This is a genomic window from Reyranella sp. CPCC 100927 (assembly GCF_007859315.1).
Classification (GTDB): Bacteria; Pseudomonadota; Alphaproteobacteria; order Reyranellales; family Reyranellaceae; genus Vineibacter.
The window spans coordinates 393,349-474,645 of sequence record NZ_VOHA01000005.1 but is presented as its reverse complement, the minus strand read 5'-3'; the positions used below and the strand labels follow the sequence as shown (position 1 = coordinate 474,645).

77 protein-coding genes, 2 pseudogenes and 2 riboswitches (1 of these 81 only partly in view) are annotated in these 81,297 nt (G+C 65.6%); of the genes and pseudogenes, 34 read left to right on the top strand and 45 right to left on the bottom strand.

Annotated elements, in window-relative coordinates; all coding sequences use genetic code 11:
- Positions 1-241: 241 nt before the first annotated feature.
- A complete protein-coding gene (locus FQU96_RS17690; protein ID WP_146542610.1) occupies positions 242-1,465 on the top strand; it encodes a nitrate/nitrite transporter in 1,224 nt (407 codons plus the stop codon).
- Between the two features lie 54 nt (positions 1,466-1,519).
- Here the strand turns inward: FQU96_RS17690 and FQU96_RS17685 are convergent, their stop codons facing one another.
- The 4 genes from FQU96_RS17685 to FQU96_RS17670 all read right to left on the bottom strand — a co-directional run bounded on the left by FQU96_RS17685 (position 1,520) and on the right by FQU96_RS17670 (position 5,741).
- Positions 1,520-2,125, bottom strand: coding sequence for a metallophosphoesterase (locus FQU96_RS17685; protein ID WP_178130564.1), 606 nt, complete (start codon positions 2,123-2,125; stop codon positions 1,520-1,522).
- A 61-nt stretch (positions 2,126-2,186) separates the two neighbouring features.
- The gene (locus tag FQU96_RS17680; protein ID WP_146542608.1) at positions 2,187-3,062 is read right to left on the bottom strand and encodes a TauD/TfdA family dioxygenase; all 876 of its coding nucleotides are present in this window, start codon (positions 3,060-3,062) and stop codon (positions 2,187-2,189) included.
- A 129-nt stretch (positions 3,063-3,191) separates the two neighbouring features.
- Complete coding sequence (locus FQU96_RS17675; protein WP_146542607.1) at positions 3,192-4,505, bottom strand: hypothetical protein; 1,314 nt, start codon at positions 4,503-4,505, stop codon at positions 3,192-3,194.
- Between the two features lie 27 nt (positions 4,506-4,532).
- Positions 4,533-5,741 carry a diaminopropionate ammonia-lyase gene (locus tag FQU96_RS17670; RefSeq protein ID WP_146542606.1) on the bottom strand — a complete coding sequence of 403 codons (1,209 nt, stop codon included), beginning with the start codon at positions 5,739-5,741 and terminating at the stop codon, positions 4,533-4,535.
- 137 nt (positions 5,742-5,878) lie between these two features.
- Here FQU96_RS17670 and FQU96_RS17665 point away from each other — a divergent pair, with 137 nt between their 5' ends.
- Positions 5,879-6,343, top strand: coding sequence for an Lrp/AsnC family transcriptional regulator (locus tag FQU96_RS17665; protein ID WP_255468392.1), 465 nt, complete (start codon positions 5,879-5,881; stop codon positions 6,341-6,343).
- Positions 6,344-6,357: 14 nt separating this feature from the next.
- On the opposite strand, the gene FQU96_RS17660 is transcribed toward FQU96_RS17665, so the two are convergent.
- Positions 6,358-7,071 (bottom strand): dienelactone hydrolase family protein, encoded by a 714-nt coding sequence (locus FQU96_RS17660; RefSeq protein WP_146542604.1) that lies wholly within the window; start codon positions 7,069-7,071, stop codon positions 6,358-6,360.
- A gap of 168 nt (positions 7,072-7,239) precedes the next feature.
- Between FQU96_RS17660 and FQU96_RS43150 the strand changes: the two are divergent.
- Positions 7,240-7,584: pseudogene (locus tag FQU96_RS43150) on the top strand (LLM class flavin-dependent oxidoreductase); the annotation flags it as partial.
- Between the two features lie 22 nt (positions 7,585-7,606).
- On the top strand, positions 7,607-8,149 hold the full coding sequence (locus FQU96_RS17650; protein ID WP_146542602.1) for an LLM class flavin-dependent oxidoreductase: 543 nt from the start codon (positions 7,607-7,609) through the stop codon (positions 8,147-8,149).
- Positions 8,150-8,151: 2 nt separating this feature from the next.
- Here FQU96_RS17650 and FQU96_RS17645 read toward each other — a convergent pair whose 3' ends face one another.
- From FQU96_RS17645 to FQU96_RS17625, 5 genes are all read right to left on the bottom strand, one after another.
- Positions 8,152-9,468, bottom strand: coding sequence for an FAD-binding oxidoreductase (locus tag FQU96_RS17645; RefSeq protein ID WP_146542601.1), 1,317 nt, complete (start codon positions 9,466-9,468; stop codon positions 8,152-8,154).
- A gap of 38 nt (positions 9,469-9,506) precedes the next feature.
- Positions 9,507-10,283 (bottom strand): short-chain dehydrogenase/reductase, encoded by a 777-nt coding sequence (locus FQU96_RS17640; RefSeq protein ID WP_146542600.1) that lies wholly within the window; start codon positions 10,281-10,283, stop codon positions 9,507-9,509.
- A 156-nt stretch (positions 10,284-10,439) separates the two neighbouring features.
- A complete protein-coding gene (locus FQU96_RS17635; RefSeq protein WP_146542599.1) occupies positions 10,440-11,243 on the bottom strand; it encodes an ABC transporter permease in 804 nt (267 codons plus the stop codon).
- Between the two features lie 2 nt (positions 11,244-11,245).
- Complete coding sequence (locus FQU96_RS17630) at positions 11,246-12,070, bottom strand: ABC transporter permease (protein ID WP_178130563.1); 825 nt, start codon at positions 12,068-12,070, stop codon at positions 11,246-11,248.
- Between the two features lie 2 nt (positions 12,071-12,072).
- Entirely contained in the window at positions 12,073-13,065 is a 993-nt protein-coding gene (locus FQU96_RS17625) for an ATP-binding cassette domain-containing protein (RefSeq protein ID WP_146542597.1), read from the bottom strand.
- Between the two features lie 165 nt (positions 13,066-13,230).
- On the opposite strand from FQU96_RS17625, the gene FQU96_RS17620 reads away from it, so the two are divergent.
- The 3 genes from FQU96_RS17620 (at position 13,231) to FQU96_RS17610 (ending at position 16,235) form a co-directional block, all read left to right on the top strand.
- Positions 13,231-13,914 (top strand): hypothetical protein, encoded by a 684-nt coding sequence (locus FQU96_RS17620; protein ID WP_146542596.1) that lies wholly within the window; start codon positions 13,231-13,233, stop codon positions 13,912-13,914.
- Positions 13,915-14,052: 138 nt separating this feature from the next.
- Positions 14,053-15,303 (top strand): Hsp70 family protein, encoded by a 1,251-nt coding sequence (locus FQU96_RS17615; RefSeq protein WP_146542595.1) that lies wholly within the window; start codon positions 14,053-14,055, stop codon positions 15,301-15,303.
- 146 nt (positions 15,304-15,449) lie between these two features.
- Positions 15,450-16,235 carry a MetQ/NlpA family ABC transporter substrate-binding protein gene (locus FQU96_RS17610; protein WP_146542594.1) on the top strand — a complete coding sequence of 262 codons (786 nt, stop codon included), beginning with the start codon at positions 15,450-15,452 and terminating at the stop codon, positions 16,233-16,235.
- A 27-nt stretch (positions 16,236-16,262) separates the two neighbouring features.
- On the opposite strand, the gene cobF is transcribed toward FQU96_RS17610, so the two are convergent.
- The 5 genes from cobF to cobO are packed head-to-tail and all read right to left on the bottom strand — an operon-like array spanning position 16,263 to position 20,941.
- Positions 16,263-17,030 (bottom strand): precorrin-6A synthase (deacetylating), encoded by a 768-nt coding sequence (gene cobF, locus FQU96_RS17605; protein WP_146542593.1) that lies wholly within the window; start codon positions 17,028-17,030, stop codon positions 16,263-16,265.
- Positions 17,027-17,830, bottom strand: a complete 804-nt coding sequence (cobA, locus tag FQU96_RS17600; protein ID WP_146542592.1) for a uroporphyrinogen-III C-methyltransferase — start codon at positions 17,828-17,830, stop codon at positions 17,027-17,029. The genes cobF and cobA overlap by 4 nt, the downstream gene beginning before the upstream one ends.
- Positions 17,827-18,852 carry a threonine-phosphate decarboxylase CobD gene (gene cobD, locus FQU96_RS17595; protein ID WP_178130562.1) on the bottom strand — a complete coding sequence of 342 codons (1,026 nt, stop codon included), beginning with the start codon at positions 18,850-18,852 and terminating at the stop codon, positions 17,827-17,829. The genes cobA and cobD overlap by 4 nt, the downstream gene beginning before the upstream one ends.
- 8 nt (positions 18,853-18,860) lie before the next feature.
- On the bottom strand, positions 18,861-20,327 hold the full coding sequence (locus tag FQU96_RS17590) for a cobyric acid synthase (protein WP_178130561.1): 1,467 nt from the start codon (positions 20,325-20,327) through the stop codon (positions 18,861-18,863).
- Positions 20,327-20,941, bottom strand: a complete 615-nt coding sequence (gene cobO, locus FQU96_RS17585) for a cob(I)yrinic acid a,c-diamide adenosyltransferase (protein ID WP_146542590.1) — start codon at positions 20,939-20,941, stop codon at positions 20,327-20,329. Before cobO ends, FQU96_RS17590 begins: the two co-directional genes overlap by 1 nt.
- Before the next feature lie 108 nt (positions 20,942-21,049).
- A riboswitch (cobalamin riboswitch) is annotated at positions 21,050-21,246 on the top strand.
- 112 nt (positions 21,247-21,358) lie between these two features.
- Between cobO and FQU96_RS17580 the strand changes: the two genes are divergently transcribed.
- Genes FQU96_RS17580 through cobJ form a run of 7 tightly spaced genes read left to right on the top strand, consistent with a single transcriptional unit; the run spans position 21,359 to position 29,526 of the window.
- A complete protein-coding gene (locus FQU96_RS17580; protein ID WP_146542589.1) occupies positions 21,359-21,748 on the top strand; it encodes a DUF1636 domain-containing protein in 390 nt (129 codons plus the stop codon).
- Positions 21,745-22,797: a cobalamin biosynthesis protein CobW gene (cobW, locus tag FQU96_RS17575; RefSeq protein ID WP_146542588.1), complete on the top strand. Its 1,053-nt coding sequence runs from the start codon at positions 21,745-21,747 to the stop codon at positions 22,795-22,797. Before FQU96_RS17580 ends, cobW begins: the two co-directional genes overlap by 4 nt.
- Before the next feature lie 3 nt (positions 22,798-22,800).
- Positions 22,801-26,157, top strand: a complete 3,357-nt coding sequence (cobN, locus tag FQU96_RS17570) for a cobaltochelatase subunit CobN (protein WP_146542587.1) — start codon at positions 22,801-22,803, stop codon at positions 26,155-26,157.
- On the top strand, positions 26,145-27,395 hold the full coding sequence (gene cobG, locus FQU96_RS17565) for a precorrin-3B synthase (protein ID WP_146542586.1): 1,251 nt from the start codon (positions 26,145-26,147) through the stop codon (positions 27,393-27,395). The genes cobN and cobG overlap by 13 nt, the downstream gene beginning before the upstream one ends.
- Before the next feature lie 9 nt (positions 27,396-27,404).
- Positions 27,405-28,037, top strand: coding sequence for a precorrin-8X methylmutase (locus FQU96_RS17560; RefSeq protein WP_146542585.1), 633 nt, complete (start codon positions 27,405-27,407; stop codon positions 28,035-28,037).
- Complete coding sequence (locus FQU96_RS17555; protein ID WP_146542584.1) at positions 28,034-28,765, top strand: precorrin-2 C(20)-methyltransferase; 732 nt, start codon at positions 28,034-28,036, stop codon at positions 28,763-28,765. The genes FQU96_RS17560 and FQU96_RS17555 overlap by 4 nt, the downstream gene beginning before the upstream one ends.
- A complete protein-coding gene (gene cobJ, locus FQU96_RS17550) occupies positions 28,762-29,526 on the top strand; it encodes a precorrin-3B C(17)-methyltransferase (RefSeq protein WP_146542583.1) in 765 nt (254 codons plus the stop codon). Before FQU96_RS17555 ends, cobJ begins: the two co-directional genes overlap by 4 nt.
- Here the strand turns inward: cobJ and FQU96_RS17545 are convergent.
- Entirely contained in the window at positions 29,490-30,266 is a 777-nt protein-coding gene (locus FQU96_RS17545; RefSeq protein WP_370461373.1) for a cobalt-precorrin-6A reductase, read from the bottom strand. The two genes, cobJ and FQU96_RS17545, sit on opposite strands and share 37 nt — an antisense overlap.
- Positions 30,267-30,286: 20 nt before the next feature.
- On the opposite strand from FQU96_RS17545, the gene cbiE reads away from it, so the two are divergent.
- From cbiE to FQU96_RS17500, 9 genes are all read left to right on the top strand, one after another.
- Positions 30,287-31,504 (top strand): precorrin-6y C5,15-methyltransferase (decarboxylating) subunit CbiE, encoded by a 1,218-nt coding sequence (cbiE, locus tag FQU96_RS17540; protein ID WP_146542582.1) that lies wholly within the window; start codon positions 30,287-30,289, stop codon positions 31,502-31,504.
- The gene (locus FQU96_RS17535) at positions 31,501-31,893 is read left to right on the top strand and encodes a cobalamin biosynthesis protein (RefSeq protein ID WP_146542581.1); all 393 of its coding nucleotides are present in this window, start codon (positions 31,501-31,503) and stop codon (positions 31,891-31,893) included. Before cbiE ends, FQU96_RS17535 begins: the two co-directional genes overlap by 4 nt.
- A complete protein-coding gene (gene cobM / locus FQU96_RS17530) occupies positions 31,890-32,663 on the top strand; it encodes a precorrin-4 C(11)-methyltransferase (RefSeq protein WP_146542580.1) in 774 nt (257 codons plus the stop codon). The genes FQU96_RS17535 and cobM overlap by 4 nt, the downstream gene beginning before the upstream one ends.
- Positions 32,660-33,979 carry a cobyrinate a,c-diamide synthase gene (locus FQU96_RS17525; protein ID WP_370461372.1) on the top strand — a complete coding sequence of 440 codons (1,320 nt, stop codon included), beginning with the start codon at positions 32,660-32,662 and terminating at the stop codon, positions 33,977-33,979. The genes cobM and FQU96_RS17525 overlap by 4 nt, the downstream gene beginning before the upstream one ends.
- A 56-nt stretch (positions 33,980-34,035) precedes the next feature.
- Positions 34,036-34,240: riboswitch (cobalamin riboswitch) on the top strand.
- Positions 34,241-34,422: 182 nt separating this feature from the next.
- On the top strand, positions 34,423-35,169 hold the full coding sequence (locus FQU96_RS17520) for a hypothetical protein (RefSeq protein ID WP_146542579.1): 747 nt from the start codon (positions 34,423-34,425) through the stop codon (positions 35,167-35,169).
- Positions 35,166-37,328 carry a TonB-dependent receptor gene (locus FQU96_RS17515; protein WP_146542578.1) on the top strand — a complete coding sequence of 721 codons (2,163 nt, stop codon included), beginning with the start codon at positions 35,166-35,168 and terminating at the stop codon, positions 37,326-37,328. The genes FQU96_RS17520 and FQU96_RS17515 overlap by 4 nt, the downstream gene beginning before the upstream one ends.
- Positions 37,329-37,360: 32 nt before the next feature.
- Positions 37,361-38,215 carry an ABC transporter substrate-binding protein gene (locus tag FQU96_RS17510; protein WP_255468390.1) on the top strand — a complete coding sequence of 285 codons (855 nt, stop codon included), beginning with the start codon at positions 37,361-37,363 and terminating at the stop codon, positions 38,213-38,215.
- Positions 38,212-39,192 carry an iron ABC transporter permease gene (locus FQU96_RS17505; protein ID WP_146542577.1) on the top strand — a complete coding sequence of 327 codons (981 nt, stop codon included), beginning with the start codon at positions 38,212-38,214 and terminating at the stop codon, positions 39,190-39,192. The genes FQU96_RS17510 and FQU96_RS17505 overlap by 4 nt, the downstream gene beginning before the upstream one ends.
- Positions 39,189-39,956 carry an ABC transporter ATP-binding protein gene (locus tag FQU96_RS17500; protein WP_146542576.1) on the top strand — a complete coding sequence of 256 codons (768 nt, stop codon included), beginning with the start codon at positions 39,189-39,191 and terminating at the stop codon, positions 39,954-39,956. Before FQU96_RS17505 ends, FQU96_RS17500 begins: the two co-directional genes overlap by 4 nt.
- A gap of 39 nt (positions 39,957-39,995) precedes the next feature.
- Here the strand turns inward: FQU96_RS17500 and gdhA are convergent, their stop codons facing one another.
- Positions 39,996-41,351 (bottom strand): NADP-specific glutamate dehydrogenase, encoded by a 1,356-nt coding sequence (gdhA, locus tag FQU96_RS17495; protein ID WP_146542575.1) that lies wholly within the window; start codon positions 41,349-41,351, stop codon positions 39,996-39,998.
- Positions 41,352-41,497: 146 nt separating this feature from the next.
- On the opposite strand from gdhA, the gene FQU96_RS17490 reads away from it, so the two are divergent.
- On the top strand, positions 41,498-42,640 hold the full coding sequence (locus tag FQU96_RS17490; protein WP_146542574.1) for an acetamidase/formamidase family protein: 1,143 nt from the start codon (positions 41,498-41,500) through the stop codon (positions 42,638-42,640).
- 9 nt (positions 42,641-42,649) lie between these two features.
- Positions 42,650-43,261, top strand: a complete 612-nt coding sequence (locus FQU96_RS17485) for a glutathione S-transferase family protein (RefSeq protein ID WP_146542573.1) — start codon at positions 42,650-42,652, stop codon at positions 43,259-43,261.
- A 42-nt stretch (positions 43,262-43,303) separates the two neighbouring features.
- Here FQU96_RS17485 and FQU96_RS17480 read toward each other — a convergent pair whose 3' ends face one another.
- From FQU96_RS17480 to FQU96_RS17470, 3 genes are all read right to left on the bottom strand, one after another.
- Positions 43,304-44,737, bottom strand: coding sequence for an NAD-dependent succinate-semialdehyde dehydrogenase (locus FQU96_RS17480; protein ID WP_146542572.1), 1,434 nt, complete (start codon positions 44,735-44,737; stop codon positions 43,304-43,306).
- A 147-nt stretch (positions 44,738-44,884) separates the two neighbouring features.
- Positions 44,885-45,613 carry a pyridoxamine 5'-phosphate oxidase family protein gene (locus tag FQU96_RS17475; RefSeq protein ID WP_146542571.1) on the bottom strand — a complete coding sequence of 243 codons (729 nt, stop codon included), beginning with the start codon at positions 45,611-45,613 and terminating at the stop codon, positions 44,885-44,887.
- Between the two features lie 98 nt (positions 45,614-45,711).
- Positions 45,712-46,659 (bottom strand): phosphoribosylaminoimidazolesuccinocarboxamide synthase, encoded by a 948-nt coding sequence (locus FQU96_RS17470; protein ID WP_146542570.1) that lies wholly within the window; start codon positions 46,657-46,659, stop codon positions 45,712-45,714.
- A 125-nt stretch (positions 46,660-46,784) separates the two neighbouring features.
- Here FQU96_RS17470 and FQU96_RS17465 point away from each other — a divergent pair, with 125 nt between their 5' ends.
- Together FQU96_RS17465 and FQU96_RS17460 are read left to right on the top strand one after the other, a co-directional pair.
- Positions 46,785-48,287: an aldehyde dehydrogenase family protein gene (locus tag FQU96_RS17465; protein ID WP_146542569.1), complete on the top strand. Its 1,503-nt coding sequence runs from the start codon at positions 46,785-46,787 to the stop codon at positions 48,285-48,287.
- Between the two features lie 100 nt (positions 48,288-48,387).
- Entirely contained in the window at positions 48,388-48,747 is a 360-nt protein-coding gene (locus FQU96_RS17460; protein WP_146542568.1) for a DUF1428 domain-containing protein, read from the top strand.
- Positions 48,748-48,918: 171 nt separating this feature from the next.
- Here FQU96_RS17460 and FQU96_RS17455 read toward each other — a convergent pair whose 3' ends face one another.
- Genes FQU96_RS17455 through FQU96_RS17435 form a run of 5 tightly spaced genes read right to left on the bottom strand, consistent with a single transcriptional unit; the run spans position 48,919 to position 53,459 of the window.
- Positions 48,919-50,157 (bottom strand): amino acid ABC transporter substrate-binding protein, encoded by a 1,239-nt coding sequence (locus FQU96_RS17455; RefSeq protein WP_146542567.1) that lies wholly within the window; start codon positions 50,155-50,157, stop codon positions 48,919-48,921.
- A 27-nt stretch (positions 50,158-50,184) separates the two neighbouring features.
- Positions 50,185-50,931: an ABC transporter ATP-binding protein gene (locus FQU96_RS17450; RefSeq protein ID WP_178130560.1), complete on the bottom strand. Its 747-nt coding sequence runs from the start codon at positions 50,929-50,931 to the stop codon at positions 50,185-50,187.
- Positions 50,932-50,938: 7 nt separating this feature from the next.
- Positions 50,939-51,655 carry an ABC transporter ATP-binding protein gene (locus tag FQU96_RS17445; protein WP_146542566.1) on the bottom strand — a complete coding sequence of 239 codons (717 nt, stop codon included), beginning with the start codon at positions 51,653-51,655 and terminating at the stop codon, positions 50,939-50,941.
- Entirely contained in the window at positions 51,652-52,533 is an 882-nt protein-coding gene (locus FQU96_RS17440; protein ID WP_146542565.1) for a branched-chain amino acid ABC transporter permease, read from the bottom strand. The genes FQU96_RS17445 and FQU96_RS17440 overlap by 4 nt, the downstream gene beginning before the upstream one ends.
- Before the next feature lie 11 nt (positions 52,534-52,544).
- Positions 52,545-53,459 (bottom strand): branched-chain amino acid ABC transporter permease, encoded by a 915-nt coding sequence (locus tag FQU96_RS17435; protein WP_146542564.1) that lies wholly within the window; start codon positions 53,457-53,459, stop codon positions 52,545-52,547.
- 448 nt (positions 53,460-53,907) lie between these two features.
- On the opposite strand from FQU96_RS17435, the gene FQU96_RS17430 reads away from it, so the two are divergent.
- The gene (locus FQU96_RS17430; protein ID WP_178130559.1) at positions 53,908-54,720 is read left to right on the top strand and encodes a maleylpyruvate isomerase family mycothiol-dependent enzyme; all 813 of its coding nucleotides are present in this window, start codon (positions 53,908-53,910) and stop codon (positions 54,718-54,720) included.
- A 31-nt stretch (positions 54,721-54,751) separates the two neighbouring features.
- On the opposite strand, the gene FQU96_RS17425 is transcribed toward FQU96_RS17430, so the two are convergent.
- The 8 genes from FQU96_RS17425 to FQU96_RS17390 all read right to left on the bottom strand — a co-directional run bounded on the left by FQU96_RS17425 (position 54,752) and on the right by FQU96_RS17390 (position 63,280).
- Positions 54,752-55,249: a sarcosine oxidase subunit gamma gene (locus FQU96_RS17425; protein ID WP_146542562.1), complete on the bottom strand. Its 498-nt coding sequence runs from the start codon at positions 55,247-55,249 to the stop codon at positions 54,752-54,754.
- Positions 55,242-58,163, bottom strand: a complete 2,922-nt coding sequence (locus tag FQU96_RS17420; protein WP_146542561.1) for a sarcosine oxidase subunit alpha family protein — start codon at positions 58,161-58,163, stop codon at positions 55,242-55,244. The genes FQU96_RS17425 and FQU96_RS17420 overlap by 8 nt, the downstream gene beginning before the upstream one ends.
- Positions 58,160-58,435, bottom strand: a complete 276-nt coding sequence (locus FQU96_RS17415; protein ID WP_178130558.1) for a sarcosine oxidase subunit delta — start codon at positions 58,433-58,435, stop codon at positions 58,160-58,162. The genes FQU96_RS17420 and FQU96_RS17415 overlap by 4 nt, the downstream gene beginning before the upstream one ends.
- A 128-nt stretch (positions 58,436-58,563) precedes the next feature.
- Positions 58,564-59,823, bottom strand: a complete 1,260-nt coding sequence (locus FQU96_RS17410) for a sarcosine oxidase subunit beta family protein (protein ID WP_146542560.1) — start codon at positions 59,821-59,823, stop codon at positions 58,564-58,566.
- On the bottom strand, positions 59,823-60,569 hold the full coding sequence (locus tag FQU96_RS17405; protein WP_146542559.1) for an amino acid ABC transporter ATP-binding protein: 747 nt from the start codon (positions 60,567-60,569) through the stop codon (positions 59,823-59,825). Before FQU96_RS17405 ends, FQU96_RS17410 begins: the two co-directional genes overlap by 1 nt.
- A 5-nt stretch (positions 60,570-60,574) precedes the next feature.
- On the bottom strand, positions 60,575-61,423 hold the full coding sequence (locus FQU96_RS17400; RefSeq protein WP_146542558.1) for an amino acid ABC transporter permease: 849 nt from the start codon (positions 61,421-61,423) through the stop codon (positions 60,575-60,577).
- Positions 61,420-62,169: an amino acid ABC transporter permease gene (locus tag FQU96_RS17395; protein ID WP_146542557.1), complete on the bottom strand. Its 750-nt coding sequence runs from the start codon at positions 62,167-62,169 to the stop codon at positions 61,420-61,422. The genes FQU96_RS17400 and FQU96_RS17395 overlap by 4 nt, the downstream gene beginning before the upstream one ends.
- Before the next feature lie 316 nt (positions 62,170-62,485).
- Positions 62,486-63,280, bottom strand: a complete 795-nt coding sequence (locus FQU96_RS17390) for a transporter substrate-binding domain-containing protein (RefSeq protein WP_178130557.1) — start codon at positions 63,278-63,280, stop codon at positions 62,486-62,488.
- A 270-nt stretch (positions 63,281-63,550) separates the two neighbouring features.
- On the opposite strand from FQU96_RS17390, the gene FQU96_RS17385 reads away from it, so the two are divergent.
- The 4 genes from FQU96_RS17385 to FQU96_RS17370 all read left to right on the top strand — a co-directional run bounded on the left by FQU96_RS17385 (position 63,551) and on the right by FQU96_RS17370 (position 67,287).
- On the top strand, positions 63,551-64,594 hold the full coding sequence (locus FQU96_RS17385) for an ornithine cyclodeaminase (protein WP_146542639.1): 1,044 nt from the start codon (positions 63,551-63,553) through the stop codon (positions 64,592-64,594).
- A gap of 65 nt (positions 64,595-64,659) precedes the next feature.
- Entirely contained in the window at positions 64,660-65,145 is a 486-nt protein-coding gene (locus tag FQU96_RS17380) for a MarR family winged helix-turn-helix transcriptional regulator (protein ID WP_146542555.1), read from the top strand.
- Positions 65,135-66,043, top strand: a complete 909-nt coding sequence (locus tag FQU96_RS17375; protein WP_146542554.1) for an alpha/beta fold hydrolase — start codon at positions 65,135-65,137, stop codon at positions 66,041-66,043. The genes FQU96_RS17380 and FQU96_RS17375 overlap by 11 nt, the downstream gene beginning before the upstream one ends.
- Positions 66,044-66,045: 2 nt before the next feature.
- Complete coding sequence (locus FQU96_RS17370; protein WP_146542553.1) at positions 66,046-67,287, top strand: multidrug effflux MFS transporter; 1,242 nt, start codon at positions 66,046-66,048, stop codon at positions 67,285-67,287.
- A gap of 152 nt (positions 67,288-67,439) precedes the next feature.
- Here FQU96_RS17370 and FQU96_RS17365 read toward each other — a convergent pair whose 3' ends face one another.
- Together FQU96_RS17365 and FQU96_RS17360 are read right to left on the bottom strand one after the other, a co-directional pair.
- Positions 67,440-68,405: a peptidyl-alpha-hydroxyglycine alpha-amidating lyase family protein gene (locus tag FQU96_RS17365; RefSeq protein WP_146542552.1), complete on the bottom strand. Its 966-nt coding sequence runs from the start codon at positions 68,403-68,405 to the stop codon at positions 67,440-67,442.
- A gap of 62 nt (positions 68,406-68,467) precedes the next feature.
- Entirely contained in the window at positions 68,468-69,313 is an 846-nt protein-coding gene (locus FQU96_RS17360) for an NAD(P)H-binding protein (RefSeq protein ID WP_146542551.1), read from the bottom strand.
- A 163-nt stretch (positions 69,314-69,476) separates the two neighbouring features.
- On the opposite strand from FQU96_RS17360, the gene FQU96_RS17355 reads away from it, so the two are divergent.
- The gene (locus FQU96_RS17355; protein ID WP_146542550.1) at positions 69,477-69,881 is read left to right on the top strand and encodes a helix-turn-helix domain-containing protein; all 405 of its coding nucleotides are present in this window, start codon (positions 69,477-69,479) and stop codon (positions 69,879-69,881) included.
- Between the two features lie 38 nt (positions 69,882-69,919).
- Here FQU96_RS17355 and FQU96_RS17350 read toward each other — a convergent pair whose 3' ends face one another.
- Positions 69,920-70,594: a pyridoxamine 5'-phosphate oxidase family protein gene (locus tag FQU96_RS17350; RefSeq protein ID WP_146542549.1), complete on the bottom strand. Its 675-nt coding sequence runs from the start codon at positions 70,592-70,594 to the stop codon at positions 69,920-69,922.
- Positions 70,595-70,923: 329 nt separating this feature from the next.
- Positions 70,924-72,468 carry an ABC transporter substrate-binding protein gene (locus FQU96_RS17345; RefSeq protein ID WP_146542548.1) on the bottom strand — a complete coding sequence of 515 codons (1,545 nt, stop codon included), beginning with the start codon at positions 72,466-72,468 and terminating at the stop codon, positions 70,924-70,926.
- 139 nt (positions 72,469-72,607) lie between these two features.
- On the opposite strand from FQU96_RS17345, the gene FQU96_RS17340 reads away from it, so the two are divergent.
- The gene (locus FQU96_RS17340) at positions 72,608-73,612 is read left to right on the top strand and encodes a GntR family transcriptional regulator (protein WP_178130556.1); all 1,005 of its coding nucleotides are present in this window, start codon (positions 72,608-72,610) and stop codon (positions 73,610-73,612) included.
- Here FQU96_RS17340 and FQU96_RS17335 read toward each other — a convergent pair.
- The 8 genes and pseudogenes from FQU96_RS17335 to FQU96_RS17305 form a co-directional block, all read right to left on the bottom strand.
- Positions 73,528-74,937: an amidase family protein gene (locus FQU96_RS17335; RefSeq protein WP_146542546.1), complete on the bottom strand. Its 1,410-nt coding sequence runs from the start codon at positions 74,935-74,937 to the stop codon at positions 73,528-73,530. The genes FQU96_RS17340 and FQU96_RS17335 overlap by 85 nt on opposite strands.
- Positions 74,938-75,065: 128 nt before the next feature.
- Positions 75,066-75,248, bottom strand: coding sequence for a phage DNA packaging protein J (locus FQU96_RS43145; protein WP_370461375.1), 183 nt, complete (start codon positions 75,246-75,248; stop codon positions 75,066-75,068).
- Positions 75,249-75,304: 56 nt separating this feature from the next.
- A pseudogene (locus FQU96_RS17330) lies at positions 75,305-76,372 on the bottom strand (ABC transporter substrate-binding protein); the annotation flags it as partial.
- 209 nt (positions 76,373-76,581) lie between these two features.
- Positions 76,582-77,412 (bottom strand): alpha/beta hydrolase, encoded by an 831-nt coding sequence (locus FQU96_RS17325; RefSeq protein WP_146542544.1) that lies wholly within the window; start codon positions 77,410-77,412, stop codon positions 76,582-76,584.
- 1 nt (position 77,413) lies between these two features.
- Positions 77,414-79,057: an ABC transporter ATP-binding protein gene (locus tag FQU96_RS17320; protein ID WP_146542543.1), complete on the bottom strand. Its 1,644-nt coding sequence runs from the start codon at positions 79,055-79,057 to the stop codon at positions 77,414-77,416.
- On the bottom strand, positions 79,054-79,869 hold the full coding sequence (locus FQU96_RS17315; protein ID WP_218574760.1) for an ABC transporter permease: 816 nt from the start codon (positions 79,867-79,869) through the stop codon (positions 79,054-79,056). Before FQU96_RS17315 ends, FQU96_RS17320 begins: the two co-directional genes overlap by 4 nt.
- Positions 79,869-80,813, bottom strand: coding sequence for an ABC transporter permease (locus tag FQU96_RS17310; protein ID WP_146542542.1), 945 nt, complete (start codon positions 80,811-80,813; stop codon positions 79,869-79,871). The genes FQU96_RS17315 and FQU96_RS17310 overlap by 1 nt, the downstream gene beginning before the upstream one ends.
- Positions 80,814-80,825: 12 nt before the next feature.
- Positions 80,826-81,297, bottom strand: partial view of an ABC transporter substrate-binding protein gene (locus tag FQU96_RS17305; RefSeq protein ID WP_146542541.1) — the 3' end only. It continues 1,082 nt past the right edge of the window; the window shows 472 of its 1,554 coding nt (coding positions 1,083-1,554); the start codon falls outside the window, past its right edge; the stop codon is at positions 80,826-80,828.

The window sequence follows — 81,297 nt, the reverse complement described above, 5'->3', positions numbered from 1 at the left end:
CCGGTAGCTCGTCAGGCTCATAACCTGAAGGCCGCAGGTTCAAATCCTGCCCCCGCAACCAGATCTGCCAAAGCCGTTCCCTACAAAGGAACGGCTTTCTTGCGTCCGCTGAGAGGCTGGAACGCTTCCACGGGTTCTGCCAGCGTGGTAGCCGCGATCCGAAGGAGATCACACTGGCCCATCGGGTTCTCTCCGGCCCAGACATGTGTCCACGCAGGCGTATCAACGGCGAGGCCGACGGATGCTGGTCCGGGTGACCTTGCCGCTGGCCGCGGCAAACTTCATGAACCAGGCTGCGCGGATGGTGATGGCGATTGTCGGCCCCGTGCTCGCCGTGGAGCTCGGGCTGTCGGCAATGGAGCTGGGCGTGCTGGCAGCCTGCCTGTTCGCTGCCTATGCGGCCGCGCAATTGCCGCTGGGCGTCGCGCTCGATGCATTTGGCGCGCGGCGCGTGCAGGCCGTGCTGATGTTGCTTGCGGCACTCGGCTTCGCGATGTTCGCGCTCTCGCCGAGCTTTGCAGGGCTCGCTGCGGCGCGGATCGTTCTGGGCATCGGGATTTCGGCCGGTCTGATGGCGGTGATCAAGGCACACGCCGATTGGTTCGAGCGTGGTCGGGTCGCGTACGTGACCGGCATCGCGACGGCGATCGGCGCGCTCGGCAGCGCGCTCACGACGTCACCCGTCCAGGCAATACTGCCCACGTTCGGCTGGCGGTGCGTATTCTGGGGGCTGTGCCTGCTGGCGCTTGCGGTCGCCACTTGGATTTTCCTGTCAGTGCCAGACAAGCCGCGCGTGCCTGGTCCGCCGCGAACCTTGCGCGGCGACATTGCATTGAGCGGTCGCATGCTCGCCTCGCGGACCTTCTGGCGGGTCGGTCCGGCGGTTGCGACGCTTTCGATGTTCAACTTTGCCTACCTGGGCCTTTGGGCAGGCCCGTGGCTGCGGGACGTGGCCGGCATGGACGGACCGACCCGAGCCGGCGTGCTGCTCCTCTATACCTTCGCGATGGTCGTCGGCAGCGTGCTGACCGGCAGCGCCGCCAGCCGGGCAAACGCGGCCGGTTTCCCGTCTTTCCTCGTTCCGATCGTGTCGCTTGTAGGCCTGGTGCTGCTGCAGGCCGGCCTCATGCTGCAGCCGAGCCAACCCTCGGTCGTGCTCGCGCTTTGGCTTGCGATCGCGGTGTTCGGCGCGGCCGGCCCGGTGGGCTATGTTGTGATGTGCCAGATGTTTCCGCCCGAGCAGACCGGGCGGGTCTCGACTGCCGTGAACACGCTAACGCTTGGTGGTGCATTCCTGGTCCAGGCGGCGATCGGCTGGATCCTCGATTGTTGGCCACGCACCGCTTCGGGCGGCTGGGATCCGGACGGCTACAGCTGGGCACTCGCGTTGACTGCGGCCGTTCAGGCGCTCGCTGCGCTCGTGATGGCGACGGCCCACCGACGCGGGCGTGCCATTTCAATGTGATGCCCAGCACCAACGTAGCGCTCTGCCGGCGGCGGCGAAATTTCAATGGAGGCTTTATCCGCCCTCGGGCAGTCGACGGACGGGCGGGGCCGGGAAATCGTGCACCACGACCTCCTCCGTCACCGTGTCAAGCACGGCGCAGCTCAACTGCCGGCCATTACGCGGGTCGCGGGCATCACCGGCCGAGCCGGGATTGACCACCAGCACCCGACCGATGCGACGGACGATCTGTTGGTGCGTGTGGCCGTAGAGTACGATATCGGCGTCGGCCTCGCCAAAACGTTGCAGCTCGGAGCTGGTGGGCACCACATAGCTGCCGCGCGGCTCCCACGGCGTCGAGTGCACCATCAGGATGCGCTTGCCGTCGATTCGCAACGCGCGCCGATGGGGTTGCTCGGCGAGCCAGCCAAGCAATGGCCGATCGATGTCCGCCCGGGAACGCACCCGCGCGCCGGCCGCGCCGAGGAAGACCTCCTCGTGATTGCCCAGGATGGTGAGCGCGTCGCGCTCGCGCAGCCGGCCGATCACGGCATTCGAGAAGCGATACTCGTAGATACTGTCACCGAGACACAGCAGCGCATCGATTGGGCCCATGATCTCCAGGGCCCGATCGAGGCCATCGATGTTGCAATGCAGGTCGGAGACGATACCGAGCTTCAACAGAGGCCTCTGATTCGATGGGCGCGCGCCACGCCGTGGCGCTCTGCTTGAGGCGGACGCCCTAAGCTGTAGCCGGCAGCGGCAGATCGAGCGTCGTGGTGCGGCGCATCTCTCGGCGGTGGGTCTTGTCATCGAACGGCCGAGCGCGATGCATGGTGCAGCGATTGTCCCAGATCACGAAATCATGCGGCCGCCAGACGTGGCGATAGACGAATTGCGGCTGCGTAGCGTGGTCGATCAGGTCGCGCAGCAGCAGCCGGCCTTCCGGCACCTGCCAGTCGACGACATGGGCCGCGTGCGAGGCGAGATAGAGGGCGCGACGGCCGGAGCCCGGGATCGTGCGCACCAGCGGATGGACGGCGCCCTTCAGCTTTTCCCGCTCGTCCTCATCGAAGTCGAAGCCGAGGACGTGGCGCGAATAGACGATGGAATGATAAACGCGCAGCTCTTCAATCGAGGTGCGGGTTTCGCCGTCGAGAGCATCGTAGGCGGCGCGCATGTCGGCGAACTCCGTATCGGCCCTCACCGGCGGCACCACCCGCGCCGACAGCATTGAGTAGCGGCCCGGCGGATCGACGAACGATGCATCAGTGTGCCACAGGCGGTTGGCGACCGAGGAGGCGCGCATGCGGTTGTTCGCGTCCCGGATCTTGCCGTCATGGTCCACATTGGAAACGTCGGCCAGCGCCTCGTTGCCGAACCGGTTGTTGCCGATAGCCGAGGAAGACGTACGGGCATGCAGCGTGCCGTCGAAACGTTGCGCGAAGTCGAGCTGCTCTTCGTTGGTGAAATTCTGATTGCGGAACACGAGTACGGCGTACTTGTCCATGCCGGCGCGGATCGCCTCCAGCGATTCGCGATCATGCACCTGGCGCAGGTCGATCGCGCCCACTTCACCAGCGAATACGGCCGTGAGCGGCGTGATGGTGACGGTCATCGGTGCCTCCTTCAAGGAGAACAAGTGGGTCATCCTGAATGAAGTCCACGCGACAACCAACATGGATTTTTGTCAGGCGAAGGCCCCGTCAGCACGACGTCGGGCGCGGACATGCGCCTGTTTTCGTACCTACGTGCGTGAGCTGGTCGCTTCGATCCGGGGTACGCTCAGGAACTCGGCCAGCTCGGCGGCAATGATGGCGGGATGTTCCGCACCCTCACCAGCCCGGCGGATGAAGCGCGCCACGTCGCGCATATCCTTTTCCTTGAGTCCGATCCGGGCCAGTTCGTGTGTCGCAAGGCGCAGCCCCGTCCGCTGGCCCGGCGCGTCGCCCGTGAGCGCGCAGTCCGTGAGCAGGACATTTGCCTTCTGGCAGTTCAGCTCGAATGCACGCGTCTTGCCGTCGCCGAGGCGAATGAAGATCTGGTGTGACTTCGAATAGCCCCTCTTTGCCGCCAGTACGTCCAGGCCTTCCTCGCTCAGATAGCCGCCAAGTGCTGCCGAGTTGCGGACGATCTGATGCGCCAGGTTCTCGCCGATTTGCTCGAGTTCGAGCAGCGCGAGCGCCAGCGCCGCGTATTTGTTCTGATCACGAGTCTGCATGAAGAACGGGAAGGTGCAATCCAGCACTTTCGCGGCAATGTCGTCATCGTTCGTGGCGACGAAGCCGCCCACCGGGCCAAACATGATTTTGTGCGTGCTGCCCGTGAGGACGTGCGCACCTTCGGCGATCGGGTCCTGGAACGCGCCACCGGAAATGAGCAGGCCGAGGTGAGCCGCGTCGTACATCACGAGCGCGCTGACGCGATCGGCGATCTTGCGGATTTCCGTGACCGGGTAGGGGAAGAGAACCTTGCTGCCGCCGAAGACCAGAAGCTTCGGTTTCAGGCGATCGACGTCCTTTGCGAGGGCATCGAGGTCGATCTCGAATTCCTCGTTGGCCGGGGCCATGTCATGAATCGCGAGGGACCGCAGGCCCGCCGATCCGTCGGGGTGATTGGCGAAGTTTCCGCCGCCTGCTTCGCTCTGCGACAGGATGACGTCGCCGTTCTTGAGCAAGGAGAAGAAGACAGCCGAGTTGGCCATCGACGTGCTCGTCGGGCGCCAATCGACATGCTTCACCTTGAAGCGACGGCGAAGCAGCGAGATCACAATGCCCTCGACTTCGTCGACATAGCGGTTCTGGTTGCCGTGCGGATAGATTTTGCCGCCGGGCAGACCTTCGGTAAGCCGCGTCGCCATGTCCGACGCCAGCAGTGCCTTGACGCGGCGCGACAGCAGTGTTTCGGCGGCGGTCATGTTCAGGCAACGCCGGCGCCAACTGTCGTGCTCTTCGACCAGCCGCTCGACGCGATCCTGCAACGCTTCGACACTGAACTTGTCGAGAGAGGAGTCGACGGCCTGGACGTAACCCTCAAAGTCGTCTCGCAGTTTCTGGTCCATCGTCGGTCCCCTCGACAGCTGGAATAACTAGTTGGATCTGGTCATTTCCTGACCGGCAACGGCAGCAGGATCGAGCCCGACGAAGTGCCGATACTGCACCGGGTCGGTCGCGCCTTCCGTGTTCACGACAAGCACGCGCGAACGGCCATCGAGCCTGAGAGCGTCACGTACCGAGGCATCTCCAGCGATCGACACAAGTCCTGCCAGGCCAACGCCGCCACTTTCTCCAGAGACGATCGCCGGATCGCCGGCTGAAGGGCGCGCGAGGCGGTTCATCATCGCGATGGCGTCGGCATCGTCGATTGTCATGAAGGCATCGGCCACGCGCGAAAGAATGCGCCATGCGACCAAGGATGGTTCGTAACATTCCAGCATCGCCATGACCGTCGGCGGACCTGCCTTGACCCTCACCGGCTGACGAGCCCGGGCACTCTGCAAGACGCAAGCCGCACGCAGTGGCTCGACGATGGTTACGGTTGGCCGGTTGTCACCAAGCAGGACGGCGAGATGCCCGGCTACGGCGGCGGCAAATCCGCCGACCCCAGCTTGCAGAAAGACATGTGTCGGGGGTTCCGGCAGATCACGAAGCGCCTCGCGCACGAGTGCAACGTAGCCCTGCATCACCAGGCCCGGAATGTGCTCGTAACCCGGCCACGAGGTATCCGAGACGGTCAGCCAGCCCGTGTCGGCCGCTACGCGCGCGGCCTCCGCGACGCTGTCGTCGTAATTTCCGTCCACCCTGATGATGCGGGCGCCAAAGCGTGCAATGGCGGCAGCACGCTCTTCGCTCACGCCCTCATGGACGAAGATCACCGACTGAGCGCCGACGAACTGGGCGCCTTGCGCGACAGATCGGCCATGGTTTCCATCCGTCGCGCAGGCCACCGTGATTCGCGAGGCAATGCTCCGGACGGCCGGATCATGCAGTTCACCAACGTCCACACGCCGGCCCAGATGCCGCGCGGCCGCTTCCAGGACGAGGCAAATGACCGCGTAGGAACCGCCCAGTGCCTTGAAGCTGCCAAGTCCGAGGCGATGTCCCTCATCTTTTACGGCGATCGAGCCCACGCCCAGCTCTGCCGCGAGCGCCGGAAGCAGATGCAAGGGCGTCGGGACATGATTGGGGCGGTGGCGCAGAAAACGCGCGACGTCGTCGGCAGCTGCAGCGCCAAGGAGCGTCGCGTCAGCGGGAAGGAGCGGTTGCCGATGCTCGGCCAGTGCGTTGAGAATGAACAAATGCCGACCCCATCCAAGATGCGCAAATTTATTGCGAAGTAATCGACAGAAGCGCTCTAATAAGCCCCGTTTGGTGCAAGTTTGTATCGTTTGGGGATGCCAAAGTGAGGCGACGTACCGCTGTTCCATCTTCGTCCTTGGACGAGTTCGATCTCGCCATCCTCGCGGTTCTCGAGCGCGATAACACCACTCCCCAGCGCGACATCGGCGAAAGGGTCAACCTGTCTGCCCCGGCCGTTCAGCGCCGTGTTCGCAGAATGGAAGAGCAGGGCGTCATCAAAGCCAACGTCGCGGTCGTGAATCCGGCGAGTGTTGGGCGGCCATTGACGATCGTCGTCGCCGTCGATGTCGAGAGCGAGCGCGTCGATCTGCTGGATGCGGCCAAATCAAGCTTCGCCGCCGCCCCCGAGGTCCAACAGTGCTACTACGTTGCGGGCGAGGCGGACTTCATTCTCGTGATCTGTGTGGCCACCATGGCCGAATACGAAGGTCTCTCACGCCGTCTGTTCTTCGGGAACCCCAATGTCAAACGCTTCCGGACCTTTGTTGCCATGGACCGTGTCAAGACCGGGCTTGCCGTCGTGCCGCCGTTGAAAAGCTAGCTGTCACGCCGCGTTTACCGCGTCCCGAAGACCTCCTCGAACAGCGCGAGCATCATCATCCACGATCGCTTGTCGGCGGCAGGACTGTAGCCGTAGCCGGGGATGTTCAGTCGATCGATGTCGGGATTGGTGTAGGCATGGCCGACTCCGCCGAAGAGGTGGAGCTGCCAGTCCACCTGCTTTCTCTCCATTTCGTCAGCGAAAGCGGCTCTGTCTTCCGCCGGTACATCCGGATCCCGATCGCCGATCATCATCAGGACCTTGGCCTGGATCGGGTGGTCGAGACTGCCGGTGGGACGCTTCAGGCCAGGATGGAAACCGACAGCGCATTGAAGGGGCGCCCCGCCGCGTGCGAGTTCGAGAGCGCTCATGCCACCCTGGCAAAAGCCGATTGCCGCCATCCGCTTCTGATCGACGCCAGGCAGAGTCATCAGGAGCCTGAGCGCAGCGCTGGCTCGAGCGAGCATGAGTCCCGGCGCGGATGTCAACGCGATGTGGTGGCTCACGGCTTCGGACAACGATAGTCCCTGAACGCCATACATATCGAGGGCGAACGCCGCATAGCCAAGCTCAGCCAGGCGTCTTGTGCGTGCCCGTATGTGATCATTCATGCCGAAGGCTTCGTGTGCGACCAGAATTGCCGGTTTCTCCGTGTGCGGCGCATTGTCGGCGAAGTACCCTGTCAGCAAAGTGCCATCGCAATCGTAGTCTACCGTGCGTGTCTCCACCTCGGCTCTCCTCATCTGGCAGGGCGGTCATCCCCCTAGATCTGGGGTCCGGTAACCATTCACAAAAGGCCGCCTGTCCCAGACGCCGGGCTTTTGTTTTGTACCCCGCGGCAGGCGGCTAAGCTTGTCCGATCTGGCAGTATCGGCTGACCAGGACAGGGGGAAATCATGACCAGCCAGCTCCGGTTTTCCGTACTCGTACTGCCAAACGTGTCGTGGCCGGAACTTCTGCGCCGTTGCCGGCATGTCGAGGCGCTTGGGTTCGATTCCGTCGGGCTCGCCGATCATCTCGTCGACTGGGCCGGTGGGAAGGGGCCGTGGTTCGAGCTGTGGACGCAGCTTGCCGCCATCGCGCAGGCAACGACGCGCATTCGCCTGGCGACTCTGGTCGCCCAGATCCCGTTGCGCAACCCAGCCCTGCTGGCGTCGCAGGCACTCACGGCCGATCATGTTTCCGGCGGCCGGCTCGATGTCGGGCTCGGCATTGGACTGGAGATCGATCCGTCGTATCGGATGATGGGCATCGAGAATTGGAATGCCAAGGGAACGGGTCGCCCGTTTCGGCGAGTATGTCGAAATCGTCGACCGATTGCTGTCGCACGAGGAGACATCGTTCCAAGGGCGCTTCTATCAGGTGGATGCCGCAGCACTGCGGCCGCGCCCCGTCCAGTCGCCGCGGCCGCCGATCATGATCGCTGCCATGGGCGCGGTCATGCTGGGGCATGCTGCACGGCATGCCGATATCTGGAACAGCATCAGCTTCGCCAAGACCTTCGAGGCTCAGATCGACGAAACGCGCCAGCGCGTGGCGACAATCGACGCGCGGTGCGCGGCGATCGGGCGCGATCCGGCCACCCTGCGGCGGTCCTATCTCATGCTCGACCCGACCGCTCGCTCAAGCGGCGGCATGATCAAATACTATGAGTCAGAGGAAACCTGCCGGCGCATGGTGGAGCAGGTGATCGCGCTGGGCATCTCCGAAGTGGCTTTCTACTATCCCATGCTGGATGAGCAGGTGCCGATGTTCGAGCGGATTGCGCGCTACGTCCTGCCGGCGCTGAGGGCGGCGCACGGATAAGATCAAGGCCCGCCGCTTCGTGCCAGCTTGGCGTCCTTCCAGGCAAAATAGCGCATCGCGAGCGGCAGGAACCATGGATTGCCGCGATACAGCGGCAGGGTCGGAAACGTCGCAGCCTCGAAGGCGCTGGTTCCAGCCGGCAGGCCGAGAATCTTCTGCGCGATCTTCAGCCCGAAGAACGATCCCATGGGCACGCCGGCGAAGTTGTAGCCCATGCCGTACCAGATGCCGTCGTGGCATCCGATATGCGGCATCATGTCGAACGTGCCGGCGCATTGCCCGGTCCAGACGTGGCTCAGCTTGACGTCGGCGAGATCTGGTAGCGCGCGTGCGAGGCGCCCGTGCAGGAGGGCGGCGATGGTTGCGGGATCCTCAAGGCCGTTGGCCGTGGCACCGCCGAACAGCAGGCGCGGCGAGTCGGGGGCGGGCCGGAAAAAATCGATGTCGAGGTTGGAATCGATCACCGTGCGCCGGTGCGGAAGCTGCTTCTCCAGCAGTTCCGGCGGCAGCGGCTCGGTCGCCGCCATATAGCCGACAAAAGGTATGACGCGGCGGGCATGCCAGGGCAGGCTCTTCGGCGTGTAGCCGTTGGTGGCGACGACCACATCCCGTGCGCGCGTCGCTCCAGCGGCGGTGATGATTCGGAAGCGATCACCCTGGCTGGCCTGCTCGATCGCGGTGACGGCGCAATTGCCGAAGATCGCGACTCCGGCTGCCAGCGCCCTTGTCATCAGGCCACGGTGATAAAGGCCCGGGTGCAGCGATCCGAGATCGGGAATGACCGCGCCGCCGTCATAAAGGTCGGTGGCCATTTCCTCGCGCAGCCGGTCGCGCGGCACCATGGCGTAGGGTAGTCCGAGGTCGGCTTTCATGCCTGCCAATTCGCGCTCCAGCACGGCATAGTGAGCCGCCGATGTCGCTGCAATGAGGCGCCCGCAGCGGACGGCATGGCAGTCGATGCCTTCCTCTTCGATGAAGGCCAGGATGCCGTCATAGGCCGCCGACAGGTCACGATAGATGGCGGTGGCATAGGCGATGCCCTTGGCCGCCTTCAGGTCGACATAGGATTTTTTCAGTGTTCGGCCCAGAAATCCGGCGTTGCGGCGGGAGGCGCCGTAGCCTGGACGCTCCTTGTCGAACACCGCGACGCTTCGTCCGGCCCGCGCCAGGGTCAAGGCAGCGCGTAAGCCGGTGTAGCCGGCTCCGATGACGATCGCGTCGTACGAGGGGGCCATTACGCCGCCTGCGCTTTCGGTCAGCGGCGCGGCGTCCCACCAATAGGGTGCATTCTTGAAGTCGGTGGTAAACAGGTCCTTCATCGAGAGAATCCCGAAGCGGCGCTTCCCGCCCGAACGGCCTACAGGACTCCCGCATAATGAGCCGCCCCGCCGTCGATCGTGACGATCGTGCCGGTGATGTGCGACGCCCGATCGGATGCCAGGAAGGTGACGAGATCGGCGCACTGCTCGGGCGTGCCGGCGGGTGGATGGGTCGGGATCAACTCCTGCCAACGCGCCGGATCTCCCAGTTTTTCCCGCGCGGTCGTGCGCAGCATCGTCTCCATGCGCTCGGTCCGGATGAGGCCGGGATTGCAGCCGACGACACGGATGCCGTCGGCCAGGCTGCTGCCGCCCATGCCGCGGGTGAAAGCCATCAGCGACGCATTGCCGGCGCTGCCGGCGATGTAGCCCCAGGTCGGCCGTTCTCCGGCCGTGCCGAGGACGTTGACGATGACGCCGCCACCACGTGCCTTCATGGCAGGATAGACGGCGCGGCTGAGATTGACGTAGCCGAACACCTTGAGATCCCAGGCCTGGCGCCAGCGCGCTTCGTCCACCGCCTGCAGGTCGCCGGCAGGAATGGCGCCGGCATTGTTCACCAGGATGTCGATGTCGCTGCACGCCGATGCCAGCGACCGTGCAGCGTCGCCGTTGCTGAGATCGACGGCGTGGATGGTCACGGAAACATTGTGTCGCGCCAGGATCGCGTCCCTGGCCCGCTCCAGATCCGCCTTTGTTCGTGACGCGATATGCAGGTGGCAGCCTTCTTCGGCCAGTTGCCGGGCGCAGGCCAAGCCAATCCCCTTGGAAGCGCCGGTGACCAGGGCAAGCTTGCCGCGCAGATTCAGATCCATAGCGACCTTCCGGTGATGTGATCAACCCGTTACGGGCGACAGCGTACCGGCGATCGAGATGCTCGTACAAGCACCCCGCGACACGTTCGCTTTGAAGCAGAGCCTGTCAGGTGATGCGTGTGGATGAGGGGCGAGCGGTTGGCCGACCTGTGGACCTCAACTGCCGGTGGACGCATAGCGTGCCATGCCGATGCGCCAGGCGAGGAATGAAACGGCAAGGAACACGAAGCCGGCGAGCGGCGCCAGCGGCAGGAACCAATCCGGGGCGCCGAGCGGATCGGGCCGTTTCAGGATGGCGAGCACCGGATAGTAGGCCACGCAAGCCAGCGGCACGCCGAAGGTCAGCAGATGCCGGAACCAGGCTGCGTAGATGTTGAGCGGATACTGCGCCGCCTGGACGCCGCCATACGTCAGCACGTTCACGATCTCCAGGCTCTCGACGGTCCAGAAAGCCAGTGTTGCCTGCAGGATCAGGAGTCCGACGAACAGCGCCACACCGCCGGCCACGGCCCAGGCCGCGATCACAGCCGTGGCGATGTCCCAGTCGATCGGGACGAGATGGCTCGCGAGGATCAACACGGCGAAAGCCTGCAGCAGCCGGCCCAGTCGTGACAGCCGCACCTCGTAACCGGCCAATTGAAGGGCGGCCGCGCGCGGTCGCAGCAGCACACGATCGAAAGCACCGGTACGCACGAAGTCGGTGCCGAACACGTCAAAACCGCGACCGAGCAGGTCGGCGATCGAGAACGCGATATTCACCAGCGCATAGAACAGGGCGACCTCGCCGAAGGACCAGCCACCGACCGGTCCGAAGCGATCGAACAGTGCGAACACCCCCAGGATCTCGATTGCCGTCGCCGCGCAATGGCCGGCGGTCAGCATCAGCGTTGCCGCCGGGTATTGCGCCTGCGCGCGCAGCGAGGTTGCGACGTAGCGGCCATAGAGAGCGAGCGCATTCATGGTCATCCGCCTTGCATCTCGAGCCGGTGCATCACCCGATCCATGGCCAGGCGGCCGAGAGCGATCAGCACCAGGGTCCAGCCTGCCTGTAGAGCCAGTCCCTGCAGCGCCGCGGTGCCCTGCAAGTCGGCGAAATAGATGCGAAACGGAATGTCGACGAGGCCGGCCAGCGGCTGCACCTGCAGGAAGGGCCGCACGGCATCAGGGAAAAAATTCAGCGGCAGAAGGGAGCCAGAAAAGACGATCACCAACGGCATCAGGACAGCATTCACCCCGCGTTCATTGAGGCTCGCGGCCACGATGATGTTCGCCAGCATCACGACGGCGACGCTGAGTGCCGTCATCAGGGCAAAGGCAGGGATGAACAGCAGCGCAGCCGCGATCCCGGACGGCGGCTGCCATGCCCAGTCGCCAAGGCCTGCGAGCGGCAGGACGATCATCGCCGCAAGCGCCATCAGGGCCGCACGCGGCATCGTGCGGGCCAGCATCCATCCAAGGGTGCGCACATACCAGTAGCCGTACGCGTCGAGCGGCCGCAGCCGGTCGTAGCCGATGCCGCCGGTGCGCACGGCATGGCCGATCTCCGGATCGGCGACCCAAGGCAGCAGCGCGAGCAGCGCCTGGCCGAGCCAGACATAGGTGATGGCGTCGGCCAGGCTGATTGGCGCCGCCGCAGCGTGGGTGCCGTAGAAGGCGGCAAAGACCATGATGCGGATCGCGCCCCACCAGCACTGCGTCGCAAAGCCGGCCAGCGCCGCAACGCGGTATTGCAGCATGAGCTGGAAGCGCGCGCGAAAGGCGGCGAGATAGGGGCGCGCCCAGTGCATCGTCATGCCTCATGTGCATCGTGCAGGGCGTAGAAGCGCGTGATCACCTCCTCGATGGCGGGCTCGTCGACGTGGATATCCTGGACAGCATGTTCAGTCGCGATGGCAGCGATCAGTTGAGGCGTAGGGATACGCGCCGGATCGAAGGCAAGTTCGAGCGAGCGTTCGGTACGTGCCCGCACCGTGACACCCGGCATCTCGAACGCAGGCGCGGGGCCAGCGAAGTCGATGTAGAGCCGTCGTTCGGCAAGAATGCCGGCCCTCAGGCTCTCGAACGGGCCGTCGGTGAGCACGCGGCCCTGGCCGATGACGATGACGCGCTCGGCCAACGCCTCGACGTCGTGCATGTCGTGGGTCGTGAGCAGCACGGTCACGCCCTGTTCGCGATTGAGCCGTCGCACGAACGCGCGCACGGCAAGCTTCGATGGGGCGTCGAGTCCGATGGTCGGTTCGTCGAGGAAGAGGATCGCGGGATCGTGCAGCAGCGCGGCGACGAACTCCGCCCGCATGCGCTGGCCCAGGGAGAGCTGGCGCACCGGCTGGTCCAGCAACGGCTCAAGCCGCAGCATGGCGACCAGTTCGTCACGCCGGCGGTGATAGCGGGCGGGCTCCACGCGATAGATGTCAGCCAACAGGTCGAAGCCATCGAGCACCGGCAGATCCCACCACAACTGGCTGCGCTGGCCGAACACCACGCCGATGCGGGCCACATGGCGTATGCGGTCCTCGTAGGGTATGAGACCACCCACCTCGACCCGACCGCGCGTGGGCCGCAGGATGCCCGATAGGATCTTCACGGTGGTGGACTTGCCCGCGCCGTTGGGTCCGATGAAGGCCAGCAGTTCGCCAGCTTCAAGGCTGAACGAAACACCAGCCAGCGCATGCACCTCCCGCCAGCGCCGGCGCACAAGGCCGCGCAATGCACCGGCGAGGCCAGGCGCGCGTTCAGCGACGCGATAGGTCTTGGCCAGCGCCTCGACGAGGATCTGGGGCATGGGCGGCGTTCCGCCGGTTGGGTCGAAAGGGCGCGGAACCTATGCGAGCTTCCGTGGCCGGTCAATCGCTTTCGATCGCTGATGTTGCTTCTTCTTCGTCTATTCCCTTGGAATTAGCAGACAGTATGATCTGAATCGTTCAAGAACCGGATGCGGGAGGCGCAGATGCATCGTTTAGCACTCGTCATTGCAGCTTTGTTGGCGCTCCTTGGATGCGCGGAACCAACTGCACCGTCTCCGGCTCTGGGACAACGAACCAACCCGACGTTCGTACGACAAGTCGCTGGCCCGGATACGTATCTCGGCCAGATGCCAACGTCGGTCGTGCTCCTGAAATCGGGAAACCCGGCGCGTGATGCAGCTTTTTGCCGCGAGTTCGTCAGGCTACAGACGGCGCAGGCTGCTTTGACGCAATCGCCTCTCGCACCGAACGTGATCCTGACGCGCTGGCCCGTCCGAGTGGCGCCCGGTGATGCGGTTCGTCCGGATGACTGTACTTACCTGACCGACAGTTACGATTTCGCGCGGGCGGCGCGGCTCATGGGCGAGATCCGACTCAGCAGCGGGAGTTTCAATGGCCCTGGACCGTTTCTGATGATCATCGACGGCCCGAAGGTCATCGCGGTTGATGGCTCGACCTATGGCGATTTCGCGCCATTCGTGGATCGGTGGCAGGATGCCGTGAACAAGATGCAGGGCCAGATAACCAGCCGGCGGCCGAGTCTCATTGGCGGGCTGCTACGCGGGATGTGGACGCTCATCAAAGGCGTGCTGCTCGCCGTGTTCCCACCAGCTGGCGGCGCGGCTCTCATCATCGAAGGCATCATCGGGGATGTCGTCTGCCCGTAATGACGGTAGGACGGCTGACGATAGGGATGACGTCGGACATCCCGGTATCCAGCGATAGCTTAAGCCAAAAGAAATAGACTGGCAACGCCACGCACATTGCAATAGATGAGATCCCCTTCGCGCATGGAGGGGATACGCATGATCGCCTGCGGATTGGATTTCGGAACGTCAAACTCGGCCATCGGCATCAAGCGCGACGATGTCGTGACACTCGTGCCGCTCGAAGACGACAAGACCCTGATACCGAGCGCGGTGTTCTTCGACTACGAAACGAATGGCCAGGTCCTGTTCGGCACCGACGCCATCTCCGCCTATGTCGGTCAGACCGAAGGTCGGCTGATGCGGGCACTGAAGTCGATCCTCGGCTCCCCGTTGATCGATGAAGAGACCAGCCTGGGCAGTCGCAAGGTGCCGCTGACGACAGTCGTCGAACTCTTCGTTCGGCACTTGAAACAGAAGGCGGAAGCCGTCGCAGGACGGGAGATCACGTCCATCGTGCATGGCCGGCCGGTGCGGTTTGTCGATGGCGACAGCCAGGCGGATGCGCGCGCGCAGGACGTGCTGGAAGCCGTCGCCAGGCGCGTGGGGTTCCGCAACGTGCGGTTCGTCTATGAGCCGATCGCCGCCGCCCATCACTACGAGCAAACGGTGTCGCGGGAGGAACTGGTGCTGATCGCCGATATCGGCGGCGGCACGAGCGACTTCTCCATCGTGCGGATCGGGCCGCAGCGTCGCGACCGCACCGACCGTACCGATGACGTCCTGGCGACCGCCGGTGCCCGTGTCGGCGGCACGGACTTCGATACTGCCCTCAGCCTCGCGGCGGTAATGCCGCTGCTGGGCTTCGGCACGCAACTGGTCAAAAAGAACCTGCCGATGCCCAATGCGCTCTATTATGAGCTTGCGACCTGGTCGACGATCAACTTTGCGTACACGTACAAGAACGAGCGCGATCTCGCCGAACTCGCCCTGGATGCGCGCGAGCCCGAGAAAGTCGGGCGCTTCCTGAAAGTGATCCGCGAACGACTGGGCCATCGTCTGGCGTTCGCCGCCGAGGAAGCCAAGATCGCGCTCAGCGGCGTGGATCGCGCAGAGGTGTCGCTGGCCTTCCTCGAGGATGGCCTTGTCGCTTCGACGAAGCGGGCCGGTTTCGAACGCGCCATCGCCGCGAAGACCGATCGGCTCTATCGCACGGCAAGCGACTGCATCTCGGCAGCAGGCTTGAGCGGTGATACCATCGACACGATCTTTCTCACCGGCGGATCAAGCCGCATGCCCGCCGTGCGCTCGGCGATCGCTCGTGCGGCACCGTCCGCTCGTTTAGCCACCGGCTCGGATTTTCTGTCCGTGGCGTTGGGTTTGACCCAGCTGGCGGGTCGCACAGCCTGAGAACTGCGGCGACCACGAGCGGCTGGGGCACGACGACGTACGACGCCATTTCGCGCCGTGCTTATCGTTGCCGTTAGATTTCATTGATTGTCTGCCCAGTGCCGTTCTCTACGGTGCGGCCGATCTTGATCGGAAAGCACCGCGTCATGAAAAAGCTTCTTGTTCTTCTCGCCGCAAGCTTAGTTGTTCTGGCTGTGCCGGCCGCCGCCCGCGACAAATTGAAGGTGGGCATATCCGGCGGCGATGGCGAACTCATCTGGCGCAAGGTCGGCGAGGTGGCCGGCAAGGACGGCCTTGATGTCCAGGTCGTCGTCTTCAACGACTACCTGCTGCCTAACGCGGCCCTGGACGCCGGCGATCTGGACGCGAATGCCTTTCAACATAAGCCCTTCCTGGATAGCCAGATCAAGTCGAAGGGGTACAAGATCACCGCGATCGCGGACACGATCGTTGCCCCGATCGGTTTGTACTCACGAAAAATCAAGACGGTGAATGATCTGCCGAAAGGAGCGACCATCGGCATTCCGAACGATCCGTCCAATGGCGGTCGGGCGCTGTTGCTGCTGCAGGCTCAGAATCTCATCAAGCTCAAGGCGGGTGTGGGCATCCTGCCGACGGTTCTCGATATCACCGAGAATCCCAAGAGCCTGAGGATCAAGGAACTGGATGCGGCGCAACTCCCGCGCAGCCTCGACGATCTCAACGCCGCGGTGATCAACACCAACTATGCGCTGCAGGCCGATCTGTGGCCGGGCAAGGACTCGATTGCGATCGAGGCAGCGAAGGACAATCCCTATGGCAATGTGATTGCCGTCCGGACCGTCGACAAGGACAAGCCCGTCTTCAGGAAGCTGGTCGCAGCGTACCACACCGATGTGGTACGCCAGTTCATCCTCGAGACATTCAAAGGCTCCCAGATCCCCGTCTTCTGACGGTCCCGGTCGAAAGATGGCGCCACCTCAGCGCTCGGCATCATCCTTGCGCATCAGGTAGCAGTCCATGATCCATCCGTTCGCGCGACGGGCATCCGACCGACGTCTTTCGATATCCGACGCCACGTCCGCGAGCTTGCCTGCAACGCGTATCTCGTTCGGCATGCCGATATAGGCGCCCCAATAGATCTGCACGTTCTGGCCAGCAAACTGCTTGTACGTATCGCCGGCGTCGAGCATGACCGCGACGCTGTCGGCGTCCGCCGGCCAACCCTGCGACAGGCGGCGGCCTGTGGTGATCGTGACGGATTGGCCGATGCGGTTGAGCGTCGTGCGGGATTTGGCCGCCAGTGCCTGGAGGCTGGTGATACCGGGAATGACTTCGTAGTCGAACGGATGATGGCCATCGCTCGCGATCGCTTCGACGATGCGAAGGGTGCTGTCGTAGAGGGAGGGGTCGCCCCAGACGAGGAACGCACCGCATTCGCCGTCGGCAACCTCGCGTGCGATCAGATCCGTGAAAACGGCTTTCTTACGCTCATTCAAGTCCTCGACGCAGCCGTGGTAGTCCGTCGGATCGCTGTCGCGCTCCAGGCTGGCGACTTCGACGATGCGGTAAGTGTCATTGGTGATGTAGCGCCGGCAGATCTCGTGCCGATACGACGCCAACGCCGCCTTGGCCGGGCCTTTGTCCATGACGAAAAAGACGTTGGTACGATTGAGCGCACTGATGGCCTGAACCGTGAGATGCTCCGGATCTCCAGCGCCGATTCCGATGATCAGAATCTTCTTCATGACACAGGCGTCCACTCCGGCATCGATGGCAGGCGTACGACTTCACCGACGCAAACGACCGCTGGAGCCATGGTCGCGTCGTGGATGCTGGCGTCACCCATGCTTCCCAACGTCGTCTCGATGATGCGCTGGTCCGCCAAGGTGGCACGGCAGATGATGGAGACCGGCTCATCGCTGGGCCGTCCGGCGGCGATCAGGTGCTGGCGGATCTCCCGCAGATGCCGCAGCGCCATGTAAAGCACGATCACGGGTGAACTGCGTGCCACCGCCGGCCAGTCGATGCCGGTCGGCACGTCGCCGGACCGGTCGTGGCCTGTCAGGAACGTCACGGCATGATTGGTGTCGCGATGGGTTACCGCGATGCCGGCATAGGCCAGACCGGCGATGCCGGCCGTCACACCCGGCAGCACCCGAAACGGGACACCGGCGCGCAGCAAATCCTGAGCTTCCTCGCCGCCGCGGCCGAAGACGAAAGGATCACCGCCCTTGAGCCGCAACACACGGCGGTTCTCGCGGGCAAGGCGGACCAACAGTTGCGACACCGTGGCCTGCGTCGGCGACGGCTGCCCGGCGCGTTTGCCCACGAACTCAATGGACGCATCGCCTCGGGCCCACTGGAGAATGCGGGTATCGACCAGTGCATCGTGGACAATGACATCTGCCTGTTGCAGTGCTGACCAGGTGTGCAGCGTCACCAGACCCGGGTCGCCCGGCCCGGCGCCGGCGAGCCACACCCAGCCCGGCATCAGTTCAGGCCATTCATGACCGGCGGCTGCCGGCAGTTGACTGTTCCAGCTCATCGTTCGGAGATCGCTTTGAGCACATCCGCCAACCGGTCCCATGCGGTGGGGTGTCCAGGCAGGCCGAAGCGCAGCCACGATGGATGGTCCGAAAACGGGCGCACCAGAATCCCGGCCTGGCCCAGCGCGCGATAAAGGGCCGGTGCGTCAGGGTGCTCCGCCAGCCTGAACAGATGCGTGCCGCCGATGATGCGCAAGCCAGCCTGGGTCAGAAGCGCATCCAGGCGGGATGTGCTGTCGGCCAGATGCCGTCGGGTCCGTGCGCGCCACGCGGAGTCCTGTAATGCAGCCGCGCCGACGGTGATGGCAGGACCTGATACGGCCCAGGGCCCTAACGCCTGGCGGACCCGTTCGGCATGGGCGGCAGCAGCGAGGAGGAAACCCAACCGGACTCCGGCAAGGCCGTAGGTCTTGCCGAACGAACGCAGGATCAGGAGCCGCGGATGCGGCAGCAGGGACGCGGCGCCCAGCGCGGCGTCCTCCAGGTCGGCAAAGGCTTCGTCAATCACGACCCAGCCATCATGCGCCGCCTGGTGCGCCAGCAAGCCCTGCACGGCACCGCGATCGTAGCGGCGGCCATCCGGGTTGTTCGGGTTACAGAGCACGACGATCTCGGCCCGGCCAATGTCGGCGAGGTCGCTGGCCTCGTGTACCTGGGCGCCCCCGGCACGCCAGCACGCTGCGTGCTCGTTGTAGGTCGGCGACAGGACGGCGACAGTGGTCGCACGAAACAGGAGCGGCAGCAGATTGATCAGAATCTGCGTGCCCGGCGCGGCGACCACCATGTCGGTCGACGCAACGTCGTAGGCCTGTGCCGCCGCAGCCAGAAGGGTGTCCAGCGATTCGGGTTCCGGCAGACGGGCGAAGGCGTCGATCGGAATGGAGGGCAGCGGGTAGGGGACGGGATTGATACCGGTCGACAGATCAACGAACGGTTCCGGCGCGGACGGAAACGCGCGCCGCGCGGCCTGTATGCGGCCGCCGTGCAGGGCGTTCGCCGCGTAGGATGAGGTGATGGTCATCGGTTGGCTCATCGTGCCAGGTGAAGCAGCCGGTCGACGTCGACATGCGTTTCCAGATGTGTGGCCAGGCGATCGAGAGTGGCCTCGATTTCGAGGCCGTGGTTGCGGGTCGACGGTGCTGTTCCCAGACGCACGAGCCAGGCCGAGCGCTGGCGATCGTCGGCGAAAAACCCGTGCGTGTAGGTGCCGGCCACGAGCCCGTCCGCAGAGGTGGCACCATCGGTTCTGCCATCCATCAGCCGGACAAAGGGGCGTGCGGTATCCACGCCCGTCGTGCGGCCCATGTGCATTTCGTACCCGCGAAACGACACGCCATCCGCCATGGTTTCTCCGGTGACATGGAGCAGGCGCTTGTCTGCCGTCAGGGTGGTTTCGACGTCGAGCAGTCCGAGGCCGGCGACGCTGCCGGGCGTGCCTTCCACGCCGTCAGGATCGGCAATGCGGCCCCCGAGCATCTGATAGCCGCCGCAGAGGCCAAGAACGCGACCGCCGCGTCGCCGGTGCGCCTTGATGTCGATATCCCACCCAGCGTCACGCAACGCGGCGAGATCGGCCATCGTCGCTTTCGAGCCGGGGAGAATGATCAGGTCGGCAGTGCCCGGCAGTGCCTGCCCGGGGCGCACGCAGACCATGTCGATGCCAGGCTCGGCGGCCAGGGGATCCAGGTCATCGAAATTGGCGATGCGCGGCAGAAGGGGGACGGCGATGACGACACGTCCGTCGCCCTGCGGCTGGTGCCGACGCGCGACCAGGTCCTGCGAGTCTTCCGCCGGCAGCCGCTCGGCGGCTTCGAACCACGGCACCAGGCCCAATGCCGGCCAGCCCGTTCGCTGCGCGATGGCGTCCATGCCGGCGCTGAAGAGGGATGGATCGCCGCGCATGCGGTTGACGATGAAGCCGACGATCATGGCCGCGTCCTGCGGTGGCAATACGGCCTGCGTTCCCACCAGGCTGGCAATGACACCGCCGCGGTCGATGTCGCCGACGACGATGACCGGCACATCGGCAGCGCGGGCAAAGCCCATGTTGGCGATATCGTGGGTGCGGAGATTGATCTCGCTGGCGCTGCCCGCGCCCTCGACCAGGACGATGTCGGCACCGTCACCGAGGCGGTGGAAGCTCTCAAGGACCCGCGGCATCAGGCTCGGTTTCAGCGCCTGGTATGCGCGTGCCGTGGTACGCGCATGGACACGCCCCTGCACGACGACCTGCGATCCCCGTTCAGCCTCGGGTTTCAGCAGTATCGGGTTCATGTGAACCGACGGCGCGACGCCGGCGGCCAGCGCCTGCAGAGCCTGGGCGCGGCCGATCTCACCGCCGTCGGTGGTTACGGCGGCATTGTTGGACATATTCTGAGGCTTGAACGGTCGTACCACGAGGTTGCGGCGCAGACAGGCGCGGGCCAACCCGGCCACCAGCAATGATTTGCCGACGTTCGAGCCGGTGCCCTGCAGCATGATCGCCCGTGCTGGCATCAGTATTCGATGCCGGGTTGTGCCTTTACGCCGGCCTGGAAGTGATGCTTGACGAGAGTCATTTCAGTCACGAGATCGGCAATCTGAATGAGATCGGGCTTCGCATTGCGGCCGGTAACGACGACATGCAGATCCGGGCGGCGGCTGCTCAGCGTCGCGATAACATCATCCAAGGGCAGGTAGTCATAGCGCAAAGCGATGTTGAGTTCGTCGAGGACCAGCAACGCGAGCGCGGGATCCGCCATCAGGCGCTGAGCCTCGGCCCAGGCACGCTGGCAGGCGGCGATGTCGCGGGCGCGATCCTGCGTCTCCCATGTGAAGCCTTCACCCATCGTGTGCCAGGCCACGAGATCACCGAACTGCTGCAGAACGCGACGCTCGCCGGTGTCCCAGCCACCCTTGATGAACTGAACGACGGCGCTGCGGCGATCTTGCGCGATCATGCGCAACACCAGCCCGAAGGCGGCTGTCGATTTGCCCTTGCCCGGACCGGTGTGGACGATCAGCAGGCCTTTCGCCACGGTCTTGCCGGCAACCTTGGCATCCTGCACGGCCTTGCGCTTGGCCATCTTGAAGCGGTGCTGCGCTACATCGTTGGCATCGTCGAGATCCATGGCTTCGCACCGATCCGTTCCGTGTCGCAATGGGCGCGTTCAGTCCTGCACAATCGCGCGGCTGTCAAGCGGTGTGCTGCGGACGATGTTGACTTGCACCGTAGCGGGGGTTACTCACCCTGCGACGGTCCTTCGCAAGAAGGCGAACAGGGAATGCGGTGCGGGTTGACGCCCTATGCCGCAGCTGCCCCCGCAACTGTAAGCGGAAAGCCACTCGTCGATATGCCACTGGGTACGCCCGGGAAGGCGGCGGGACGGCGATAGATCCGCGAGCCAGGAGACCTGCCGTCACCGTGTTTTTTCTGGCTCCGGAGCGGGGTGCGCCGGCGGCAGCGATGGTGCTCGCGCTGGTGCCATCGGCCCATGACAATGGGCAATCTCCGCACCCCAGGTACCGTTTGACGGTGCACGGGAGTCATGGCCGAGCGCAAACCGCCACAGTTGCTGGTCTGTATCGCGTGCCGGGCGGGGACGCCGGTCGATCCGGAATCACCGCCGCCCGGACGCGTGCTCTGTGATCGCCTGGCGGCCCTGGGGCAGACCGCATCTTTGCAGCCGACTCCCGTGACGTGCTTCGGCAACTGTGAACGTGGCTGCACGGTATTGATCGCCGGCGCCGGCAAGTGGGCCTACCTGCTGGGTGGGCTGCATCCCGACAACGCGGCGGACATCGTGACGTACGCGGATGCGTACGCGAAGTCCGACACCGGGTTCGTCGGCCGCGACGCGCGCCCAGCGTCGCTACGCACCGCCATCGTCGTGCGGTTTCCTCTCCACCTGATGAGTACACAGGAGCGCGTTCCGTGAGCGCCACTGCCACCGTTATCGCCAGCAAGATTCCCGCCACGATCGTCACGGGCTTTCTCGGGGCGGGCAAGACGACACTGCTGCGTCACGTGCTCGAGAATGCCCGTGGCCGGCGGATCGCGGTGATCGTCAATGAATTCGGTGCTGTCGGGATCGATGGCGCACTGCTGCAGAGCTGCGGCATCGAAGGCTGCGATGAGGGAAGCATCATCGAGCTGGCCAACGGATGTATCTGCTGCACGGTGGCGGACGACTTTCTGCCGACCATGGAAGCGCTGCTGCGCCGCCCGCAGCCACCCGAGCACATCTTGATCGAAACCTCCGGCCTGGCGCTGCCCAAGCCGCTGATCAAGGCGTTCGACTGGCCCGCGGTGCGCTCACGCGTGACGGTGGACGGTGTCATTGCTGTCGTCGACAGCGCCGCCGTGGCCGAAGGTCGCTTCGCCGACGATCCCGAAGCCGTCGCCCGGCAACGCGCCGCCGATCCGTCGCTCGACCACGACAACCCGCTGTCGGAGGTCTACGAAGACCAGCTCATGGCGGCCGACCTCGTCGTCCTCAACAAGCTCGATCTCGTCGACGACGAGACGGCCGCAGGCCTCGCCGATACGATCGGCGGCCTTGTACCGAGACCGGTGAAGGTTCTGCGGGCGCGTGAGGGCAGGGTTGATCCCGCGGTGCTGCTGGGGTTGAGCGCGGCGGCCGAAGACGACTTGGCCGCGCGGCCGTCCCACCATGACGCCGAGGGCGGCGAGCACGAACACGATGATTTCGAGAGCTTCGCCGTGGTCCTCGGCGAGGTTACCTCACCCGAGGCGCTGGTGAAGCGCCTGCGCGATGTTGCCGAAGCGCATGCGATTCTGCGGATCAAGGGGTTCGTCGCCGTGGCGGACAAGCCCATGCGGTTGGTGCTGCAGGGTGTCGGCGCGCGCTTTCGGCACCACTTCGACCGGCCCTGGGAGACGGGCGAGCCGCGTGTCAGCACGCTCGTGGTGATCGGACAGACCGGCCTCGACCGGGCGCGCATCGAGAACGCGCTGCGCGGATAGACGATGCATATCCTGGTCCGCCATAGCCGCAGCCTGGATGATGACCAGGCTGCCGTTGATCTGGACCAGAAGCCCGCCGACATGGTGTTGCTGTCATTCTCCGATAGCGACCTGTTGGCTGTCGCCGGGGCATGGCAATCGGCCCGCGACGACCTGCTATCGCTTCGCCTCGCCAACCTGGCGCAGCTACGTCATCCGCTATCGGTCGACCTGTATGTCGAGCGCATGATCGTGCCGGCCCGGGTTGTCGTCGTCCGGCTGCTGGGCGGTATCGAATATTGGCGCTATGGCATTGAGCAGGTCGCCGCAGCCTGCCGACAGCACGACATCCCTTTGGCGATCCTCCCCGGCGACGGACGCGATGACGTGCGGTTGGCCGAGCTGTCGACCGTCCCTGCACCGATCCAGGCGCGCTTGCATGGTTGCTTTCATCATGGCGGGCCCGAGAACCTGGCATATGCACTGCGCCTGATGGCGTTCCTGGCCGGGCGTGGTTCCTGTGAAGAGCGGGATGCCGAGCCATTGCCCATGCACGGCGTTTTCGCCGCTGCGTGTCGCGCGCACGCCGACCGGCCGCTCGCCGTTGTCGTATTCTATCGCGCTCACCTGATGGCGGGAGACACGGCACCCATCCATGCGCTTGCCGATGCCCTGGAGCAGGCACACCTGGGTGTGCTGACGCTCTATGCCAGCAGCCTCAAGGATCCGGTCTGCGCACATTGGGTCGCCCATACACTGCGGCAAGCCCGCGCGCGCGTTGTCATCAATGCGACGGGCTTCTCGGCGTGCACGGACCAGGACGTATCGCCACTCGATGCAGCGGACGTGCCGGTGCTGCAGGTCGTACTGTCGGGATCGACGCGCGAGGCGTGGCAGCAATCGTCCCGCGGCCTGTCGCAGGCCGATCTCGCCATGCAGGTGGTGCTGCCCGAGCTGGATGGCCGTGTCCTGGCAGGCGTCGTCTCGTTCAAACAGGAAACGGCGGATCACCCGGACCTGCAATTCCGCGCCCTCACGCACGTACCGGACGACGGTGGTGTTCGCCTGGCGGCGGCACGCGCGGCGGGGTGGGCCCGGCTCGCCGTGACGGCGCCCTCGCAACGGCGCGTCGCCATCGTGCTGTCGGACTATCCCAACGCACCGGGCCAGATCGCGCATGCGGTGGGCCTCGATGCGCCCGAGAGTACCGCCGCCATTCTGCGGCTGTTGAGCGAGGCGGGTTACGACACGGGAGCGACCCTGCCGACCGGCCGGCATCTGGTGGATGCGCTGCGATCCGTAACCAAGAACGCCATCCTGTCGTTGGATGACTATCGGGGCTTGCTGGCTGAGCTGCCCACCGAAATCCAAGACGCGATCGCCGCTGCCTGGGGGACGCCGGAGTCGGATGCATCCTGCGTGGGCAGCATGTTCCGGCTACCGGTCCTGTCGTTCGGACGCATCATCGTGGCCATACAGCCGGATCGCGGCGACGGGCGTGATCGAAAAGCGGCCTATCACAATCCCGATGTGCCGCCGTGCCACGCGTATGTCGCGTTCTATGTGTGGCTGCGCCGGCATGCAGCGGTTGACGCGATCGTTCACCTGGGCACTCACGGCACGTTGGAGTGGTTGCCCGGCAAGGCCGTGGCGTTGTCCGACTCGTGTCACCCGGCGGCACTGATCGACGGTGTGCCCGTCATCTATCCCTTCATCGTCAACAACCCGGGCGAGGCAGCGCAGGCCAAGCGGCGGGTGGGTGCTGTCACCATTGGTCACCTGACGCCGCCTTTGAGCACCGCGGGCGTCCACGGATCAGCCAAGGAACTGGAACAGTTGATCGACGAGTATGCCGCGGCCGATGGGCTCGATCGGCGGCGTACCGGATTGCTGCGGCGTGAGATCCTGGATCGTGCTGAAGAGGTCGGACTGTTGGCCGAAAGTGGCGCTTCTCGCGCCATGCCGGAAGAAGATGCCCTGGCTCGTCTCGATGCCTTCCTGTGCGACGTGAAGGACATGCAAATCCGCGACGGTCTGCATGTCTTCGGCGAGGCCATGCCGGCTGAGCGCCGAGGTGCGATGGTGAACGCCCTGGCCGGTGAAAGCGCCGCCGCCATGCTGGATGCATCGCCGGTTGCGGAACGTCGGGCACTGCTGAATGCCCTCGATGGCCGGTTCGTGCCACCCGGTCCCGCTGGCGCGCCGACACGCGGTCGTGCCGATGTGCTGCCGACAGGCCGCAATCTCTACTCGGTCGATCCGCGCGCGTTGCCGACACGATCGGCCCTGGTCCTGGCGCGTCGCGCAGCGGATGAGCTGCTGCGTCGTCATCTGCAGGAGCAGGGCGCTTGGCCGCGCTCGGTGATGATCGATCTCTGGGGCAGCACCGCCATGCGCACCGGCGGGGAAGACCTGGCGCTTGCCTTCGTCCTGATGGGCGTGAACCCGGTCTGGGATTCGGGATCCGGGCGCGTGAGTGGTATCGACGTGGTGCCGGCGCCGATGATGGAACGGCCGCGAATCGACGTCACGTTACGCATTTCCGGATTGTTCCGCGACGCCTTCCCGCAACTGATTGCGCTCTTCGACCAGGCGGTCCGCCTGGTCGCGCGTCTGCCGGAGGCGCCGGCTTTCAATCCTCTGGCGGCCGCGGTGGGTGGTTTGGAGGGCGCAGCTTTTCGGCAAGCGACGACGCGGATTTATGGTGCACCGGCAGGAACCTACGGCTCATCGCTGACGGCGCTGCTCGACACAGGTTTATGGCAGGAGCGCGCGCAGTTGGGCACGGCTCACCTGCTGGCGTCGTCGGGCACCTTTGGCCTGGACCTGGACGGCGCGGCGGACTCCGCCGGCCTGTCCGCCCGCCTGGCCACTGTCGACGTGTTGGTGCACATGCAGGACCACGCGGAAATCGACCTGCTGGAGGGCAGCGAAGCCGCCGCGCATCACGGCGGCCTCGCGGCGGCGGCCGAAGGGCTCGGCGCGGCGCCAGCGCAGTATCATCTCGACACCAGCCGGCCCGGTTTGCCGCGCGCGCGCGTGCTGGCGGAGGAGATTGTCCGCGTGACGCGTGGCCGTCTTGCCAACCCGCGCTGGTTGGCAGGCATGATGCGCCACGGCTATCGCGGTGCCGCGGACATCGCCCGATCGGTTGACGGGCTGTTTGCGTGTGCCGCGACCCTGTCGGCGCGGTTCGATCGTCAGTTCGACGTCGTCTACGACGCGACGCTGGGCGATCCGGATGTGGATGCCTTCCTGCAGGCCAACAACCCGGACGCCCGGGCCGGCATGCAGCGCCGCTTCGCCGAGGCGCTGCATCGTGGCCTGTGGCGCCCACGACGCAATGCCGTCGCCGCTGACCTGCCGCCATGGCAACCCTGAATCCCCGCGCCGTGCGCGGCGCCTGCCCTGATCTTCTGCATCCCATGCAGAGCGGCGATGGATGGCTTGTGCGGATCAAGCCGCCCATCGGTGGTCTCACGCCGGTGGGCTTGACGGCGCTTGCTCACGGCGCACGTCGGTACGGCAATGGTCTGATCGAGGCCACCGCGCGCGGGAACCTGCAACTGCGCGGTTTCTCGTCAGCATCGACGGCGTCGTTCGCTGACGAGATGATCGATCTGGGCCTCGCTGCTGCCGAGCCCGCGGTCGAGCGGATCCGCAACATTCTGGTCGCGCCACTGGCTGGCGACGATCCACAGGCAGCACCGGATTGCCTGGCTGTGGCGCGTGCCCTCGAGGAGGCCGTGAACGAAGCGCCCGATCTGCGATCGCTGCCAGCTAAGTTCGGTTTCGCCGTCGATGCTGGCGGCCTCCTGCCTTTGCACGAGACTGCGGCGGATGTTCAGCTCTGGCCTGTGCAAGGGGCATGGGCCGTGCGGGGTGCGGGCTGCCGCCGGGCTCTGCACGGTACAGCGCAAGACGCCGTTGCAGTGGCTCTTCGGCTTGCCCGAGCTTGCGTCGCGCTCTTCCGGCACCAGGGCGAGCGGCGTCTGCGCCATATCGCCGAACGGGACGAAGCGGCTCTCTGGACCGCAGCGGATTTGCGCCCGACGGCGGATGCGTCTCCCGTGGTGTCGTCGGCTGGCCAATCTCTGGGCTCGCTGGGGTATGGGAATGGCCGTGGCACATTCGGACTGCTGGCGCCGTTCGGTGCCATGGATGCCGACATGCTGGTGGGATTGGCCGATCTCATGCAACGCATCGGCTCGCTGTCACTTACCATCGGCCCGTGGCGCAGTCTGCACCTGCGTGGTGTGCCCGATCACCAGGTCGCGGCGGTATCGGCATTCGCCAGCGACCGCGGCTTCGTTAAGGATGCGCACGATCCTCGCCAGCGCGTCACGGCATGCGCCGGCGCCCCGGCGTGCGCTGCTGCCACCGTGCCAGCTCGCCACGATGCCGTGGTGCTCGCGGCGGTGTTGTCGATCCATGGCGGTCGCGTCCATGTCTCCGGCTGTACCAAGGGCTGCGCCAGTTCGACACCTGCCGACGTGACGTTCGTTGGTCATGGCGGCCGCTACGCACTGATTGAAGCCGGCAGCACTGTCGATGCACCGGTCGTGACCGGTCTCGATGTGACCGCTGCCGTCGATTACCTGAAACGCCATCATGCATGAGTTATGCCCATGACCGGTGAACGCGACTATCAACGCGATCCTGCCGACATCTACCGGCGGTCGTTCGCCGCCATCCGGCGCGAAGCGGATCTTTTGCGATTTTCTGCGGCGGAAGAACGGGTGGTTTTGCGCCTCATCCATGCCTGCGGCATGGTCGACATCGCCCCGGATGTCATCATGTCGCCGACCTTCGCCGAGGCCGGTCAGGCAGCCTTGCAGGCAGGTGCGCCCGTGCTCTGCGATTCCCAGATGGTGGCCAACGGCATCACGCGGGCACGGCTGCCGGCGGACAATGCGGTCGTCTGCACGCTTGGTGACCCGCAGGTGCCGCAGATCGCCAAGCGGATCGGCAACACGCGATCCGCCGCGGCCGTGGATCTGTGGGATGGTCGCCTGTCAGGCGCTCTGGTTGCCATCGGCATTGCGCCGACCGCCCTGTTCCGGTTGCTCGAACGGCTCGATGCCGGGGGACCTCGGCCGGCGGCCATCATCGGTGTGCCGGTCGGCTTCGTCGGCGCGGCCGAATCGAAGGAAGCCCTGGCGCTCGACGCTCGCGTGCCGTTCCTGATCGTGCGAGGCCGCCGCGGCGGCAGCGCCATGGCCGCCGCTGCGGTCAATGCTCTGGCAAGCGAGGCCCTGTGAGCCAGGTCGGTACGCTCTACGGGATCGGCCTGGGGCCCGGCGATCCCGAACTCATGACGCTGAAGGCCGCCCGGCTGATCGAAGCGGCACCGGTGATCGCCTTCTTCGCGCGCCGCGATCGTGAAGGCAACGCACGTGTCACGGCGCAGGGTGCCATCCGCGCTGGAACCGACGAAATCCGTCTGGAATTTCCCTACACAACGGAGATCGCCAAGGACAGCGCCACCTACGGCCTCGCCATGGCGCATTTCTATGACGGTGCGGCGTTCCGGATCGGCACGCATCTCGCCGCCGGCCGCAACGTCGCCGTGCTCTGCGAGGGCGATCCCTTTCTGTACGGCTCGTTCATGTACCTCTTCGACAGGCTCCATGGTCGATATCCCACCGAGGTCGTGCCCGGCGTGACGGGCATGAGCGGTTGCTGGTCGCGGGCGGGACTACCCATGACCAGGGATGTCGATGCGCTCACCGTCGTGCCGGCAACCCTCGACGCGGAACGCCTTCAGGCCTTGCTCGCGGCGACCGATGCGGCTGTCGTGATGAAAATCGGACGCCACATCGGCAAGCTGCGCTCGGTATTGAGTCGCCTGGGGCGGCTGGACGCGGCTGTCTATATCGAGCGTGGGACCACGACGCAGGAACGTGTTGTGCCGTTCGCGCACGTCGAGGAAGCGGAAGTGCCGTACTTCTCGCTGGTCTTGCTGCCGGCAGCGCGGCGCTCGCCATGAGAGGATGCCTGCGAGTCGTGGGGCTGGGCCCCGGTGCTGCCACTCAGGTCACACCGCAGGCTGCCGATGCCCTGGCGGACGCCACGGATCTGGTTGGCTACCAGACCTACCTCGATCGTGTTGCGCCCTCGGCTCATCAGCGCCGCCACGCCAGCGACAACCGTGAGGAACTCGATCGGGCTCGTCACGCCTTGACGTTGGCGGCCGACGGCGCGCGCGTCGCCGTGGTGTCCTCGGGTGATCCCGGCGTATTCGCCATGGCGGCCGCGGTCTTCGAAGCCGTCGAAATGGGCCCCCAACACTGGCGCGCCATTGATATCCAGATCATTCCCGGCATCACCGCGATGATGGCCGCGGCAGCGCGTATCGGTGCCCCGCTGGGCCACGATTTCTGCGCCATATCCCTGTCTGACAATCTCAAGCCGTGGACGTTGGTGCTGCGGCGGCTGGAAGCCGCCGCGACCGCCGGTTTCGTCATCGCCCTCTACAATCCGGCATCGAAAGCCCGACCCTGGCAACTCGATGCTGCCTTCGATGCCTTGCGCCTTCGGTTGCCGGACACGACGCCCGTGATGTTTGCAACAGCCGTCGGACGCGCCGACGAACACATCGACGTTGTCGACCTCAGTGTTGCCGAGGGGAATCGCGCCGACATGCGCACCCTCGTGATCATCGGATCGCGTCATATACGACGGATCGCGCGTCCCCATGGCGCCGACTGGCTCTACAGCCCCCGTGGCGTACCGGAGGATTGCGCATGAAGGCGCTCCAATTGCCGGATTGCGTCGGACGCCGTGGTGACAGCCGGAACGTCGGGCTTCGCCGGACGCTCGACCATGATCACCGGAAGGCGCAGCTGACGGGCTGCCGTCAACTTGGCCACGGTCGCCGTCCCGCCGGCATTCTTCGTCACCAGAATGTCGATGGCGTGTTCCTGAAGCAGACGCCGCTCGCTGTCTGCATCGAAGGGGCCTCGGGCCAGGATGATCTTCGCCCGTGGTGGCAGGGATGCCATCGCCGGCGGGTCGACCGAGCGAATGACATAGCAATGCTGTGGCGCCTCGAGAAAAGGCACCAGATCCTGGCGACCGATGGTCAGGAGGACGTTGCTGGCGTTAACCCCCAGGGCGGCGACGGCGTCGGGCATGGTCGCAACGCAGGTCCATCGATCATCCGCCGTGGGGAGCCAGGGCGGCCGACGGATCGCGAGCGGGGGCACGCAAGCGGATTGCGCGGCGATGAGCGCGTTTTGACTGATGACGGCTGCGAACGGGTGCGTTGCATCGACGACCACGTCGATCTGTTGCTCGCGCAGATGGACTGCCAGTCCGTCGGCACCGCCGAAGCCGCCGACCCGCGTCGGGATCGGAAACCGCCGCGGCGTCTGCGTCCGGCCGGCGAGCGACAACGTCGTATCGAAGCGGACATCACCAGCCAGCAGGTCCGCAAGGGCTGCGGCTTCCGTGGTGCCGCCGAGAATGAGGACCTTCAACGCTGTCATGGGAACCAGGGTGAACGACAATGAGTGCGCCAGCGCGCTGGCTCACCATCGTGGGCCTGGGTGAGGACGGTGTCGAGGGGCTGGGCGCGATGGCACGTGACGCCGTCGGTAATGCCGAACTGGTCGTGGGCGGCGACCGGCATCTGACGCTGGCGCAATCCCTGATCCATGGCGAGACCCTCACATGGTCGAACCCGCTGGACGCGACCTTGGCGCATATCCACGCTCGTCGAGGCCGCCAGGTTTGTGTGTTGGCGTCCGGTGATCCATTCTGTTACGGCATCGGTAGCCGGCTGGCCTGTTCCGTGCCAGCTGCGGAGATGATGTGCATCCCAGCACCGTCGGCTTTTGGCTTGGCGTGCGCCCGCCTGGGATGGTCCTTTGCCGATGTTGCGACGATCTCCTTCTGCGGCAGGCCACTCGCGCCGTTGCGCCCGCTGCTTCAACCCGGCGCGCGCATCCTGGCTCTGTCTGCCGATGCCACGACACCGCGATCCGTGGCGGACATGCTGAATGCGTTGGGATTTTCCCGTTCGCGCATCGCGATACTGGAGGCGCTTGGCGGGCCCCGCGAGCGTATCCGAGTGACAACAGCAGGCGCATTTGTCGCTGAGCGGATCGATCCCCTCAATCTGCTGGCAATCGAGGTGGAGGCCGAGGCTGATACGCGTGTCCTGCCGTTGGCGGCGGGCATGCCCGACGATTTCTTCGAGCATGACGGTCAGATCACGAAGAGAGAAATCCGTGCGATCACATTGGCGCATTTGGCGCCACGCGCCGGCGATCTGCTGTGGGACATTGGCTGCGGCTCCGGCTCGGTCGCCATCGAGTGGCTGTTGCGCAACAGCCGCGGACGCGCGGTGGCTGTCGACATCGATGCTGGGCGGTTGGCGCGCGCTATAGACAACGCCAGAACGTTGGGCGTGCCGAACCTCGACGCGCGGGTCGGCCGTGCACCCGGAATCTTTGCCGACCTGCCGGATCCCGATGCGATCTTTGTCGGTGGCGGCACCGATGACGCCACGCTTCTCGATCAGGCATGGGGGCGCCTGCGCCCTGGCGGCCGGATCGTGGCCAACGGCGTGACGATCGAAACCGAGGCGCGATTGATCGCCGCCCATGAAACCATGGGCGGCAGCCTGACACGCATCGCCGTTGAGCGGGCCGATAGCCTGGGACGCTACCGCGCCTTTCGTCCGGCGCTGACTGTCGTGCAGTGGGCTGCGGTGAAGCCATGATCGTCGCGGGCATCGGGTGCCGACGGCATTGCCCGGGCGAGGAGATCGCGGCCCTGGTACGGCAGTGCATGGCCGCTGCGGTTCCGCCCGTGGCCTGGGATCCCACGCGGCTGACATTGGCAGCACCCGCCTTCAAGCGGGCCGAGGAGGGGATCGGCATCGCCGCGCGCCTCTTGGTCGTTCCGCTGCGTTGGGTGGATGAGAACGAGATGATGGCGATGGCCGAGCGCTGTGTCAGCCGGTCCTCGGCAGCGCTGCGCGCCGTGGGGCATGCCAGTGTAGCGGAGGCTGCCGCGCTGGCGGGCGCCGGTCACAACGCCCGGCTGTTGGTCGCGCGCCTGGTATCGACACAGGCGACGTGTGCGTTGGCGGAGGGCGATGGCCCATGACGATCCATTTCATCGGCGCCGGCCCCGGCGCGCCCGATCTGATCACCGTGCGCGGGCGCGATTTGATCGCGCGTTGCCCGGTATGTCTGCACGCGGGATCGCTGGTCCATCCAGACATCCTGGCGCATTGTCCGGCAGAGGCGCGAATCATTGACACCGCACCGCTGAGCCTGGACGAGATCATCGCCGAAATGCGAGCCGCTCACGCGGCAGGGCTGGACGTCGCGCGCCTGCATTCCGGTGACCTGTCGATCTGGAGTGCCATGGGCGAGCAGCTGCGTCGGCTCGATGCTCTGGGCATTCCCTATTCGGTCACGCCAGGCGTCCCAGCGTTCGCCGCCGCGGCCGCTGCGCTGCGCCGTGAGCTGACACTGCCCGAGGTTGCGCAGACGGTCGTCCTGACGCGTACGCCCGGCCGCGCTTCGGCGATGCCCCCGGCGGAGCGCCTGGAAACCCTGGCGGCGACAGGCGCCACGCTGGCGCTGCATCTCTCGGTGCATCGGCTGGCGGACCTCGTGCAGGCATTGCTGCCGCACTACGGCGGCGACTGTCCTATCGCTGTGGCTTTCCGGGTGTCATGGCCGAACGAACGTGTCGTTCGCGGCACGCTCGACGATATCGCGCAGCGTGTCGGGCCGACGGCGTCGGAGAGGACCGCCATCATTCTCGTGGGGCGCGTCCTGGCGGCTAACGACTTTCGCAACAGCGCGCTCTATGACGCCGACCATCGACGTCGGTTTCGCGGTGGGGCGGCTGGGGATCGGCCGTGAGCCCACTGCCGCCCGGACTGGTGATCGCGGCACCGAGGTCCGGCGCCGGCAAGACCACCGTGGCGCTTGGCCTGATGCGCGCGTTCAGCCGTGCTGGCATCGACGTGCAGCCGTTCAAGAATGGCCCCGACTACATCGATCCGGCGTTCCATACCCGCGCCTGCGGTCGAACCAGCTTCAACCTCGACAGCTGGGCCATGCCGGCCGAGCTGATGTCGGCTCTACTGACGCAAGCGAGCGGTGCGGCCCTGGTGCTGGCCGAAGGCTCGATGGGGCTGTTCGACGGTGGCGCCCAGGCAGGCGAGAGCGGCATTGGCGCCACGGCCGATATCGCGGCGCAAACGGGCTGGCCGGTGCTGCTGGTGCTCGATGTCTCGGGGCAGGCGCAGTCGGCCGCGGCGGTCGCGCTGGGCTGCGCCCGTCTTCGACCCGACGTACAGGTGGCCGGGATCATCCTCAATCGCGTCGCCAGCGATCGCCATCACCGCCTGGCGAGCCAGGCGATCGAAGCGGCCGGCCTTTCCGTCGTGGGCTCGATCGTCCGGGATGACCGCATGGGGTTGGCCGAACGCCATCTCGGGCTGATCCCGCCGGAGGAGGTGACTGCGCTTGAGACGCAGATCGACCTTCTGGCCGACGTCGTCGCCCGACAATGCGATCTCGGGCGGATATTGAAGCTTGCGGTTGGTGGACGGGTGCCTACGGCAGACCGAAAGGCCGTGCCGCCACCGGCGCAGCGTATCGCCATCGCCCGTGATGCCGCTTTCGTTTTCACCTATCCGCATGTGCTGTCGTCGTGGCAGGCGGCCGGAGCGGAGATCACGCTCTTTTCGCCGCTGGCGGACGAAGGGCCAGATCCATCCGCCGATCTTGCCTGGTTGCCGGGCGGATATCCTGAGCTGCATGCATCGACGCTGGCCGGCAACAAGACCTTCCATGCGTCATTGCGCCGCTTTTCGCGCGATCGCCCTGTGCACGGTGAATGCGGCGGCTACATGGTGCTGGGGCAGGGGCTGGTGGACGCTGATGGCGTTCGCCACCGGATGACAGGTTTGTTGGGCCTGGAAACCGATTTTTCAAAACGCAAGCTGCACCTGGGCTATCGCGCCTGCACACTGCTCGAGGCGTCGCCGTTGGGTCGACGCGGCGATCGCATCACCGGCCACGAGTTCCACTATGCGCGTGTGGTCGACCTGGGTGGCGATCCGCCGCTGCTGGAAGCCGTCGATGCTTCGGGACAACTTGTTCCCGCGCTCAGCAGCCGACGTGACCATGTCAGCGGTACGTTCTTCCATTTCATTGCGAAGACGGGTTGATCCGACATAGCGACTATCGCGTTACGTGACGCGACTTGACAGCAAGATCATTTTACAGCACCGATGAAGACGGTGGTTCCCGCAAGGGACGAACAGGGAAAGTGGTGCGTGCGCCGCGGCGCGCAAAGCCATTGCTGCCCCCGCAACTGTAAGCGGCGAGCCGGCGACCAACAGGCCACTGGGACTCTTCGGAGGACTGGGAAGGCGGTCGCAGGCGGCGACCCGCGAGCCAGGAGACCTGCCACCACGTCGTGGTCACGCGCGAGAGCGTCGGGCGGGGTGCACCGATGTGACAGGCGACCTGATGCAGCCCATCGCATGGGCAGCAGGTCTCTCGTCGTCGCGGTGACGTGTCACGCTCGCCGCGAGGCCCGTATCTTGTCGACCGTCTTTCCCTCACCCTGTTGCCGCCCCGCCAAATGCCAGCCAGCGGGGAGGCGTCCGTGACCGTCGCGGCCACTCTTCCGCAAGCGATCGATCCCCTTGAGCTCTACGCCGCCGGCATCGACACCTCGGACTACGTTGCTCGCGTGGCGCCGGTTGTCGCGAACCTCGTGCCGCAGATCGGTAACCTCCTGGACATCGGCGCGGGCGGCGGCCAGCTCGGCCAGGCCTTGTGCCAACCCGAAAACCATTGGACGGCCATCGAGCCGTCGGATGCCATGCGACGGCGCCTCACGGCCCTGGCGCGTGTACCCACCATTCTCGCCAGCGGGTGGGAAACGGCGACGCCGACATCGGCCGGATACGACACGGTGCTGGCCGCCAACATCGCGGCTCCGCTCAATGACGCACAGGCGTTCCTGGCGCGATGCCGCCAATGGGCGCGGCGCGCGATAGCATGGGTTGTTCCAGCACAAGCAGGTCCGCGCGGCCTCTGCCTCGCCGGATGCTTGCCCTCGGCATGGCATGGCGAGGATGAGACGCCGGGCGTCGATCTGGTGCTCAAAGCGCTGGGCGACCACAACGCGCCCGACGCGATCGCCAAGACCACCTGGACCTTCACCGCGATCGTCAACGACATCGAACGCCTGGCGGCGTATCTCGCCGACCGGCTGGGATGGCCGGCGTCGGATCTGCGACGCTCGGACATGGTGGCCCATCTCAGGCAACAGGCGCGCTCGACAGATCGAGGTTATCGGCTGGACGTGCCAAGAGCGTCCGCGGTCCTGGTGTGGAGGCAGGCATGAGCCGGCGCCTTCTGGGAATCGCCCTGGCCACGCTTGCGTTGCCCGTCACGTCCGGCGGCACGGCTTTGGCCCAGGAGCCCGTGGTGGTCGATCCGGTTGTCGTGACAGCCACCGCCCGGCCGGAGAAACGCAGCCGGATCGTGGGTACGGTCCAGGTGATCGACAGCGACACGATCGAGCGTTCGCGCGCGCGATCGCTGACCGACCTGCTGGCGGAGAACGCCGTCGGGTTTCTCAGCGAATGGACGCCGGGCCAGACCTCGATGAACATTCGCGGTGCCGCCAGCGACGGGCAGGGCCGTGATTTTCGCGGGCAGGTCCTGGTGCTGATCAACGGCCACCGGGCCGGCACAGCCAATCTCTCCAAGCTGTCGCCGGCGGATGTCGAGCGCATCGAGATCGTCCGTGGTCCGTCTTCGGTTGTCTATGGCAGCCAGAACATGGGCGGCGTCATCAACGTCATCATGAAGACGGGACGTTCGGCACCCGGCAATCTGGTGGAACTGTCCGGCGGTTCGTGGGGACTGTTGCAGGGGCACGCTCAGACCGGCGGCACGCACCAGAATTTCGACTGGTACCTGGGTGTCACTGGTGGTCGCCGTTCCGACTACCACGTCGGCGGCAAAGGCGGTCGGGCGGACAACACGGCCTGGAAACGCGCAGGCGTGACAGCGTCGGTGGGCTGGCAGGTGTCGGACAACCACCGCCTAGACCTGACGGCGCGCACCGACGGCATCTACGATGTCGGCTTTCGTGGCTCGGGCGCCAACGTCATCAGTGTTGATGATCGCTTCAACCAGTCGATTGATCTTGGCTATAGCGGCAAGATCGACGCCGGCTGGTTGAGCTGGTTCGCGCAATTCTATGCCGTGCGCGATATCGATAACTTCTACTGGGCCTCACCGGTCGTGCGTAACGGCAATCTACCCGGACCGGGAACGATTTCGGATCACAACCGCCGAAAACTCGTGGTCATGGGTACCCGCGTGCAGCCTCGTATCACGCCCTGGGCGGGCAATGACCTGCTGCTCGGCTGGGACTGGGAGCGCAGCGTTTTGCGCTCGACACGCACTCGCGTCGGCGTGCCGGGGACGACGCTGGCGCAGGTGCCGCCATACGACAATGATGCGACTGATTCGGTCCACGCTCTTTACGTCGAGGATGCCCAGAGCTTCTTCGACAGTCGGCTGACCGTGCGCGGCGGCCTGCGCTATACGTTCGGACGGACGACGTTTGATGACACGCCCAATCTGGCGCTTCAACGCAATCGGACTGAGAACTACACGGCGCTCACGTATTCGGCAGGCGTGTCGTTCAAGGCGCTCGACTGGCTCACGCTGCGGGCTGGGGCTTCATCCGGCTTTCGCGCACCGACAGCGAGTGAACTGGCTGCCGACTTCACTGCGGTCGGCGGCGGTCGCATCTTCGGCAATCCGAGCTTGCGTCCGGAGAAGAGCCGCCAGATCGAGGCCGGTGTATCGGTCGCACAGCCCGGTTGGCGCCTGGATGGAGCCTTGTTCCAGAACACGATCATGGATCGGATCACGACGCGGCTTCGTCCCGGCGCACCCAATACGTCGGACTACGTCAACAACCCGGATGACATCGTGGTTCAGGGGGTTGAACTCAGTATCGACGTCGACGTGCTGCGCACCGCGCGCGTAGAGGCGGGCGTCTGGCAGTGGAGCGTGTTTGCCGGCGGCTATTACAATTTCCGCATGAAAGACAAAGGTGTTACCGCCAACGCCAACAGCAATCATGTCGAACGCATGTACCGCTACGAAGCAAGCATCGGCACCCGGTTCGGCCAGACAAGCGAGTCGGGGCGTGCCTGGTCGATCCAGGTCAATGGACTGCTGCGTGGACCCATGTGGTACAACACCGAGGAGAACCTGCTGGTGCCCGGTGCCGAGCCGTTCCGGGAATACATCCATCGCAAGGCGCCGTTCTGGGTGTGGAATTTGCGAGGAGAGATCGAAGTGGTGAAGGGGGTGAGCCTGTTCGGTGCCGTGAACAATGTGTTCAACACCAACAAGCATCCGATCTTCATCGCTCTCGACAAACCGGACTGTATTGCCGATCGGCGTTTCCAGAACGGCGGGTGTGGTACCTCCATGCCGGGACGCGAGTTTCAGATCGGCCTGCGGGCGCGTTTCTGATGCGAGTCGCGGCGTGGTTGCTGGTGGGACTGATGTCGGTGCTGCCGGCTCACGCTCAACCGGTGACCATCCAGGATGCGTTGGGACGTCGTGTCGACGTCCCAGCGCCACCCCAGCGCGTCGTGACGATTTTCGCCTCCAACACGGAACTCGTGGCCGCGCTTGGACAGGCCGACCGCATCGTCGGTATCGAGGCATATACGCGTTATCCGCCGGGGGTCCTCGACCGGCCCCTGGTCGGCGGGCGCCTCGGTTTCTCCGTCGATGCCGTGGTGGCCCAGCGTCCGGACCTGCTGATCGTGACACCGTCGCGGCAAGCCGCCCACCAGCTGGTCGATCCGATGGAACGGCTCGGCGTTCCCGTGATCGTCCTGCTCAGCAGAAGCGTCGATGAAGTCCTCTCCAACCTGCGCCTGGTTGCGCAGGTCCTGGGCGTGCCGGCTCAAGGAGAGCGTGTCACGGGCGCGCTTGAGGCACGACTTCAGAAGGTCGAGTCGCGGACCAAAGGCCGCGTGCCACCACGTGTGGTGATGATCACGGGGCGACTGGGCAATGGTTTGCTGCTGGTGGCGCGGCCTGACACCTACACCGGCGATGCGATCGTCCGCGCCGGTGCGCGGTTCGCACTGGGGGGAAAGGGCGTTGTCCCGCAGGTCTCGCCGGAGGCCGTGCTCGCGGCGGATCCGGACGTGCTCTTGTTTGCAGGCAGACAGCAGGACCTCGACGAACTTATCCAGCAATCGGGGTGGCGTGACCTGAAGGCTGTTCTGGCAAAGAAAGCCTATACGGTGCCCCGGGCCGAGTTCCTCATTCCGGGCCCACGAACCATCGATGGCATCGAACGGCTTGCCGCGCGGTTGCACCCGCAGAGCGGGGAAACGCCGTGAAGCCGTGGTTATGGTTGTCGGCACTGTTGCTGCTGGCGCTGGTCGCCGCGGGATGCGCCGGGCACGACTGGGTCAGCCCGTTTACGCTGGTGAAGGCGATCGCTGCCGGCGAGGACATGCGCAGCCGATTGCTGGTCGACTGGCGCATTCCCCGCGTGCTGGCCGCAGCGTGCGTCGGTGCTTTGCTGGGGCTGGGCGGTGCGGTTTTCCAGGGTGTGTTCCGCAATCCGCTGGCGGAACCCTATCTGCTCGGTTCGGCCGGTGGCGCCGCACTGGGCGCAACTGTCGCGCTGCTGGTGCCGCTGGGCGTGCCGCAAGCGCTGCTGCTGCCGGCCTTGGCCTTCGCCGGCGCCTGGGGGGCGACAGTCCTGGTGATCGGCGTGTCGCGCGTGGCCGGCGCCATCGATACCGCGGGCGTTCTGCTCGCCGGTGTCGCCATCGCCGCCGTCCTGGGTGCATTGCGGTCTTTTCTCATGCTGGCGTTGTCGGACGAGACGGTGAGCCTGCAGATCGTGTTGAGCTGGGTGTTGGGTGGGTTGCAAACGCCGAGCTGGTCCGGCCTGGGCCTGTTGGCTGTGCTGTCGGCGCTGGGGTTGGCCGCGACGTGGCTGGTGGCGCGTGGCCTGGATCAACTCGGGTTAGGTGAAGCGATTGCGCAGGGCTTCGGGCTCGACGTTCGTCGCTTCATCCCGATGGCCATTCTCGTGGGGGCCGCTGTCGTCGCTGCGGCTGTCGCCTTCGGCGGTTTGGTCGCCTTCGTCGGATTGGCTGCGCCGCACATCGCCCGCTGGGCGGTCGGGCCCCTGCATCGGCCGCTGCTGGCCGCCAGTGCCTTGACGGGTGCGATCATCGTCATTCTTGCCGATGCCATCGCGCGGGCCGCCCTGCCGCCGGCGGAAATTCCGCTTGGTCTGGTCACGGCGGTTGCCGGCGGTCCATTTTTCATCGTGCTTCTGGCACGGCGGTTGCGGTCATGAGCGCGCTGCGGGCTGAGACAGTAACCACCCGCCGCGGCGGCATGTCGATCCTCCATGCCGTGAGTGTCGCGCTGCCGCGCAGCGGCTCGGTCGCGATCATCGGCCCGAACGGCGCCGGCAAATCGACATTGCTCAAGCAGCTTGCCGGACTGGAGATACCCGAGGCGGGCAGGATCCTGCTCGGTGATCGCGATCTGTCGGGCGTGCCGGTGCGGGAGCGGGTCGCCCGGATCGGCTATCTGCCGCAGCACTTCGCACCGCACTGGGATCTCACCATCGATGACCTTTTGCGCATACGCCTCGAAGGGGCTGGCCGGGCCATCGGTGATACGATCACAGCGACGCTCGCGCGTTTCGACCTGTCGGCGTTGCAACGGCGGCGGTGGTCGACTCTTTCCGGCGGCGAACAGGCACGGGCTATTCTGGCGGCGGTGCTGGCGACCGACCCGCCCATCCTTCTGGCGGACGAGCCGGGGGCCAGCCTTGACGTCCGCCATCGCCTGGCACTGGTCGAGCGTCTCGCTCAGCGTGGTCGCGAACACCTGTCCGTCGTGGTCATGCACGACATCGATCTGGCGTTTCGCTTCTTCGATCGGGTCATCCTGATGGACGCCGGCCGGATTATCATCGAGGGCGAGGCGAGGGACCTCTTCGATGACCGTCGTCTTGATGCAGCATTTGGTGTTCGGTTCGAGCGGCTGTTCATCGGCGATAGCCGGCTGCTCTACGCCCGAAACCAGGCTGACCAGTTGCCGATGCCGTAAGCAGAGGCGGCGATGCATGAAGCACCGCCGCCCACCTCTTCAGATCACGCCAAGCGCATCCATGGCCTCGGCGACGCGAACGAAGCCGGCGATGTTCGCACCCAGCACATAGTCGCCGGGCGCGCCGTATTCCTCTGCCGTTTCGGCACAACGATCGTGGATGTTGCGCATGATCTCGGCGAGGCGGGTTTCCGTTCGTTCGAATGTCCAGCTGTCCCGTGACGCATTCTGTTGCATTTCCAGCGCTGACGTGGCGACGCCGCCGGCATTGGCGGCCTTGCCCGGTCCGAACAGCACGCCGGCATCCTGGAAAATGCGGACGGCATCGGGCGTCGACGGCATGTTGGCGCCTTCGCCGACCGCAACAACACCGTTTTTTACCAGGATCTTGGCGTCCTTGCCCGTGAGCTCGTTCTGTGTCGCCGATGGCATGGCCACGTCACACGGCACGCTCCAGATCGAGCCGCCTTCGACATAGCGGCTGCCGGCACCCTTCAAGCGGACGTACTCGGCGATCCGCTGGCGACGGACTTCTTTGATCTCCTTCACCAGATCCAGATCGATGCCGCCCTCATCGACGACGTAGCCATTCGAGTCGGAGCACGCCACGATCTTGCCGCCGAACTCGATGATCTTTTCCATGGTGTAGATGGCGACATTGCCTGAGCCCGACACAACGGCGCGCTTGCCCTCGAACGCCTGGCCTTTGGTGGCCAACATCCTCTCGACGAAATACGTGGCGCCATAGCCGGTGGCTTCCTTGCGGGCACGCGATCCACCGTGGAAGAGGGCCTTACCGGTGAGCACGCCGGCTTCGTAGCGGTTCGTCAGGCGCTTGTACTGGCCGAACATGTAGCCGATCTCGCGTCCGCCGACGCCGATATCACCGGCGGGAACGTCGGTGTACTCGCCGAGGTGACGATGGAGCTCGGTCATGAATGACTGGCAGAACCGCATGATCTCGCCGTCCGAGCGGCCTCGGGGATTGAAATCCGAACCGCCCTTGCCGCCGCCGATCGGCATGCCGGTCAGCGCATTCTTGAAGGTCTGCTCGAAGCCCAGGAACTTGATGATGCCGACGTTCACCGAGGGGTGGAAGCGGAGGCCGCCTTTGTAGGGGCCAAGAGCCGAGTTGAACTGCACGCGAAAACCGCGATTGATCTGCACGTTGCCGTGGTCATCCACCCACGGGATGCGAAAAATGATCTGGCGCTCTGGTTCGCAGATCCGCTCGATCAAGGCGTTGTCGGCATAGTTGGGGTGCTTGGCCACCACGCGACCCAGGCTTTCGAGAACCTCGCGGACGGCCTGGTGGAATTCCAGCTCTCCGGCATTGCGTCGAAGGACCTCACTCAGAATGGGCTCAAGTTTCTCATCGACGCTGCCTGACACCATGGCTCTCCTTGTAATGTGACGGCTGCTAGATAGCAGGTTGTGGGCTGCGTGCGCGGGGAATGCACAGTCACAATGCCGCAGTGACCACATGGCAGCCCGGCGCCGGTTTGGTTATTGTTTCTGCGTTGATCGCTTGGGGGGACTCCATGGCACATACGCACATCCATATCGATCCAGCGCTGCCGCTGGCACGCCAGGCCGACAAAGGCCATAACCGCTGGCATCCCGACATTGCGCCGGCGGTTCGCATCGCATCTGGCTCGACGGTCGAGATGGAAACACTGGATGGCCTCGACGGTCAGATCACGCCGCGCTGGACGGCCGCTGACCTTGCCAGCATCGAGATGGGGCGCGTCCATCCGCTGACCGGGCCGGTGTATGTCGACGGCGCGCAGCCAGGCGACCTGCTGGCGGTGAAGATCGAGCAGATCCTGCCGGCCAGCCGCGGCTTCACCTTGATCATGCCCGGCTTCGGCTTCCTGCGTGACCTCTTCACCACGCCCTTCCTGGTGCATTGGGAAATGGCCGACGGCTTTGCCAGGTCCGAGCAACTGCCCGGCATACGCATCGCCGGCGCGCCGTTCATGGGCGTGATGGGGGTGGCGCCGTCGCACGACTTGCTCAAGCGCATCGTGGCCCGCGAGGCGGAGCTGGCCGGTCGCGGCGGCATCGTGATGCCACCGGATGCGGTCGGCGCCGTACCGGCCACCGAAGGTATCGCGGCGCGTGCCGTGCGCACGATCGCGCCGCACGAAACCGGCGGCAATTTCGATATCAAGCAACTCACCGCCGGCGCCACCCTCTATCTGCCGGTGCAAGTGCCGGGTGCGCTGTTCTCGGTTGGGGATGCGCATTTCGCGCAAGGCGATGGCGAATCCTGCGGCACAGCGGTCGAGACCTCGGCGACGTTCGTGGCCCGCTTCGAGGTGCTGAAGGGCGAGGCGACGCGGCGCAGGCAGCGCGACCCGTCCTATGCCCATGGCGGGCACGCGCACCATGGCGCAGCAGGCGTGCATGGCGCTCACGGCGTGACGCCAAGCAAGGGCTACTACGCCACGACCGGCATGTCAGTGCGCAGCGATGGCCGGGCCGAATCGGAAGACATCACGCTGGCGGCGCGCAATGCCCTGGTCAACATGATCGACTACATCGCCGACGCCTACAGCCTCACGCGCGAGCAGGCGTACTGTATCGCCAGTGTCGCGGTCGATCTGCGCATCAGCCAGGTCGTCGACGTCCCCAACATGACCGTTTCGGCAGTCTTGCCGCTCGACATCTTCGAGCGTTAGCGCCCGCGCATGCTGCTGATCGGCTCATATTCGTCGCCCTTCGTGCGGCGCGTGGCGGTGACCTTGAAGATCTACGCGCTGCCGTTCGAGCATCGTCCGGTCGCCACCGACCGGGACGCTGTGATCATCCGCGGCTTCAATCCTCTGGGACGGGTGCCGGCGCTCGTTCTCGACAACGACGAGCTTGTCATCGACAGCGGCATGATCATCGATCATCTCGATGAGATGGTCGGGCCGGCGCGCGCGCTGACGCCGCGGTCAGGGCCGCAGCGCCGGCAGGTCAACCGGATGGTGGCGCTGGCCACCGGCGCGGCCGACAAGTATGTCGCGGCATACTACGAGCGCACCAAGCGGCCTGACAGTCACGTCTGGCAGCCATGGCTGGAACGCCTGGAAGGACAGATAGAGACGGCCCTTCAGGCACTGGACGGGATGGTGCAGGGACCGTGGCTGGTGGGCGACGCGCTGACGCAGGCCGATGTCACGACCGTCGTTGCGGTGCAGGCGATGCGCTTCGATATGCCTCACCTGGCGCCTGAAGGACGATTCGCTGCGCTCGATACCCTGGTTCGGTCAGCCGCCAGGCTCGACGCTTTCAGTTCAACGCTGCCGAATGCCTAAGGCGGTGCCGTGCCTGATATCGGCACGGCACCGATTTCTGAGCTACAGGCCGGCCTGGGTGACGAACTTGGTGTTCAGGTAACCCTCGATGGCCTCAAGACCACCCTCCGAGCCGTAGCCCGAATCCTTGACGCCGCCGAACGGCACCTCAGGCAGGGCGAGGCCATGATGGTTGATCGACATCATGCCGGCCTCGACCTGAGCTGCGATGGCGTTCGCGGTCTTGGCCGAGCGCGTGTAGGCGTAAGACGCGAGGCCGTAGGGCAGCCGGTTGGCTTCCGTCACCGCGTCGTCGAACGAGCTGAACGGCGAGATGATGGCCAGCGGACCGAACGGCTCCTCGTTCATGACACGGGCGTCCCTGGGCACGTCCGTGATGACGGTCGGCTCGAAGAAGTTGCCCTTGTTGCCGATGCGGTTGCCGCCGACGCGGACGGTGGCGCCGCGCTTGGTGGCATCGCCGATCAGTGCCTGCATGGCGTCGATACGCCGCGGGTTGGCCAGCGGCCCCATGGTGGTGCTGGACTCTAGTCCGTCGCCGACCTTCACGCCCTTGCTGTGCTGCAGGAAGCCTTCGACGAAGCGGTCGTAGACTTTCTCCTGCACCAGCACGCGGGTCGGTGACACACAGACCTGGCCGGCATTGCGATATTTCGCGCCGGCCAGCAGCTTGCTGGCCGTATCCACGTCGGCGTCGTCGAACACGATGGCCGGTGCATGGCCGCCCAGTTCCATCGTGACGCGTTTCATGTGCGCGCCGGCGATCGCGGCCAGCTGCTTGCCGATCGCGGTCGAGCCCGTGAACGACATCTTGCGGATGATCGGGTGCGGGATGAGATATTCGGAGATCTCCGCCGGCACGCCGTAGACCAGGTTCACCACGCCGGCCGGCACGCCGGCGTCGACGAAGCAGCGGATCAGTTCGGCTGGCGAGGCCGGGGTTTCTTCCGGCGCCTTGACGATGATCGAGCAGCCGGCTGCCACGGCACAGGACAGCTTGCGCACGACCTGGTTGATCGGGAAGTTCCACGGTGTGAACGCCGCGACGGGGCCGACCGGCTCCTTGATCACCAGCTGGTAGATGCCGTCCGCCCGCGCCGGCACGACGCGGCCATAGGTACGGCGGGCTTCTTCGGCGAACCAGTCGATGATGTCGGCACCGGCCAGGACCTCGCCCTTGGCTTCCACCAGCGGCTTGCCCTGTTCCTGGGTCATCAGCGGCGCGATGGCATCGGCGCGCTGGCGCAGCAGGTCGGCGGCCTTGCGCATGACCTTGGCGCGATCGAAGGCCGAGACCTTACGCCAGACCTGGAAGCCTTTTTCGGCGGCTTCCAGGGCTCGGTCGAGGTCGGCGCGCTCGGCATGCGCCACCGTGCCGATCACCTCGCCGCTGGCCGGGCTGACGACCGGCAGGGTCCGCTTGCTGGCGGCTGGCGTCCAGACGCCATTGATGAGCAGTTGAACGTCGGGATACATCAGCGGTCTCCTCCACGCTCCGGCATGAAAGCCTGACGAATACGGCATTCGCCAGCGCCATGGGACCGGAGCCATATGCGTGATGGGATATAGCGATAGTGGCCCAGCGCACGCCGTCGGGCAAGGGGAGGAGCGCCCATTTTCCCGTCAGGGCAGACCTGATTTGCGATAGGTTTCCTGCATCACCTCGTCCAGGCGGCGGCCCGGCGTGAAGCCGGCCAAGCCCTCCGGCCTCGGCACATCCGGTGTCAGCCGATGGCAGGGCTCGATCGCGCCCATCACAGTCTGGATCGGGATGCGGGCGGCGTAGATCGGCAGGGCATAGTCTTCCTCTTCATCCGCAACGCCTTTGGAGCGGATCTTGCCGGCTGCTTCCTCGATCTCCATGCCGATGACCGTGGTCGCCTTGAGTTCCTGCTCGGTGCTGGTGCGCAGGGACGCTGCCCGGTCGGGATAGAAACGGTCGATCATGCGGTCGAGCGCGGCGGCTTTCTGGGCCGGATCGTCGATGATGTGCGCCTTGCCGAAGCACATCGCCGAACGGTAGTCGACCGAGTGGTTGAAGCCGCACCGCGCCAGCACCAGGCTGTCGAGGTGGGTCACCGTCAGACACACCGGCAGGCCAGGCTTCTGCGCCCGCAACATGCGGCTGGCTGCCGAGCCGTGCCAGTAGAGATGGTCACCCTCGCGCCAGAATGCCGTGGGCGTGCAGAAAGGCTGGCCGTCGATCACATAGGCGATGTGGCAGATCATCGCCGCGTCGAGGATCGCATGCACGCTGTCGCGATCATAGCGGCCACGCTCGTGCAGGCGCTGGACCCGGTTGCGCTTGGTCACGGCATAGCTCGTGATCGTGGCTTCGGCAGTCTTCGACATCGTTCTTCCTCGCGACGGACAACACGGTCTTCCTTACCGTTGCGTACCCGTCGCGTTGAAGGACCATTCCGCCGCGACGGAACAGTGCCATTCGGCGGTCAGAAGTAGGCTGCCAGATTGCGGCGGATGCGATCGAGGACCGGTTCGCCCGGCGCCGGACGCTGAAACGTCCGGCCGGTGATGGTCTCGAACGCGTTGATGTAGACCTGCGACGTATCCAGCACGACCTGGGCGGGGATGTCGGGGATCGGGTCCTTGTAGGGATCGCAGCGGGCGGCAACCCAGTTGCGCACGAAGTCCTTGTCGAAGCTTTCCGGCCGCTCGCCCCGCTCGAAGCGGTCGGCGTAGCTCTTCTGCAGCCAATAGCGGCTGCTGTCGGGTGTATGGATCTCGTCGGCCAACACGACGCGGCCGCTGGCGTCGACGCCGAACTCGTACTTGGTGTCGACCAGGATCAGGCCGCGCTGGGCCGCAATCGACTGGCCGCGCGCGAACAAGGCCAGAGCGTAGTCCGACGCGGCCTTCCAGCGTTCGGCGGAGAGCAGGCCGCGTCCAACGATCTCGTCCGGCGTGAGAGGCTCGTCGTGGCCGCCATCAGCGGCCTTGGTGGTCGGCGTGATGATAGGGTCGGGCAGGCGCTGGTTCTCGCGCAAGCCGTCGGGCAGGCGCACGCCATACATGTCGCGATGGCCGGCCTTGTAGAGTGTGAGGATGGACGTCGCGGTCGTGCCGGCGAGGTAGTCGCGCACCACGACCTCGACCGGCAGGATGTCGAGCCGCTGTCCCACGACCACATTGGGGTCGGGATAGGCAAGCACATGGTTGGGACAGATGTCCTGCGTTGCCTCGAACCAGTACCGCGCCGTCTGGGTCAGGACCTGGCCCTTCAGCGGAATGGCCGCCAGGATGCGGTCGAAGGCGCTCAACCGGTCGGTGGCGATCAGGATCCGGCGCCCGTCGGGCAGGTCGTAGTTGTCCCGCACCTTGCCACGATAGTGGTTCGGCAGCTCCGGTATGGTCGCATCCTGCAAAACCTGAATATCCATCGGCCTCGTTCCATGGGTGGTCGCCAACCTAGCACAGCGGCGGCACCGGAATATCCCCAGAGCCTTGTTTCCCCGGCACGGGCAGACCAAACTATTGGTATCAAGCCCGATAGATGCAGGTACCGATGTCCGCGATCGCACAGCAGCACCAACCCGCCCCGACACCGCAGCCGAAAGGCATGCTGATCGACGGGCAGTGGGTGGCCGCCGCATCGAACGCCCGCATCTCCGTCGAGAACCCGGCCAAGCGTACGGCGATCGCCGAGGTGCCGCGTGGTGCCGAGGCCGACGTCGAGCGGGCAGTGGCGGCGGCCAGCAAGGCCTTTCCGGGCTGGAGCCGCGTCGTGCCGCGCGAGCGTGGCAAGCTGCTGCTGAAGATCGCCGAGGCGATGGAGGCCCGTGCCGAGGAGATGGCGCGGATCATCGCGTTGGAGACGGGCAATGCCCTGCGCACCCAGGCGCGAACGGAGGCGCGCGGAGCCGCCGATATCTTCCGCTACTTCGGCGGCCTCGCCAGCGAACTGAAGGGCGAGACCATTCCGCTGGGCGAGCATGTACTGAGCTACACGAGGCGCGAACCGCTGGGTGTCGTGGGCGCGATCATCCCCTGGAACGCGCCGGTGCTGCTGGGTGCGCTCAAGATCGCGCCGGCGCTGTGTGCCGGCAACACGCTGGTGATGAAGGCGGCCGAGGATGCGCCGCTGGGCGTGCTGCTGATGGCGGAGATCTGCCAGGAATTCCTGCCGCCGGGTGTGCTGAACGTGCTGACCGGACTGGGCGCGGAGTGCGGCGGGCCGCTGGCCAACCATCCGGCGATCCGCAAGCTGTCGTTCACCGGCTCGACCGAAGTGGGCAAGATCATCATGCGCGCCGCGGCCGAGCGGATCGTTCCGGTCTCGCTGGAGCTGGGCGGCAAGAGCCCGTCGATCGTCTATCCCGACGCCGACGAGGACTGGGTCGTCGACGGCATCATCGCCGCCATGCGGTTCACCCGCCAGAGTCAGTCCTGCACGGCGGGATCGCGGCTCTTCCTGCACGCCGACATCTTCGACTCGTTTCTCGACAAGCTCGGCAAGAAGGCGGCGGCACTCAAGCTCGGCGATCCGCTTGACGAGGCCAGCGACATCGGCACCATCATCAACGCCAAGCAGTTCGGCAAGGTCTGCGGCTACGTGGAGGAGGGCTTGAAGCGCGCCGATGCCCGGCTGGTCTTTGGCGGCCTGCCGCCGAAAACGGGGCCGTTGAGCGAAGGCTACTACGCGCTTCCGACCGTGTTTGCCGATGCCTCGAACGACTGGCGGCTGGCGCGCGAGGAGATCTTCGGGCCGGTGCTGGTGGCGATCCGCTGGACCGACGAGGACGCGGTCATCCGCATGGCCAACGACAGCCACTATGGCCTGGCCGCCTATGTCTGGACACACGACATCGGTGTCGGGTTGCGCACGGCGCACGCCATCGAGTCGGGCTGGGTGCAGGTGAACCAGGGGCTGGGCCAGTCGCCGGGCCATTCCTACGGCGGCTACAAGCAGAGCGGCATCGGCCGCGAGTTCTCGCTGGAAGGCATGCTCGACAGCTTCACGCAGCGCAAGAACGTCACGGTCAATCTCAGCGTGCCGCGGCGCGCCTGAAAAAATTTCACCCGCCTTGTCGGGATGGCGGCCGGGCGTTCGTCCTTGTGATAGCGCCGGATCGACGACGATCGCGCGTGTTCTCAGCGGAGGGAAGCATATGGCCTATGTTGATGGTTTCGTCGTGCCGGTGCCGAAGAAGAACCTGGCGGCCTATCGGCGCATGTCGCAGAAGGCCGGCAAGATCTGGCGCGAGTTCGGCGCGCTCGAGTACCGCGAGTGCGTCGCCGACGACGTGAAGCCGGGCAAGGTCACGTCATTCCCGCAGGGCGTCAAGCTGAAGTCCGATGAGGTCGTGGTCTTCTCCTGGATCGTCTACAAGTCGCGGGCGCAGCGCGATCGCATCAATGCGAAGGTGATGAAAGACCCGCGGATGGACGCGCTGGTGGGCCCCGAGGGGATGCCCTTCGACGGCAAGCGCATGGTCTTCGGCGGTTTCAAGGTTTTCGTGAGTTTGTGACGATGTCCCTCCCCACGTAGTGGGGAGGTGCCCCGATACGACGTTTCGACTCATTGCGTCGAAACGTCGGTGGGCGGAGGGGACCCCGACGTGGTCTTGGTAACTGAGACCACGTCGGGGTCCCCCTCCGGTCTTCGGCCACCGCCCCCAAGCGAAGCTGGGGGAGGGATGCTACTTCCGCTGATCGAACGCCGGGGCGGGGTAGATGGCTTTGGCCGTGGCGACGGCGGGCGGGTGGACCACCTCCAGCGTGCCGCCGGGCAGGTTCTGCATGATCGAGAAAGCGTTCTTGAACTGCTTGCCGGTCTGATCGATCTGGTATTCGCCGGTCACCGTGATGATCTTGTCATTGACCTTCAGCGCCGCCTCCTTGAGCTTGGCAGCGTCCAGCGACTGCGCGGTCCTGATCACCTCTTCCGTCACGACACCGGCGCCATAGGCCAGCGCGGTCTGGAAGTCGGCCGTGTACTGGGCATTGGGGAAAAGCTTGGCGTAGCGCTCCATCATCTGCGCCCGGCTGAGACCGTGCGTCACCTTCCAGTTGATCTTGTCGTGCAGCAGCGTCTGGCTGAGGATGTAGTCGGCATCCTTGCCCGCCTGCTGCAGGAACTGCGGCTGCGAGCCGTAGACCAGGTAAACAGCCTTGAAGGTGACGTTGGCCTCGCGCAGCTGGCGCGCGATGGTCATCTGGTCGCCTTCATACGCCGTGGGGTAGAACGCGTCGGCGCCGCTCGCCTTGGCCTTCTGGATCAGGATATTGAAGTCCTTGGTTCCCTTGGCGAACTTCTCGTTCATGGTGACTTCCATGCCGAGCTGCTTGGCAAGATCGACGGCGCCCTGCGTCAAGGCAGCCGGGAAGGGCTCGTCGAGATAGGCGAAGGCGACCTTCTTGGCGCCCAATGCGTGCAGCGCCTGCACGCCGGGCTGGCCGAGGAGGGAGCCCGCGATCTGCGTGGCAGAGATGATGTACTTGAAGCCCTGGGCATAGATCGAATCGGCCGACGCCGACCAGATCACCATGAACTTGCCAGCGGTCTCGCTGGCGTTGACGGCGGCGGCGGTGAGCGTCGAGCCAAACGGCCCGAACAGCACGTCGACCTTCTCGTCCTTGATCAGGGTCTCATAGACCTTGGGGACGGTCGTCTTGTCGCTGCGATCGTCGAGCTTCACCAGCTGGACTTTGCGCTTCTTGCCGCCGATCTCGATGCCGCCGCGGGTATTGACGTCGTCGACCCAGATCTCGACGCCGCGCAGGCCCGACTGGGCCGCGAGCGCAAAGGTGCCGGTCGACGACACCGTCATGCCGATCCGGATCGGTGCGTCGGACTGGGCCATCGCCGGAACCAGCCCAAGGCCTGTGGCCAGGGCGGGCGCTGCCGCGGTCGTTACAAGAAATTCTCGCCTCTTCATGACGTCCTCCCGTGGATGGGTTCTCGTTCAGGCATCAATGCGGTAGTCGACCCATTCGGCAATCAGATTACGGAGTTGCTCGTCCCGTGCAAAGGCCGTGGCCGAGCCGTCGACCTTGTTGCGACCGAGTTCCAGCACATAGAGGTGATCGGCGATGCGCACGCATTGGCGCACGTTCTGATCGACCAGCAGCACCGTGATGCCCTGTGCCGGCAGGCCGCGGATGAATTCGTAGATCTCGGCACTGAGTCGCGGCGCGATCATGGCCGTCGGCTCGTCGAGCAGTACGACACGCGGCTTCAGCGCCAGCGCCCGGCCCAGCTCGAGGAAGCGCTGCTGGCCGCCGCTCATGGCGCCGGCTGGCTGCTTGCGGCGCTCCTTGAGGATCGGGAACTGTGCATAGGCACGCTCCAGCGCCTCCTCGACGCGGGCGCGGTCGCGGCGGAACGACCAGCATGCCAGCCGCAGGTTGTCCTCGACCGACAGCTCATTGAACAGGCTGCGGTTCTGCGGCACCAGCGCGATGCCGCGCTCGATGAAACGCCACGGCGGCAGGCCTGTCACCGCGGCACCGTCGACCAGCACGTCACCGTCGATCGGCCGCAGCAAGCCGTAGAGGGTCTTGAGCACCGTCGATTTGCCGGCGCCGTTGGGGCCGATGACGCCGGTGATCTGCCCGGCGCGCACGGCCAAGGTCAGGTCCTGCAGGATCCGGATGTCGCCGTGATAGGCAACGCTGGCGTTACGCAGCTCCATGACGATATCGACCGCCATCGATCCCTCACGATCCGAGATAGGCTTCGATGACGTCGGGATTGCCGCGGATGGCATCCACGCCGCCGTCGGCGATCACCCGGCCCTGGTTCAACGCCAGGACCCTGTTGGACAGGCGATAGATCGATGTCAGGTCGTGGCTGATCAGCAGAACGGTCTTGTGCGCCGCCGTCATGGCCTCGATCTGCTCGATCATGAAGCGGCACAGGGTGGGGTGCACGCCGGCAAACGGCTCGTCGAGCATCACCACCTGGGGATCCGGCATCAGCATGCGCGCCATCTCCAGCAGCTTCTGCTGGCCGCCGGACAGCTCCTCGGCGAAATTGTGGCGCAGGTCGATGAGCCGCATGCGCTCCAGCATGGCCTCGGCCGCCTCGATCAGGGCGCGGTCGGGCACCTTGTGCTGAAGGACGGGCACCAGGAGGTTGTCGATCAGCGACATGCGCCGGAACACCCGCGGCACCTGGAACGTGCGGCCGACACCACGGTGGGCAATGTCATGCGGCGCCCAGCCGGTGACGTCCTGGCCGCCAAGGCGAATGGCGCCGGCGTCGGGACGATAGATGCCGCAGATGCAATTCATCAGCGTGGTCTTGCCGGCGCCGTTGACACCGATGATGCCCAGCACTTCGCCCTGCGCCGCGGCAAAGGTGACCCCATCCAGCGCAACAAGTCCGCCGAAGCGCTTCACAAGTTCCTGGACGTCGATCGCCGGCGCCGTCATCGGCCGATCCGCCAGCGCGCGAAACCGGCATTGCGAAACAGGATCACTGCCACCAGCAGGCCGAAACCCACGATCTGGGCCAGCGCCTGGGGCAGGAACACGGTCGCCAGCTGCTCGACCAGGCCGTAGAGCACGCCGGCCAGCAGGGCACCGATGGGGTTGCCCAGCCCGCCCAGCACGATGACGATGAAGCCGATGATCGAGTACTCCGGGCCGGAGAAGGCGTTGAAGGCGGGGAACACCAGGGCCACCAGCACGCCGGTGATACCGGCCAGGCCGGTTGCTAGGGCAAACGCGAAGGCCGACAGCCGCACGATGTCGACGCCCATGATCTGGATCGCCTCGCGATTCATGATCGCGGCGCGCAGCGCCTTGCCCGGCAAGGTGGCGAACAGGAACAGCCCGACGGCGGCGGAGACTACGATGGTGACACCCAGCGCCACGATCCGCGCCGTCGAGACGTAGACCGGCCCGATCTTCATCGAGATCGGTGTGAAGGTATAGTCGATCGAGCGCGAGTCGGCCTCGAACAACAGCAGCATCAGAGCGGCCAGCGCGATCGACACGCCGTACATCATCAGGAACGACATGCTCTCGGGATCATCGCTGCGGCTCAGGCGCGGGATCAGCAGGTAGTAGGCGACATAGCCCAGCGCGAAGAAGGTGACGGCCGCGATGGGCAGCGCCAGCAGGGGCGGGATGCCGGCCATGTGGAACAGGACATAGGCCAGGAACGAGCCGCCGATCACCATCTCGCCGTGCGCGAAGTTGACGACCCGCAGCACGCCGTAGAGCAGGGTGAGGCTCATGCCGATGAGCGCATAGACGCCACCCACCACCAGGCCGTTCACGATGCCGTTGAGGACAAGGATCTCCATGGGCCGGCGCCTCAGGGCACGTAACGACGCCAGCCTGGGCGCCAGCGCAAAACGGTGCCGACGATGCCGCGCGGCAGGAACAGCACCAGCAGCACCGTGGCGAGACCCAGGATCAGCAGGTTCAGCAGGGGGAACTGGCGCCAGATCAGCTCGTCCAGCCAGACCATGGCGATGGCGCCGACAATCGGTCCGGCGACGGTGCCCAGGCCGCCGGCCACGGCATAGATCACGGTCTTGGCGGTGATCAGGGTGTTGAAGGCGGTCTCGGTGTCGACGACGTTGGTGTACCAGGCCTCGACACCGCCGCAGACCGCCGGGAAGAAGGCGGCGATCAGCCAGCCGTAGAGACGTACCCGGGTGATGTTGATGCCCATCATGTCGGCGGCTTCGGCATCGTCGCGCACGGCACGCAACGCCTTGCCCAGCCGCGAGCGCGACAGCCACAGGATGGTGCCCAGCGCCGCCAGCATCACCACCATCATGACGTAGAAGGACAGCACCGGCTCGGCCTGGCTGCCCAGCTGCAGTCCGAAGCTGCCGCCGGTGATCGCCTCGGGCATGTTGGTGATCACCAGCCGGCAGATCGCCGCCAGCGCCAGGCTCACGATGGCGAAGTAGATGCCCGACAGGCGCAATGTCGGTGCGAACAACAGCGCCAGCACAAGGCCGGCGAGCCCTGAGATCGGCAGGGCGGCGAGGACCGGGAAGCCCGCCTTCTTCACCAGGATCGCTGTCGTGAACGCGCCGACGCCGTAGAAGGCGACATAGCCGAACGGCATGTAGCCGGAGAACCCCGACGAGACGTTGAAGCCCGATGCCATGGTGATCCACAGCATCAGGTAGAAGTGGAAGGCAAGGTTGCCGCCGAGCACGGGCACGCAGGCGAAGTAGAGGATGACGAAGCCGCCCAACAGCGTCGCCAACATGAAGTAGATCCGATCCGCACGCTGCCGATCGGCCGTGCGCGAAGAGAGGCCTGATGTCACCATGTCGTCGGCTGTTTTGGAGCGAGGGTAGTGAGTGTCTCGGGACGCGAGCGCCGAACTCTCTGACAGAAACGACGGAAACTCAATAAGATCCTGATTCCAACGATTTGCGCGCCCTGTTTATGCTGACAGAAAACGGACAGAAACCGACAGAAAAGCCCGCGACGCTTGTGCGATGACACCCGAGTGCGCTCGCGCCACGACGCTTGCTGCGATCCCATTTAGATCGCTCGCCGCGGCGCAACAAGAGTCCAAAACTCGGCATCCTGAAATAAATCGTGGGATGGACGTCGCTCCCTGTCGATCGCGCCTGCAGCCAATGTCGCTGGCGTCCATGGCGACGGACGCGTATGACGCCATTCAACGACTGTACCAGGGCGGACATAGCATGCTGCAACAGATCACCGATCTGCGCGATGAAACCGACGAATTGTATCGGCTGCTGATCACATTGACGGCCGATCATTGGGGCCGGGCGACGTTGTTCAAGTCGTGGACAGTGAACGACATCGTGCAGCATCTGCATTTGAGCGACATCCTGGGTCTTGCCTCGGCGACCGATGTCTCAGCCTTCGATGCCTTGCGCGCCGACATCGCGGCCAAGCGCGAGACGGGGCTCACCCGGCTCGAGGAAACGCGGCAGCGGCTGGGGGATCTCGTTGGCCCGGTGCTGCTGGATCGTTGGCAGCAGACGTTGTCACAACTGTGCGACGCACTCGCCGCCAAGACACCCGATGCGCGGCTGAAATGGGCTGGTCCCGACATGGGCGTGCGCATGTTCACGACCGCACGGCAGATGGAGATCTGGTCGCACAGCCAGGCGATCTATGACCTGCTGGGCATCGCGCGGCCGGCGGCGTCACCGCGTATCCGCAACATCGCCGAGATCGGCGTGCGCACGTTCGGCTGGGCCTACACCAATCGCGGCCTGCCGGTGCCGCCTGAGGTGCCCTATGTGCGGCTGGAGAATGGCTTCGAGGCGCCGTGGGAATGGCATGCACCGGACCGCGGCAACGCCGTGACGGGCGGCGTCATCCCGTTCTGCCAGGTCGTGACGCAGACCCGCAATGTCGCGGACACCGACCTGGCGGTGACGGGCGACATCGCCACGCACTGGATGAGCATCGCGCAGTGCTTCGCCGGGCCGCCGGAAACACCCCCGGCACCGGGCACGCGGCGGATGAAAGGAACGCCGCGGTAAAGCGGCCCGGGGCCTGGACTCCCGGATCAGATCATGGAACAGCGCCGGCGTCGGTTAACCAGGCGATCAGGCTTCTGGTGTAGCTGCTGCCGACCAGGACATCGACCACACCATCGGTGTCCCGCGGTGCCACCAGAAGAACGGCAAAGGGGCCCAATCTGGTTTGCGCGAAGCGGCCCGGCGCCAAGGCGCCGCCCTCAAAATCCAGGGCGCAGCCTTTGGCCAGCAGGTCGGTGACGCCGACACCGTCCAGTCGGACGATCGCCCGCGCCGAGGACACATCCACAGCGATCACCGTGGATGGTGGCGGATCCGCCGGCGATGCCGGGCTCATCAGAAGCCATTCATCGGGGCCCAGGCGGCACACGCCATGCGGCGCACAGTCCGTATAGGAGTCGGGAAGCGGTTGTCCCAGCCAGCGTGCGGTGCCGGCGATGAAAGCAGGGTCGTTGCCGCTACCGCGCAGCACCGTCAATGTGACGCCGCCGACCTGCCGCAGCCGCACGCCTGATGGAAGGGAGTCAGGCATCGAGGCGCTTTCCTTCGGGATCGACGAAGACAGGCTCCGTCACGGTGACGGGGATGCTGGTACTGGCGGTCGGCGACGCCGCGAACAGGCGCTCGCCGATCCGGGAGCGGCCCGCGGCAACCAGCGCCAGCGCGACCGGACGCCCTAATGTGGGACTGTGCGCCTGCGAGGTAATGAAGCCCAGTGAAGGTTGTGGTCCAGCACGGCCTTCGGCCACGACATGGGCGCCGACCGGCAGGCGATCCTCGGCATGCTCGACGACCAGTCCGACGAGCTGCTTGCGGCCCGGCTCGACCAGCGCCGGCAGCGACAGGGACCGGCGGCCGACGAAATCCTTGGTGGTCGCGCACAACTTCCCGAGCCCGAGGTCATCGGGCGTCGTGCGGCCATCCGCCTCGCGGCCGATCACCACGTGGCCCTTCTCGATGCGCAGCACGCCCATCGACTCGGTGCCGTAGACGGTCAGTCGATCAGCGCGTCCGGCTTCGACCAGCCGCTCCCACAGATGCCGGGCATCAGTGGTGCGTACGTTGATCTCGTACGACAGCTCGCCCGAGAAGCTCAGGCGGAAGATCCGCGCCGGCACGCCAGCAACCTGCCCACGGCGTATCGACATGTGCGGTATGGCGGCGTCCGACACATCGATGTCGTGAACGACGCGCTGCAGGACGCGCCGCGCGTTGGGGCCGGCCAGTGCGGCTGCGAACCAGTGTTCGGTTACCGGTGTCACGAATACGCGCAGATGGCGCCATGCGGTTCGCAGCAGCAATTCGATATGCTCGAACACGGCCTCGGCATTGCCGGTCGTGGTGCTCATCACGTAGTGCTGGTCACCGAGGCGGGCGGTGACGCCGTCATCGAACACCATGCCGTCCTCGCGCAGCATGATGCCGTAGCGGCTGCGGCCGACGGCGAGCTTTTTCCAGCCGTTGGTGTAGAGGCGGTCGAGCAGCTCGGCCGCGTCGGGTCCTTGAATATCGAGCTTGCCCAGGGTCGCGACGTCGACCAGCCCGACATTGTTGCGTACCGCCGTCACCTCGCGGTTGACGGCGTCGAGATCGCTTTCGCCGGCGCGCCGGTAGAATTGCGGCCGCACCCAGGCACCGGATTGGCCGAACACGGCGCCGTGCGCAGCGTGCCAGTCGTGCAGCGCCGTGTAGCGCGAGGGCTGCAGTGCCTCGCCCTGATCGCGCCCGATCAGCGCACCCAGCGGGACGGGCGTGTAGGGGGGCCTGAATGTCGTGGTGCCGACCGCGCCGGGCGCGCTACCCAGTTCGGCGGCGAGCAGGCTGAGTCCATTGAGGCCGCCGAGCTTGCCCTGGTCGGTGCCCATGCCCAGCGTCGTGTAGCGCTTGAGGTGTTCGACCGAGCGATACCCTTCGCGTGCCGCCAGCCTGACATCGGCCGCCGTCACGTCGTTCTGGAAGTCGACGAAGCTCTTGCGGCCATCGTTCTGGAAGGCTTGTGCCATGTTGATCGGTTCGGCCGCCACGGCCCGCCGCAGCGGTGCCGGCGCTGTCGTGTTGTTGCCTGCCGCCGTGCCATGGGCGACAGCGTCGGCGATGTCGAACGTGCCGGCGCAGGCGCCGACGCTTCGAACATTGTCAATCGACTGATCGGGCAGGAAGGCATGAACGGCCGTGTCATACCGCAGCGTGCCGCGGGTCTGCGAATGCAGATGAACTGTCGGTGTCCAACCGCCCGACATGCATAGACAGTCGCAGTCCAGCCGCCCGTCGCCGAGGCGCGCTGTCCAGCTGACACCCGTGACACGCTGGCTTCCGTACACGCGCGTGAGCGCGGCGCCGCCGTAGAGCGGGATGCCATGCTGCTGCGCGGCGGCCTGGCGGGCTGGCTCGATGCTGTCGCGGACATCGAGGATGGCCGCAACATCGAGCCCGGCTTGCTTCAGGGCGATGGCGGTGTGATGCGCACTGTCATTGTTGGTGGCGACCACCAAACGTCGACCGGGCGCGGCAGCGTAACGTGTGACATAACCCAGGGCCGCCGATGCCAGCATGATCCCCGGGCGGTCATTGCCGGGGAACACCAGGGGCCGCTCGATCGCGCCTGTCGCCAACACCAGGCGCCGGCTGCGGACCTTCCACAGGCGGTGACGCGGGACGCTGCCTGCGACCTCCTCGACAAGGACCGCAAAGCCGTGATCGTAGGCGCCGGCGACGGTGGTGCGGCTGAGCACGCGGACGTTGGGCATTGCCGCCAGTCGCTCCGCGGCACGCGCCACCCAGTCGGCGACCGGCAATCCATCGATGATGTCGCTGCCGGCAAAGGGGGCGCCGCCCAGCGCGGCACCGTCGTCGGCCAGGATCACGCGGTCCCCGCGGGCACCGGCAGCCACGGCAGCGGCGAGGCCGGTCAGGCCACCACCGGCGATCAGGACGTCAGCATGGGCGTGGCGCTTGTCGTAGATGTCCGGGTCGACGCCGTCCGGCGGTGCGCCCAGGCCGGCAGCCCGGCGGATGAACGGTTCGTAGATCATCCATCCTTTGCCGGGGCCCATGAAGGTCTTGTAGTAGAACCCGGCCGGCAGCAGGCGGGACAGCAGGTCCGCGGTCCGCCCGACATCGAAGCGCAGCGACGGCCAGCGGTTCTGGCTCTGCGCCACCAGGCCATCGACCAGGGCGGCCGTCGTTGCCCGCACGTTGGGCTCGGCGCGGGTGCCTGTGCCGACGCGCATCAGCGCATTGGGTTCCTCGACCCCCAGCCCTACGATGCCGCGCGGCCGGTGATACTTGAAGCTGCGGCCGACCAGGTGCACGCCGTTGGCGATCAGGGCCGAGGCGAGCGTGTCGCCGGCATATCCCTGGTATGACCGGCCGTCGAAGGTGAAGGTGAGGGGACGCGTGCGGTCGATGCAGACCCCGCCACGCTTAAGGCGAAAGGGTTGGGTCACGGCGTACCTGAGTCCTCGGCGAGCCGCGGCGCGGCCAGGATGGCATGCGTGCGTGTATCGCGCCGTACGCGCAGCCAGCGGCGGCAGCCGAAGCGGTGGAACCAGAGTTCCTCGTGTGCGCCAGCAGGGTTGTCGCGCCGATAGAGGAAATCGGTCCACGCCTGGTCGTCGAGCGTGTGCGGATCGGCCGGACGAGCAGCGGAAGCATCGCCGCCGAAGACGAACTCGTCTTCATCGCGCGGACCGCAGACAGGGCAGGTTATCGACAACATGGTCAGTGCCTGGGCGCGCGGGCGGCCCGCCCGCTCATGAAAGCGTGATCCGCCGCCACGCTGGGGGTGGCAGAGGGGCGAGTTATGAGCGGGCGGGACGCCCGCGCTCCCAGGGGCATGTCAAACTCTCAATGCAGGTGCGGCGACGGGCCGGCGCCGCGTTCGTTGATGGTATGGCCGCTGGTGAAACGGTCCAGGCGATGGCGCTCGATCAGCGGGTGCGGTCCATCGGTGGCGATGAGGTGGGCGAAGCACCAGCCCGATGCCGGAGTCGCCTTGAAGCCGCCGTAACACCACCCGCCGTTGAAGTAGAAACCTTCCACCGGCGTGCGGGAGATGATGGCGCTGCCGTCCATCGTCATGTCGACCAGGCCGGCCCAGCTGCGCATCAGCCGCAAGCGCTTCAGGCGCGGCAACAGTGCCGCGGCACCGGCGGCGATCTCCTCGATCACCGGCAGGCTGCCACGCTGGGAGTAGGAGTTGTAGCCGTCGAGACGGCCGCCGATCAGCACCTCGCCCTTGTCGGTCTGGCTGACGTAGACGCGATGCGCGCCCGATGACACCACGACATCCAGAAAGGGCTTCACCGGCTCGGTCACCATCGCCTGCAACAGATGGCTTTCGATCGGCAGGCGCAGCCCGACCATCTCGGCGACGCGCGAGGAATTGCCGGCGACACACGATGCAATCTTGGGCGCCAGGATGCGGCCACGCGTTGTGTCGACACCCACGACACGGCCACCCTCGCGGATGATGCCGGTCACGGCGCAGTTCTGGATGATATCCACACCGCGGCGGTCGGCGGCGCGGGCGAAGCCCCACGCAACCGCATCATGGCGTGCGACACCGGCGCGGCGCTGGATCACGCCACCCAGCACCGGATGACGGCTGCCGGCGGCCAGATCGAGGTCGGGCACGAGCGCGGCGATCTCGGCCGTGTTCAGGACCGCCGCGTCGATGCCGTTGAGCCGCATGGAATTGTAGCGCCGAACCCAGGCATCGCGGTCGGCTGGTGTGTGGTAGAGGTTGATCATGCCGCGCGGACTGAACATCACGTTGAAGTTCAGGTCCTGGCTCAGGCCTTCCCACAGCTTGACGGAATGCTCGTAGAACAGCGCGTTGCCGTCCTGCTGGTAGTTCGAACGGATGATCGTGGTGTTGCGCGCGGTGTTGCCGCCGCCGATCCAGCCTTTCTCCAGTACCGCGACATTGGTGATGCCGTGGTTCTTAGCGAGGTAGTAGGCGGCGGCCAAGCCATGGCCGCCACCGCCGATGATAACCACGTCGTAGGCGGCTTTGGGCTCGGGTGCGCGCCAGGCCGCGGGCCAGGTGCGATGTCCCGAAAAAGCATGACGCAGCAGCGCCGTCAGCGAGTAGGGCTGTGCCATCACAGCACCTGGGTCAGGAATTCGCGAGTGCGCGGGTCCGACGCGCTGGTGAAGAAGGTCTTGGCGGCACCCGACTCGACGATGCGGCCATGATCGGTGAAGTGGATCGTGTCGGCGACCTCGCGGGCAAAGCCCATCTCGTGGGTGACCAGGATGCAGGTCATGCCATCGGCGGCCAGCTCGCGGATGGTGTTGAGCACTTCCTTGACCGTTTCGGGATCGAGCGCGGCGGTTACTTCGTCGAACATCATCACGTCGGGCATCATGCAGAGGCTGCGGGCGATGGCCACGCGCTGCTGCTGGCCGCCGGACAGTTCACCGGGGTAGGCGTTGGCCTTCTCGCTGAGGCGTACCTTGGCCAGCAGCTTGCGGGCGCGCGCCTCGACCTCGGCCTTGTCCTGGCGCAGCACATGGACGGGCGCCATCATGATGTTCTGCAGCGCTGTGCGGTGCGGAAAGAGATTATAGCTTTGGAACACGATGCCGACGCGACGGCGCAATGCCAGCTCGTCGAGATGGGGGTCGTTGACTTCGATACCGTCGACCTTGATCGATCCCTTGTCGATCGGAACCAGCGCGTTGATGCAGCGCAGGAGGGTCGATTTCCCCGAGCCCGACGGGCCGATGACGCACACGACCTCCGATTTGCGCACCGACATCGACACGCCTTTCAGCACCTGCACGGTGCCGAAGGATTTGTGGACGTCGGCGATGACGACCTGTGGCTCCTTCAGCGTCTTTTCCATGGTTGTCATCCCTTCACCGACCATTTGCGCTCGAGCCGCACGGTCGCGACGCTGATCGGGTAGATGTACAGGAAGAACCACACCAGGATGTAGGCATACATCGGCATCAGCAGGTCGGTCCGCCGCTCGGATGCGAGGATGTCGCGGACGATGGTGAGCGATTCGGAGACACCCACGATGTTGGCGAGCACGGTGCCCATCGTCAGGATCGAATACAGGTTCATCCACGGCGGCAGCATGCGCTTGAGGCACTGCGGAATGATGATCATCCACAGTGTCTGACGACGCGAGAAGGCCAGCGACCGTGCGGCCTCCCATTGCGTCGCCGGGATCGACCGCACGGCGCCGCGCACGATCTCCGACACATTGGCCATCACTGGCAGGGTGAATCCGAATGTCGCCTTGATCCAGTCCGGCAACGGAATGACCGTGCCGCCAATCTTCACCTCGAACGGCACCAGGTACATGATGTAGAAGATCGTCACCAGCCATGGCGAGTTGCGCAGGACCTGCGTCAGCGCCCAGGAACTGGTGCGAACCGGCGGCAGCAGCGAAATCTGTGCGAGGCCCAGCAACGCACCCAGCAGCGTGCCGAATGCCATCGCCAGCACGCTCATCAGCAGGTTGAGGCAGAAGCCCTGGAACAGCAGGGGTGTCCATTTCCACAGCAGCGCATAGATGCTGGTGCGGCCGGCGCCGCTCTGGGCGTCGGCGCTGAATGCCACCAGCAGGAACGTTGCCGCGATCAGCACGCCGGCCGTCCAGCGCAGATCGACGAAGGGCAGACCGGTGTGGCGGCAGAAGAGACCGGGGCGCTGCTGGCGCGCCGCCAGGGACGGGAGCAGCGCACTCATGACGGCGTGTATCCGGGTATATGCAGCGCGCGCTCGATCCGCGAAATGCCGAACACGAAAAGGCCGACCAAGGTTAGGTAGGTCACCAACACGACGTTCATCATCTCGGGGACGTTGAGGTTGTCGCTCCACAGCTGATTGGCGACGTAGAGCGCCTCGGGTACGGCGATGGCGTAGGCGATGGCCGTGGTCTTCACCAGGTTGACCAGGTTGTTGTTGAGCGACGGCAGGCAGATGCGGATCGCCAGCGGCAGCACGATATGAACGTAGGCCTTCAGCCGGCTGTAGCCCAAGGCGCGGGCCGCCTCGACGGTGGCTTGCGGCACGGCCTCGATGCCGGATCGGAAGATCTCGACGTTGAAGGCGCCGGCGAAGAACGAGAGCGCGATCACGGCCCACTGGAAGTTGTTCAGGATCGGCTCGGCCTGGCCGAAGGCATTGGTCGTGGTGGGAACCAGTGCGCCCAGGCCGAAATAGAAGAAATAGAGCTGTGCCAGCGGCGGCGTGTTGCGGAAGAACTGGATGTAGGCATAGACCAGCCAGCGCAACGGCGCGAAACGCACGCCCTGCAACCAGGCGCCGACGATACCGACCACCAGGGAGAACACGACGGCGAGAACCGCAAGCTCAAGCGTCAGCCCGATGCCCTTGAGGTACTTCAGCCCGTCCCATGGATCATAGAAGATCGTGAGATTGATGCCGGTCACGTCGTACAGCCGACGGAACCATGCCTGGATTGCCTCCACACTTACCCCCGAACACACTCAAATCTGTCGCTGCCATAAGGGCGCGCCCCTCACCCTGACGAGCGAGCGCCTCGAAGGGGGCAACCTGCACCGTGGAGCCCATCCTTCGAGACGACCGCTGAGCGATCTCCTCAGAATGAGATTGATGACCGATCAGTCACGTCCTACTACCCGGAATCACACGTCCCTGATACAGCTGTCATCCCGAGCGCAGCGAGGGATCTTTTAAAAGTGGCGCACGGGTGCGCCTGCATCGAAAGATCCCTCGCTGCGCTCGGGATGACGATCCTGAGCCACACTCCAGCGATAGTCGGTACTACTTCGCCTTGTACTTCTCGTGCAGGTCCTTGATGAAGTCGGTGGGCTCGATACCCCACTTCTTTTCGAGCGTGACGATCTTACCGGTCTTGTGCCAGTCGATCGAGGCGGCCGTCATGAGCTTGAACAGGTCGTCATCACCGTGCTGCACGGCCAGTCCCCACGGCTTGGTGTCCTGGGTCGGCAGCTTGATCTCGTAGTCGCCCCAGATCTCCTTGTCGGTCAGCCGGGACGCCGCCAGCGAGTCGTCCGTGAGCGAGCCGATGCAGCGGCCGTCGCGCAGGGCCTGCTCCGATTCGGCGATGCCGGCAAAGGCCAGCAGCTTGAGCTCGTACTTGCGCTCATACTCCTTGTTCCAGAAAGCGCCCTGGCTGGTGCACAGGGTCTGGCCGCGGATGTCGTCCCACTTCTTGATCGGGGTGGACTTCTTCGCCATCACCGTGATGCCCGACGCGTAGTAGTTGGGTTCCACGATGCGGATGAGCCGGCGCCGCTCGGGCGTGTCGGTCATCGTCGCCATCAGCATGTCGCACTTGCCCTGCTCGAGGAATTGCACACGATTGGCGGCAATCACCGGCACACGCTGCACCTTGATCGGCTTGCCCAATGCGGCCGACAGGCGGGCCTGGATATCGTCGACCAGGTCGTGTTCGAGGCCGATCATGCCGCCGGACGGGTCGCGGAAGCCGAACGGGCGATAATCGACCTTGATGCAAGCGACGATCTCACCGCGTTCCTTGATCTTGTCGAGCACGGCGCCGGCCTGCGCCGTACCAGCCGCTGCAAGCGACATCCCCAAAACCGCACATCCCTGCGCCAGACTCTTCAGCGAAAACATCGGCCGATTTCCTGTCTCTAGGCAAAAGCGGCGGCAAGCTTATCGTCTCGCGCAAGCACACGTCTGCAAAAATAACTGGATAGGACATATAGAAATTATGGCGGGATCGTTCGCCGAGCCGTGGCTGCAGGCCGTTTCCGGCCTGGTTGATCGGGTCTACGCTCTGGCTGCAGATCGGCGCAGGCGGATTGGTGTCATCGGCGATAGCCTGGGAGCGTGCGCGCCATGCCGGACAAACTGAATATCGTTCCCTTCGTCAGCGTCGACCATATGATGAAGCTGGTCTTGCATATCGGCATCGAGCGCTTTCTGGTTGAGCTTGCCGGCTATATCGAAGCGGACTTCCGTCGCTGGGAAATCTTCGACAAGTCGCCGCGTGTAGCCTCCCACAGTTCTGAAGGCGTCATCGAACTGATGCCGATCAGCGACGGTGATATCTACAGCTTCAAGTACGTCAACGGCCATCCGCGCAACCGGCGCGAAGGTCGCCAGACGGTGACGGCCTTCGGTCTGCTCGCCGACGTGCACAGCGGCTATCCCGTGCTCTTGTCGGAAATGACCATCCTGACGGCGCTGCGCACGGCGGCAACGTCGGCGGTGGCGGCGAAGCATCTGGCGTCCGCCGATGCCGACTGCATGGCGATCATCGGCAACGGGGCACAGGCGGAGTTCCAGGCGCTGGCCTTCAAGGCGGTGCTCGGCGTCCGCCGGCTGCGCCTCTACGATATCGATCACGCGGCCACCGAGAAATGCCGGCGCAATCTTGCCGGCATGGGCTTCGAGATAACGGCCTGCAACAGCGCCGAGGAAGCCGTCGAGGGCGCGCGGATCGTCACCACGGTAACCGCCGACAAGCAGAAAGCCACGATCCTGAACGACAACATGATCGGGGCAGGGGTGCACCTCAATGCGGTCGGCGGAGACTGCCCGGGCAAGACCGAGCTGCATCGCGACATCCTGCTGCGCTCCGACATTGTCGTCGAGTACGCGCCGCAGACCCGCATCGAAGGGGAGATCCAGCAACTCGCCGCGGATTATCCCGTCAGCGAGCTCTGGCAGGTCATCGCGGGCTTGGCGCCGGGCCGCCGCAACGCGGATCAGATCACACTGTTCGACTCAGTCGGCTTCGCCATCGAGGATTTTTCCGCCTTGCGCTATGTCCGCGACCAGCTGGCGGGCACGGGGCTTTACGAGCCGCTCGATATGCTGGCCGACCCTGACGAGCCGCGCGATCTTTTCGGCATGCTGCTGCGCGCGCAATTGGCCTGACGGGCCGATGATATGGTTCGCCGATATCATTTGCAGTTAAATAGGTAGCTTGCTATCTTTATGACATGAGCAGTGGCGGCAGGCCCGGGCCGGTCGATTTCGGGTTCCAGGTGGCGCGCATCCAGCGCCGGCTGCGGCAGGTGGTGGATGCCGAGTTGCGGGTTTTCGGGCTGACCGAGGCGACCTGGCGGCCGTTGATGTATGTCTGGCGGCTGGGCGAGGGCGTTCGCCAGAAGGAACTGGCGGCAGCGCTGGGCATCGAGGGACCCTCCCTGGTGCGGCTGCTGGACGGCCTGGAACGGCGCGGCTTCATCGAGCGCCGCGAGAGCGATGCCGATCGACGGGCGCGGGGCATCTACCTGACACCGATCGGACGCGACCTGCAGAAGCGGGTTGCCCGGACCAGCGGCAACATCCAGCGCCGTCTTCTTGCCACCGTGGCGCCCGCCGACCTCGAGGTCTGCGAGCGGGTGTTCCGCACCATTGAGGAAGCCCTGGACGAGGCCGAAATGGCTGTGCGGCCATGGGAGAAGGATATCGATGCACGCTGATAAGGAAGACACCGCCACCACGCTGCGGTTTCGCATGGAAGATGGCGTTGAACTGGTCGCTGATGCCTGGGGAGCACCGGACCATCCACCGGCGATCCTCTTGCATGGCGGCGGACAGACACGGCACGCCTGGAAGCGGACGGCACAGATCCTGGCAACTCAGGGCTTCCATGCCCTCGCCGTCGACCTGCGCGGCCACGGCGAGAGCGGCTGGTCACCGGACGGCGACTACAGCATCGATCGTTTTGCCGACGATGTGCGGACGCTGGCCCTGGCACAGTCCAGCAAGCCTGTTCTGATCGGTGCGTCCCTGGGCGGCATCGCGAGCCTGATCGCAGAGGGCGATGCCGACCCCTCGCTCGCGGCGGCGTTGGTGCTGGTCGATATCACGCCACGCGTCGATGCCCAGGGCGTCGCCCGCATCCGCGGCTTCATGGCGGCGCATATCGATTCGGGATTTTCGTCGGTGGATGAAGCCGCCGACGCCGTCGCGGCATATCTGCCGCACCGGCCGCGGCCCCGCAATGTCGAGGGCCTGCGGAAGAACCTGCGGCTGGGCGAGGATGGCCGCTACCGTTGGCACTATGATCCGGCATTCGTGCATGACCGCAGCACCGGCGATGATTCGGGTCGCGAGCAGCGCCTGTCGATCGCCGCCAGCCGGATCGAAATTCCCGTGCTGCTGGTCCGGGGTGGATCGAGCGAGCTGGTCTCCGAAGCGGCAGCCCGCGAGTTCACGACACTGGTGCCGCACGCCACCTATGTCGACGTGCAGGGTGCGGGGCACATGGTGGCGGGCGACCTGAACGATGCGTTCACCCAGGCGGTCGTGCGCTTTCTGGATGAACTGCCATCGGGTCCCGCGCCGCGGCCGCCGGATACGGCCGTCGCGTCCTGAGAATGTCCCGTACGCCACCAGAACGGCCCGGGGCACCGCCGGCAGCCGTCAGCGTCGTGCGTCCTCGTCTGTCGATCCTGGCTGCAATCGCGGCCAGCGGCACCTTGTCGATGCACATTTTCGTGCCGGCATTGCCCGCCGTGGCGCGCCAGTTCGACGTGCAGCCCGGCACCGCGCAGCTCACGCTGACGCTGTACCTGGTCGGCATCGCCGTCGGCCAGCTGTTGTACGGGCCGCTGTCGGATCGATTCGGTCGCCGGCCGGTGCTGATCACGGCACTGGCCATTTTCCTGATCGGCACGTTGCTGGCCGGCATCGCGACGCGCATCGAATGGCTGATCACGGCGCGCGTGCTTCAGGCGCTGGGCGCCTGCGGTGGTCTGGTGCTGGGGCGGGCGATGGTGCGCGACGGCGCAACGACGGACCAGGCGGCACGCCAGATCGCCCTGCTGGTCATGGCAATGACGACAACACCGGCGCTGGCGCCCCTAATCGGTGGCACGATCACCGGCTGGCTGGGGTGGCGCGCGATCTTCGCCTTTCTCGGCGCGACCGGCCTGGCCCTGCTGGTGCTGACCGTGATGGCGGTGCCGGAAACCAACCGGCAGCGTGTCGCCTTGCCCAATCCCATGGCCATGCTGGGCGCCTACGGCCGGCTGTTGCGATTGCCACAGTTTTGCGCGCTCGCGGTCGGTGGCTCCTTCATGTCGACCAGCATGTACGCGTTCTTTGCCTCCTCGCCGTTCCTGTTTATCGAGGTACTGCATCGGCCGGCCTCGGAGATCGGCGCCTATTACATGGTGATCGTCGCCGGCGTCACCCTGGGCAGCTGGATCGCCAGCCGCCTGACGGTCGGATCGCGTTCCGGCATCCTGCTGCCGATGGCGGCCGCGCTGGGCACACTCGGAGCCGGTGCGCTGCTGGTGATCGATCTCGCCGGATGGCTGTCCGTTCCCTCGGTGCTGGCGGCCGTCTGCGTTTTCGCGCTGGGCGCCGGAATCGCCAGCCCCGTGGCGACGGCACATGCCATCGGCGTCGATCCGCGGGCGATCGGCGCCGCATCTGGACTCTACGGCTTCATGCAGATGACGGTGGGGGCGCTGGTGACCTTGCTGGTCGGGATCTGGCATGCCGATTCGGCGCTGCCGGCGGCGTGCATCCTGCTGGCGGCTTCCTTGATCGCGCAAGCCGCGTTCTTCATGGCGTCCCGAGCGCGCGAGCGTCCCGCTCGCACGGGTGTCTAGTATCTGGACTCACAGTTGACTGATACAGACTGTCATCCCGAGCGTAGCGAGGGATCTTCGGCTGATGGCGTGCGATGCATCAAAAGATCCCTCGCTACGCTCGGGATGACAGCGGATAGCGAATCACCTTTCAATGATCGTGAGTACTAGCGCTAAGCCACCTTGGCGAGCTTCTGCAGCGAGCGGACGTAGCGGGGCATCGGGATGTCCGGGAAACTGGTCGACCAGTTGGTGTAGCTCACCTCGCCGACATAGATGTCGCCGCGTGAATCCACGGCAAGCCCGTGCGGTGCCAGGAAGCGGCCGGTCTCGGTGCCGGGACCTTCCGTGCCGCCCAGGCGGGCGAGCAGGGCACCGGCCTTGTCGACGATGCTCAGCCGCGGCCCGAGGTTGCGGTAGGCGAGGTTGACCGGCATGCCCGGGCCCAGTTCGCCGACGATGAAGCGCGGTCCGTGGGCACCGTTGCAGCAATAGAGCGCGCAGGGCCGGTGGAGGTTGTTCCACTGCGCTTCGTACTTGCCGTTGCCATTGAACACCTGCACGCGATGGTTCTCGCGGTCGGCGACATAGACCCAGCCGTCGGGGTCGGTGGCGATGTTGTGCACCAGGTTGAATTCGCCTGGCCCGGTGCCGGATGTTCCCCATGACATCAGATGGCGGCCATCGGGCGTGTACTTGTGCACGCAGGCATTGCCGTAACCGTCCGAGACATAGATCTCGCCCTGGGGCGACAGCGCCGTGTGGGTGCAGCGGTTGAACGGCTTGCCGCTCATGAACGACGCCGGCACGTCGGGCACGCCGATGGTCAGCAGCACTTTCCCGTCGGTCGTGCATTTGCGCACCGTGTGATCGCCGTCGTCGGTGCAGTAGAGGTTGTCGTCAGCATCGATGTGGATGCCGTGCGCACGCTTGAAGACGCCTTCGCCCCAGGCGCGCAGGAAATTGCCGTCGCGGTCGAACACCATCATCGGGTGTTCGCCGCGGTTGAAAACGTAGACGCGGTCCTTGCTGTCGACGGCGACCGCGGCGACATCGCGGAACTCCCAGCCGTCGGGCAGCTTGGCCCAGTTCTCCACGACGCCGTACCGATGCTCGCCGCTGCCCAGAACCACCGCCATCGCATTTCCTCCCTCTGTCCGTCGGTTCAGACTAGCGGGTGCGACAGCGGGGCAATAGCCTCTCAGGCGCGCATCAGATAGGCGCGAACCGTCTCCAACGGACGGCCTGCGAGGCGCTGTGCATCGCCGTGGACGGTGGCGTATTCGCCCGCGGCCACCGCTCGTCGCAGGCCCACCAGTGCCGCGACAACGAACGGCGGCAGACCGCGGTCCGACAAGGCCTTGTCGTAGTCGGACAATGATGCCTCCTGCGCGCGAACGGGTGTTCCCCATTGCGCCGCCAGCATGTCCGCAACGGCGACCAGGTCCAACGCCTCGTTGCCCGTCAGTTCGTAAGTCTTCCCCTCGTGGCCCGGTTGGGTCAGGACCGCTGCCGTCGCGGCGGCAAGATCGGCGCGGGAGATATAGGCGACCTTGCCGGCAATACCGGGCAGGGCCAGCAGGCCTGTCTGTTTTGCCGCCGCCAGAGTCAGGTTCTCGGCATACTGGTTGTTGCGCAGGATCGTGTAGGCAAGTCCGGACGCCTTCAGATAGGCCTCGCTGTCGGCGTGGATCGCCGCGAACGGGAACAGGCTCGCCGGGGTCGCGTTGGTGAAGCTGGTGTAGGCCACCCGGCCGACACCAGCGATCTTCGCGGCATCGATGGCGGTCCGATGCTGACGGATACGGATGTCGCTGGGGGCGTCACCCGAGATGATGAGGGCAGTATCGGCACCCGCGAACGCAGTTGCCAGGCTTTCCGGTCTGTCGAAATCGACGGCGGCCGTCCTGAACCCCTTGGCGGCAAGATCAGTGATCTTGCCGGGATCGCGGGCGCCCAGCGTCACCATGGTAGGAGAGATGCGCTCGGCCAAGGCATGAGCAACCTGCCGGCCAAGCTGTCCGCTGGCGCCGGTGATGACAATCATCGCTTTTTACTCCGGGTGTATGGTCGGTTCTCTTTCGAGAGCCAGTTCCTATCTGAGACCATTGCGATGTAGATTGGCCCCCGACCGCCCACAAGAAGGGCTTTTTGCGTCACTCGGTTCTCCGGCAGTCACCGAGGTGGACGCGCGTCGACAGGAGTGCGGTATGACGCGGCGACGACTGGAAGAGGGTTCCCTGGAGCCATGCCCCATCCGCGATATCCTCGATCGCATCGGCGATCGCTGGAGCCTGCTGGTCCTGTGGTCGCTGGCGTCGGGCACGCTGCGCTTCACCGCCATCAAGCGCGAGATCGGTGATATTTCGCAGCGTATGCTGGCGCAGACTCTGCGCCGCCTGGAACAGGATGGCTTCTTGTCGCGCACGGTCCATCCGACGGTACCGCCCCGCGTGGACTACACGCTGACACCGCTGGGGCGTTCGTTCCTGACACAACTCGACGCGCTGGTGGCGTGGGCCGATGCCAATCACGACGCGGTACGCGCGGCGCGGGCTGCCTATGTGCCGCCACCCAGCAATGTCGATTCGTGGCAAGCCTCAGGTGCGGCGTGAGGCCATGGGTATGGCCTCCCTTGGCACAGTAGCGGCGGCTACCACATGGTCTTGCTGTAGGCTTCTTCGAGGCGCTTCTCGCGCTCGGCGTTCTGTTCGGGCGGCAGCTTGAGCTGATCGCCGACGATGACCGACAACGACGGCATCACGGAGCGCGGGACCTGGGCGGTGGGATCCCAAAGCCGGCTGCGGCGGAATGCCTTGGCGCAGTGCATATAGGCTTCGCTGACCTTGACCACCAATACGGACCGCGGGTTCTTGCCCTCGGCCGCCATCGCGCTCAGCAGCCGCTCGTCGATCGACAGCCGTGCCGTGCCGTTGATGCGCACGGTTTCCTCGAAACCGGGGATCAGGAACAGCAGGCCCACGCCGGGGTTGCTCACGATGTTGCGCAGGCTGTCGAGCCGGTTGTTGCCGGGGCGGTCGGGCAGGGCGAGGGTCTTCTCGTCGAGGACCTTGACGAAACCGGGCTTGTCGCCACGCGGCGTGACATCCCGCCGGCCATCCTTGTCGGAGGTCGCCAGGCAGCAGAACGGCGACATCGAGATGAAGTGCTGGATGTGCTTGTCAAGGCGGCCGATGTCCTTGGCCATCACGCCCGGCGTCGGCTTGGGATAGACATTCTCGACCAGGTGACGGGCGGCGGCCTCGTCCAGGAGTTCCGGATCGGCCGGCAGGTTGTCGGCGAGGGGACCTACGTTCGTATCCGGCATGATCTGGGCTCCTGGCTTGCCGCCGATGGCGGTGGCTGCCTTTCAGCTATCCTAAATGCACTCAGAATTGCGAAGCAATCGCATTCTGGGAGCGAGCGCATCCGCACCTCCGGGCTATTACCGGCTATCGGCGGAATGTGAGTTGCGATCGTCAAGCGTATGATCTTTTACCTTCCCCCGCTTGCGGGGGAAGGTGGCGCGCAGCGCCGGATGGGGAGTGCTTCAACGGAAACGGTGCTCGTCATCGAATGTCGACACTGTTGCGCCGTCCCCCATCCGCCCTTCGGGCACCTTCCCCCGCAAGCGGGGGAAGGTAAAGAATTGCGAAGCTACTCCTTCCAGACGCCCCAGGGTACCGGCCGGTCGGCGGCCCAGGTCTTGTAGCCATGCACATTGGGTCGGCGGGCATCGATGTTGGGGTCGAAATAGGTGCCGATGATCGGTACCTGCTCGGCCATCATGGCGTGCAGCTTCAGGAAGATCTCCTTGCGCCTGGCCTCATCCATGGTGCGTGAACTCTCGGCCAGCAATTCGATCGCCTTGGGGTCATCCCACTGCGCCCACTTCGACTTGCTCTTGTCGGCGATCAGGGCGGCATACATCAGGCCGGGATCCAACCGCGGCGAGTAGCCGAACGACTGCATCTGGAACGTGCCCTTCAGGTAGTTGTCGAGTTGCGTCGCCCAGTCGAGGGTCTCGAGTTCGACCTTGAAGCCCGCGGCGGTGAGCATCGCCTGGGCGATCACCGACCGTTCGTACATGCCGGGATAGCGCTTGTTGGTCTGGATCTTGATTATCTGGCCGGCGTAGCCAGCCTCCTTCAGCAGCGCCGCGGCCTTCTTGGGATCATAAGCCGGCCAGTCCAGGAAACGCTTGTCGAAGTAGCTGCTGGACTCACTGACGACCGACGGGTTGCCCTTCACGATGCCGTCGGTGCGGGCCTCGGCAATCTGATTGATGTCGATCGCATGTGCCATGGCCTGCCGGATCTTGACGTTCGACAGCAGCGGGTCCTGGGTCTGGATCAGCAGCGGGCCCCACGCCAGGCCGGGCGCCGTCTGAACCACGACGTCGCGGCGCTTCTTGAGCTCACCGACGCGTGCCGTATCGACCTGGGGGACGATATCGATCGCGCCGGTCAGCAACGCCGCCTCGGCGGCATTGGGATCGGGAATGATGCGGAAGACGACCTGGTCGACATAGGCGATGCGGGCGCCAGCATAACCGCTTTGCGGCTCCTTGCTGGGCTGATAACCGGTGAACCGCTCCAGCGTGATGGTTTCGCCGCGCTTCCAGTCCTTGAGCTTGTAAGGACCCGATCCGATCGGCGTCTTCCACTTGCCTTCGGCGTCGGCGCTGGCCGGGTGCGCCACCAGGACATGGCATTGCACGTTGGCGAGCTGCTTCAGGAAGATCGCCTGCGGCTCGGCCAGGCGGTAGACGACGGTCCGCGGATCGGGTGCCTCGACCTGCAGCACCTTGAGGCCGGAACTGCCGTCGAACGTACGGCGGCAGTTCCACCCGGCCTGGGCCATCAGGCGGTCCCAGGTCCATTTGACCTCGGTCGCGGTGAGCGGCTCGCCATTGTGGAACTTCACGCCCTCGCGCAGGCGGAAGGTGTAGGTCTTGCCGTCATCGGAAATGGCCCAGGACTCGGCCAGCGCCGGACCGACGCTGAGGTCTTCGCGGTGCGCGACCAGCCCTTCGAACAGGATCTGGATCACCGAATCGGTGTTGGCATCGCGGTTGATGCCGGGTTCGACGCTCCTGATGTCGGCATTCAAGGCGATCGTGAGTGTGCCGCCGCTGCGCTGGGCCGCCGCCGGCGCCGCCAGCGCCATGCCGGCGGCCAGTGCGAGGATGATTTTTTTCATGAAGCCACCCCAGTTCCTATACGAACGACAGGATTTCTGCGCGAAAGTGACGCATATTTTTATCGCTACGAAAAGCACTTTTTGAGTTCAGTGCGCGGTGCAATATTGTGTTCGCATGCATTCTGATCGGGAGAAGGGTGTGGCAAAGGCCCGGCAGCCTGGTGGTCAGGCGACCCCGCTGCAAAGCGAACTGGCGCGCCAGATCCTGGCGCGCATCGAGAAGGACGGCCTCGCCACCGGTGCGCCGGTGCGCGAACTGGCGCTCGCCCAGGCGTTCGGTGTTTCGCGCACGCCGGTACGCGCGGCGCTGGGCGTGCTCGAGGGGCTCGGCTATGTGCGGCGTACGCCGGGGCGTGGCTTCGTTCTGGCAAAGAAGCTCAACGGTGCGCTGCGCGCGTCGGCGCGGCTGCCGCGATCGCCGTTCGAAGAACTGTACAACGCCCTGATGGCCGACCGCGCGCGTGCCCGTATCCCGGCGGATGTATCGGAAGCCGAGCTGATGCCGCGCTATGGCGTGTCGCGCGGCGCCCTGCGGCGCGTGCTGATGAAACTCGCCGACGAAGGGCTGGTGCGCCGCCAGCGTGGCCATGGCTGGCGTTTCGTCGAGGCGCTCGATTCGCGTGAGGCGGTCGCCGAAAGCTATCGCTTCCGCATGATCGTGGAATGCGCCGCATTGCGCGAGCCCGGCTTCGCTCCCGACATGGTGGAACTGCATCGCCAGCGCGAGGCGCATCTGGAGCGATTGCGCGAAGGCCGTGACGTGGATCCGCGCCGCTGGTTTGAAACCAACCGCCTGTTCCATGAAACGCTCACAGCGTGGTCGTCGAACCGCTACCTGGTGGAGGCGGTACGCCGGCAGAACGCGCTGCGGCAGCTGGGCGAATACAGCACCTTTCCGCGCCTGTCGCCGGAGCGCATTGCCCAGTCGACGCGCGAGCACGTTGCCATCCTGGATGCGCTGATCGCCGGCGATCGCGAGTGGGCCGCGACATTGCTGCATCGTCACCTTGACCTGACGCTGCGCATCTATGGTGGTGCCGGCGGGTCGCCGACGCCGCCTCAGCCCGCCGGTCCCACCGGCGTCAAGACACCGGCACGCCGTTCGATCGCCTCGGCGGCATCCAGGCAGACATCCTCGCGGTAGCGGCCGGCGATCAGCTGCACGCCGACCGGCACGCGGCCAACGGTGCCGGTCGGCACCGACGCGGCCGGCAGTCCTAGAACCGGCACGGCGAGTTGGGTCGATTGCGCCTGCATCAGGCGGGCCGTTGTCGGCGCGTCGATCAAGTCACGACCGACTTCAAACGGCAGCTCGGCCGACGTGTGCGTGAGGATCAGGGGCCGCTCCTCGAGGAAGAGCTGCCACAGACGCAGCAGCCGGTCGCGCTCGGCGAGCGCGTCGAGCACACCGCGCGGATCGGCCGGTGGATGCACCGCGCGCCACAGGCCGATCGCAGTCTTGATGCCGTCGTCGCCCCACTTGTCGACAGCAGGCTCCAGGGCTGCGATCACGTCGTCCATGGCAAGTTTCGCCCATAGGTCGATGACCGTGCCGAATTCAGGCGGCTCGACCTCTTCGACGCGATAGCCGGCTTCCTCAAGCCAGCGTGCGGCCTGGCGAACCGCTGCCGCAATCTCGGGCGCAATGCCGCCGCGGCCGGCCGGATCGACTACCATGGCGACCCGGATCGGCGCCGCGGGGCGGGGGCCTTCCAAGGGGACATCGACCCAGCGTGGATCGTTGGCATCGCCGGCGGACATTGCCGCCAACGCCACACGGGCGTCGCGGACACTACGCGTCAGCGGGCCCTGGACCGCCATGAGCTGCGACGAGATGGAGCGTTTGGCCGTGGAGGTGAAATTGTGCCCGGGAATGCGGGCGTAGGTCGGACGCAGCCCCACGATGCCGCAGCAGTAGGCGGGATAGCGCACGGAACCCGCGATATCGTTGCCTTGGCCGATGGCGCCGATACCGGCTGCCGTCGCCGATGCGGCACCGCCGCTGGAGCCGCCCGCCGTGCGTGTCCGGTCCCACGGGTTGAGCGTCAGGCCGTGCAGGGCGTTGTCGGTGAACCACCGCATCGAGAAGGCCGGCGTGTTGGTGCGCCCCACGATGATGGCGCCGGCACGGCGCAGGTTGGCGATCGTCGGATTGTCCTGCGATGCCATCAGGTCCTTGAAGGCCACCACGCCGTTGTCGGTGGGGCAGCCGGTCTGATCGAGGTTGATCTTGGTGGTGACCGGCACGCCGTGCAGCGGGCCCAGCGGCTTGCCCTCGGCGGCGGCGCGATCGGCGGCGTCGGCGGCAGCCAGGGCCTCCTCGTGCAGCGGTCGCACCACGGCGTTGATCGTGGGGTTGATCGCGTCGAGCCGATCCAGCACCGACTGCGTCACCTCGCGGCTGGACACCTTGCGGCTGCGCGTCAGGTCCGCCACGGCGACGGCATCGAGCTTCCACAGATCAGTCATTCGTTGATCTCCTCAGTTCTTTGGATCGCGCGCGTCCACGCGTGCTCATGATCCGGCGCTGCGCGCCAGTGCGCGCGTGGACGCGCGCGGTCCGAAAGGATCATTCCTTCCACACACCCCAGAAGCGCTCATTGCCAGCAGGCCACGTCTTGTAGCCGCGCACTTTCGGTCCGGCCGCGGTGACCTCGACCGGGTTGTAGATGCCCAGGATCGGCACCGCTTCGGCCATGCGACGATGAAGTTCGGCGAACACCCGGCCGCGTTCGGCCGGATCGGTCGACAGCTTGGCGGCATCCAGCAGCTTGTTCGATTCGGGATCATCCCATTGGATGAACGGGAAGCGCTTCTTGTCGCCGACCAGCGAGGAGTAGCTGAAGGCCGGGTCCAGCCGCGAGGAATACACGAACGAGGACAGCTGGAACTTGCCCTGGTTGTAGTTCTGCAGCTGGGTGGCCCACTCCAGGGTCTCCAACTGGGCATTGATGCCGACGTCGGCCAGCATGGCCTGGATCATCACGGCGGCATCGAAGTAGCCGCCGGGCCGCGTGCTGGTCTGGATCTTGATCGGCTGGCCGGCGTAGCCGGCCTCCTTGAGCAGCCGCCGTGCAGCCGCTGGATCGTGTGCCGGCCAAGTGGCGAAAGCATCGGTGTGGTACGGACTGGCCAGCGGTACCGCGGCGGGATTGGGACCGGCGAGGCCAAAGGACAGGGACTGCGCCACCTCGCGCAGATTGACCGCGTGGGCGATGGCACGGCGGATGCGCGTGTCGGCCAGCACCGGATCCAGTGTCTGCATCAGCATGACCTGCCAGGCCAGGGTCGATTGCACCGAGACCTGGATGCCGCGCGCCTTGGCATCGTCGATATCGTTGGGCGACAACACCGGCACGACGTCGACATTGCCGGCCAGCAGCGCCGTTTTCATCACCGAGGCGTCGGGAATGGCGAGGAACCGCAGACGCGCGGCGTGGGCCAACTTGGCACCGGCCATGCCATCGCGCGCACCATCGGCCGGGCGATAGCCATCGAAGCGGGCGAGTTCGACCTGGCGCCCGCGCTGCCAGTCGCGAAACACGTACGGACCGGTGCCGATCGGCGCACGCCACGCGCCGTCGGCTGCCAGCGAGTCCGGATGCAGGATCGCGGCATTGCATTGCAGGTTGGCCATGGCGATCAGGAACAGTCCCGATGCCTCCTGCAGGCGAAATACCACGGTGCGTGGATCGGGGGCCTCGACGTCCAGAACCTTCGGGCCTTGCGAGCCGTCGAAGAAGCGGATGCAGGTCCACAGGGTCTTGGGGTCGAGATAGCGGCGCCAGCTCCAAACCACCTCGGCCGAGGTCAGGGGCGCGCCGTTGTGGAACGTCATGCCCTCGCGCAGGCGGAAGCGGTAGGTCTTGCCGCCATCCTCGACCTGCCAGGACTGGGCCAGCATCGGCGCGACGGACAGATCCTCGCGATAGGCGACGAGGCCTTCGACCACGTGATGCAGCACCGTGTCGGAGTTGGCATCCCGGTTGACGCCGGGATTGCTGCTGCGGATGTCGGAGATCAGCGCCACGGTGAGCGCGTCGATGCGACGGCCTTCCTGTGCGAACGCGCTGCCGGCTGCCAGTGCGACAGCGACGAGACCGGCGATGAACCTCATGTGGCCTTTTCCCGTTCCCGCAACACCGACATGAAGAACGCCTGCACCGGTTCGAGCACCTTCCAGCCTTCGTGGCCGATGCCGGGTACCAGGTCATGCCGAACGGCGATGCCGTGCTGCTCGTAGTTCGCCTTCAGCGTCGCCAGGCGATCGATGCGGGTGCGGCCGGAATCGTTGGCACCTTCCATCCACGCGGAACTGCCGGGCTTCAAGGTGATTTCCCAGGTTTCGGTGTCTTCGGCGCCCACCACCATCTGCACCCGCACCCGGCGCAGGGCGGCCAGATCGATATCGGTGTCGAATTCGGCACGCAGGTTGCGGGTACCGACCCACCAATCGCGCGTGTTGTCGAGCAAGGTTACGTTACCGGGCGCGCCGATCGACACCGCCGCCAGGCGATGCGGGTGCAGCAGGAAGACGCGATGAACGAACTGGCCGCCGCCGGAGAAACCGAACAGCAGAAAGCGGCTGACGTCGATTCCGTACTTGCGGCCGACCTCGTCGACCATGGCCAGCAGCAGCAGGTCGAAGCGCATGTCGTGGAACTTCAGGCGCTTGTAGTTGGACAGTTCCTCCGGCTCGATGAGACCGACCGGGAACAGCGGTGCCAGCACGATGCAGCGCTCGCGTTCGGCGAGGTCGGCGAACTTGTCACGATAGGTGGTGGCGGTGCGGCCGGTGCCGTGCATGGCAACGATCAACCGCCAGGCCGAGCGATCCGGCGCGTCGGCCAGCGCCCTGGGCACGTAGAGGCAGTAGGAGACGCGCTGGTCAGCCTGCAGCGCAAAGAACGGCGTGGCGCCGACGTCGTAGTAGCCAAGGGGCATATCAGGTCCTCGCGTGGGTTCTGCCGGTGACCGCCGGGGCCACACGTGCCGGCATGTCCAATGCCGGCGATGCCGCCAACAGTGCCTTGGTATAGGCGTGCTGCGGTCGGTCGAAGATGTCATCGCGCGAGCCCTGCTCGACGATGCGGCCGGCCTGCATCACCACGACACGGTCGGCGACTTCCTCGACCGCGGCCAGGTCATGCGAGATGAACAGGCAGGCAAAGCCGCGCTGGCGTTGCAGGTCGCGGAACAGGGTCAGCACCTGTTTCTGGATGGTCATGTCGAGTGCCGACACCGGTTCGTCGGCGACCACGAACACCGGCCGGCGCACGATCGCGCGCGCGATCGCCACGCGCTGGCGTTGTCCGCCAGACAATTCGTGCGGCAGGCGCCGGCTGAATCCACCCAGGCCGACTTCCTCGAGCACCTCCTCGACACGGCGTGCCTTGTCGGCGGCACCGAGTTCAGGAACGTGGCGCAACGGTTCGGCTACGGTCTGGCCGACCCGCAGGCGCGGGTCGAGGGACGAATAGGGGTCCTGGAACACCAGCTGGCAGCCCAGGCGAAAGGCACGCAGCGTGGCGCGATCGGCCGACAGGACGTCGTTGCCGCGGAACAGCACCTGGCCGCCGGACGCCGGGATCAAGCGCAGCATGGCGCGGCCCAACGTGGTCTTGCCCGAACCGCTGCCACCCACGACCGCCACCGTTTCGCCGGCGCGGACTTCGAGGTCGACGCCGTCGACGGCGCGCACCGAGGGGCGTTTGCCGAAGAGGCGACGCCGGCCGCCGAACGTCACCTCCAGCCCACGGGCGGCGATCACCGGTTCGCCGGGGGCATCGCGTCGTGCCGCAGCCTCGCGATGCGGCAGCGCGTCAACGAGCTGGCGCGTGTAGGGATGCGTCGGCGCCGACAGGATCTGCTGCGCCGGGCCGCTTTCCACCAGCTTGCCGCGCTGGAGCACGACGGCGCGCTGGGCGTAGCGCGCGACCAGGCCGAGATTGTGGGTGATCAGCATCACCGCGGTGCCTTCCTGGCGCGCCAACTCGACCATCAGGTCGAGCACCTCGCGCTGCACCAGGGTGTCGAGCGCGGTGGTCGGTTCGTCGGCGATCAACAGGCTGGGGCGCAGCAGCATGACTGACGCCAGCATGATGCGCTGGCGCATACCGCCGGAAAACTCGTGCGGGAAGGCGGCCAGGCAACGCTCCGGATCGCGAATCTGGACCCGCTGCAGCATCTCGATCGATTTGTCGCGAATGTCCTGCGGCGAGAGGCGGCGATGCAGCTTGAGGCCCTCGGCCATCTGCGTGCCGATGGTGAGCGCCGGATTGAGCGAGACCATCGGCTCCTGGAAGACCATGCCGATGGCCGGCCCGCGCAACTGCCGCAGACGCTCCGGCGTTGCCTGCGTCAGATCCTCGCCGTCCAGTCGAATGCGGCCGTCGACACGGGCGATGGCCGGCGGCAGCAGGCCCAGGATGGCGCGCGCCGCCATCGTCTTGCCGCTGCCCGACTCACCCACGACGGCGAGGAACTCGCCGCGGCCGATGGTGAACGAAACATCGTCGACGACCAGGCTGCCGATGCCGGTCGCCCGCAGCTTCAGGCCCTCGACGGACAACAGGGTGGGGCCGGTCATGCGTGCGCCATCCTCGGATCGAGGCGGTCGCGCAGGCTGTCACCCAGCAGGTTGATGCCCAGCAGGGTGAAGGCAATGCACAGGCCCGGCGCGATGCCGAGCCAGGTCGCGGTCTCCATGTAGGGTCGGCTGGCCGCCAGCATGTTGCCCCAGGTCGGCGCCGGCGGCGGTACGCCTAAGCCCAGGAAGCTCAGCGCGCTTTCCGACAGTAGTACCCAGCCGAACATGCTGGTCGACAGCACCGCGATCGGCGCGATGCAGTTGGGCATGACATGGCGCACCATCGAGTAGATCTCGCCATTGCCGATCATGCGCGAGGCCTCGACATATTCGCGCTCGCGCACCGACAGCACCGTGCCACGTACCACGCGCACGACCGACGGTGCGTAGGCCAAGCCGAGCGCCAGCACGATGCCGTACTTGTTGGCGCCGACCACGACCATGACTCCCAGTGCCAGCAGGATGCCGGGGAAGGCCAGCAGCGCGTCGTTCACGGACATCAGGATGCGGTCGGTCCAGCCGCGCACGTAGCCCGCAACGACGCCCAGGATCACGCCGACCACGACGGCGAACGTCACTGTCAGCAAGGCAACCAGAACGCTGGTGCCGGCGCCGGCCATGATGCGGCTCAGCACATCGCGGCCGAACTCGTCGGTTCCCAGCCAGTAGAGGTCCGACGGCGGCTTGAGGCGGGCCCGCAGATTGACCTGCAGCGGGTTGTAGGGCGTCCAGACGGCGGCGGTGAGGGCGGTGAGCAGCACGATGCCGATCAGCGTGCCGCCGACGAGGGTGTTGCCGCGCAGCTTCATGATCATTCGGCCTGCACGCGGGGGTCGAACAGCGGGTAACACAGGTCGACCACCAGGTTGACCAGCACGTAGATCAGCGCCGTGAACAGCAGGCAGCCCTGCACGACGGGATAGTCGCGCGCGAAGATCGAATCGACCAGCAGGCGCCCCAGCCCGGGTAGGGTGAATACGGTCTCCAGCACGGCGATGCCGCCCAGCAGGTTGCCCAGGATCAGGCCGATCAGGGTCCAGGTTGGCGCAAACGCGTTGGGCAGCACATGACGCATCAGCACGCGACGCTCCGGCAGGCCCTTGGCCCGGGCGTGCGTCACGTAGTCCAGGCGCAGCACGTCGATGGCGGCGGCGCGTGACATGCGGGTCATGACGCCGATTTCGACCATGGTCAGGGTGACGATGGGCAGCACGATGTAGAGCAGCGCCTGGCCGAAATTCTCCGAGAACGGCACGTAGCCCACGACCGGCAGCCAGCCGAGCTTGAGGCCGAACAGCAGCAGCAACAGAAGTCCGAGCCAGAAGGTCGGGATCGACAGCAGCATCGTGGCGCCCGTCACGATCGCGAGGTCGAGCGGCTGGTTTTGCCGCCAAGCCGCCAACAGACCGGCAGGCACCGCGATCAGGGCGGCACAAAGAACCGCGAGCAGCACGATCACGCCGCTGACCTGGAAGCGCTCGATCATCAGCGGCAGCACCGGCAGGCCGTTGCTGATCGAGTTGCCGAGATCGCCGACGGCCACCTTGCTGAGCCACAGCGCGAACTGCACGGGCAATGGCTCTTCGAGGCCGAGCGCGCGGCGCATCTCCGTGACCTGCGCCGGATCGGCCGCGTCGCCCAGCATCAGCTGCACCGGGTCACCCGGGATCAGCCGCACCAGGGTGAAGACCGCGATCGCCACCAGCAGCAGCGTCGGAATGGTGAAGGCCAGGCGGCGCAGGATGTAGCTGAGCATGGGTCGCCAGGATCAGTTGAGCGTGACGCCCCACAGGCGCGGTTGGCCGGTCGGCCAGCCCTTGTAGCCATCGAGGTTCTTGCGCATGGCGGCGATCTGAACCTCGTTGTAGATCATGATCAGCGGCAATTCCTCGATCTGACGCCGATGCAGGGTGTCGAACAGGGCCTGCCGCTTGTCACGGTCGGCGATCTGCATGGACTCGCGCAGGATCGCCTCGACTTCCGGGTTGTCCCACACCTTGCGCGGTTGCGTGGCCTTGGGGCCGCTCACCATCTCGTAGCTGAGCGACGGATCGAGGCGGGCGGAATAGGGGAACGACTGGATCTGGTAGTCGCCCTTGGTATAGCGATCGAGCTGGGTTGCCCAGTCGAGCACTTCGACATCGATCTTCAAGCCGATCTGCTGGGCCGCCGCCTGGACCAGCACGGCGACGTCGAACGAGCTTTTGAACCGCTTGTTGGCCAGGATCTTGATCGTCTGG

Excerpts from the sequence above, each read along its gene's own strand:
- FQU96_RS17690 (WP_146542610.1), top strand. The coding sequence starts at position 242 with ATGCTGGTCCGGGTGACCTTGCCGCTGGCCGCGGCAAACTTCATGAAC.
- FQU96_RS17680 (WP_146542608.1), bottom strand. The coding sequence starts at position 3,062 with ATGACCGTCACCATCACGCCGCTCACGGCCGTATTCGCTGGTGAAGTG.
- FQU96_RS17675 (WP_146542607.1), bottom strand. The coding sequence starts at position 4,505 with ATGGACCAGAAACTGCGAGACGACTTTGAGGGTTACGTCCAGGCCGTC.
- FQU96_RS17650 (WP_146542602.1), top strand. The coding sequence starts at position 7,607 with ATGCCAAGGGAACGGGTCGCCCGTTTCGGCGAGTATGTCGAAATCGTC.
- FQU96_RS17645 (WP_146542601.1), bottom strand. The coding sequence starts at position 9,468 with ATGAAGGACCTGTTTACCACCGACTTCAAGAATGCACCCTATTGGTGG.
- FQU96_RS17640 (WP_146542600.1), bottom strand. The coding sequence starts at position 10,283 with ATGGATCTGAATCTGCGCGGCAAGCTTGCCCTGGTCACCGGCGCTTCC.
- FQU96_RS17635 (WP_146542599.1), bottom strand. The coding sequence starts at position 11,243 with ATGAATGCGCTCGCTCTCTATGGCCGCTACGTCGCAACCTCGCTGCGC.
- FQU96_RS17630 (WP_178130563.1), bottom strand. The coding sequence starts at position 12,070 with ATGCACTGGGCGCGCCCCTATCTCGCCGCCTTTCGCGCGCGCTTCCAG.
- FQU96_RS17625 (WP_146542597.1), bottom strand. The coding sequence starts at position 13,065 with ATGCCCCAGATCCTCGTCGAGGCGCTGGCCAAGACCTATCGCGTCGCT.
- FQU96_RS17620 (WP_146542596.1), top strand. The coding sequence starts at position 13,231 with ATGCATCGTTTAGCACTCGTCATTGCAGCTTTGTTGGCGCTCCTTGGA.
- FQU96_RS17615 (WP_146542595.1), top strand. The coding sequence starts at position 14,053 with ATGATCGCCTGCGGATTGGATTTCGGAACGTCAAACTCGGCCATCGGC.
- FQU96_RS17610 (WP_146542594.1), top strand. The coding sequence starts at position 15,450 with ATGAAAAAGCTTCTTGTTCTTCTCGCCGCAAGCTTAGTTGTTCTGGCT.
- cobF (WP_146542593.1), bottom strand. The coding sequence starts at position 17,030 with ATGAAGAAGATTCTGATCATCGGAATCGGCGCTGGAGATCCGGAGCAT.
- cobA (WP_146542592.1), bottom strand. The coding sequence starts at position 17,830 with ATGAGCTGGAACAGTCAACTGCCGGCAGCCGCCGGTCATGAATGGCCT.
- cobD (WP_178130562.1), bottom strand. The coding sequence starts at position 18,852 with ATGACCATCACCTCATCCTACGCGGCGAACGCCCTGCACGGCGGCCGC.
- FQU96_RS17590 (WP_178130561.1), bottom strand. The coding sequence starts at position 20,327 with ATGCCAGCACGGGCGATCATGCTGCAGGGCACCGGCTCGAACGTCGGC.
- cobO (WP_146542590.1), bottom strand. The coding sequence starts at position 20,941 with ATGGATCTCGACGATGCCAACGATGTAGCGCAGCACCGCTTCAAGATG.
- FQU96_RS17580 (WP_146542589.1), top strand. The coding sequence starts at position 21,359 with ATGGCCGAGCGCAAACCGCCACAGTTGCTGGTCTGTATCGCGTGCCGG.
- cobN (WP_146542587.1), top strand. The coding sequence starts at position 22,801 with ATGCATATCCTGGTCCGCCATAGCCGCAGCCTGGATGATGACCAGGCT.
- cobG (WP_146542586.1), top strand. The coding sequence starts at position 26,145 with ATGGCAACCCTGAATCCCCGCGCCGTGCGCGGCGCCTGCCCTGATCTT.
- FQU96_RS17560 (WP_146542585.1), top strand. The coding sequence starts at position 27,405 with ATGACCGGTGAACGCGACTATCAACGCGATCCTGCCGACATCTACCGG.
- cobJ (WP_146542583.1), top strand. The coding sequence starts at position 28,762 with ATGAGAGGATGCCTGCGAGTCGTGGGGCTGGGCCCCGGTGCTGCCACT.
- FQU96_RS17545 (WP_370461373.1), bottom strand. The coding sequence starts at position 30,266 with ATGACAGCGTTGAAGGTCCTCATTCTCGGCGGCACCACGGAAGCCGCA.
- cbiE (WP_146542582.1), top strand. The coding sequence starts at position 30,287 with ATGAGTGCGCCAGCGCGCTGGCTCACCATCGTGGGCCTGGGTGAGGAC.
- FQU96_RS17535 (WP_146542581.1), top strand. The coding sequence starts at position 31,501 with ATGATCGTCGCGGGCATCGGGTGCCGACGGCATTGCCCGGGCGAGGAG.
- cobM (WP_146542580.1), top strand. The coding sequence starts at position 31,890 with ATGACGATCCATTTCATCGGCGCCGGCCCCGGCGCGCCCGATCTGATC.
- FQU96_RS17515 (WP_146542578.1), top strand. The coding sequence starts at position 35,166 with ATGAGCCGGCGCCTTCTGGGAATCGCCCTGGCCACGCTTGCGTTGCCC.
- FQU96_RS17510 (WP_255468390.1), top strand. The coding sequence starts at position 37,361 with ATGTCGGTGCTGCCGGCTCACGCTCAACCGGTGACCATCCAGGATGCG.
- FQU96_RS17500 (WP_146542576.1), top strand. The coding sequence starts at position 39,189 with ATGAGCGCGCTGCGGGCTGAGACAGTAACCACCCGCCGCGGCGGCATG.
- gdhA (WP_146542575.1), bottom strand. The coding sequence starts at position 41,351 with ATGGTGTCAGGCAGCGTCGATGAGAAACTTGAGCCCATTCTGAGTGAG.
- FQU96_RS17490 (WP_146542574.1), top strand. The coding sequence starts at position 41,498 with ATGGCACATACGCACATCCATATCGATCCAGCGCTGCCGCTGGCACGC.
- FQU96_RS17485 (WP_146542573.1), top strand. The coding sequence starts at position 42,650 with ATGCTGCTGATCGGCTCATATTCGTCGCCCTTCGTGCGGCGCGTGGCG.
- FQU96_RS17480 (WP_146542572.1), bottom strand. The coding sequence starts at position 44,737 with ATGTATCCCGACGTTCAACTGCTCATCAATGGCGTCTGGACGCCAGCC.
- FQU96_RS17475 (WP_146542571.1), bottom strand. The coding sequence starts at position 45,613 with ATGTCGAAGACTGCCGAAGCCACGATCACGAGCTATGCCGTGACCAAG.
- FQU96_RS17470 (WP_146542570.1), bottom strand. The coding sequence starts at position 46,659 with ATGGATATTCAGGTTTTGCAGGATGCGACCATACCGGAGCTGCCGAAC.
- FQU96_RS17465 (WP_146542569.1), top strand. The coding sequence starts at position 46,785 with ATGTCCGCGATCGCACAGCAGCACCAACCCGCCCCGACACCGCAGCCG.
- FQU96_RS17460 (WP_146542568.1), top strand. The coding sequence starts at position 48,388 with ATGGCCTATGTTGATGGTTTCGTCGTGCCGGTGCCGAAGAAGAACCTG.
- FQU96_RS17455 (WP_146542567.1), bottom strand. The coding sequence starts at position 50,157 with ATGAAGAGGCGAGAATTTCTTGTAACGACCGCGGCAGCGCCCGCCCTG.
- FQU96_RS17450 (WP_178130560.1), bottom strand. The coding sequence starts at position 50,931 with ATGGCGGTCGATATCGTCATGGAGCTGCGTAACGCCAGCGTTGCCTAT.
- FQU96_RS17445 (WP_146542566.1), bottom strand. The coding sequence starts at position 51,655 with ATGACGGCGCCGGCGATCGACGTCCAGGAACTTGTGAAGCGCTTCGGC.
- FQU96_RS17440 (WP_146542565.1), bottom strand. The coding sequence starts at position 52,533 with ATGGAGATCCTTGTCCTCAACGGCATCGTGAACGGCCTGGTGGTGGGT.
- FQU96_RS17435 (WP_146542564.1), bottom strand. The coding sequence starts at position 53,459 with ATGTTGGCGACGCTGTTGGGCGGCTTCGTCATCCTCTACTTCGCCTGC.
- FQU96_RS17430 (WP_178130559.1), top strand. The coding sequence starts at position 53,908 with ATGCTGCAACAGATCACCGATCTGCGCGATGAAACCGACGAATTGTAT.
- FQU96_RS17425 (WP_146542562.1), bottom strand. The coding sequence starts at position 55,249 with ATGCCTGACTCCCTTCCATCAGGCGTGCGGCTGCGGCAGGTCGGCGGC.
- FQU96_RS17415 (WP_178130558.1), bottom strand. The coding sequence starts at position 58,435 with ATGTTGTCGATAACCTGCCCTGTCTGCGGTCCGCGCGATGAAGACGAG.
- FQU96_RS17410 (WP_146542560.1), bottom strand. The coding sequence starts at position 59,823 with ATGGCACAGCCCTACTCGCTGACGGCGCTGCTGCGTCATGCTTTTTCG.
- FQU96_RS17405 (WP_146542559.1), bottom strand. The coding sequence starts at position 60,569 with ATGGAAAAGACGCTGAAGGAGCCACAGGTCGTCATCGCCGACGTCCAC.
- FQU96_RS17400 (WP_146542558.1), bottom strand. The coding sequence starts at position 61,423 with ATGAGTGCGCTGCTCCCGTCCCTGGCGGCGCGCCAGCAGCGCCCCGGT.
- FQU96_RS17390 (WP_178130557.1), bottom strand. The coding sequence starts at position 63,280 with ATGTCGCTTGCAGCGGCTGGTACGGCGCAGGCCGGCGCCGTGCTCGAC.
- FQU96_RS17385 (WP_146542639.1), top strand. The coding sequence starts at position 63,551 with ATGCCGGACAAACTGAATATCGTTCCCTTCGTCAGCGTCGACCATATG.
- FQU96_RS17380 (WP_146542555.1), top strand. The coding sequence starts at position 64,660 with ATGAGCAGTGGCGGCAGGCCCGGGCCGGTCGATTTCGGGTTCCAGGTG.
- FQU96_RS17375 (WP_146542554.1), top strand. The coding sequence starts at position 65,135 with ATGCACGCTGATAAGGAAGACACCGCCACCACGCTGCGGTTTCGCATG.
- FQU96_RS17370 (WP_146542553.1), top strand. The coding sequence starts at position 66,046 with ATGTCCCGTACGCCACCAGAACGGCCCGGGGCACCGCCGGCAGCCGTC.
- FQU96_RS17365 (WP_146542552.1), bottom strand. The coding sequence starts at position 68,405 with ATGGCGGTGGTTCTGGGCAGCGGCGAGCATCGGTACGGCGTCGTGGAG.
- FQU96_RS17360 (WP_146542551.1), bottom strand. The coding sequence starts at position 69,313 with ATGATTGTCATCACCGGCGCCAGCGGACAGCTTGGCCGGCAGGTTGCT.
- FQU96_RS17355 (WP_146542550.1), top strand. The coding sequence starts at position 69,477 with ATGACGCGGCGACGACTGGAAGAGGGTTCCCTGGAGCCATGCCCCATC.
- FQU96_RS17350 (WP_146542549.1), bottom strand. The coding sequence starts at position 70,594 with ATGCCGGATACGAACGTAGGTCCCCTCGCCGACAACCTGCCGGCCGAT.
- FQU96_RS17345 (WP_146542548.1), bottom strand. The coding sequence starts at position 72,468 with ATGAAAAAAATCATCCTCGCACTGGCCGCCGGCATGGCGCTGGCGGCG.
- FQU96_RS17335 (WP_146542546.1), bottom strand. The coding sequence starts at position 74,937 with ATGACTGATCTGTGGAAGCTCGATGCCGTCGCCGTGGCGGACCTGACG.
- FQU96_RS17325 (WP_146542544.1), bottom strand. The coding sequence starts at position 77,412 with ATGCCCCTTGGCTACTACGACGTCGGCGCCACGCCGTTCTTTGCGCTG.
- FQU96_RS17320 (WP_146542543.1), bottom strand. The coding sequence starts at position 79,057 with ATGACCGGCCCCACCCTGTTGTCCGTCGAGGGCCTGAAGCTGCGGGCG.
- FQU96_RS17310 (WP_146542542.1), bottom strand. The coding sequence starts at position 80,813 with ATGCTCAGCTACATCCTGCGCCGCCTGGCCTTCACCATTCCGACGCTG.